The organism is Collimonas sp. OK412, assembly GCF_900112135.1.
GTDB classification, from domain to species: domain Bacteria; phylum Pseudomonadota; class Gammaproteobacteria; order Burkholderiales; family Burkholderiaceae_D; genus Collimonas; species Collimonas rhizosphaerae.
Genome location: NZ_FOLC01000011.1, coordinates 57,672 through 173,014, shown reverse-complemented (window position 1 = coordinate 173,014; position 115,343 = coordinate 57,672). Strand labels below are relative to the sequence as shown.

Here is a 115,343-nt window from a genome sequence, read left to right as displayed (position 1 = left end):
GGGGACCAGCCACACGGACAGCCTGTGGTCGGCCTATGCGGAAGGCGGTTATGTGTTGCCGCTCTCGGCCGACATGCGGCTGACGCCCTACGCCGGCCTGGCGTATGACCGCCTCAAGCGCGGCGGTTTTACCGAAAGCGGCGGGGTGTTCGGCTTGACGGCGGACAGCCAGGCTTATAAACAGACGGCGGGGTTGCTGGGTGTGCGGGGCGACAGCAGTTTCCAATGGGCTGGCGGCTTGAGCGTGGTGCAGGCTTACGCGGCGTGGCAGCATGCGTTCAGCGATGGCAGCCTGGATTTCGGGGCGGCGTATGTGGGGGCGCCGGCGGCGCGCTTCACGGTGCAGGGGATCGGCTTGGCGCGCAGTTCGGGCTGGGCGGGTTTGGGTTTGAATACGGCGGTGGATAGCCGCTGGGGCTGGTACTTGAACTACGATGCGCAGCTGAGCAACGGCGGGTTGCGCAACAGCGTGCTGGCGCTGGGGCTGCGCTTCAGGCTTGATTGAGATAGTGCGCTGCGCCCGACAGTAAATGCGGCCGGGCGCAGCGTGTGTTTTACTCCGCCTGCACTGGCGTCAATACTTCGCGGCTGCCATTGGTCGCCACCGACGAAACAATTCCCGCCGACTCCATTTGCTCCACCAGTCGCGCCGCGCGATTGTAGCCGACGCGGAATTGCCGCTGCACCGATGAAATCGACGCGCGCCGGGTACGCACCACAAAAGCCACCGCTTCATCGTAAAGCGGATCGGCCTCGACATCCTGGGTGTCGCCCAGCAGGTCGGCGCTGGCGCCTTCGGCAGGCACGCCGGCCAGGATCGCTTCTTCATATTCCGGCTCGCCGAACTGTTTCAGGTGTTCGACCACCCGGTGCACTTCCGCATCCGAGACAAATGCGCCGTGCACGCGTTGCGGATAACCCGATCCCGGCGGCAGGAACAGCATGTCGCCGTGGCCGAGCAAGGCTTCGGCGCCCATCTGGTCGAGGATGGTCCTGGAATCGATCTTGGACGATACCTGGAACGCGACCCGGGTCGGGATGTTGGCTTTGATCAGCCCGGTGATCACATCCACCGAAGGACGTTGCGTCGCCAGGATCAGGTGGATGCCGGCGGCCCGGGCTTTTTGCGCCAGGCGCGCGATCAATTCTTCGATCTTCTTGCCGGTCACCATCATCAGGTCTGCCAGCTCGTCGATGATGACGACGATCAGCGGCAGGGTGGATAGCGGTTCCGGCGCATCCGGGGTGAGCGAGAACGGATTGCTGACTTTCTTGCCGCGCATTTCGCCGTCGCGGATTTTCTGGTTGAATCCGGCCAGGTTGCGCACCCCGAGCGCGGACATCAGGCGGTAACGCTTGTCCATCTCGGCCACGCACCAGGTCAGCGCATTCGACGCCAGCTTCATGTCGGTGACCACCGGCGCCAGCAGGTGCGGAATACCTTCGTATACCGACAGCTCCAGCATCTTGGGATCGATCATGATCAGCCGCACTTCTTCCGGCGTGGCCTTATACAGCAGCGACAGGATCATCGCATTGATCGCCACCGATTTGCCGGAGCCGGTAGTGCCGGCCACCAGCATGTGCGGAGCGCGCGCCAGGTCGGCGACTATCGGAGCGCCGGTAATGTCCTTGCCCAAGGCCAGCGTCAGGTGCGATGCGGAATCCTGGTAGGCAGGCGATTCCAGTATTTCCGACAGCCGGATCATTTGCCGCTTCGGATTGGGCAACTCCAGCCCCATGCAGGTCTTGCCTGGAATGGTTTCCACCACCCGGATCGACGTCAGTCCCAGCGCGCGCGACAAGTCTTTCATCAGGCCGACGATCTGGCTGCCGCGCACGCCCAGCGCAGGCTCCACTTCGAAGCGGGTAATCACCGGCCCGGCGTCGGCGCCCAGCACTGTCACCGGCACCTTGAATTCTTTCAGGCGCTGCTCGATCAGCAGGCCGGTTTCCGCCAGGCGTTCAAGCGGAATGTCGATCTGCTCGTTGACGGCGGGATCGAGCAAGTCGAGTCCCGGCAAATCAATCCGCAGTTGATGCAGCGGATGAAATGAAAAATCCTCTTCGTTGCTGCCGGCGGGCGGTGCGGATGCTTCGTTTGGCGCAAGCGGGGCTGGTGCGACCTGTGGAGCGGCGACGGCGGCCCTCTCTGCGGTAAGGTAAGCGGGCGCGGTTTCTGGCGGCAGCGGCTGCGCCGCGCGGAGCTGCGGGCTTGCCGGAACGGGATCAGGCAGGACGGCTTCCTGACGGACGATATTCATCGGGGCAATCGGCTCGGCAGCCGCAGGCAGCGGTGTAACTGTCAGGGACGGCGCCGGCGCATGCGCCAGTGGAGAAACGGCCAGCTCGGCCACGGATGCTTCGGACCGCGCTTCGACAGCATGCGCGTGCTCGGCAACCGGCTTGGCCGCAGCAGCCGGTACGGCAATCGGCGGGCGTGGCGGCGCAACAGGAGCAGGGCGGGTGCTGATTGTGGTGGTCAGCGGTGCAGTGCGATGCTGGCTGCGTTCTGCTTGGCGCGCATGCATCGCATCTTTGCGCGCGTTGCTTGCACTCTGCACGGTGTTGGCGCGCGCGCGCATTGCCGGGGTCGGGATGATTTGTTCAACCGTGGCCCATTCCGCCATGCTCCTGGCGCTGGTCTTGATTTCAGCCGGCTTGGCCGGCGGTTTCTGTGGCTTGCCAAAGATTTCAGCGAGCTCGGAACTGGAAGGCAATTGCCAGGATTTCCTGCTGCGCGGCGGGATCGCAATGCTTTCGCGCGGCCGCGCCTGCCTGGGTACGGATTGGACCGGCGCGACGGCAGCGCCGGTGCGTAGCTTGCGCGGCTCGGGCGAGGTTTCGGATTGCTGTTTTTTAAGCGAGAAGATCCGCTGCAGCGGGGGCATGGCGATGAGTGGTTTCAGCCATTCGCTGCCAAACAGCCACGATAACGCCAGGACGCCGAGCGCCGCCAGCGCCAGCACGCCGCCGGCTGTGCCCAGCACGCTCATGAAGCCATGGGCCAAGGCATAACCCAGCCGGTCGCCGTCGGGCGGCGTCGATTCGTGCGTGCGCATGACGGCTTCCAGGGCGCTGCTGCTGCAGAGTATGAGGAGCGTGCCTAGCCACAAGCGGATGGAGCCCGGGCCGCGCAGCGGATTCGTGCCTGTCCGGCGCGCCTTGAGGACACGTAAAACCATAGGGACAAGCCACAGCAAGGACCATCCGAACCAACTGAAAACTGCTATATGCATACTCAAATTCAACGAAAAATCGACGTCTGGAAATCTGGATGTTTGCGCACGCCATGATGCGGCAGGGCAAGCCTCGCGATCTGTCCGGAGCAAAGAAGGCCTGATCGCGTTTGTGGGACGCCCTTAAATGAAAGTAGGTGATATTAACCGAAAAGCATCAGGCTTTCCCGCCCGGTTTGCCATCCGCGATTTCGGGTTTTCTTGTCTAATTTAACAACAATGTAACAACTGCCAAAGCGGGAGTTTGTAACTTTCCCGCAATCTCCATGTAACAAATTTTTTCAGCCCCGAAGCGGCGAATCCAGACGAAATGCTGCAAAGCACAACAAATGCCGGCAAAACACGTCATCGAATCGCTATTTCAGTGCATTTCCTTATTCGGAATTGTCCTTTTACGACATTTCTGGCGTTTTTTGACAACACGCTGTCGTAAATTTGTAACGCAATATGACTATTTGTAACTCGGCTGAATTATTTGTAACAAAAAATATTATGTTTAGGATAGATTAACACCGCAATGTCTTGGTGCATGGCAATAGCCTGTACCGGGAGGCATTGCGTTGCCGTTGTCCGCGATGCATACAAGCGAAACGAATGACGGCAATCCCTGGGGAGCCAGATGATGAAAAAGCCGTCGGGTACGTCGGTGGATTCTTAGGTTTGTCTGTCTGTACGGAATCGTAGCAGAGGTCAAAACGCAGTTTACGTCGTCCACAAGGCGATTTAATCAGTCTGGTTTGATTACACAAATAATTAAATTCTCAACTCTAAAATTATCGATAGGGAGTGTTGCTTATGATCAGGGAACGGAAGTTGCCACAGTTGCTGCGCCAGGTGTTTTTTACCGGCGGCGTCGCAATGGGTATCGGGCTGATGGCCCAAGCTGCGCAGGCGCAGGAGACAAACGACGACAAACCGATGGGACGGGTTGAAATCACAGGTTCCAACATCAAGCGTACCCAGCAGGAAGGCGCTGCATCGACGCAGATCCTGACCCGCAAGGACATCCAGCAATCAGGCAAGACTTCGGTAGCCGATGTGGTGCGCAGCCTGTCGGCCGACAACAACGGTTCCATCAGCGGCTCATTCACCAACGGCTTCGCCGGCAGCGCCTCGGGCGTCTCGCTGCGCGGACTGTCAGTCAACTCCACCCTGGTCCTGATCAACGGCCGCCGCACTGCGCCTTATGGCCTGGGCGACGACGGACAACGCAGCTTTGTCGACCTGAACACGATTCCGCTGGGCGCGGTAGACCGCATCGAAGTGCTGAAAGACGGCGCATCTGCGATCTACGGTTCCGATGCGATCGCCGGCGTGGTCAACATCATCTTGCGTGAAACCTACCAGGGCAAAACCATTTCCGGCACGCTGGGCACATCCGGCCACGGCGACGGCACCCTGCGGACGGCGTCGGGAACCTTCGGTTTCGGCGACCTGGATACCGACAAGTACAACTATTTCTTCAGCATCGACGCCAAGCAAAGCAACGCGATCTGGCAAAAAGACCGGCCGGAATACCTCGGCACAGCAGATGCCCGTCCATGGGGCGGCCGCGACCAGCGCGCCGGCGGCACCACCAGCAGCAATACCGGCGGCAGCAGCATGGTCGGCACCGTGCGTCCGGTCACCGCCGGCGGCGCTACCATTCCTGGTCGGGGCATCCAGAACCTCCCAGGCTGTGCCAACATCGACCGCAGCACTTCGATCAATTCCGGCGGCGGCTGCCTGTGGGATCCGATCAAGGACGGCTACCAGGCGATCCAGCCGGAAACCCAGAACATCAACCTGTTCGGCCGCGGCACCCTGAAGATCAACAATGACATGCAAGCCTATACGGAACTTGGCTTGTTCAACTCCCAGGCGAAGACCATCACCACGCCGTCCGGTCTGACCAGCGCCGGTTTCGACCTGGTCAACAACCGCGTGATCAACACCGGCACGGGCCCCGGCCAGCTGTTGCTGCCTATCGGCCATCCGGACAATCCGTTTCCTGCCAACCGGGCTCGCCCGCGCTGGGTCGATCCGAATCGTCCGCGTGCTACCGACCTCGATACCACCGTCACGCGCCTGCTGGTCGGCGTGAAGGGAACGAGCTTCGGCTGGGATTACGACAGCGGCATCTTGTACGCACAGAGCAAGACTGAACGTACCCAGAACGGCTACTACCGCGCCAGCAACCTGCAGACGGCGATCAACAACGGTTCTTTCCGCATCGGCCAGGCCGGCGCACTGAACAGCGCCGACACGCTGGCTTTCGTTTCGCCGGAACTGAAGAACTCGGCGACCACCAAGCTTGCCTTGTGGGATTTCAAAGGAACGCGCGAGTTCGGCCAGCTGCCGGGCGGACCGATCGGCATCGCGGTCGGCGGTGAATTCCGCCACGAATCCACCGACAGCGAAGCGACCCCGTTCACCGACATCAACGATATCGTCGGCCTCGGTTATGCTGCTGCCAAAGCCTCGCGCAACATCAGTTCCCTGTACACCGAATTGGCGCTGCCGGTCCTCAAGCAACTGGAATTCCAGCTCGCCTTGCGTACCGACCAGTATTCCGATTTCGGCAACTCCACCACACCGAAGATCGGCTTCAAGTTCACGCCGGTCCAGCAACTGGCTATCCGCGGTACGTATGCGGAAGGGTTCCGTGCGCCAGGGCCGGCAGAAAGCGGCACCAGTGCGGTTTCGGCTTTCACCACCTTCTCGCGCGATCCGCTGCGTTGCCCTGTGACCGGCCTTTCCGCAGATTGCGCGGATGGCAAGAACGTCGGCGCGGTAACGGTCGGCAACAAGAACCTGAAACCGGAAAAATCGCAGAGCTACAGCCTGGGCTTCATCCTGGAACCGATCAAGAACACCAGCGTTTCGGTGGACTACTGGCGTATCGTCCGCAAGAATGAAATCACCGGTTCCGACGCGGCATCGATCATTGCAGACCCATCGAAATTCCCTGATGCGACTGTAGTGCGCGGCGAACCGACTTCGGACTTCCCTGGCCTGGCCGGTCCTATCCTGCTGGTCAAGGCGCCGTATATCAACGCCGGCCAGACCCGCACCAGCGGCGTCGATATCGACCTGCGCAGCCGCTTCGACCTGAACTCCTACGGCCGCATGACTGCGGGCCTGACGGTTTCGCAAATGTTCGAGTTCAAGCGTACTTCCGGTGGCGTGACACAGAACTTCGTCGGCACGCATGGCGATACCAACCTGTCCGGCAACGGCGGCACGCCGCGCACCCGTGCTTCGGCTTCGCTGGCATGGGACCGTGGCCCGTTCAACCTGACTACTTCGGTCAACTATGTCAGCGGTATCGAGGACAAGAACGAAGCAGGCGGCGAATGCCTGGACGTCGATCCAGTCACCGGCAATCCTTTGAAGAACTGCCGCATTGCATCGTTCACCACAGTCGACCTGTTCGGTCGCTGGAACGTCAGCAAGCAATGGGAAGTGACCGCAGCGATCGCCAACATATTCGATCGCCTGGCGCCGCTCGACGTGCAAACCTACGGCCGCATCAACTACAACCCGTCGCTGCACCAGTCGGGCGCGGTCGGCCGCTACTTCACTTTGGGTGCTCGCTACACCTTCTAAGCCTGGCAGCTAACTGATCGAAACATAAAACGCCAAGGAGGTTCGCTTCCCTGGCGTTTTTTTTCGGCCGTCGATTAGCTTGCAAACATTTCTGAAGAACCGGATTTCCCGGAATCTTGCTGGCCGTCCTTGCGGCTGCCGGCAGGGCGCCGGCATGACTACCGCGGTCCGCAGGCAACGCTGCGGCCATATCCTGACTGGCAAGGACGACGACATGGATGAGAAAATTTCATCGCGCAAGACTTCAGTTGGACTTGAGCGGCAAACAACCGCGAATGCATGGATCAGCTTCGCCGCGGACCCGGCGCAGAAGGCGCGTTGCCTGGCCCGCCTGCGTGACGCCGAGCTCGGTCCCGATAACCAGCCGTCCGACTGCGCCGCCGGCGGCAAGCATCGTTTTACCGAGGAACTCGGCATACCGGGAACGCTGGCCGTGATCATCGATGTGCTGTGCTGGCTGCGCCAGGCAGATGGAAAAACCAGCGCGCGCGAGCAAGCCATCGCATTGCTGGAAGCTATCCCGGTAGGCGCGGACCTCGGCGCCGTTCCCTATCGTTACGCGCATTGGCTGCTGCATGACCTGCAATGGGGCATTACGCGCTATTGCCAGGCGGAGCCGCTGCTGGCGTTGTCGGCGCAGATGAGAGCGTTGCACGACAAGGAGCTTGCCGGCCTGGCGGTCGACGACAGTGCATGGTTGGCGCTCGGGCCGGGAGCCGTCGGCGCTGCCGGAGAAACTGAAGAAGGAGATAGCCAGTACCTGGAGAACCTGCTCGGCTGCGTCGCCGCTCCGTTGAGCCGGATCGATGCCGAGCAAATGGGGAAGTTATGCGGAGGCGCTGCGTATTTTGCCGGCGAGCAGGCCAAGGACAGTTACTGGACAGACAGCGAACAACGCCAGCTGGACAGCCTGTATGACGATTTTCGCGCCAGCGTGGAGCAAACGCTGGGGCCGCGCCCGCCGGCACAGCAGATTGCCGAGCTGAAAGCCTGGCTCAGGCAAGAACAGGCCATGGACGCGGCATGGGAGAAGAAGATGCGGCGCCAGCAGCGGCTGCTATGGCGGCGTTGGGATGCGTGGGGAGAAAAGCAGGCGTCGCTGTATGCGGCGTTTAATGAAGTTGCCGTTGGCTTCTTGCTGGCGCAGTTCAAGCTGGCGCCGCGCAAGACGGTGTTTGCGCCCGGCCCGCAATTGCATTAGGCCGGCCGCCGGTTATCGGCGGGCCTGGAGCCACGTGGTGCGCTCCAGGCTCGGCAGTTCAGTGCGGGAAAGCGACCAGGCGCGCCTGTATCGATGAAGACAGGCTGAGCTCGAAGCGGCCGCCGCTTGGCAAGCCGCTGATATCGAATGACGCGCTGCCGTTCTGCAGTCCGCTGCCGAGCACGGTTTTAGCGCCGGCAGGCGAGACATACATCAATGACAGGAATGGCTCCAGCGCCGCGTTCCAGGTAATCGCCAGGCGTCCGCCCTGGACTGTCCAGCTGGCCGACGACGCCATCGCCTGGGTATTGGCGGCGGCTGCCTGGCTGGCGATTTTCAGGTTTTGCGCTTGTTTTGGCTGCTGCATGGTTTGCAGCTGGCCGTTGCGCAAGACTTCGATCGATGCAATCTCGCCGGGATTGGGCAGGCTGACCCAGAAATGGCTGGTCTCGCCGGCGGCATCGGCCACGCCGACCGGCTCGAACGGCAGCTGATAAGTCTGGCCGCTGCTGGTGTGCAGGCGCAATGCATAGACCGACCTGGCGGTCGCCGTATCGGCTTCCACTTTGGCGGCGGTGGCGGCGGCCGGATGCAGCAACACGCCTTGCGCGGTCAACTCACCGGAGATTGTCAGGTAACCGTCCGGCGCCGCGACGCTGGCGGCAGCATTCAGGACCAGGGGCTGCGGGATGGCGGCGGTGCGCGATTCGGCAAACTGCTGGGCCCTGACGTAACTGAAATCGGAGAACCATGTGCCGCCGCAGTAACCCATGACGTCTTTCATCTGGTTGTTGCTTGGCGTGAGCGGCGCGCTTAATACCCCAACCTGGGTGTCGCTGCTGTATGGGCTGTTGTAGACCGCCAGCGAACTGAGGTCAGCGGTGCTGTTAGGGAAGGCTGGATCCGGGCTCGAAGCGCCGCCGCAGGGGGCGTGGCTCAGGGAGTGGTTGTGTCCCATTTCGTGCACCATGATGGCCTGCCATTGCGGCCATTTGTTATCGAACGGATCGCCCTGGCCGGCGCTGCTGGTCCAGTCCAGGCCAATCGCGGCGACCGCCGAACTGCTGCCCTGCGTACGCACTCCGACATAACCCAGGCCGGCGATGAATGACGAAGGGATCGGGCTGTACATAGGCACGAAGCCGTAATAAAAAGCGTTCGGATCTTCATTCTTGCGCGCGGTTTCGAGCTGGTTCAGTGCGCTCGACCAATCCATTGCTGTTGTGCTGGCGGCACCGCTGATCACCAGCGGAGCGCGTTTTTGCACAACGATATTGCCGTGCGCGTAAGGATAGACGCGCGCCAGGGCTGTCTGCACATCCGACAACGCCGGCGGCACGACGCCGGTGGCGCTGCCGACCGTGAGCGGCACCAGCACCACCCGCAGGCTGGCAGGCGCGCCGACGGTGGGCGATACATCCTGGCTGGCCGGGCTGCTGTTGACGCCTGCCGCAACCTTGATGCTGATCTTGACGCCCGGCTGTACCCAAGCTGCGGGCAGGACTGCGTTGAAGCTATTGTTCAAGCTGTAGTCGTCTTTCGCGGTAGGCAGGGTGGCCGGGCCATTCATCGCCAGCACGCCCAATGCCGCGCCGGTGCTGCTGCTGGCCGACAAATTCACTGACGGGCTGGTGGCGCCGGCTGCCGGTGCGAGCACCGTGGCGCGCACCAGCACAGGACGGCCCGGAGTCAGGCGCAGGGTTGGATCGGTGGAGCTTTTGTCGAACACGTGCGCAAAGTCGACGCTGCTGATCCAGAGCCCGACACTGCCGGTGCTATCGATGGTGCCGGCATTGACGGCCGCCTGGCCGGGCGCTGTCAGCGTCACGGCGCCGCTGGTTCCAAGGCTCACCTGCAATACCAGCTGCGTGGCGCTGCGGCTGACAATGACAGCGTTTGAAGCGCCGACTTTGGCGGCGCTCACGCTATCCAGGTTGGTGCCCGCTATCGTCAACACAACCGTGCTGCCGCTGGCAGCGCTGAGCAATGAGGTCGCTGTGACTGTCGGCGCCACGGTAAATGCCGTGGCGCTGCGCACTTCCTGGTAGCGGTCGACCACCGTCAGCAGGCCGGACGCGGCCCCGAGCGGCACGGTAAACGTGACCGCGCTGTTCGAGACAGCCGATGCCGATGCAACCGTACCATTGGCAAAGCGGACACTGGTCACCGCCGCCAGGCCGCTGCCGCTGATCGTCACGCTGCTGCCCACGATCCCGAGCTGCGGCAACATCGCGACAATCGACGCCGGCAGATAGCCGTTGATCTGGTAGGCGCTGTTGACTGGAGCGCCGCCGACGACCAGCGTCAGCGTCCCGGAAATCGCCTGGGCCGGCATGGTGAGGGTAGCGGCAGTGCTGGAGCTGGCGACCACCGCCAGATTGACGCCAGCTACCTGATAGGCGCTGACCCGGTCAAGGTTCTTGCCTTGAATCGTGAAATTGCTGCCGACAACGACATTCGTGGCTGACACGCTGGTTACCAGCGGCGACGGCAGGCTCGAGGTGAAGCTGGCCGACGTCTGTACCGAGAACCCGGCGCCCGACAGGGTAATGACTCCGCTGACGGCGCCATCCGGAACAGTGATTGCAATTTGCGTGTCGCTGACGATAGAGAAGGTGACCGCGGTCGAACCGATGGTGACGGTGCTGACTTTCTGGAAACCGGTGCCGTTGACGGTCACGGTAGCGCCCGCGGCTGCGCTCGAGGCAGACAGCGCGCTGATGCTGACCGCCGATGCCGCAACCGATGCCGGCCCGGTCGCGGCGCTGTCGCCCGATCCGCCGCCACCGCCGCAGCCGGACTGGCTGAGCATGGCGCCGATTAAAACCAGGGCAAGAAGACTTTTATTGATTTTCATTGCAACACACTGCCTTTGAGCTAAAAGGGTAGGACGGTTCAACTGCAAGGGATGCCATGGCTCGCGATGATTCGGGAGGAATAAATATTGGCGTATGGAAATATCGGACGTGATTGTAGTTGGGAAAGAGGTTGGCCGTAAAGGGCTGCGGGTCAGGAAGAGGGGGAGAGTGGCTTTTGCGGAACAGGGGGCGGGGAGGGCTTGCCGGGAATAATCTTGGATCTCCTTGCTGGAGTTCCAATGGGCGAACGAGAGCATGTTGATAAAAACAAAAAGGCTCCCATTGCTGAGAACCTTTTTTCCTGCCAGGTTACTGGTGGTGCCTCGTCAGAGTCGAACCAGGTGCTGACCTCACAAATTCAATACCGTATTGCGTGCCATGCCTACAGTTTCCTGGTTGGAGACCTGGTCACGAAGGTGCCAGCGTCTGATTATTCCTAGTAATGTCACGTCGATCACTCTGATCCCCCACTCATTCTGACAAGTAGGGCTGTGCGCTAAGCATAGAGCAATTTTTGATGCAAATTATGCGGCCAAGTGGGTCAGTTTTCGGTGCAAATCCACAACCAATGGAATGCTGCGGTAAAACTGGTTACTTAGAGTTGGATACTTCGCCGATATGTGTTTGGTGTTGACCCTGTCCAGCGCAAAAATGCACGATTAAATGTGCTTTGCTCGGAATAACCAAGTAATTGCGCGATATCGGAAAGTTGTAACGCTGGATCTAGCAAGTATTGTTGTGCCAAGTGCTGACGAATTGCGTCAAGCAGCGCTCGAAAACTTGTGTCGTATTGGTCGAGGCGGCGGCGCAATGTCCTAGGCGTCATATTCAGTCTGCTCGCGACGCTATCCAATTCTGGCTCGCCCTCATGAATTTGGCTTGTGATGCAACGTCGGACTGACATCACGAATTCGTTTTCTGTAGGTAGCTGATTTAGGAATTCATTTGCTTGCTTCTCTAACAGAGCTATCAATATAGGCTCTGGTTTCTTTACAGGCACAGTCAACGAATGCAGTGGTAGGCGTACGCTAGTTACCGCTTGATTAAAAAGAACTTCACATTTGAAGAAATCTCTATAGGCATGTAGAGACGACGGCTCGGGATTGATAAAGCTCACTTGCTTTAGCTCGACATCCTGGCTGGCTATGGACTTCGAAAATTGGAAAAATGTAGCAATGCTAAATTCTTGATTCAGTCGCCCATGGCCTCCGGAACTTCCCCCGGGCCATTTAACCACAAGATCGCCTCCGTCAAAAATAGGCGCTTCCATGGGATGTTGATCTACCTCGTGCACAAGGCGCTCGTATGCTTGCAGACGCAACAACGTTGCGCCAAGGGTGGGGCACGACGCCATTATGTAGCCAACTACTCCAAAGTGCGCAGGTGTAACTGTTTTCCCCAAGTGCAAGCCTAAGAGGGGATCTTCCAGGCAAGCTGCGGCAGATTGCAAGTGAGAGACCCAGCGTTGCAGCGGGTAGCGGACTAGAACTCGATCGACTTCGTCCGGTGTTGGCTCATTTAATAGCTTTGAGGCATCAATTCCCTGATTTTTTAAATACTCAAAAAGCACGCGCATATAGGCGCTGGATACAAAGCCTTGTGCAACTGTATTTAATTCAGCTGTTCCCATAATTTGGATGATATGGCCCTATCGGTATCGGTTAAATCGTCGCTCAGTTTTACGTTGAAAAACACAATAAATTTCTTGTGGTAAATATTTTACGCCGAATTTAACAATTGTTTGCGATTGATCCTGATGCGTATTTATATTTCCATGCGGGAACTAAAAATGTGTTTTGTGAAATGATATAAACGATTATTTCAAAAATAATTCGCTGGTTTAAGTTTCGCCATTTCCTCTATGAATCCCTTCCTTGAGTTCACATTATTTATAATTTTTTTCCTGAATTTTTTGTAATCGTCGAGAGTTGCGATTTTCTATTTCCGTCGACTACGGAAGGCTAAAAAAATTTCAAGCAGGAAGCTAGTGGCCATAAATGCTAATTTATTGTCCGCTACTGCCAATATTTTCCATTTTGCCCTCGCCTACCATCCGACTCGTAAGCCAATGTGATTTTTAGTCAAATTTAAGATGTTTGTATTTTTCGTTTCGATGGGCATCAGCATCAATGCCTACAACATCTTTTGGCTGTCGACCGAGTTGAGCATGACCAACAACCATTGAATGTCAGTTGCTTGCTAACTCTGGTGAAAATCCGGAACCGAGCACCCTCGTGCTGAACATTGCTGCCTACGATGATCAACAAATATTGAATGCAATGCAAAGAGCCGCCAGAAAAGGCGGCGGGGAAAGCCATAGCTCATTGACGCAATGGCTTATGGAAGCAGGCTGCTGTTTTTTATTTAAACATCTTTAATCAAAAAGCAAATATACACGGGGGGTAAAAATGAACAAAATGTATCGGGTGATCTGGAGCAAAACTACGGGAAAATTATGCGTGGTTGGGGAGAAGGTCAAAAGTCATGGGAAGGGTAAGAGCCAGTGTAGCGTGATCCATGAGACATTGATTGCCGCAACTTTCATTGTGGTGGGATTGGGGGCGGGGAGTGACGCTTTGGCTGGCGTATCGGGTTCGTCAGGTGGCGTGAGTGCCATTAATGGCAACACGAGTACCTCCGCTTATGGGGGGAGCGTCGATGTCTCTCAGGCCGGTGTTGCCTTTTCCGGCGAGTCGGCCTGTAGCACTATTGTTGGCGCTATGAACGCTGCGGCCATCTACGGATCTGGGGCAAATTATACGGGCGGCTTCTATGGCTTTGGCGCGCAGACGTCTGCGTTAAACTACGGCGTGAACTACAACATTGGCGCTGGCCAGACAAGTGGCATCAACAATTGGGTGAATTCTACGCAGACGCTGGGTAACATCACGGTCTCCAATCCGCAAGCCGCTACCGCCACCCAATATACGACGGCGTACGGCTTGAGCACCTTCGCGACCGGTTGCGGCTCGCAGGCAACTGGTATTGGCGCATCGGCCATTGGATGGGGCGCCATAAGCAGTGGCGCTGGGGCCGTCGCGATGGGTGTGAATGCCACGGCCTCGGGGCAGGGGAGTCTCGCGTTCGGAACCCAAGCATCCGCCACTGCGACGGATTCTCTAGCTTTCGGTGCCCTTGCCACTGCAAGTTCAACGGGCGCGATCGCCTTGGGAGCGCAATCCACGGCGTCGGCCGCCAACGCCCTGGCTCTGGGAGTGCAATCCACGGCGTCGGCCGTCAATACCCTGGCACTGGGATCCGGCAGCAGCGTGACGCTGACCAATTCGGTAGCGCTGGGTTCGGGTTCCATCGCCACGGCCACCACCCCGACGACCAAGTGGACCGCCGCTAGCGGCGTGGTGCCGGGCGCGACCTTTACCGTCAATCAAGCGCCGACCAATGGCGTGGTGGCCGTCGGTAACCGTCAGATTCAGGGCGTCGCTGACGGCGAAGTGTCGGCGACATCGACGAATGCTGTGAATGGCAGCCAACTGTACACAACGGCTTCCGCCATCAGCTCGAATCTCACGTCACTTTCCACATCGGCTTCAACAGGTCTGAGCACGACTAACAGCAGCGTGACGTCATTGTCGACTTCAACCTCGACCGGCATCAGCACGAACGTCAGCAACATCGGTTCGTTGTCGACTGGCCTGAGTACAACGAATAGCAATGTGGGCTCGTTGTCGACTTCGGCTTCAACAGGTCTGAGCACGACTAACAGCAGCGTGACGTCGTTGTCGACTTCAACCTCGACCGGCATCAGCACGAATGCCAGCAACATCGGCTCATTGTCGACTGGTTTGAGCACGACCAACAGCAACGTGACATCGCTGTCGACGTCAACATCGACCGGACTGAGCACAACGAACAGCAATGTTTCTTCGCTGTCGACGTCAACATCGATCGGACTGAGCGCAACGAACAGTAATGTTTCGTCATTGTCGACCTCGTCTTCGACAGGTATCAGCACGAACGCCAGCAACATCGGTTCGTTGTCGACTGGCCTGAGTACAACGAATAGCAATGTGGGCTCGTTGTCGACTGGCTTGAGCACGACCAACAGCAACGTGACATCGCTGTCGGCATCGACTTCAACCGGTTTGAGCACAACGAACAGCAATGTTTCGTCGCTATCGAGCTCGACATCTACAGGCCTGAGCACGGTCAGCAGCAATGTGGACTCCTTGTCCACATCGACCTCTACCGGTCTGAGTACTACCAATAGCAATGTGTCGTCGCTGTCGACGTCAACATCGACCGGACTGAGTACAACGAACAGCAATGTTTCTTCGCTGTCGAGCTCGACGTCTACAGGCCTGAGCACGATCAGCAGCAATGTGGGCTCATTGTCGACAGGCTTGAGCACGACTAACAGCAACGTGACATCGCTGTCGACATCGACTTCAACCGGTTTGAGCACAACGAACAGTAATGTTTCGTCGCTGTCGAGCTCGACATCTACAGGCCTGAGTACGGTCAGCAGCAATGTGGGCTCCTTGTCCACATCGACCTCTACCGGTCTGAGCACTACCAATAGCAATGTGTCGTCATTGTCGACCTCAACTTCGACAGGTATCAGCACCAACGCTAGCAACATTGGCTCGCTGTCGACTGGTCTGAACACGACCAATAGTAATGTAGATTCTTTATCGACTTCGACTTCTACGGGGCTGAGCACGACTAACAGCAGCGTGACGTCGTTGTCGACTTCAACTTCGACTGGCATCAGCACGAACGCCAGCAACATCGGTTCGTTGTCGACAGGGCTGAGCACCACCAGCAGCAATGTTGCGTCGCTGTCGAGCTCGACGTCTACGGGACTGAGCACGGTCAGCAGCAATGTGGACTCCTTGTCCACATCGACCTCTACCGGTCTGAGCACTACCAATAGCAACGTGTCGTCGCTGTCGACGTCAACATCGACCGGACTGAGCACAACGAACAGCAATGTTTCGTCGCTGTCGAGCTCGACGTCTACAGGCCTGAGCACGACTAACAGCAACGTGACATCGCTGTCGACATCGACTTCAACCGGTTTGAGCACAACGAACAGCAATGTTTCTTCGCTGTCGAGCTCGACATCTACAGGCTTGAGCACGGTCAGCAGCAATGTGGACTCCTTGTCCACATCGACCTCTACCGGTCTGAGCACTACCAATAGCAATGTGTCGTCGCTGTCGACGTCAACATCGACCGGACTGAGCACAACGAACAGTAATGTTTCGTCATTGTCGACCTCGACTTCGACAGGTATCAGCACCAACGCCAGCAATATCGGTTCGTTGTCGACTTCGGCTTCGACAGGTCTGAGCACGACCAACAGCAACGTGTCGTCGTTGTCGACTTCAACCTCGACTGGCATCAGCACGAATGCCAGCAACATTGGTTCGTTGTCAACTGGTTTGAGCACAACCAACAGCAACGTGACCTCGTTGTCAACGTCGACATCGACTGGCCTGAGCACGACCAATAGCAATGTATCGTCGCTGTCTACAGGGGTTGCCAACTCGGTTCAATATGACAATCCTGGTCACGCCAGCATTACTTTGGGCGGGGTTGGCGCGACAACGCCGGTGACTCTTACCAATGTGGCTGCCGGTGTGAATCCAACCGACGCGGTGAATTACGGTCAGTTATCCTCTTTGTCTACTTCGGCGTCGACCGGCATCAATTCGCTGTCAACCGGTTTGAGCACGACCAACAGCAACGTGACATCGCTGTCGACTTCTACTTCGACAGGGATCAGCACGGCGCAAAGCGGCGTAAATTCACTGTCAACCGGGCTGAGTACAACCAACAGCAATGTGTCGGCACTATCGACTTCGACTTCGACGGGCTTGAGCACGGCTGCAAGCGGCATTAATTCGCTGTCAACGGGTCTGAGCACCACCAACAGCAACGTGTCATCGTTGTCGACGTCTACGTCAAGCGGCTTGAGCGTGGCGACGAGCGGCATCAATTCGTTGTCAACTGGCGTTGCGTCGATATCAACCGGGCTGGGACAATTGACGTCACTCTCGACCAGCCTGATGGGCGTCAGTTCGTTGTCGACATCGTTGAAACCGCTTGCCGATGCGTCAAGCAGCGCTGCGGCGAACGGTTCGACGATAGGTGCTACCACGATCGGCGGAGCCAACAGCGACGGTACGGTACAGACGCGTGGCGCTAGCGGCACGGCGATCAGCAATGTGACGCCGGCAACGTGCAGTACGGTCAAGGGTGTCGATGCAACAGGTTCCGGCTTGTGTGCGCAGGCGACCAAAGACGGCGCGACGGCATTCGGTTCCAACGCACAGGCAACCGATACCAACACCACTGCCGTGGGCTTCCGTGCCTTGGCCTCGCAGGCCGGATCGGTGGCGATCGGTAATAACGCGCAGGCGACTGGCGATCCTACTGTCGCGATTGGGCAGAATGCGCTGGCCTCGGGCAATAACTCGGTCGCGACCGGTGCGGGGGCGCAAGCCACCGGGACCAACTCGGTGGCCCTGGGTGCCGGTTCTATCGCGGACCAAGCCAATACGGTATCTGTCGGGGCGCCTGGCAGTGAACGCCGCATCACCAACGTGGCGGCTGGTATCAATCCAACCGATGCGGTGAATGTCTCGCAATTGTCAGCGGTGAAAAATCAAGTTGGAGATCTTCAGCGTATTGCATATAGCGGAGTTGCGATGGCTGGGGCTTTGGCAGGTCTTCCGCAAGTCGACAGCGGCAAGACATTTGCATTAGGTGCCGGCATTGGCAATTATGCTGGTTATACGGCTCTGGCTATCGGCGCCAGCGCCCGTGTCAGTCAGAGCACCGTTGTTAAATTCGGTGTTAGTACAACCTCTGCTAGTCGCACACTGATTAATGCGGGTGTGGGGTATTCCTGGTAGGGACAAGAGTAAATTTGATCAGATGCAGATTGTATAGGCGGGCTTCGGTTCGAAGCCCACTTTTATTTGCATGTAACGTTTCTTCTCATTTAAGAAATGTAGAGGCTTAACGGTATCTTTTGAATCCCTCTTTTTACTATTGTGCTGTGATAGCAGTTCATTTCTGGCTAGTGAATTGCAAGAGATAGGATGAGTTTGAAAAAGTGAAAGTGAGATTGCTAATGATGAATTCTAAATGTGAATCAGGCACGAAAATTAGAGACGATCAATGGGAAAAACTGGAGTTCCAGATGTTGGGAAAAACCGGAGATCCTGGAAGCCATGCTCGTGACAATAGACTGTTTATTGAAGCTGTACTGTGGTTTGTGTCTGATACGAATGTTTGGGCTGATTTGCCGCCAAAATTTGGAAAATGGAACGCCATCTATATGCGCGTTAGACGATGGTATCTAAGTGGGCACTGGCAGCAACTGGCTGAAAATTTACGGAATGATCGAGATTTGTTCATGTTGGTAGGAAAAATTATTGCGTATTGCGATCGTCAAAAAAAAATGCGAGAAGAAAGAGGTAGTAGGAAAGCGAAGCGAGAAATCGGTCATGGATCTCGTGCCATGCCGCGAATTAACGCGGAGGAGTCTGCTTCTTTGATGGAGGGTTCGACATCGCATTGGCTTTCATTGATTGGAATGAGCGAGGAATAGCTAGTTGAGAAAAAATGAGGATCACTGTAATTCCTGGTTCCGGGATAGTCGCAAGGATACTCAACCCATAATTGAGGTCATCTGAGGGTAAACGCCGCTATGACGGATTGCCCATCGTTACCGAATTAGGATTTTGCGGAACAGGCAGTGGGTTGCGGAGCACAACAAAAAAGACCCTCATCACTGAAAGCCTTTTAGTAATTGGTGCCCGAGGCCGGACTTTAACTGGCACATCCCGTCACCTATGCTTTGTTTTATACGTTGTACGTTTTTTGAACATAAAAGCAGTGAAATTAAATACATTTGCACAGGGCTTTGTGTCCAGCGCCTATATGCGCATACTTTTTGAATATTTAAAAAACCAGGGGATTGATGCCTCAAAGCTATTAAATGAGCCAACACCTGACGAAGTCGACCGAGTTCTAATCCGCTACCCGCTGCAACGCTGGATCTCTCACTTGCAATGTGCCGCGGTTCGATTAGGAGACCCCCTCTTAGGCCTGCACTTGGGGAAAACTGTTACTCCTGCACACTTTGGAGTCATTGGCTACATATTCGCGTCGTGCCCCACTCTTGGCGCATCGCTGCTACGCCTGCAAGCATATCAGCGCCTTATACAAGAGGTGGAGCAAGGCGGCTTAGAGGCTCCTATTATTGACGGAAGCGATCTTGTGCTTAGATGGCCTGCAAGAAGTTCCGGGGGGCACGGGCGACTACACCTTGAATTTGGCATAGCGACACTTCTCCAATTTTCCAAGTGCATATCTAGCAAGGATGTAGAGTGGAAGCAAGTGAGCTTTATCAATCCCGAGCCGTCGTCTTTACATGCCTATAGAGATTTCTTCAAATGTGAAGTTCTTTTTAATCAAGCCGCGACTAGCATACGCGTACCGCTGCATTCGCTGACTGTTCCCCTAAAAAAACCAGAGCCTGTATTGGTAGCTCTGTTAGAGAGGCAAGCAAATGAATTCCTAAATCAGCTACCTACAGAAAACGAGTTCGTGATGTCAGTCCGACGTTGCATCACAAGCCAAATTCATGAGGGCGAGCCAGAATTGGATAGTGTCGCGAGCAAATTTAATATAACGCCTAGAACACTGCGCCGCCGCTTAGACCAGTGCGGCACCAGTTTCCGGGTGCTACTCGAAAAAATTCGTCAACAATTGGCAAAACAGTACTTGCTAGATCCAACACTGCAACTTTCTGATATCGCGCAATTACTTGGTTATTCCGAGCAAAGTACATTTCAACGGGCATTTTTGCGATGGACTGGATTAACCCCCAACGCTTATAAACGAAGCGTTTGATCCTGAGTAACAAAGTGCTTTATTGTTACATCGATTGTTCGTTTGCGTGCTGAATTGACCCACTCAGCTTGTGGCCCCCCCAGAGTCGAATTGGGCACCAACGGATTATGAGTCAAGCACGCAGAATGCGCGTATGCCGCAATGCTGCGCCAGGCAACAACTACTGTTTGTGCATTCAGTGCGTGAAAAACACTGAATGCGCCTAGTTGGTCAAAAAATCCCCCACTTGAATAGAGCTCCGACTGCCGTGGCGTCAATTGATGTAGTTGAAGAATTTCAGGTGCAGTTTCCTTGACTCGTCAGCCAGTATCTCGAACAGCGCAGATCGCTCGCATTCCATCGCAGTGACTCGGATTGCAAAGGTTCGGCGCGTGTTGTCGTCCATCCACTGGGTGGAGTCAAAGAAACCGCCACCTAACGGCGTGCTGAATCTGAACTTGTCGTGGTTATCCCAATGAGCGGCTATGCACACGTGCATCAGTTGGCCGGAACACGATGGCCTGGGCGACAAATGTTGTCCGCTTGCCATGTTAGTCCACTTCACCAAAAGAGCGCGCGATTCACGAAGTTCGCCTATCGAAGCGATCTTTCGCAGGCGCATCACACGGCAGCCTCGTTTGAGAGTGGAATAAGAGTCATCTGATTGCCATCAAGGAAAATCGCATGTTCCAGAATTCACCAGCCGTAGATACTGCATCTTTTGGCTCTCGTCTGAGCCGGACGGCATTGCTGCACGCAACCGCGGACATCATGGGACTGAATGTCGAAAGCAAGCAAACATTCGCTCAGTCCGGCCTGCTGTACAGCGATGGGATCGAGTTCGCAATTCATGTCAAGGAACTGCCTGATGCTGCGCTGCGCATCGTGGCCTCAGCCACCATGGCCAAGCCAGACGGTATAGATCCTAGCGTTTGGCATAACACCATGTTGCGCGCCAATGCAGCGGCAATGATCGTCGCGGATTGGGGCTTTGCCCTGGACGAAGGCGACACCGCCTGTCTGCTGATGAATCTACCGTCGGCCATGCATGAACCGGAACTGTTGCGCGCCGCATTGGAAAGCATGCATGACCTGTGCGTGGCGGTGCGCGCCGGCACCTCAAATAATATTGACGTCAAAGAGAGGCTCCAATGAAATTCGGCAATACGTTGCATATGACGAAGAGCGGGCAAACAGGAACGCCACCGGCTGCATTGCAGGAATTCGAGGCGACCAGGGAAGTGCTGGTTCTGATTGCCGAAGTGATGCTGCTGCTCGGTACAACGAAGGAGGTCGCACGGGAGGTCGCGCGCACCGGTCGCCTCTTGATCGGCGAGCAGCGTTTATTGCTCGCCTGCGCGCCGGACGATTCGGCACTGATTGCGAGCGCGCTGCTCGACCCGGCTTGGGCGAATCAGGCAGCACGCAAAGCGCTGCTGCAGGCCAACGCCCAGTTGCTGCTGTCGTCGGGCGTGGTTGCAACGGACGGTTACGGCGGCCCGAGTTTGATGCGTCGCTGGCCGCTGGCTCAGCCACAGCCCGTTGCACTTGCCCGCTGGCTACGGGAACTGGCCGCGTTTGCGACCGAAATTCAGGCGAAACGCCATTAATCTGACACAACAATTGCAACATTCACGACAACAATCGGTCACGACGATTTTTGACATCTAAAGGGAGATGCATCATGGCAGGAGAAACGGGAGGAATATCGCGGACGCACTCGATGCCGCACACGATCTCTCCCTCTGAGGACGCTTCCGGGAGCAAACCGTCATTGACTCGGGCGCGGTCCAGTCTAACCACGAACACAGCGCTTGAAGGGCTGAAACCGAAGCCGGACTCATTGACTCCCGGTCGCATTTCAGCTGGGAATTCGCCTCGTATTCTGAATGCAAACCTGCCGGGAACCTCAAATGCAGGGGGTAAAAGCCAGCATGCTTCCCCTCCCCACAATGAAATCGGAACCGCGACACCGTCCGAGCCTGGCACTGAAAGTGGCAGAACATCTAACACCACCCGCGGCTCCACCTCCTTGCGTCGTATCACAGGAGCACCGATATTCACCCCAGATTCGCCGTTTAATGATACTGCGGTCGAAATAGAATTCGCGCCGCCACCGCCGCCTGCGTCGAGTTGGAGGGCAATGACTGCGGCACCGTTGAACGGTCTTGCCTCCTTTGGCGGCAGCGCATTGTCGTCCCTGAAGAGCGGCGCCGGAAAGATAAAAGACGGCACGGTTGTCGCGACAAAATTCGCCGGAAAACAAATGGTTGCGGGCTTGGAGAAAGGCAAGGAATTGGGTGCTGCCGGCGCCGCGAAAGGAAAGCAGGCCGCCACGTTCGTGGGCGGGCAAGCCGGCCAAGTGGCCACAAGCGCCGCCTCGGGGCTGGGGGTCATGGGCATCGAAAAGAAATTTGCCGGCGCGACCGCCGGCCACCTGATCCATCAAACGGTTGCGGTCGGCGTTCCGACTTTTCTTCGGGAATGCATGAACGAAGTATTGTTTGCCGGACTGCGCCAGATTCCCCACGAGCATGCGGTGGCCTTGCAGATCGTCTCGGGCACGGTGTCGCTTTGCCTGCACCGTGTACGCCAGTACCGCGAACAACGCAGCCCAGAAACCGCGGCGCGCGGATTTCACAACCTCAGCGCCGAACAATGGGCCACGCTTTCACCTGGAGACAAGCAGACGAAAATGGCGCAGCAGCGCCGCTATTCCGATGCCGTCACCACACTGGCCACCGGCGGTATACTTACCAACATTGCATTAGGCGTCGCCGGCCCTCACATTGGGCAGCCTGAACTTGCCGCGAAGCTGGTGGCGTCCGATATCAAGGTGCTGGCTTACGCAGGCGCGCGCGATACCATACAGGCCACATTCCGCATGGTAAACACGGAAGCCGACACCAATGGCGGCGTCAGCGGATCACATATGAATGCTTCGGGCGAATTCTACGCAAAAGTAAATATTGCGGCCAACTATGCCTTCAGTGCATTTGTGCCGGCAGCCTTGGGCGACGCCAGGCTGGCCCTCGCCGGACAACATTCCCCGCTCAGCAAACACGAAGCAATGAACGTCGTTTATCACTCGTCCGCAGTCAAAGCAACCATCAATACGGTGCTGGAAACCGCGGACTGGACCAATGTGACCCAGGAAGAGGCCAAGGAAGCCAGCACCAGCCAAAAATTCGATCCTGCATGGAAAGGAAAGCGCGAGGATTACATGCGCGTATTCGATCAATCCGTCGCTCGCACGGCGGCCATCAACAGCAATATAGCGGCCAGCAATGTGCTATCCGTCATCGGTGAGCAGGTAGGGTTGTCGCCGGCGGCGACATCGCTGCTCTCCAACGGCGGCTCAGGCGCCATGGCCGGCCTGAGTTACAAAGTGATTGGCGGAACATGGCAGGCCGAAGCCGCTGTGCGCGCGGAAAAGGATAGCCGCCCTGAAACAACTCGTTGACGCCTCGGGCAACGGACGTCACTGCGCAGGTACCGCATGAATCTTGCTCGTCAGGCCGCCACGCGAACGGCCTATCGTTTGATGGCCTTCTTTTTTTGCACCCGCCGATACTGGTGGGCGCCACCGCCGTGCTATCAATCATCAGCGGCTCCAAATCACGATCGTCATTGACGGCTTCGACCACCTGTTGGCATACGCCAGATTCACCCCAGCGCTTGAACTGCGTGTACGTCGTGTGCCAGTTTTCCAGTTCTGCAGGTATGTCTCGCCAAGGCGACCCCGTCCGCACGATCCACAAAACAGCTTCTAAAAACAGGCGATTATCCTGCGCCGTTGCGCCTCGATCACTGGCCTTATCCTAGATGCGCGACGCCGCCCGTGGGCGGCACCGTGATCGATAGTCGACCGAGCCTGCCTATGCAGAGCACCAATCGGCCAGTGCCATCGACCCATACGTCTTCCAGCTTTCAGGCTGGCTCAAGACCGAGGCGGCCAAATCCCGCAAGCAACGACGCAGCCTGAAACAGCTTCACGAGGACCTGTTGGAATTGGGTTTCACGGGGTCTTACGACAGGGTGGCGGCGTCCGCCAGGCAATGGAGGGAGGGGCAAACTGAGTGGGTCAATTCGGCGCGCAAACGAACACTAATATTGCCACATTGCATTGATTTTGTGCATTATTTCTAGAATAAGGTACCCCTCGGGAAAACCATAATTTTTATAACATTTTGCAGAAAGTGGCTGAAAACCCTTTCTGCATAAGGCTTTGCAAGATTCGACAAAGTATAACTTCGACATAACCTTGGCATAACTAAGTTATAAAGTTAAAGATAATTTCTATAAAAATAAATAACTATATAAATCAATGACTTAAAGCCTGGTTATACTTGAGGTTATCAAAAGTTATAGTTCAACCATAACCATTTAAGCCTATATAAATCAACGGCTTACAGTGCATAAAATCACGTGGTTATAAAGATTATGCTTTCCCCGAGGTCAAACCTGAAATCGGTTTTTCATCGCTCACACCAGAACCCACTTTTACCCCTCCGCGTGCGTCGTTTTGCGTCGTTTTTTTGCGGCGTATTTTCGCCCTTCGACGCCAGGTTTCTCCTATGTGCGTCACTTCAAAAAATTTGAGTCGAAAGCGACCAAATTAGCGGGCAGGCGTGGCGGGGAGATGACTGCGCGCCGAGCAATGATGCCGCACAGGATGTTGGTGTAAGTACGTCAAGAGGGATTCACTACCGAGTACAAAAAATGGACGGAATTTCACTACGCTAACAACGCATCATCGCAGGCATCGTAATCGGGTAAACAGTTTTGGGCAGAAATTCCGTGCCTGCTTGGCGAGTGAAGTGACCTTGTGCGCCAAACGGTTGTCCCACTATTCAGGTGTTTCCCAGCTGCACTATGCACCAAAGCGGATTTGTCTGTCAGATTGCAAACCTGGCTAGAGCTTGTTGGAGCTCAACGAGACCGTCGTTCGGTTTTTTGGTTTCAAGACCTAGGTCCGGTCAGAGCGGCAACTGTCCTCTCCGAATTGGTGTGTGTGCACATTAATTAAAAATGGTATATGATGGTCATCATGGTTAAGAAATCTACCAAACACACCGCTGTCAGCCGCAAAGAAGCCTCACACGAACGCATCGTAGAGGTGGCTGCGCGCGCCATCCGCCGCAGTGGCTACGGCGGCACTGGCGTAGCCGACATCATGAAGGAAGCCGGCCTGACGCACGGTGGCTTCTACGCGCACTTCGAATCGCGCGATGCTTTGCTGGCGGAGGCCGGCGACCGTGCCGGCGCTGAATCGGTGGCGTTGGCGGCGCAGGTGGCGGCCGCCGCACCGCCGGGACAAGCGTTGCAGGCTATGATGCACGCTTATTTGTCGCCGGAGCATATAGGAGCGATTGAGACTGGTTGTCCGGTTTCCGCGCTGGGCTCGGAAATGCCGCGCCAAGCGCCGGAAGTGCGACGTGCCGCGACCATCCACATCAAGGAAATGATCGATCTGTTTGCCCGCCAATTGCCTGATTGGGGTCAGCCGCAGGCGCACGAGCAGGCGATGGCGCTGGTTTGCGCCCTGATAGGCACCACCATGGTTGCGCGTGCCGTTGATGACCCCAAGCTGTCCACGGCACTGTGCGCAGCTGCGCTGAAACAATTCGCCCCGGCAGTCACTTGAGATTGGCGCTGGTTGTAAGTTTTTTTTGCATTAAAATATGATGACTATCATATATTGTATTGCCAATCGTTATGTAACGCCTATTTGAAAGGGAATGCCATGAATAGCAAGATTGCATTGGTCACCGGCGCCTCGTCCGGCATCGGAGAAGCTACAGCGAAGCGACTTGCGCAAGCGGGCTTCAAGGTTTATGGCAGCAGCCGTCGCGGCGCGCAAGCGGGCCGGCGCGACTACGAGATGCTTTCATTGGACGTGACCAGCGATGACTCAGTCCAAGCGGCCGTCGCGGACGTGATGCGGCGGGAGGGGCGCATTGACCTGCTGGTGAATAACGCTGGCGTCGGAGTAGCTCCTGGGGGAGCGGAGGAGAGCTCGATCGAACAGGCTCAATCTATTTTCGACACGAATTTCTTCGGGATGGTGCGTATGACGCGCGCAGTCTTGCCGCATATGCGAGCCCAAAGGGAGGGCCGCATCATCAACATCGGTTCGGTGCTCGGCTTTCTGCCGATGCCGTATGGCGCGCTGTATGCCGCGACCAAACACGCCATCGAAGGCTATACAGAATCATTGGATCATGAGCTACGCAACTGGGGCATCCGGGCAGTAGTCATTGAGCCCGCTTACACCAACACGCCGTTCGACGCCAATATGCTGCAGCCGGACGCCAAACTCGACGCCTACCACCAGGTGCGAACCGTCGTGACCCATCGTGTTAGGGAGGTGATGGTGAGTGCAGAAGGGCCAGACGTGGTGGCCGAGGCAGTGCTGAAAGCAGCGCAGGCACAGAGGCCGAAACTGCGATATCCCGCTGGCGGACTGGCTGCGCGCCTGCGGCTGTTGCGCACTATCGCGCCGGCCGGTGTGATGGACGCCGGCATACGCAAGGATCTGCGGCTCGCATAGCAAGCCGGTTCGTCGCCCCTGATCAGAATGGAATCACGGGATACTCCCTCGACAGTTACGCAGTGCAACACTCAACTAAAGGATTTAACGATGTCTACTTCTTCTCGAAAAATTGCAGTTGTAACCGGCGCCTCGGCTGGCATAGGCGCAGTGTATGCCGACCGCCTGGCAAAACGCGGCTATGACCTGGTGCTCGTTGCCCGCCGCGCGGAGCGTTTGCAATCGCTGGCAGCCAGCATTGCAAAGACGCATGGCGTGAACGTCGAGCCATTGGTTGCCGACCTGGCAACGGAGGCTGGCCAGGCGCGCGTCGAGCAAGTTCTTTCCAGCAATCCTGCGGTCAGCGTGCTGGTGAATAATGCTGGCATCGCGCGGCTCGCCCCCCTCGCGGGCAGCCCGCTGCAAGACTCCTTGTCTCAGGTTTCGCTGAACATCATGGCGCTGACGCGTCTGACTCACGCGGTCCTGCCCGGCATGAAGTCGCGCAATGAGGGGCTGATCATCAATGTTGCCTCCGTATTGGCGGTGCACTCCTTGCCGATCAGTTCCGTGTACAGCGGAAGCAAAGCGTTCGTTCTGGCGTTCAGCCGCGGGCTACAGCAAGAACTGGCCGATACTGGCGTAAAGGTCCAGGTGGTGCTCCCCGCAGCCACGGCCACGGAGCTTTGGGACCAGTCCGGCGTGCCGCTGGCAGCGCTGGCTTCGGAATCCGTTATGGCAACGGACGACATGGTGGACGCGGCCTTGTCCGCGTTCGATCAGGGCGAAACCATCAGCTGGCCGTCGGTAGCGGACACGACATTGTTCGAACGCTTTGAAGCGGCCCGCATTGCGCTCTTCGCTGCCACACAAACCGGCAAGGTCGCGCCGCACCTTCTGCCGGCCTGATTTCAGAAGCGGAAATACCTCTCAAAGGATGCTCGAAAATGCTATTTGAAAACTTCTCTCTGCGTGCCGCCAATCTCAACAATCGGGCTGTGATGTCTCCGCTCACTCGCAGTCGCGCCGTCGAGCACAACACGCCGAACAGCCTGATGGCTACCTACTATTCGCAGCGTGCAAGTGCTGGCCTCATTATTACCGAGGGCACCTCGCCGTCGCCGAACGGTTTGGGCTACGCGCGTATACCGGGTTTATTCAATGATGCCCACGTACAAGGCTGGAAACTCGTCACTGATGCGGTCCACGCCAAGGGCGGTAAGATCGTCGTACAGCTGATGCATACCGGACGGGTAAGCCATTCGGCAAACCTGCCGGACGGAGCCGAGGTGCTGGGGCCATCAGCCGACACATGCCCAGGCGAGATGTGGACCGATAGCCATGGTAGCCAGCCGCACACGCCACCACGCGAGATGACCGACGCCGACATCGCGGCGGCGATTCATGAGTTTGCAACCGCCGCACGCCTGGCCATCGATGCCGGCTTCGACGGCATCGAACTGCACGCCGCCAATGGATATTTGCTCGAGCAATTCCTGAATGCCAATGTCAACCGCCGAACAGATGGCTACGGAGGTACACCCGAAGGGCGTAACCGGCTAGTGCTTGAGGTCGCGCGCGCCGCCGCAAAGGAAATTGGGGCTGAGCGAGTGGGTATCCGTTTATCACCACATGGGGTTTTCAACGCGACCGGACCCTTCGCGGAAGTGGATGAGCAGTATGTGGCGCTGGTGAAGGAGTTATCCGCACTCGGCCTCATGTACGTACATGTCTTGGATCACTCGGCGATCGGCGCTCCGCCTGTTTCAGCCAAGCTGAAGGCCGATCTGCGAGCTGCGTTTGACGGCCCCTTCGTTCTTGCCGGCGGTTTCGACAAGGACAGCGCGGAGCAAGCGCTGATTGAAGGCCACTCGGATCTGATAGCGATGGGCAGGGCCTTTTTGGCCAACCCCGACCTGGTTGAACGCATGCGCCAAAACGCGCCGTTGAACGCCCCCGATCCAAGCACGTTCTATACGCCTGGACCGCAGGGCTATACGGACTATTCGACGCTGGCAGGTTAATTTTATGAAACGCCACTTCCGTGCTCTCGCGACCTTGTCCGCGCTCCTTTTCTTCGCTTTGGCGCTAATCTGGATGTTGGCGCCTCAACTCCCGTTGTCAGACTGGGGAATTGAATTCACATCTTCAGCTGAATTGGTCAGCCGGCGTGCGGCAGCGCTGTATGCAGGAATCGCTGTCATGTTGTTCTCAGCCAGAAATGCCGAGCCATCAATGGCTCGATCAGCGTTGATCAAAGGTGTTGTGGTTGCCTGTTTCATGCTCGCGACACTGGGGATCCTTGAATTGGTGACAGGGAATGCCTCCCCCAGAATCCTGATAGCCGTTTTCATCGAAGTCGCGCTCATGCTGGCGTTCTTGTTTGTAGGATGCGGCCACCCCGCGCAGTCGGACAGCAACCATCGACGTAGAAAAGCGTAATCCAGCAGCGACCGCCTGCGCTGAGAAGCTGGATTACGTCTCCGCCAGTACTCGAACAGGGTGCATATTTAACGAAAACAAAGAAGGCAATAAAATAATGAAGGCACTTATCTTGAAACGTTATGGCAAGGCTGATCAGATCGCGTTTGCCGATATTCCCCGGCCTGCGATCAGGCCGGATGAAATGCTGGTCCAGGTGCACGCTGCCGGCCTCAACCCGATTGATTACAAGATTCCGAAAGGAATGTTTAAGCCTATCCTCAAGTTTCAGCTGCCAGCCACGCTGGGGAGCGATCTGGCAGGTGTCGTGGTGGAAGTCGGCAGTCGCGTGACCCGCTTTAAGGTGGGCGATGCTGTGTTCGCCAGCATCTTCGATCTGGGCGGCGGCTCTCTTGCTGAGTTTGCCGCCGTGCCCGAGCATGCTGCCGCGCTTAAACCTGTCAATCTGGACTTTGTGCAAGCCGCCTCGATTCCGATGGTCGGACTTACATCGTGGCAAGCGCTCAATGAGCGCGCACGGCTCAGGCCTGGGCAGAAAGTGTTTATCCCGGCAGGTGCGGGAGGCATAGGAACGTTTGCGATCCAGCTGGCAAATCACCTCGGTGCAAAGGTAGGGACTACCACCAGCACGGGTAACGTGGATCTGGTGCGTAGCCTCGGCGCTGACGAGGTGATTGATTACAAGAAGCAGGAATTTGAGGAGGTGCTGCGGGGTTATGACGTCGTCCTGGGTACGATCAGCGGAGATGGGCTCGAAAAGGCATTGCAGATTGTAAAGCCCGGAAGCAGTGTCGTCTCGCTCGTCGGCCCGCCGGATGCCGCCTTCGCACGCACACGCGGAATGAATTTTTTGATGACGTTCGTATTGGGCCTGTTGAGCCGTAAGATCATCCGGCTCGCGAAAAAGCGTGACGCCTCATATTCGTTCCTGTTCGTGCGTCCAGACGGCCGTCAACTCGCAAAGATCGGCGAGTTGCTCGAGGCATCGCGCATCCGTCCGGTGATTGATAAGGTAGTTCCGTTCGTTCAAGCAAAGGAGGGGCTGGCTTATCTCGAAAGGGGGCGGGCTAAGGGGAAGGTCGTTGTGCAGATGGTGAGTACGTGATCGTACCTTCAAAAAATGGCGCAGATCCGACTGTGGGGCTTGGATGGCGAGCAATTGCGTCACATCGCTGAATCGATCGAGACTGGGACCTTCTACACCGTGGTGGACAAGATTTTTCCTTTCGCATCCACCCCGGAAGCGCTTGATTACGTTGAGACGGGGCGTGCCAAAGGCAAGGTCGTGGGCAAGGTGAGCGCTTAGCTGAAGACCTTGATCGAAAGGCCTCTGGATTACCGGGGTTTAATGTTGCTTGGCGCTTTGTGAAGCGCGATCTGACCAAAAATCGCAACCAAGCGGGTCTTTAGCTCAAAATATTACTGCACATTTTTTTTGAAGTTGTGTATGATGATTATCATGCGAAATACGAAATCTACCTCCAGAACGGCAGCCAAGGAAGCTTCACACGAGCGAATCGTGTCCGTTGCTGCGCGCGCGATCCGTCGCAGCGGCTACGACGGAACCGGAGTCGCCGACATCATGAAGGAGGCCGGCCTAACCCATGGTGCCTTCTACGCCCACTTCGCCTCGCGCGAGGCCATGCTGGCGGAAGCAGCGGGGCGGGCCTGTGCGGAGTCGGCGGCCGCAGCGGCAGATGGGGTTGCCAGCGTGCCCCCAGAGCAGGCTTTGACCTACATGTTCCACGCCTACCTCTCGCGAGAAAACCTGGAGCAGGTGGAGCGGGGATGCCCCCTGGCCGCGCTGGGCTCGGAAACCGTGCGCCAAGCGCCCGAAGTCCGACGCGTGACTACCCGGTATATCAAAGAAATGGTCGATCTTGTTGCCCGCCAGTCGCCAGATTGGGGGCAGCCCGGTGTCCACGAACGCGCCCTCGTGACCGTCGCCACCATGGTTGGCACCTTGCTGTTGGCCCGCGTCGCCGACGAGCCTGCGCTATCCGACAGCCTGCGCGCGGCTGCCTTGAAGCACCTGCCCATCGCCTGATGCCACTTAAACCCATCGATTTTTTGCTCGCACAAATATATGATGAATATCATACGAATATCAAACACTGAAGGAGAAACAGCATGAACACGAAGAACAAAGTGGCCCTCGTAACAGGGGCCTCGTCGGGCATAGGCGAAGCCACTGCGCAGCAGCTGTCAAAGGCTGGTTACAAGGTATACGGCACCAGCCGGCGCGGCGGCCAGGCGAGCCAGCGAGCGTTCGAGATGTTGCCACTCGATGTGACCCAAGACGCGTCGGTCGATGCTTTGGTCCAGCAACTGATCCAGTTGGAGGGGCGCATCGACCTGCTGGTCAACAACGCCGGCTTCGGAGTCGCTCCAGCCGGCGCGGAAGAGAGTTCGATTGCGCAGGCCCAGGCTATCTTCGACACCAACTTCTTCGGCATGGTACGGATGATCCGGTCCGTCGTACCGCATATGCGTCGCCAGGGGAGTGGTCGCATCATCAACATCGGCTCCGTCGTGGGGTTCCTGCCCGCACCTTATATGGCGCTGTACTCCGCCACCAAACACGCCGTCGCTGGCTACTCGGAATCGCTAGACCATGAGTTGCGGACGCAGGGCATCCGCGTCTCGGTGGTGGAGCCGCCCTATATCAACACGCCTTTCGAAGCGAATCTGATGCAGCCCGATACACCGCTGGACATGTACCGCGAAATTCGCGCGGGCATGGAGCGGCGGCTCAAAGATGGAATTGCCGGCGCAGACGGACCTGAGGTGGTGGCCGACATCGTGTTGAAGGCGGCCACCGCCGCGCAGCCAAAGACCCACTACGCCCCTGGCATGGCCAGCCGCCTGCGCCTGCTGCGCAGGTTTGCGCCCGCCAGCGTGCTGGACGCCGGAGTGCGCAAAGACCTTCGGCTCGACGCATAGGCGGCTAGCCGTTTCGCACTCCATTCTAAATAACACTCCGTCAGGAACAAGGAAAACCATGAAAGCACTCACCTTCAAACGCTATGGCAAGTCGCCCGACATCGGAATCTCGGATGTTCCTCGCCCCACGCTCAAGCCCAACGAACTGCTGGTTAAGGTCCACGCTGCGGGCCTGAACCCGATCGACAACATAGTCCCCACCGGCATCTTTAAACCCGTCCTTCGGTTCCAGCTTCCGGCTACGCTGGGCAGCGATCTGGCCGGTGTGGTGACGGAGGTCGGCAGCCGCGTGACTCGCTTCAGACCCGGCGATGCAGTCTTCGCCAGCATCTTCGACCTGGGTACGGGCTCGATCGCCGAGTTCGCGGCGGTCCCGGAGAGCGCTGCCGCGATGAAGCCGGCCAACCTGGACTTCGTGCAGGCGGCATCGATCCCGATGGTCGGGCTCACCTCGTGGCAAGCACTGAAGGAACGCACCAATCTTCGGGCCGGTCAAAAAGTGTTCATCCCGGCAGGCTCCGGCGGTATTGGCACGTTTGCGATTCAGCTGGCAAAGCACCTGGGCGCCAAGGTGGGAACGACCACCAGCACGGGCAACGTCGAACTGGTGAGCAGCCTTGGCGCAGACGAGGTGATCGACTACAAGAAGCAGGAGTTCGAGAAAGTGCTACACGGCTACGACGCGGTGCTTGGCACTGTCAGGGATGACGCGTTAGAGAAAGCCACCAATATCCTCAAGCCGCGGGGCACGATGGTCTCTCTGGTCGGGCCACTGGACGCGGCATTCGCTCGCGCTCGACGGCTGAATTTCTTCCTGACGTTCGTGTTCGGCTTGATGAGCCGCAAGATCATGCGCCTTGCGAAAAAGCGGGAAGTCACTTACTCATTTTTGTTCGTGCGTCCCGATGGCGATCAACTCGCCCAAATCGGCGAACTCCTCAAAGAAGAGCGCATCCGGCCGGTTATCGACAAGGTGTTTCCATTCGAGCAAGCAAAGGAAGCCCTTGAATACCTTGCCCTGGGGCGTTCCAGGGGCAAGGTCGTCGTCGAGATGACGATAGAGGCGATCAGCAGCCGCAAAGTTCCCGGATAACCTAGGTAGCGTCATTTTTCACACGATAAGGAGAACGATTTGAGTACATACACAACCGCCAACATTGGCAAGCGCGCGCTGGTGACCGGCGCATCTAGCGGCATTGGCGCGGCAATCGCGCGTGAGCTCGCGGCGCTCGGCGTTGATCTCGTGCTGACAGCGCGGCGCCGCGACGCACTCGACGCGGTCGCCGCGACCTGCAAGGGCGTGAAGGTCGAGATCGTTACCGCAGATCTCGGCAAGCCCGATGCCGCGCGCGCGCTATGGGCCTCCGCCACCGCGGCTGGCCCGATCGACATCTTGATCAACAACGCCGGATTCGGCTACTTCCGCCGGTTCGACGAGGTCGACTGGGCGCGCGACGCGGAGCTCGTCCAACTCAACATGACCTCGCTCGTCGCACTGGCGCGGTGCTTCGTTGACGCGCACAAGACAAGCACCGGACCCGCGCACATGGTGAACATCGCGTCGACCGGCGCGTACCAGTCAGTGCCGAACATGGCGCTGTACGCCGCGTCGAAGGCGTTTGTCCGCAACTTCAGCGAGGGCCTCCATGACGAGCACCGCGGCACGCCGCTGTCGGTGACCTGTATCTGCCCTGGCGGCACCGAAACCGCGTTCCACGCCGCGTCAGGCGGGGGTGACTACTCGTGGATTGCGAACGCGTCGACGAAAAGTGCGGAGTTCGTGGCGCACGCCGCGATCCGCGCGATGCTGCGCGGCAAGCGTACGGTTGTGCCCGGCCTGTTCAACAAGCTGTCGTGCTTTGGCGTGCGCTTCTTGACGCGGCGGTTCGCGTCGCGGGTTGCGACTCAAGTGTTAGGCAAGCCGCGGTTCGTGCTGCCAGCGCGAAAAGGGGCTTGAGAGAAGCCGGCAACTGTCATAGAGAACCACGAAGCGGAGCGAGCTCGAAAACTTAAGGAAGATTACGACGACGTAAGTCGTCGTTTTTTGCCGGTGTGCAACGGTGCAACGAGGAGGTAAACGCATTCCGGACGTTTTATCTCGCCCAACTTCGCGTAGATTAAACCAAATGTACGGGGTACAAGCCTCGAGGTACGAGATGCGACGGGCATGGTTGAGAAGCGAGATAGCGACCTTGCTTGTCGATCGCATGCATCTGAGGGTTTTGTCCTCGGCTCATCTCTCTCTCTCTCTCTCTCAGTGGCATGCGCATGAGCGAAATCATTCGTGCGGAACGGACAGAATCTGCATTTGTCTTGGCCGACACAAAGAACGGTGAACCTCGGATCGTCCCAATGCATCGAAAATTGCGTGTGTGCGCCAGCATACCGCTACCTGATCAAAGTCGAATATCCAAACATTTCCGGACAGCGAGGGGAACGATTGGTATGGACTGGCTGCATTTTCATGATTTGCGTCACAGCGCCGCAAGTTCAATGATTAATGAAGGTGTCGATCTATACACCGTTGGTGCAGTTTTTGGACATAAATCTTCGGCCAGCACCCAACGTTATGCACACCTCGTTACGGACTCGTTGAGGTCAGCAATCGACCGTATTGGTCAAAAAAATCCCCGCCAAAAGAAAATGCGGGCTGCGTGAAAAGTCACGCAACCCGCATCAGTGCTGGTGGGCCCCCCCAGAGTCGAACTGGGCACCAACGGATTATGAGTCCGCTGCTCTAACCAAGCATGAGCTAGGGGCCCAATTCCTTAGGGCGCTGCAGCGTCGTGCTCGTGGTCTTTGCGCATATCCGCTCAACCGCACTGCAGCATCTTAAAATCAATCCCGTATTATAGAAAAATACGTGGGCGAAAGGTAAAGGAATTATCGTGAATCATTCAAAAAAACACCGAATGATTCACGAATAATCTTAATTACCTTCGAGGAAGCTCTTCAGCTTGTCGGAGCGGGAAGGGTGGCGCAGCTTGCGCAGCGCTTTCGCTTCTATCTGGCGGATCCGCTCACGCGTCACGTCGAACTGCTTGCCGACTTCTTCCAGGGTGTGGTCGGTCGACATTTCGATGCCGAAACGCATCCGCAATACCTTCGCTTCGCGCGGGGTCAGCGAGTCCAGGATGTCCTTCACCACGCCGCGCATCGATGCATGCAGGGCAGCGTCGGCCGGGGCCAGGGTGTTGTTGTCCTCGATGAAATCGCCCAGGTGCGAATCGTCGTCGTCGCCTATCGGTGTTTCCATCGAAATCGGCTCTTTCGCGATCTTCATGATCTTGCGGATTTTATCTTCCGGCATTTCCATCTTGATCGCGAGCGTTGCCGGATCCGGCTCGGCGCCGGTTTCCTGCAGGATCTGGCGCGAGATGCGGTTCATCTTGTTGATCGTTTCGATCATGTGCACCGGGATACGGATGGTGCGCGCCTGGTCGGCGATCGAACGGGTGATGGCCTGGCGGATCCACCATGTCGCGTAGGTCGAGAATTTGTAGCCGCGGCGGTATTCGAACTTGTCGACGGCTTTCATCAGGCCGATATTGCCTTCCTGGATCAGGTCCAGGAATTGCAAACCGCGGTTGGTGTATTTTTTCGCGATCGAGATCACCAGCCGCAAGTTGGCTTCGGTCATTTCGCGCTTGGCCATGCGGGCTTTTTTCTCGCCCGCGCCCATCTTCTTGTTGATGCCGCGCAGGTCTGGCAACGGCAGCACGACGCGCGCCTGCAAGTCGATCAGGCGCTGCTGCAGCTCTTTCACTGCAGGCACGTTACGGCTGAGCACGGTGCTGTAGGCGTGGTTGCCGCTGACTTCGCCGTCGACCCAGTCGAGGTTGGTTTCGTTGCCTGGGAAAACCTTGATGAAATGCGGGCGCGGCATGCCGCACTTGTTCACCGCGACGTCAAGGATCTGGCGTTCGATCTGGCGCACTTCGTCAACCTGGCCGCGCAGGGTGTCGCACAATTTCTCGACGACCTTGGCGGTGAAGCGGATTCCCAGCAATTCGTTCGAAATGATCTCTTGCGCCTTGACGTAGGGTTTCGAGTTGTAGCCTTCCTTTTCGAAGGCCTTGCGCATCTTGTCGAACTGGGTCGAGATGGTCTCGAACTTGCCGAGCGCGTCGCGCTTCAGCTGTTCAAGCTGTTCCGCCGAGAAGCCGGCCGCGCCCGAGGTCGAGCTGGCGTCGTCTTCTTCCGCATCTTCTTCTTCCTCTTCTTCGTCTTCTTCGCTGTCGTCGTCGGCAGCAGTTGCTGCGGCGCTGGCGGTGGCGGCTTCGTCGGTCTGGTTGGGATCAACCAGGCCATCGACGATTTCGTCAATCTTGATTTCGTCCTTGCCGATCTTGTCGGCGGCCAGCAAGATCTCGGCGATGGTGGTCGGGCAGGCGGAAATTGCCTGGATCATGTCTTTCAGGCCGTCTTCGATACGCTTGGCGATTTCGATTTCGCCTTCGCGCGTCAGCAGTTCAACCGAACCCATTTCACGCATGTACATGCGGACCGGGTCGGTAGTGCGGCCGAAATCGGAATCGACGGTAGACAGCGCGGCTTCGGCCGCGGCTTCTGCGTCGTCGTCGCTGGCGACAGTGGCGACGTTGTCCGACAGCAGCAGCGTTTCCGCGTCAGGCGCCTGTTCGTAGACGGCAATCCCCATGTCGCTGAAAGTACCGATGATGCCTTCGATGGCTTCCGGGTCGATAATGTTTTCAGGCAGGTGATCGTTGATTTCGGAGAAGGTCAGGAAGCCGCGCTCCTTGCCCATCTTGATCAGGGTCTTGAGCTTTTGACGGCGTGCTTCGAGTTCTTCTTCGCTCGCTTCGGTATCGGACGAGAAGGCGTCTTTCAGCAATGCCTTTTCCTTGGCCTTGCGGTCTTTCGCCTTGGCCTTGTCGACCGCTTTCAGTTCAGCGCGTTCGACAGCATTGAGCGCCGCGACTTCGTCGTTTTCCGGCTGGAATTCTTTTGGCTTGCGACCACGACGTCCTGGCACCTTCACCGACGGCAAGATATAGCCGGAAGTATCAATCGCCGCCAGGGTAGCGGCATCCGTGGTTTGACTTACGCCTGATCCAATCATCACGCTGACGTCGGCCTTGACTGGAGCCGGTGCCGCATTTTTGGATGATTTGACGACTTTGAGTTGTGGTTTCTTGTTTGTCACAGGGGCTTTCGATTTCACAGATACTGGTTTTGCAACAGTTCTTGATGCTTTCGTGGTCGTTGCAGTTGCTTTAGAAACTACTTTCTTGCTAACGGGCTTCGCCGGCGTTTTGGATGAAGCAGCCGTTTTTTTAACGGGGGACTTCGAGCTTGAGGAAGAGGTGCTTACTTTGGCCTTGGCCGCAGCCGGCTTTTTAACGGAAAGTGTCAGGGATTTTGCTGGTCTCTTCATTGCATTCGCCATGGAATCAAATACCTCAAATACCAATTGGTTACACTGATTTGCGCGCCGCAGCTGCCTTTACTCTGTCCGTTTGAATTTTGATAAGCCTAAACCGCTGACAGAATCAATTGAGCGCCTGTTCTCTTGCTGCTGCTGCTGTTGCCTTTGCTGCTTTCTTCACTACGTTCCTGCCCGTCTAAATCAATCTGGTGCTACTATCAATTCAACGCCCAATTCGGCTAAGCCTAAGGTGTTGAATCTAAAGCCTTTAATTATAGCATATGGAGGGCCTTTCCTCCAATGCGGACGGCCTTCCTGCGCAGTCCGATTTACGTGTTTTAGGTCGGCTTGACCATATTTCAAGCAATTTTCTAGCGTAAATTCATTTCGGCCTCGGCTTCGCGCCGCAACTGTTCCTGTTTTTGCATCAATTCCCGGTAGCGGTTGCGCGCATCGTCATTGCCAAGCCCGGTTGCCGCCAGCTGGTCCAGTTCTTCTTTCAATATCTTCATTTTAGTCTGGCGAATTGCACCCGCCAGTTCTAATCGCGCCGCTTCCGTTTCGGATTCCGATTCTGCTGCAATTTCGGCAATCAGCGATTCAAAATCCTCGCCGCCTTCCCGCAGATGCTCGGCCAATGTCGCAAAATTGGCTTGTTCACCCATCGCATGGCTGGCGGTGATCAGGCGCGCCAGCATTTCTGCCCGGTCTGGCGCGAAATGCGCCACGGCGTCCAGCGCGGCATCGTCCAGTTCCGACGCGAACGCCGGATGGGCGACCAGCAAACGGATGATTTGCCGTTCCAGCCCGACCGGCGCCGGCCGGTTGCCGCGCGGCGGTGCGCGGCGCGCGCTGGCTATCGGTTTGGCCAGTTCAAACAAGGATTCGATTTCGTTCGGCGTCGATTGCGTCAGCTGCGCCAGGCCGCGCACGATTTGCAGCCGCAACGACGACGGCGGCATCAGCTGCAATAGCGGTTTGGCATCGTATTGCGCCCGCGCGCGTCCTTCGGATGTGCTCAAATCGGCTTCGGCCGTGACTTCGTTCAGTAAAAATTGCGATAACGGCATGGCGTCGTGGATCTGGCGCTCAAATGCTTCCGCTCCCATTTCCCGCACAAAGCTGTCTGGGTCATGTTCCTGCGGCAGGAACAGGAATTTGATGACCTTGTTGTCGGTCGCATGCGGCAGGCAGGCGTCCAGCGCGCGCCGTGCGGCTTTGCGGCCGGCGCGGTCGCCGTCGAAACTGAAGACGACATGGTCGGTCTGGCGCAGCAATTTATGCACGTGGGTCGGCGTACAGGCGGTTCCGAGCGTGGCTACCGCTTGCGGGAATCCGAGTTGCGCCAATGCCACCACGTCCATATAACCTTCGGTCACCAGCACGTAACCCGCATCGCGGATTGCCTGGCGCGCCTCGAACAGGCCATACAGCTCGCTACCCTTCTGAAATAGGGGTGTTTCCGGCGAATTCAAGTACTTCGGCTCGCCGCTGTCCAGTACGCGGCCGCCGAAACCGATAACCTGGCCCTTGGTGTTACGTATGGGAAACATGATGCGGTCACGGAAGCGGTCGTAGCGCTTGCGGTTATTGCCCTCTTCATCCGTGCGGTCGATCACCAGGCCGGATTCGACCAGGGCGGTGGCTTCATAGTCGGGAAACACCTGGCGCAGGCTGTCCCAGTTGTCGGGCGAATAACCTAATCCGAACTTTGCCGCCACTTCGCCGGTCAAGCCGCGGCGTTTCAGGTAGTCGACGGCATTTGGCGCGCTGCGCAGGTGCTGCCGGTAGAAATCGCAGGCGGCGCTCATCGCATCCGACAGGGCCATGCTCTTGGCCTGGTATTCGGCGCGTTGCGCCGGCGGGATCTTGTCGTCGTTGTCCGGCACTGTCATGCCGACGCCTTGCGCCAGGTCTTTCACCGCCTCGACAAAACCGAGGCCCGAGTATTCGATCAGGAACCCGATCGCCGTGCCATGCGCGCCGCAACCGAAGCAATGGTAAAACTGCTTGGTCGGGCTGACCGTGAAGCTGGGCGATTTCTCGTTGTGGAAAGGGCACAGGCCCATCAGGTTTGCGCCGCCTTTTTTCAGCTGGACGTACTTGCCCACCACGTCGACGATGTCGACGCGGTTGAGGAGGTCCTGGATAAAGGATTGAGGAATCACGCGGATTCGACGGCAGGCGGCGCTTTTATCGGGCTATCGGACAATCAGGCTTTGCTCAGCGCGACTTTCACCAGCGCCGAAACCGCCGTCATGTCGGCGCGGCCGGCAAGCTTGGGTTTCAGTATCGCCATGACCTTGCCCATGTCCTGGGGGCCGCTGGCGCCGCTGGCTGCGACGGCTGCCGCTACTTCAGCCTGGATTTCCGCTTCTGTCAGGCCGGCCGGCATGTAGGCCGAAAGGATAAGCAGTTCCGCTTTCTCGATGTCGGCCAGGTCCTGGCGGCCGCCGGCTTCAAACTGGCTGATGGAGTCTTTGCGCTGCTTGATCATTTTTTCGATGATGGCCAGCACGTGGGTGTCGCCCAGCTCGATGCGTTCGTCGACTTCTTTTTGCTTGATTGCCGCGGTGATCAGGCGGATGGCGCCGAGTTTCGCAGTCTCTTTGGCGCGCATCGCGGCCTTCATGTCTTCGGTGATCTGTTCTTTCAAGCCCATGCGGTTCTCCATTCGGTGGTGTTTTTCATCGAAAATCAGAAAAACAAAAATGCAGGATGGTGGTGCCGGCCATGCGACGCTACCTGTGCGAAAAACGGCAAAACCCGCTGCGGAGCAACACCGGAGCGGGTTTGTAACGCAATTCAATCAGCCGCACTAAGTGCGATGAAGAATTAGTGCAAATATTAGTACAGTTTTTTCGGCAATTGCTGGCTGCGAATGCGCTTGTAATGACGTTTCACAGCAGCTGCCAGCTTGCGCTTGCGCTCAGCAGTTGGCTTTTCGTAAAATTCACGTGCACGCAACTCAGTCAGCAGACCTGTTTTTTCAATAGTGCGCTTGAAGCGACGCATCGCAACTTCGAAGGGCTCATTTTCTTTAAGACGAATTGTGGTCATGTAAATTCAAACCAAGTTTGTATAGGGAGGAACGAGATTATAGCCGGGAAAATGGATAAATGGAAGTGTTATCCCCGACCGGTTAAATACATTGCCGTTTATTTGCAACATCCCCGTTTGATTCCGTAATGCAGCCGGCGCGGCGCTGCCGTCGGCCAGATAGCCGCCTGGTGTTATTGCTAAATGGCAAGTCCCGCCGCGGTTGCCGACGCCCAGGCCCACTGGAAGTTGTAGCCGCCGAGCCAGCCCGTGACGTCGACCGCTTCGCCGACGAAATACAAGCCGGCTACCTGGCTGGACATCATGCTCTGCTGCGACAGTTCCCTGGTATCGATGCCGCCCAAGGTAACTTCGGCCTTGCGATAGCCTTCGGAGCCGCTGGGCCGGATCGCCCAGCGGTTGACGGCGTTGCCCAGCTCCCTCAGCAAGCGGTCGGGCGTGTCAGCCAGGCGCGCTCCCGGATCAAGCTTGCCGGCTTCGATGATGCCGTGCGCCAGCCGTGCCGGCAGCCATTGCGCGAATATGTTGCCGAGGTTTTTCTTGATCGACGTTTTGCCCTCAAGCAGGGCCTGCGTGACATCGATTTCCGGCAGGAGGTTCAGCTGCAGCGGCGCACCGCTCTTCCAGAAGCTGGAAATCTGCAGGATCGCCGGCCCGGACAGCCCGCGATGCGTGAACAGCAGGTCTTCCTTGAATTCGCCGCGGCTCTTCTTGTCGCCGGTTTCCACCTCGACCGGCAAGGCAATCCCGGCCAGCGGCAGGAACGGCTGCCAGGCGGCGGCGTCGAAGGTCAGCGGCACCAGGCCCGGCTGCGGTTCGACCACCCGCAAGCCGAATTGACGGGCGATGCGATAGGCAAAGTCGGTGGCGCCGATTTTCGGGATAGACAGGCCGCCGGTAGCAATGACAACGCTGCTGGCAAGTATTTCGCCGGCGCTGCTGTCGATCCGGAACAGGTCGCCGTCCTTGCCGATACCGGCGACGCTGCAAGGCATGCGCCAGCTGACGTTGCCCAGGTCGCACTCGGCTTTCAGCATGGCGATGACCTGTTCCGACGAGTCGTCGCAAAACAGCTGGCCCTTGTGCTTTTCGTGATACGCGATCCGGTAGCGCTTCATCAGGCTGAGGAAATCCTGCGGGGTGTAGCGCGACAGGGCGCTTTTGCAGAAATGCGGATTCTGCGACAGGAAATTCTGCGGCCCGGCATTGATGTTGGTGAAGTTGCAGCGGCCGCCGCCCGAAATGCGGATTTTTTCCGCGAGCCTGGTGGCGTGATCGATCAGAACAACCTTTTTCCCACGTTGTCCGGCTACCGCGGCGCACATCATGCCCGCAGCGCCTGCGCCGATGACGGCGACATCAAATTGTTTTTGCATCGATCTTGATTAAATGGATATTGAAAGCTATTGGAAGTACGGCGGCGGCGCTTGCCCCATCCACAGTTCCGAAGACAGCCGCATCATGTCATTGAGCGAACCGCGTTCGGTAAAAGTCTGCCGCAGCCAGGCGGCGTCGCTGAGGCGATCTTCCGCCATGTGACGCAAGCGCTTGATGGTCAGCTGCTCGGCTTCGTTCTGAGTATACCGCTGTAAATCCTGCAGGTGGTCCAGCAGGTGCTGGTAGATCGGCAGTTTTGACGAGGTGGCCGGGGTGTTGCCGTGCAACGCCATGGAGCCGTTCAGGCCGTAACGGCTGGCTTCGAAGCGGTTGTACTGGTACAGCAGGTAAAAATCGTTGGTGATGACAAACGGTCTTTCAGTCAGGATCCAGCGCGCCAGCAGTTGCGCATAGCACCCCAGGTGCGCCGCGTGTTCGATCGTCAGCGGGGTGTCGCAGACACGGATTTCAACGGTGCCGTATTCCGGCTTGGGGCGGATGTCCCAGTAAAAATCCTTCATGCTGGCGACGATTCCCATGCGCAGCAATTCATCGTAATACGATTCGAAATCGCTCCAGCGGGTCAGCGTAGGAGCGGTTCCCGACAGCGGAAACGCGCGCACCACGTTGCTGCGCGAGGATTCGAACTTGGTGTCGGCGCCTTGGTAAAACGGCGAGGCGGCCGACAGCGCAATGAAATGCGGCACGAAACGCGAGAACGCGTGGGTCAGGTACAGGGCGTCGTCGCCGTTCGGCACGCCGACATGGATATGCTGGCCGAAGACGGTGAATGTCTTGGCCAGGTAGCCGTATTTTTCATGCAGGTGATAGAAGCGTTCGCTCGGCGTAATCCGTTGTTCGTTCCAGTGCTGGAACGGATGGGCGCCGCCGCCGGAGACGTCGATGTTCAGGTATTGCGCGCCGCGGTTCAGCGCCGCGCGCAGGCCTTTCAGCTCTTCGACCAGGTGGTCGACCCGGGTGTGCACGTCGGAATTGAGCTCGATCATGCCTTGCGTCATTTCCAGCTTGATCTGTTTTTGCAGGTCGCGCGGTTCGATCCAGGTCAGCAGGTCGACCGCATCGCTGGCCAGGTTGTAGTTGCGGCGGTTCACCAGCTGCAGTTCCAGCTCGATTCCCATCGTAAACGGGGCCGAACTGGTAAACGGCAAAATCTCCGCTGTTGCTGCGCCGCTCTGTGCAATGCCGCCTTGGGTGTTTTCGGTCATGGGTTCACCTTTAATTCATATCCTTATTCGCGTCCGCTTTCGCCCGACCTGATCAGGGCGAACTGGGTCGCTATCGGCCCCAGCAATTCCAGGACGATCAGGCAGCCGGCCAGCAACGGCAAGACTTCGGCTGTGGTATTGGGATAGAGGTAGGCGGTGGTTTGCATCAACCCCAGTCCGGCCTCCGTCATGGGCAAGGTGCCGAGGGTGATCAGCGCCGCCTGTTTCCATTTCATCTTGGCAAAGTGCGCAAACGAAAAGACGCCGCAGGCCATGGCCAGGAAGCGGGCCGCGATGAGCACCGCGACCGAGGCGCCCACCATCGACAGGTCGGACAGGCGGATCGAAGCGCCCATTGTGACAAACAGCATCACGATGAACAATTCGTTGGCGACGCCGAACTCCAGTTCCATCAGGTCATACTGGTGATCGAGGTTCTTCGACATGATCGCGAAAATCAGCATGGTGAGCAATATCGGCAGCTGCAGTGCGTGCGCGGCGCCGATCGCCAGGGTGATGACGGCGATCACCAGCACGAACTGGCGGCTCGGCTGGCGGCCGAGCAGGCGCGCCAGCGGGATCATCAGGCGGTAGGTCAGGTACGCCAGCACCAGCGAGCCGCACAGCGAATACAAGGTGTGCGCCAGCAGCGTGCCGAAGGGCGCGGCGCTTTCATGGGCGACAACAGGCAGCAAGGCATATGCCGCCAGCAGGGCGACAAAATTATTCAGCGCCGTCATGGCAGCAAGGCGGCGCGTCACCTGGCCTTCAGCCTGGAGTTCGCGCACCACTACCATGACTACCGCCGGCGCGGTGGCGATGGCCAGCACGCCGCCCAGCAGTGCCGGCACGCGGGCGGTGCCGAACCAGATCAATGCGCCGCTGACGAAGGTGAAACACAATACGGCGCTAAGGACAACGGTCGCCAGCAGCCATTTTTCGCGGCGCAGCCAGCCGATGTCGACATAGCGGCCCAGCTGATATACGACCAGCGCCATCGCCATGTCGGCAAAGATGTTCGCCAGCTTGAGCACGTCGCCGGAAAGCAGGTCGAGCCCGCCCACGCCAAGCAGGAAGCCGACTATCAGATAGCCGGTAATGCGTGGAAACCAAGGGTTTTTCGTTACTATATGGCCGCCCACTAGCCCGAACAGCAGCAAGCTGCCGAACAGTAACAGCGCATTCCATTGGATGGGCTGTGCTAGCGCAAAGGGCGGAAGAGTCCAATCCATGGATCCTCCAGAAAATTAGTCTTGCAGCAAAAGACGCTACGCTGGACAAGATGCCGTACAGGCAGATGAATGGGTATAGCTGAAATACTGACTTGCGTGGTTTTAAGCGCGCTCTCCTTGCGTTGATTATATTTGCGTTGCGCTATCTGATTTGTTTAAGGTATTGCCTAAGCTAAGAATAGACCGCAATTTGGCTGCAATTCCCTATGGCAATGTTTTGACGACTGCCACATAGTACATGCATCCGGCTTTTATCTTGAATCAGTCTGGTTTGTTCACTGCCGCAAAAATTAGTTCCATTGGGAAATTGCTATTGCCGGCCGATATCCGCAGGATTGTCTTGCGCGTGCAGGGCCTTGCAGACGGTCAGGCATTGTTCGACTTGTTCGGCAATCGGTTTCGGGACCAATTCTTTTTGCTCCAACGCCAGCCGTATCCAGCTGGCGGTGCTGGCTGCGTCGCGCTGCGCAGGCAAAACCGGCATGTCGTCGGCAATGCTTTGTTTTTCCACCAGCGTGGTTTGCTGGCCGCCATGCAGCCAGTCGATTTTTTGCGCCTTCCTGGCATTGGCTACCGTTTCGCCTTCCGTGCCGCGCATTAGAAACACGTCTCCGCGTTCGGCCGCAGCGGTCGTCGTGAAATATGCCGTCAGCATGGCCAGGTATTCCGGGTGAGTGTATGAGCTCAGGCGCAAGGCCGGCGTCACGAACGGCTGCATGATCTTGACCAGGGTGTGGGTGGAATTGCGCACCCCGAGAATGCGCCGCATGGCGAGCAGCCTTGCCATTTTCGGCGCCAGTGCATCGATCGGCATGAAAGCCGGCAAGCGCTGTACGAAGCATTGTTGCACCTGCTCGATGCTGGTGCAGGCCGGCTGGCCCAGCGCCTGGAAAATTTCCGCGCTGGTGACGCGGCCCGGATCCGTCAATACGCCATGCAGCAACACCGGCACGCCCTCGCGCGCCAGCAGCAGGGCCAGCAGGGGCGTCAGGTTGGCCATGTGGCGCGCGCCGTTATAGCTGGGGATGACAATCGGCGCATATTGCCAGGCAGCACTGCCGGCCTGGCCGGGCAGCGCTATTTGCGTAAACGATGCTTCCGCCGCCTGCAGGAAACCGGCGATTTCTTCTACCGATTCACCCTTGATGCGCATCGCCAGCAGGATTCCTCCCATTTCCAGGTCGGAGACGCGGCCATCCAGCATGGCGGCATACAAATCGTGCGCGTCGTTGCGCGACAGGCTGCGCGCGCCGTCCTTGCCGCGCCCGATCTCCTTGATGAAGCGGGCGGCGGGGAACGGTTCGGCGGGCTGGATATTATTCATGTGTGGATAACGATCTGGGTTTGCAAACGGGGAATGGCGCGGTGCCTGTCCGCAGCGATTTTACTTTAACAGGCCTTGGTCCATGGCCATCGGGTAAAATCGTCGCCATTCGGCCAGCTTGTCCAGCGGACTGCCTGGCGCCTGTTCTTGGTTTTTCTTATCTGGGCTTATATGGCATTCGATCCTCGCCAGCTTGAAATACTGCGGCCGCAACTGGTGCGGTTTGCCGCGCTGCAGCTGCGCAATGACGCCCTGGCCGAGGATGCCGTCTCGGAAACCGTGCTTGCCGTGCTTGAGCATCCCGACCGTTTCCAGGAGCAGTCGTCGTTCAAGACTTATGTCATCGGCATCCTCAAGCACAAATTGCTGGACCAGCTGCGGCGCGGCAAGCGCGAGGTGCAGCTGAATACGGATGAGGACGCCGACCGCAGCGATGCCGACATGATCGACGCCCTGTTCACCGCGTCAGGGCATGCGGTGGAAGCCGCCCCCAGCTGGGGAAATCCGGACCAGGCGCTGGAGCGCAAGGAATTCTTCGATATCTTGCAATTATGCATAGACAAATTGCCCGCCAAGACCGGCCGCATTTTCATGATGCGGGAATGGCTGGAGCTCGATACCGACGCAATCTGCAAGGAGCTCGACATTACCGCCGCCAATGCCTGGGTGCTGCTGTACCGGGCGCGCACGCGGCTGCGCGAATGCTTGCAGTTAAACTGGTTCGGCGCGCAGGCTTGAATTGGCGGTTTTCGTACACAATGTAAAGCTAATCCAGGTCTTATTGTAAGTATTGCATTCATGATGCGACTAACCATGAATGCCAGAATGTTCGCACAGCCAGTAAATTTATTTTATGCCATATAAACGCCTGATCCCACATTGCCGAGATACCCAGCTGCTCCTGTCCCAGGCGCAGGACAGCAATCTGTCGCCGCTGACCCGGGCGCGGGTACGCGTGCACCTGTGGACCTGCACGGCTTGCACCAGGTTTTCGCAACAGCTGGCGTTCATGCGGCAGGCGATGCGGCAGCTCGGCAAGGATTAATCGAAACCTGTGGCGGGTGCCGCCCGCGCTTTCCTTTACAATGCCGCATTCCTTACCTATTGCCCCACCCATGATTGTTCTCGGCGTTGAATCTTCCTGTGACGAAACCGGCCTTGCGCTCTACGATACCGAGCGCGGCTTGCTCGCGCACGCCCTTTATTCACAAGTGGCGATGCATGAACAATACGGCGGCGTGGTGCCGGAGCTGGCTTCGCGCGACCATATCCGGCGCGCCATTCCTTTATTGCAACAAGTATTGGCGGAAAGCGGCGTCGCGCGGCAGGACATCGATGCCATCGCCTACACCCAGGGACCGGGACTGGCGGGAGCGCTGCTGGTAGGCGCATCGATCGCCTGCGGCCTCGGCCTGGCGCTGGACAAGCCGATGCTGGGCGTGCATCACCTGGAGGGGCATTTGCTGTCGCCGCTGCTGGCCAGCGATCCTCCCGAATTTCCGTTTGTCGCCTTGCTGGTGTCGGGCGGCCACACCCAGCTGATGCGGGTCGACGGCGTCGGCCGATACAGCTTGCTGGGCGAGACGCTGGACGACGCCGCCGGCGAGGCGTTCGACAAATCGGCCAAGCTGCTTGGGCTCGGTTATCCCGGCGGACCGGCGATTTCGCGCCTGGCAGAATTCGGCGATCCTTCGGTATATCAGTTGCCGCGCCCCATGCTGCATTCGAAAAACCTGGATTTCAGCTTCTCCGGCCTGAAAACGGCGGTGCTGACGCTGGTCAAAAACCATACGGCCAATATTTGCGACCAGGACAAGGCCAACATCGCGCGCGCTTTTGTCGATGCGCTGGTCGACGTGCTGCTGGCCAAATGCCTGGCCGCGCTGAAACAGACAGGCCTCAAGCGCCTGGTGATCGCGGGCGGAGTAGGCGCCAACCAGCAATTGCGCAGCGCCCTGGATGCCGCGGCAGCGAAGCGACGCTTCCGGGTGTATTACCCGGAACTGGAGTTTTGCACCGACAATGGCGCCATGATCGCCTTTGCCGGCGCCATGCGCTTGCAGATCAATCCGCAGGCGGCGCAGCGTGCCTATGGGTTCAATGTACGGCCGCGCTGGCCGCTGAATGAACTAGGTATCTGAGCAAATTCCCGGCTAGGCGTATAATGCGCGACTGTGGTACAAAACATGTCGGCAATGATGTCAAAGTGGTAATCCGGCTTGCGGTGCCTGTTATGGCACTTCCACAATCATTTGGTTCGCATGCTGGCGCTGCGGCTTGCCTCGGCAAGCACTGATCGCCAGCAATGGGCCGACACGAAATTCACGATTCAATTGAGAGCAAATAGTGCCTTTGTTTGAGTGCATCTTGCACCAAAGGCCGCCAACTACCATGTCCGACATCCAGTCCGAGATTCAAGCTGATCCAGCAGTGCCAACCACGCCCACCGTCCGTTTTGCAGATTTCGGGTTGTCCCCGGATATCCTGCGCGCACTGAGCGACCAGGGTTATGTCCATCCAACCCCGATCCAGGCGGAAGCGATTCCGGTAGTGCTGCAAGGGCGCGATGTCATGGGAGCGGCACAGACAGGAACCGGCAAGACTGCCGGTTTTTCCTTGCCGATCATCCAGCTGCTGCTGGCGCATGCCAACACCAGCGCTTCGCCGGCGCGGCATCCGGTACGCGCCCTGATCCTGACGCCGACGCGCGAGCTGGCCGACCAGGTTGCGGAAAACGTCAAGGCTTACTGCCGGCATACGCCGCTGCGTTCCACCGTGGTGTTCGGCGGCGTCGATATCGCCCCGCAGACCGCTGCCTTGCGTTCCGGCATCGAGATCGTGATCGCGACTCCCGGCCGCTTGCTGGACCATGTGCAGCAAAAAACGCTGAACCTGTCGCAGACGCAGATCCTGGTGATGGACGAAGCCGACCGCATGCTGGACATGGGTTTCCTGCCTGATTTGCAGCGCATCATCAACCTGTTGCCGAAAGAGCGCCAGAACCTGATGTTTTCAGCCACATTCTCAGGCGAGATCAAGAAGCTGGCGGCGACTTTCCTGAAGAATCCGGTAACGATCGAAGTGGCGCGCAGCAACGCCACCGCCGACAACGTGACGCAAACCATGTATCACGTCAATGAACAAACCAAGGCTGAGGCGGTATCGCACATCATCCGCGAACGCAAGCTGAAACAGGTCATCGTTTTCTCCAACACCAAGATCGGCGCCTCGAAACTGGCGCGCCACCTGGAAAACGAAGGCGTCAATGCGTCGGCGATCCACGGCGACAAGACCCAGAACGAACGCATGGCGGCGCTGGAAGCATTCAAGCGCGGCGAGATCGAAGTGCTGGTGGCGACCGATGTCGCCGCCCGCGGCCTGGATATTGCCGAACTGCCATGCGTGATCAATTTTGATTTGCCGTACAACGCCGAAGATTACGTGCACCGCATCGGCCGCACCGGCCGCGCCGGCGCTTCCGGCGATGCAATTTCCCTGTACGCCGACAAGGATGAACGCTTGCTGGTCGACATCGAAAAGATGATCAAGTACAAGTTTGTGCGCGCCGAGCTGACCGGGTTTGTCGCCAAGCCGGCCAGCGCCGAACGCGAGCGCTCTTCCGGACGCGGCGCCGATGCGCGCAACGGCCGTGGCGACAGCCGCGGCGTTCCGTCTTCTGACCGCAGCACGCAGCACACACGCAGCGCCTACACGTCGACGCCGACCTCGCGCAAGGAAAAAATCGACCCGTGGTTCCTCAAGCCATACGAACCGACGCTCGCAGCCGAGGTGGATTCAGCCAGCGTAGCGCCGGCAGGCGGCTCGATCAAGCCGTCGAAGGTGAAGCTGGCCGCTTTGCTGGGCGGCCTGCCAAAGAACTGATCAAGCGCGGCGGCTCGTTTCCAGATTGGCCCAGGCGGCGGTCGCCAGCGGCCAGAACGCCGCTACGCTATCGACTTGTCCGATATCCAAACCCAGGAACCAGGCCGCCTTGCTCAGCGCATGCAGCGGCTGCTTGATGTCGATGGCTTGCGCGCCGTTCTGCTTGGATAGCTTTTCACCGTCGGCATTGGTGATGACCGGGACATGCAAGTAGTACGGCGTCGCCAGTTTCAATTGGCGCTGCAGGTAGATCTGGCGCGCGGTTGAATCCAGCAGGTCCGCGCCGCGCACCACATGGGTAACGCCTTGGTCGGCATCGTCGACCACCACCGCCAGCTGGTAAGCCCAGAAGCCATCCGCCCGTTTCAGCACAAAATCCCCGACTTCTATCGCCAGGTGCTGCTGCACCCGGCCCAGCCAGCGATCGTCAAAAATAATCAGTTCATCGATATGCCCCGGATCCGGCACGCGCAGGCGGTAAGCGCGGGCCGGCTTGCCGACCGGCAGGCCGGTGCGGCAAGTGCCGGGATAGACCGCCGCGCCGTCGGCGGCAACGCAGATGCGGGAGTCGACAATTTCGCGGCGGGTGCAGCCGCACGGATAGGCCAGCCGCCCGAGACGGTCGAAAGCCGCTTCGTATAGCGCGGTGCGCCGGCTTTGGAACACCACTTCGCCGTCCCAGTGCATGCCCAGCACGTCCAGGTCCGCCAGGATCGATTCTGCCGCGCCTGCTGCGGTGCGCGCTTCATCCACGTCTTCCATGCGCAGCAGCCAGCGTCCGTGGTTGGCCTTGGCATCCAGGTAACTGGCCATCGCCGCCACCAGGGATCCGGCGTGCAAAGGTCCGGTGGGCGAGGGGGCGAAGCGGCCGATATAGCTTGCTTGATTAGACATGGCTGATCGATTCGTGATGATGCGGCGCCGGCGAGCCAAGCAGGGTGTGCTGGATCGCAGGTTCGCTGAGTTGCGTGATGAACCATTTAAGAGATTTTCCCACGACTGGCGTGCGCCAGGCGATTTGTGTCTTGTCGGTGGGTTTGGCTTCGATGGTCTGCTTTTCAATCAATGCGCCGGAGGCAAAATAAGGGGCCGCCATCCAGCGCGGCAAATGGCCGCAGCCGAGGCCGCGGAGCTGGGCCTGCAGCTTCGCGGCGATGGAGGGCACGGTCAAGATGTCCTGGCCGCTCAGCAAACCTGACGTGATGCCGGGCAAGCTGCGGCTGGTGTCGCCCACCGCTACCGCCCGATATTGCTGTATCAGGCCGGCAGTGAGCGGTTCCGGCGCATTGGCCAGCGGGTGGCCGGGGGCAACCGCGAAAACCCATTCAATCGTCCCCAGCTGGCGGGTCTGGAAGCCGCCGCTCATGCGGATGCTGTCGGGGCCGCCATGGGGAGCGCCGATAACCAGGTCGGCGCGGTCCGACAGCAATGCTTCCCATACGCCCGACAATGTCTCATGCGAAATGCGCAGGCGGGTGCCGGCGTTTTCACGGTCGAAAGCTTCGATCAGCGGCAGCAGGCTGTCAAACGGGATGATGCTGTCGAGAACGATGCGCAGTTCCACTTCCCAGCCGGTCGCCGCGCGCTTGACGCGCCGTTCCAGTTCCTGCGCCGCCAGCAGCAGGTGCCGGCCCTCGGTCAGCAGCTCCAGGCCGGCGCCGGTCAGCTTGGCGCGGTGGCCGCGGCGGTCGAACAGCAGCACGTCCAGGTCTTCTTCCAGCTTGCGCACGCTGTAGGTGAGCGCTGACGGCACGCGGTCCAGTTCCACTGCCGCGGCGGCAAAGCTGCCTTTGCGGGCGATCGTGTCGAGGATTTGGAGTGCTTCCAGCGTCAGGTTCATTGTTGCCTGGAGAGTGGGGATGTTGTGAAAATTTCATTCAGATAATTTGAATGATATATTGGAATTTAGCGTCTGTCTTAAGTCATTTCTTACGGCTATAGTGCCAAGTAATCCAATGGATTCATATAGCGGATTCCTATAGCGAATTAAATTTTCGGATATACCAGGATCGAATTGCGGCTCAATGCAGGCCGGTCATGGTTGGCTTGACTCTGGATTTCGTTTTAGGTTCGCCCGCTATCGTGTCCGTGGCAAAGTAGCTGGCCTGACTATTGCTGCCGATGCTGTCTGATTTATTGCGTTGCTTGTTCATTTTTCAACCGGATTCCCACACCAAAAGGGCATTGCCATGACTAAAGTTGCTATTGTTTATCATTCCGGCTACGGCCATACCAAAAAACAGGCGGAAGCCGTGCACGCTGGCGTGCTGCGGGCGGACGGCGCGGTGCCTGAGCTGATCGCCATCGATGCCGAAGGCAATCTCAGCGACGCCGCCTGGGCTTCGCTGGAAGCGGCCGACGCCATCATCTTTGGCACGCCGACCTACATGGGCACGGTTTCCTGGCAGTTCAAGAAATTTGCCGATACATCGTCGAAGCAATGGTTCGGACAGAAATGGAAGGACAAGGTAGCTGCCGGTTTTACCAATTCCGCGACCATGAATGGCGACAAGGGCACCACCATGAGCTACTTGATTACATTCGCGATGCAGCACAGCATGGTCTGGGTCGGCACCGGCTTGATGCCTGCCAACAGCAAGGCCGCGCAACGTAACGACGTGAACTTCGTCGGTGGTTTCTCCGGCGCCCTGGCGCAAAGCCCGTCGGACTCGTCCCCGGAAGAAGGCCCTGCGGCCGGCGATCTGGAAACCGCCAAGCAGTTTGGCAAGCGTGTTGCAGAGACTGCGCAGAAATTCAAGAAGTAATTTTCTTGCAGGAGGGCGAACCCAGGTTCGCCTCTGAAAGTAAAAAGCCCGCTTGCGATTGCAAGCGGGCTTTTTTGCTGGTCCAGGCCGTTGCGTTCAGTACGCGCCGGTGGCTTCCGTCGGCGCCGCCGCGGCTTCCGGCTGGCAATGCGGGCAGGACTTGCCGGCCACGTATTGCGGCGACAGCTGCTGGCGCGGCGTCACCACTGCGCGGCAAGCGTAGCATTGCACGGTGGCGGTTTCCTGCAGCTGCGGATTGAGTGCGGTGCGATAGTCGAACACGAAACAGTCGCCGTCATAGTGGGCGCCGCCGCATTCTTCGAAATACTTGAGAATCCCGCCTTCCAGCTGGTAGACGCTGTCGTAGCCGATATTCTGCATGTGGATCGCCGCCTTCTCGCAGCGGATGCCGCCGGTACAGAAAGTGACGACGGTCTTGTCGGCCAGCTCATCCTTGTGGGCAGCGGCCACCGCCGGAAATTCGCTGAATTTCTCGATCCGGTAGTCAATGGTGTTTTCAAAGGTGCCGACATCGACTTCAAATGCATTGCGGGTATCGAGCATGACCACCGGCCGGCCGTTGTCATCGTAGCCCTGGTCCAGCCAGCGTTTCAGCATCTGCGCTTGCACCGCCGGGGCACGGCCCAGTTCCGGCTTGATCAGGGGGTGTTTCATCGTGATGATTTCGGCCTTCAGCTTGACCAGCATCCGGGTGAAAGGCTGTTTCTCGGAATAACTTTCCTTTACTTCCAGGTCGGCAAACCGTTCGTCCGCGCGCAGCCAGGCCAGGAACTGGTCGATTTGCTCGCGCAGGCCGGCCAGGAACAGGTTGATGCCTTCCGGTGTAAGTAAAATCGTTCCTTTTAGTTGCAATTGTTTGCACATTGCAAGGAATTCCGGACGCTTTTGCTCGGTGTCCGTAAACGTGATGAATTTATAGGCGGCGATGTTGACGTAAGGATGACTGGACTGCATGGTGAAATTCTCGGTAAGTCGTTGATTTATCAGTATTATAAACGCCGGCCGCGGGATTGCCCAATTTTGCCGGTAGGCGGCAGGGCCTCAGGGTAAAATACCGGCCATGACGACACCGCAATTTATCCATCTCCGCCTCCATTCCGAGTACTCCATTGTCGACGGCCTGGTGCGCATCGACGATGTAGTGAAAGCAGCCGCCGGCGACAAGCAGGCCGCGCTTGGCATCTCCGACCTCGCCAATCTGTTCGGCATGGTCAAATTCTACAAGGCGGCGCGCGGCAAAGGCATCAAGCCGATCATCGGCTGCGATGTCTGGATCACCAATGACGACGATCGCGACAAGCCGTCGCGTTTGCTGCTGCTGGTCAAGAACCGCGGCGGTTATCTGCAGCTGTGCGAACTGCTGTCCCGGGCCTGGCTGGAAAACCTGCACCGCGGCCGCGCCGAAATCCGCGCCGAATGGCTGGCCGAACTGGCGGCGCAGGGCGGCGGCAACGGCCTGATTGCCTTGTCCGGCGCCCACTTCGGCGATATCGGCATTGCGATCGACAATGGCAATACAGGATTGGCGGAGCGCTGCATCGCGCGTTGGGCGGAGATTTTCCCGGACAATTTCTATGTCGAGATCCAGCGCGCCGACCAGCCCAACATGGAAACGCATGTGCGCCAGGCGGTGGCGCTGGCGGCCAAATTCAATGTGCCGGTGGTGGCCACCCATCCGATCCAGTTCCTGGACAAGGAAGAATTCATCGCGCATGAAGCGCGCACCTGTATCGCCGAAGGCGAAATGCTGGCCAATGCGCGCCGGGTACGCCGCTTCAATGACCAGCAATCGTTCAAGACCCAGGCCGAGATGGCCGCACTGTTCGCCGACATGCCGGCGGCGCTGCAAAACTCCATCGAAATCGCCAAGCGCTGCAACCTGACGCTGCAGCTGGGCAAACCGCAATTGCCGGATTTCCCGACGCCGGACGGCATGACCATCGGCGAGTTCCTGATACAGCAATCGCAAGAGGGACTGGAGCTGCGGCTGCTGCACCTGTTCCCGGATGAAAGCAGGCGCGAGCAGCAGCGCCAGCGTTACCAGGACCGGTTGAAATTTGAAACCGACACCATCATCAAGATGGGTTTCCCCGGCTACTTCCTGATCGTTGCCGAGTTTATCCGCTGGGCCAAGCAGAATGGCGTGCCGGTAGGCCCGGGGCGGGGTTCGGGCGCCGGTTCGCTGGTGGCGTATTCGTTGCAGATTACCGACCTGGATCCGCTCAAATACAACCTGCTGTTCGAACGCTTCCTCAATCCTGAGCGGGTATCGATGCCCGACTTCGATATCGATTTTTGCCAGGAAGGCCGCGACCGCGTCATCCAGCACGTCAAGGATTTATACGGCAAGGATGCGGTATCGCAGATTGCGACCTTCGGTACGATGGCGGCCAAGGGTGCGATCCGCGACGTCGGCCGGGTGCTCGATTTTGGCTACAATTTCTGCGACGGCATTTCCAAGCTGATTCCGTTCAAGCCGGGCAAGCACGTCACGATTGCCGATGCGATCCAGGAAGAGCCGATGCTGGCCGAACGCCTGGAGAACGAAGAAGAGGTCAAGCAGCTGCTCAACCTGGCGCAGCAAGTCGAAGGCATCGCCCGCAACATCGGCATGCATGCCGGCGGCGTGCTGATCGCGCCCGGCAAGCTGACCGATTTCTGCCCGCTGTATACGCAAGGCGGCGACGCCGGCGTGGTGTCGCAGTACGACAAGGACGACGTGGAAGCGGTCGGCCTGGTCAAGTTCGACTTTTTGGGTTTGACCACGCTGACGATCCTTGACCGCGCCGTGCGCTACATCAAGCAGCTCGATCCGGCCATGGCTGATTTCAGCCTGGAGAAGCTGCCGCTCAACGACCGGCCGTCGTACGAATTGCTGACCGCGGCCAAAACGGTCGCCGTGTTCCAGCTGGAAAGCCGCGGCATGCAAGGCATGCTGAAAGATGCGCGGCCCGACCGTTTCGAAGACATTATCGCGCTGGTGGCGTTGTATCGGCCGGGTCCGATGGACCTGATCCCGGATTTCTGCAAACGCAAGCACGGCGAGCGCTTCGACTATCCCGATCCGCGTACTGAAGGCATCTTGTCGGAAACCTACGGCATCATGGTGTACCAGGAGCAGGTGATGCAGATGGCGCAGGTGGTCGGCGGCTACTCGCTCGGCGGCGCGGATTTGCTGCGGCGGGCGATGGGTAAGAAAAAAGCGGAAGAGATGGCCGAGCACCGCCAGATTTTCCGCGACGGCGCCGCCAAGGACGGCTTGAGCGAAGCCAAGGCCGACGAGATTTTCGACCTGATGGAAAAATTCGCGGGCTACGGCTTCAACAAGTCGCATGCTGCCGCTTACGCCTTGCTGTCCTATCACACCGCATACCTGAAGGCGCATCATCCCGCCGCGTTCATGGCCGCCAACTTGTCGCTGGCGATGGACGACACCGAAAAGATCAAGATCCTGGTGGAAGATTCGCTGACGGTGTGCAAGCTGACCTTGCTGCCGCCGGACATCAATCTCTCGGATTACCGTTTTACGCCGGAAGGCGAGCCGGGCAAGAAAGCCACCTTCATCCGTTACGGCCTCGGTGCGGTAAAAGGCTCGGGCCAGAACGCGATTGAAGCCATCATCGCCGCCCGCCAGGAAAAGCCGTTTGTCGACCTGTTCGATTTCTGCCTGCGGGTGGACAAGCGCCAGATCAATCGCCGCACCATCGAATCGCTGATACGCGCCGGCGCCTTCGATTGTTTCAAGGTCGACCGCGGCATCCTGCTGGCGTCGGTGCCGCGGGCGATGGAAGCTGCGGACCAGAAGCTGGCCTCGGCTAACCAGGTCAGCCTGTTTGGCGGCGACGACAGCGACCTGGAAGCGCCGATCGAATATGTGCAGGCCGCGCCATGGACCGACAAACAAAAACTGACCGAAGAGAAAAGCGCGCTGGGCTTCTATCTGTCCGGCCATCTGTTCCACGCCTATGCCGCCGAAGCGCGCCGCTTCGCGCGCACGCCGCTGGGCAGCCTGGAACCGTCGCGCGAACCGCGCATCCTGGCGGGCATCATCTCCGGCCTGCGGGCGCAAATGACGCAGCGTGGAAAAATGATGATCGTCACGCTGGACGACGGCAGCGCGACTGTCGACGTTACCGTCTATAACGAACAGTTCGAGCCCAACAAGGCGTTTTTCAAGGAAGACGAATTCCTGGTGGTGCATGGCAAGGTCTCTGAAGACCGTTTCAACGGCGGCTTGCGGGTGTCCGCTGAACGGGTGATGGATATCGCCACTGCGCGAATTCAATACGGCCGTCAAATCGTGCTGTCCCTATCGTCGCCGTCACAGAAAATCGATGCGGTGCAGCTAAGGGAAATGCTGTCGTCGCACCGGTCAGACAGCGGCCTGCCGATGACGCTGCGCTATACCGGCGACGGGGTAGCTTGCGAAATAGTGCTGGGCGATGCATGGCGAGTGTCTCCCAGCGATGGCTTGCAGCTGGCGCTGGTGGAAAAAGTAGGGAAGGAAGCTGTCGCCGTGGAATACTAGGGCACAGCTGTCGCTTTTTGCCAATTGGCTCTGCATCCCCATATTACTTAGCACTACTTTCAGGAAAGATTTTTTTCATGACGGTAAAGCGCAAAAAAGAACTTAAAGCAGACTGACTTATGAGCGCATTTTCCTATACGACAATTTTCAAGCGCCTTGCACTATTGCATCGCCCATACAAAAAAAGACTGGTCCTTGGTCTTCTTGGCATGGTCGTGACCGCGGCGACGGAGCCGCTGGTAGCTTACATTTTCAAAATCCTGCTGGACAACGGTTTTGTCGAAAAGCCTACGTTCCCGCTGTGGCTGGTGCCGGTCGCCGTGATTGGCGCATTCGTGGCGCGCGGCGCCTCGACCTTTTTGACAACCTACATGACCAACTGGGTGTCGACCCGGGTGCTGACGACATTGCGGCAGCAGATGTTCAATCGGATCCTGAATGTGTCGATTGATTTCCACGCTACGCATACAGTAGGGCGCGTGATCAATTCGATCATGTTTGAAGTGCAGCAAATCATAGAAATGATCAGCAAGCTGTTTACTTCGATCGTGCGTTGCGTGCTGACTGTAGCGGGTTTGCTGGGCTACATGCTGTTCATCAGCTGGAAACTGACGATCGTGGCGCTGGTGTTGATGCCGCTGATGATCCTGGTAGTGCGCACCACCGCCAAGCGCTTGAAACGGCTGAATAAGGATTCTCTCGACGTCAATGCACAGTTGACCCAGGTAATTGAAGAAACCGCGCGCGCGCAGCAGGTCATCAAGGTGTTTGGCGGCGAGACTTACGAGCGGAAGCGATTCGAAGAATCGGCAGAACATATCCGTCACTACAGCATGCGCATGACCAGCACCTTTGCCGCCACCGTGCCGGTCACGCAAATCATGATGGCCTGCGCCATGTCGGCGATGATCACGATGGGGCTGGTGCAGGCAAGCCACGGCCAGCTTACCGCAGGCGATTTCGTGTCGTTCCTGGCGGCGATGATCGCCTTGCAGGTACCGCTCAAGCAGCTGGCTGAAGTGAACGGCCCGCTGCAGCGCGGCATGGCTGCGGCAGAAGCGGTGTTCAAGCTGATCGACAGTCCGGTCGAGCGCACCGGGGGAATACAGCTGGACCAGCGTGCAAACGGGAAAATCGCATTTTCCAATGTCGGTTTTTCATATCCAGGCCAGGAAAAGCCTGCGCTAAAGAACATCAACCTGAACGTCGAGCCGGGTGAAACCATCGCCTTCGTGGGGATGTCAGGCGGCGGCAAATCGACGCTGGTGAATCTGATTCCCGGATTTTATTCTGTGACTGAAGGCCGTATCCTGCTGGATGACTTGCCTATCGAGGACATATCCTTGAACAGCCTGCGGGCGCAGATAGCCATGGTCAGCCAGAATGTCGTGCTGTTCAACGACACGATCGCCGCCAATATCGCCTATGGCGACCGAGCGCCAGACAGCGCACGGATTGAAGCCGCTGCCAAGGCGGCTTACCTGGCCGACATGATTGCCGCTTTGCCCGAAGGGTACGAAACGCAAATCGGCGACAACGGTTCGCGCCTGTCCGGCGGCCAGCGCCAGCGGCTGGCAATGGCGCGCGCCATCTACAAGGATGCTCCCATCCTGATCCTGGACGAGGCGACTTCAGCGCTCGATACCGAATCGGAACGGGCAGTGCAGGCGGCGCTCGACCAGCTGATGCAAGGCCGCACCACTTTCGTGATTGCGCACCGGCTCTCGACTATCGAGCGCGCCAGCCGCATCGTCGTGCTCTCGAACGGCAGCATTGTTGAAATCGGCACCCACGATGAACTGCTCAGCAAGCAGGGTGCATACGCAAATTTGTATCATCTCCAGTTTTCCAAGGATGCGGTGAATATAGAGATGTAATGCGCTGGATCTCAGGCTTGCTGCCTGAGACCGCCGACCCGCTCCCTCTGGAAATGTCGCCTGAAAAAAATCAAAAGAAAATCTCATGACAGCACAACTCGTTCCAGCCGAACTGTTAAAAAAAACGGATAAGATCCTGTTCATCGCCCACCTTGCCCTCGGCGATTTCACTTATCTGCAGAATTGTTTCCAAGCCTTTGCGCAAGCCTTCCCGCATATCAAGATCCATATATGGGTGGATGAGGTGCGCCGCACCAAGAACACCGCGGCGTGGCCCTTCCTGAAGAAATACGCCTTGTATGACTGGCTGGCCGAATGTCCTTTCGTCGCCAAGGTCTATCAGCAAACATACAGCCCCGCCTTGTTTGAAGAGTCGATCGCCGAGGCGCAAAAGCAGCAGTACCCGCTGGTGGTGTCGCTGTCGACCTTGAGGCCGCCCATGTATGCAACGCTGGCGCGCCAAATCAGTCCGCAAGGTTTTATGGCCGGGATGAAAAAGCCGGCTGGAGTCCTTGCCTTGCACAAGCGCCTGGCTTACCGCAAGCTGGATGCCGCTTTCGATCCTGACCGCGTAGCGCAGCCGGGAGTGCACATCAGCGAGGTTTATGCTGCCTGGTTCAACCACCTGTTCGGCATGGACAGCGCGGCGTCGTCACGCCAGCCTTTCGTGCGCATTCCAGAGCAATGGGGCCGGTACGCACAGGAGCAGCTGAAATTGTGGGGCTTTAATCGCGACCGCCGGCAATCTGTCAATCCGGCCAAGCTGGTTTTCGTCAATCCGTACGCCAAGACGCACAAACGCTGCTGGCCGCTGGAACGGGTGGTGGAACTGGTGGCAGCGATCAGGACCCAGGATGCCTGGAAAGATACCCGGTTTATCGTGAATGTCGTGCCGGAAGAAATGGCGCAGGCCAAGACGTTTTTCGACGGTCATGCGGTTGAACGCTTGCAGCTGTTCAGCGCCCAGGAGAACTTTTTCCAGCTGCCGGCGATGCTGCGCGAGTGCGACTTGATCATCTCGGTTGAAACCGCGGTGATGCACCTGGCGAACGCGGTACAGGTGCCCGTGATTGCGTTGATGCGTCAGAAAAATCCCGAATGGGCGCCGATCGATAAAGAGAACAGCATCGTCATTACCACCGCAAATCGTCGGGACTGGGTGAAGGCGATTACGGTTGCGCAGGTTATTGCCGTCCTGAAGCGCTGATAGCAGGGGCGGGGGCTTTTTCTGCCTGCGCTTCTTGCCGCCATCGCAAAACGATCTCGGCGACGCTTTCAGGCGTGATGTTTTCCATGCAGGCGCAAGTGGCCGCCTGGCTATCCTTGCAACCGGTGCAGCTGACCGGCAAGGACAAGGCTTGGGCCCGTCGCCCGAGCGGTGCCCAGCGCCCCGGATGCATCGGCCGCGTCGGCGGGAACAGGCCGAGCGTGCGCTGGCCCAGCGCGGCGGAAATATGGAGCGGGCCGGTGCCGCTTGCAATCAAGCCGTCGGCTGCGTTAATCAACGAGCTGAGCTGATCCAGGCTGTACTTGCCGCACACGTTGCTCACATTCTCCAATTCCAGCAGTTCCTCGGCATGTTCGGCCAGCCATTGTCCTTCGGCGGGACTGCCTGTCAGCCACAGGCGGACGTCCGGATATTTGCTGAGCTGCCTGGCAAGCGCCGCGTAATGGCTGACCGGCCATTCGCGCCCATGCCCATTCGATTTTGTATGAAGGATGAGGTTGAACGGATAGGGCTGAAGCAGCCGGTTTATTTCCGGATTCTGCGGGACATCGAAATCGTAAAGGGCTGGAATGGCCGAAGGTTCGGGAATGGTAGTGAGGCCGAAAGGGCGCAGGAACTCAAAATTGAATTGTGCCTCATGGTATTCAGAGTTCCCTTTCTTGAACCGCACCCGGCGGTTGCAATACAGCATCTGGTAAAGCTTATGGCGGGCGTTGCCGATACGGTTGCGGATGCGGGCTTTGAAAGCGATAACCGCCAGGCGTTTGTTCGGTTGCGCCAATATGATCGTATCGACGTCAGCGTGGGCAAAATAGGCAGCGGGGTCCAGCAGGAAACTTTCCAGTTCCACCACCTCATCGATGCTGCGGCACTGCCTGACGACCGGCGCGGCATAACCCCGGCACAGGAAACTGATTTTCAGGTCCGGATAGTGCTGCTTCAGGAAAGCGGCGATGGGTAATGTCAGGATGACGTCGCCGATGTTGTCGGTGCGGCATATCAAGAGATGGGAGCTGGTTATTGCCATTATTGGATCGGTTAAGGCTGTATAGACGATAAGTTGCAGAAATTATAGCTGGCGGCCAGGGCCGCCGGCCAGGTTCTCACTTTTTGTTACCCTTCATGCATATTTACCTGGCGGAAAGGTATTTCATGTACCACTTGAAACTGTCCAGCATCTGGCCGCGTTTCATCAGGAAGCGGGAATACATCCGCATCTCTTTATAGTTTCTTGGCGCCGGATCGAGCGGCAGGTCGGCCCATGGCGACAACGCCTGGTACTTGACGAACATGTCCCGCGACGCATGCAGGCACCAGTCGTTCCAGGGTTTCACGGCGCCTGCGAAGTGAATGAAGACCACCTCGCCGATATCGCGCATCTGGCGCTTGTCCTTTTCCAGGTCATGGATCAGGTCGTACAGGAAATTCCATTTCCTCGGGATATATTGGATTTTCCCTTCCAGCACCACATTCAGCGCGTCCTGGTCCGGGAACCGGTAGTCCTTGCCGTTTTCGAGGATCGCAAGGATGGTTTTTTCGGTGATTTCCTGGGCCATCCAGTTATCGACATGCATGTACATCACGCCGGAATTGAAATACTTCTGCGACGCCAGCTGCAGGGCTGCGCAGCGCCTCCTGGTGGTTTCGTCGGCGTCCGGCACGACAATCGCCGCGCGGTCGCCGAAATCCATGTCCAGCAGCTCGGCCATGCTGCCGGCGCACAGGATATCCGCATCCAGGTACAGGACCTTGTCGCAGATGCCGCGCAAAGTGGACGGGATCAGCAGGCGCGTGAAGATGGTGGGCGAATAGTAGGAAAACTGCGAAATGTGCGCGAACGGCTTGAATACCGCCGGATCGATGATATGCACATGCGTCTTCAGCTGGTACATCTGTTCCAGTTCCTTGAAGCGCCGGCGGTTGTCTTCGGAAAGGGCGAAGGCAAACACGTGGAAGGTGAATGTTACGCCCGGGCTGTTGGCAATGACGGAGACGATGGTCGCCCCCATGCTGCGGCAATAGTGGTCGTCGACGCAAAACGCGATATGGAAAGAACCGTCGGCGGCTGCAGGAGAAATCGGTAAAGGGCTATTCATGGATGCCTTACATAAGGATGATGTCGTACTGCTCCTGCGGATAAACCGTTTCCACCTGCAGCGAAATCGGTTTACGGATGAAGTCGCCCAGCATGGCAAGGTGCTGGGATTCTTCCTCGAGGAACATGTCGACCACTACCTGCGACGCCAGGATGCGGAATTCGCGCGGGTTGAACTGCTTGGCTTCGCGCAGCACTTCGCGCAGGATTTCGTAGCAGATGGTGCGCGCGGTCTTGACCTGGCCCTTGCCGTTGCAGGCGGGGCAGGGCTCGCACAAGATGTGCGCCAGCGATTCGCGGGTGCGCTTGCGGGTCATTTCCACCAGGCCCAGCGCCGAGAATTCGGATACCGATTTTTTGGTGCGGTCGCGCAGCAGGGCCTTGTGCAGCTCAGCCAGCACGGCGCTCTTGTGCTCGCTGTTCTCCATGTCGATGAAATCGAGGATGATGATGCCGCCCAGGTTGCGCAGCCTGAGCTGGCGCGCTATGGCGTGCGCCGCTTCCAGGTTGGTCTTGAAAATCGTGTCGTCGAAATTGCGGCCGTTGACGAAGCTGCCGGTGTTGACGTCGATGGTGGTCATGGCTTCGGTCTGGTCGACGATCAGGTAGCCGCCCGATTTGAGCGGCACGCGGCGGCTCAATGCTTCCTGGATTTCTTCTTCCACGCCGTACAGGTCGAACAGGGGCCGTTCGCCGGTGTAGTGCATCAGCCGCGCGGTCACCGACGGCGTGTAGCTGGCGGCGAACTCTTGCAACTTTTGGAAATTCTCGCGCGAGTCGACCTGGATGGTGGTGGTCTCGTCATTGACGAAATCGCGCAGCACGCGCTGCGCCAGGCTCAGGTCCTGGTGCAGCAAGGTCGGCGCCGGCTTGCTTTTTGCCAGCTGGGTAATCGACGACCAGGTCTTGCGCAGGTACTCGATGTCCATCTGCAGGTCGGCCTCGGAAGCGTCTTCGGCCATGGTGCGGATGATGAAGCCGCCTTTTTCCTCGGGCGGCAGCAGCTTTTGCACTTTATCCTTCAGCAGTTCGCGCTCGGCTTCATTTTCGATCCGCTGCGAGATGCCGATGTGCCGGTCTTGCGGCAGGTACACCAGCATCCGGCCGGCAATCGAAATCTGGGTCGACAGCCTGGCGCCCTTGGTGCCGATCGGGTCTTTCACCACTTGCACGGTCAGCGACTGGCCGTCGAACAGCAGCTTTTCAATCGGCGTCTGCTGCGCCGCCTGGCCGTCGTGCGCGCGGGTCTCCCAGATGTCGGCGACGTGCAGGAAAGCCGCGCGCTCGAGGCCGATATCGATGAACGCCGATTGCATGCCGGGCAGCACGCGGACTACTTTGCCCAGGTAGATATTGCCGGCCAGGCCGCGCGACAAGGTGCGCTCGATGTGCAGCTCTTGCACCGCGCCCTGGAAAATCAGGGCGACGCGGGTTTCCTGGGGGGTGATATTGACGAGGATGTCTTCGCTCATAAAATGCGGATGCCTGCCTGTTGTAATAGTTGCGCGGTTTCAAAAAGTGGTAAGCCCATGATGCCTGAATGGCTGCCGCGTATGCTTTCGATGAAAATCGCTGCCGGGCCCTGGATGCCATAAGCGCCGGCCTTGTCGTAAGGTTCGCTGGTATCGCAGTAGGCTTCGATCATGGCTTCCGGCAGCTCCTGGAACAAGACATCGGAAACCTGCGTGAGTTGCCAGGATTGCTCGCCATGGATGACGGCAACGCTGGTCAGGACCTGGTGGCTGCGCCCCGACAGCAGGCGCAGCATGGCGCTTGCCTCGGCTTTGCTGGCCGGTTTGCCGAGGATCCGGCCGTCGATCGTGACCGTGGTGTCGGCGGCCAGGATAGGGCGCACCGGCAGGCTGCGCCACACCATCATCTGCTGCGCGGCGTGTGCTTTCTCCATGGTCACCCTGGCGACATACTCCTGCGGCGCTTCGCCCTGCAAGACTTCCTCGCTGACATCAGGGCCGCGCGGCGTCTGGTCGCGCAGCAGCAGCAATTCGAATGCGACGCCGATCTGTCGCAGCAATTCCCGCCGGCGCGGGCTTTTCGAGGCAAGGTAGATTTTCTGGTAAGGATTTTTCATTGCTGGCGGCTACGGCGGGTGCGTGGTCTCATGATTCCAGCGATTATTACAGAGTTACCTGCGTATCGGGGGCTTATTGAGGGGCTCAGACGCGGTGATAAGGATGATTCTGGGTAATCGACCAGGCCCGGTAGAGCTGTTCCGCCAGCAGCACCCTGACCATGCCGTGCGGCAGCGTCAGGCTGGAGATGCGCAGCAGGCTGTCGGCGCCGGCCTTGAATTCAGGATCGAGGCCGTCGGCGCCGCCGATGATGAAGGCGACATCGCGCCCGTCGCGCTGCCATTGGGTCAGCTGCTGCGATAACTGGACGCTGGTGAGGTCTTTGCCGCGTTCATCGAGGGCGACGATGCGCACGCCTTTCGGCAGCACCGCCTCGATCCGGCTGCGTTCCAGCGCCATGGCTGTTTCCGCGGTCTTGCTGCCGGAACGTTCGACCGGCTTGATTTCCTTGAGGACGATGCGGCAGTCCGGCGGCATGCGTTTCGCATACTCGCCGAATCCGCTTTCTATCCATGCCGGCATTTTATGGCCGACCGCAGCGATGATGAGCTGCATGGGGATGCTATGGCCGCGGCAGCTTATTCAGCTGCCTTGGTTTTTGCCGGAGCGCGCTTGACAGCGGGTTTCTTGGCTGGCGCTTTCTTTGGCGCCGCAGTCTTCTTCGGCGGGATCGAGCTCTTCGACGGCGCTACCTTGATGGTTTTGCCGACTGCCTTTTTGGCGCCGTCAGTCTTGACCGGTTTCTTGCGCGCAGGCGCCTTTTTCGGTGTGTCGTCTTCCGGTTTCAGTGCCTGCGAAGTCGTCAGGTGGCGCGAAATCTTCTTCGGCGCTTCTTCTTCGGCTGCGGTGCGGGTGGAAATCCGCTTGGCGGCGCCGAACTTGACTTCCTTGTCGCCCCAGATTTCCTCCAGGCGGTAATACGCGCGGATCGCCGGCTGCATGATGTGCACCACCATGTCGCCCATGTCGACCAGTACCCACTCGCCGGTGTCTTCGCCTTCGACGCTGAGGATGGTGCCGCCGTTTTCCTTGACCTTGTCGCGTACCGAGGCGGCCAGTGCCTTGGTCTGGCGGTTGGAGGTGCCGGAAGCGATCGCGATGCGGTCGAACAGGCCGGTCAGGTGGACCGTGTCGTAGACGCGGATGTCTTGTGCTTTGACGTCTTCGAGTGCATCGATGACGAGACTTTGTAGTTTTTTGATATCCATTTAATTCTTATAGAGATGATGTTGTTCAATATAGTCCAGTACTGCGGCCGGGACCAGCGTGTCGGGTCTTTTTGCGTTGTGCAGCGCGGCACGAATTTCCGTTGCCGAAATGTCTACAGCCAGGTTCTGCGCCAGATAGGTCAAACCGTGCGCGCTCTGGCGAATCTGTTCCGGGGTGGCGGCGCGGCGTGTGAATTCGCGCGTGACCTCGGCCGGAACCTGCGATGCATCCATGGCGAACCCGGGCCGCGAAGCAACGCCCAGGTGGGCATAGTCAAACAGGCGGTCCCAGCCTTGCCAGGTATTCAAGTGCTGCAACTGGTCTGCGCCCATCAGGAATACGATAGACGCCTGCGGTCCAAGTTCGGACCGCAAGGCTTGCAGCGTATCTATCGTATACGTCGCGGTGTGCCGCCGGATTTCCTGCTGGTCGATCACCAAAGGCACGCTTTGCCGGCTGAATGCACGCTCTACCATCGCCACCCGCTGTTCCGGCGTGGCTTCCAGCCCGTGCTTTTGCCATGGGTTGCCGGCAGGAATCACCCGCAATTCATCCGGCGCCAGCAAGGTCACGAAGTACTTCGCCAGCGCGACATGGCCATTATGGACCGGATCGAAGCTGCCGCCGAGAACCGCAATGCATGGCCGGAGCCGGGCCTCGGGATGAACAAGCTGGCTGGATGTCACAGGGGAGCTGCCCATCACACCCACTCGCGATGGATCAGAAAATCGGTGTACAGCTTGGCTTCCGGGCTACCTGCCGCCGGTTGCCAGTCGTAACGCCACTTGACCACGGGCGGCATCGACATCAGGATGGACTCGGTACGTCCCCCGGATTGCAGACCGAACAAAGTGCCGCGATCATACACTAAATTGAACTCGACATAGCGGCCGCGGCGATATGCCTGGAAATCCCGCTCGGTTTCGCCGTAGGGAATATCCTTGCGGCGCGCCAGGATCGGGGTATATGCCGGGATGAAGGCATTGCCCACGCTTTGCATCATGGCGAAGCTGCGGTCGAAGCCCAGCTGGTTGAAATCGTCGAAGAAAATGCCGCCGACGCCGCGCGGTTCCTTGCGGTGTTTCAGGTAGAAGTAGTCGTCGCACCATTGCTTGAAGCGCGGATACAGCTGCTGGCCGGCCTCGTTGTCAAAAGGGGCAAGGGCGTCGCGGCAGCTGCGGTGGAAGTGTTCGACGTCTTCGGTAAAACCGTAATGCGGCGTCAGGTCGATGCCGCCGCCGAACCACCAGACCGGTTCCTGGCCTTCAGCGCTGGCGATAAAGAAACGCACGTTCATGTGCACGGTGGGGGCAAACGGATTACGCGGATGCATCACCAGCGACACGCCCATCGCTTCCCACTGGCGGCCGGCCAGTTCAGGCCGGTTGGCGGCGGCCGACGGCGGCAGGCTCTTGCCCATCACGTGCGAAAAACCGACACCGCCGCGTTCCAGCACATTGCCTTCTTCGATGATGCGCGAATTGCCGCCGCCGCCTTCGGCGCGCTGCCATTGGTCGCTGCCGAACTGCTTGCCGTCGATCTGCTCCAGCGCCGCGACGATGCGCGCCTGCAGGTCGAGCAGATAGGATTTGACGGCGCTGGCCGGATTGCCGGTGGTGATGTTTGAGCTCATCGTGGAGTGATGTAGTGAATCTTGTTTAATCAATTGGGGCCAGGGTTGTCCGTCCTTGCCTGACGAAAACCGCTGGCCCCAACTTCTTGATACCGCAGAAAATGCTAGCCGCCCGCCCGATCAGGCATGTTTCTTCAATGCCCGCCAGCCGATATCGCGGCGGAACTGGGCGCCGTTGAAATGAATTGCATCGACCACGTTGTATGCCTGTTTCTGCGCCATCTTGACGCTGTCGCCCAGGCCGACCACGCACAGGACGCGGCCGCCGGAAGTGGTCAGGCGCTCGCCGTTGAGGGTGGTGCCGGCATGGAAGGTGACCGCGTCGGCGGTCTCGGCGGGAATCCCGGAAATCAGGTCGTCCTTGCGCGGCGCATCGGGATAACCGGCTGCGGCCATCACCACGCCGAGCGCGGTGCGGCGGTCCCATTCCAGCTCGATCGTATCCAGCGTGCCGTTGACGGCGTGTTCCATCACCGCCAGCAGGTCGGTTTTCAGGCGCGCCATGATGGGCTGGGTTTCCGGATCGCCCATGCGGCAGTTGAATTCCAGCGTTTTCGGATTGCCCTTGTCGTCGATCATCAGGCCGGCATACAGGAAGCCGCTGAACGGAATGCCGTCCTTGGCCATGCCTTGCACGGTGGGTGTGATGATTTCACGCATGACGCGGGCGTGCAGCGCCGGCGTCACGATAGGCGCCGGCGAATAAGCGCCCATGCCGCCGGTGTTCGGGCCCTGGTCGTCATCCTTGAGGCGCTTGTGGTCCTGGCTGGTGGCCAGCGGCAAGATGTGCTTGCCGTCGACCATGACGATGAAGCTGGCTTCTTCGCCGGCCAGGAATTCTTCGATCACCACGCGCGCGCCGGCATCGCCGAGGCGGTTATCGGACAGCATCATGTCGACCGCGCCATGCGCCTCGTCGATGGTCATCGCAACCACCACGCCCTTGCCGGCAGCCAGGCCGTCGGCCTTGATGACGATCGGAGCGCCTTTCTGGTCGATGTAGCGGTGGGCGGCATTGACGTCGGAAAAGGTCTGGTATTCGGCGGTCGGGATGTGGTGCCGCTGCATGAACGATTTGGCGAAATCCTTGGAACTTTCCAGCTGCGCCGCTTCCCGCGTCGGTCCGAAAATCTTCAAGCCGCGGTCGCGGAAAACATTCACGATGCCGGCCGCCAGCGGCGTTTCCGGCCCGACCACGGTGAGCGCGACATGTTCGCGTTCAACGAAATCGGCCAGCGCCGAAGGATCGGTGATGTTGATGTTTTCCAGGCGCTGGTCCAGCGCGGTGCCGCCGTTGCCGGGCGCCACGAAGACGGTTTGGATACGCGGTGATTGGGCGATTTTCCACGCCAGGGCATGCTCACGGCCGCCAGAGCCCACTACCAGAATTTTCATATAAACGATCCGAGTCAGTCTTCGATTACTGCGTTGCTGTAAATTTCTTGCACGTCGTCCAGGTTTTCCAGGGCGTCGAGCAGCTTTTGCATCTTGATCGCGTCGTCGCCCGAGAATACGGTTTCGGTCGCCGGCTTCATGATGATTTCCGCCATTTCGGCCTTGAAGCCGGATTTTTCCAATGCGCCTTTGAGCGCGGCAAAATCATGCGGCGCGGAAATGACTTCGATCCCGCCTTCGTCGTCGGTGAGGACATCCTCGGCGCCGGCTTCCAGCGCTGCTTCCATCAGGGCGTCTTCATTGGTGCCCGGCGCGAACAGCAGCTGGCCGCAATGCTTGAACATGAAAGCCACCGAACCTTCGGTGCCCATGTTGCCGCCGAACTTGGAAAACGCGTGGCGAACTTCGGCCACGGTGCGGATTCTGTTGTCAGTCATGCAATCGACAATGATCGCGGCGCCGTTGATGCCGTAGCCTTCGTAGCGCACTTCCTCATAGTTGACGCCTTCCAGGCCGCCGCTGCCGCGCTGGATCGCGCGGGTGACGTTATCCTTCGGCATATTGGCGTCGGACGCCTTGTCAACCGCCAGCCGCAGGCGCGGATTGGCGTCGATGTCGCCGCCGCCCATGCGGGCCGCAACCGTGATTTCCTTGATCAGCCGCGTCCAGATCTTGCCGCGCTTGGCGTCGGTGGCGGCCTTCTTGTGCTTGATATTGGCCCATTTGCTGTGTCCAGCCATGATGATTCTTTCGTGCGTGAGTTAGCTATAATCAAAGCGCAATTTTACCATATTGCACTTTCGTGAAATCCATTGAAATCCACTTAAAACGTCTGCCAAACCATGTCAAATCCTCTCCTGATTGCCAAAAACGCCCAGCATGACCTGGCGCTCCTGCCCGCACTGGTGAACCGCCATGGCTGCATCACCGGCGCCACCGGCACCGGCAAGACCGTCACCCTGCAGGTGATTGCGCAAGCGCTGTCGGACAGCGGCGTGCCGGTTTTCATGGCGGACGTCAAGGGCGACCTGTCCGGCATGGCCAAGGCCGGCGCGGCGTCGGACAAGCTCAAGCAGCGCCTGCAGGCGCTCGGTTTGGCCGAGCCGCAATGGGCCGCCACGCCCGTGACTTTCTGGGATGTGTACGGCGTGCAGGGGCATCCGGTGCGGGCCACCATCTCCGACATGGGGCCGCTGCTGCTGGCGCGCATGCTCAACCTGAACGATACCCAGCAGGGCGTATTGCAGCTGGCGTTCAAGATTGCCGACGACAATGGCTTGCTGCTGCTGGACCTGAAGGACCTGCGGGCGATGCTGCAGCACGTCGGCGACAACGCCGCCAGCTTCCAGACCGAATACGGCAATATTTCCGCTGCCAGCATCGGCGCCATCCAGCGCGGCCTGATCGGTATCGGCGAACAGGGCGGCGAGCAGTTCTTCGGCGAACCGATGCTGAACATCGACGACCTGATCCAGACCGACGGCAGCGGCAAGGGCGTGGTCAACATCCTGGCGGCGGACAAGCTGATGAACGCGCCGCTCCTGTATTCGACCTTCCTGCTGTGGATGCTGTCGGAACTGTTCGAGCGCCTGCCGGAAGTCGGCGACCTGGACAAGCCGAAACTGGTGTTCTTCTTCGACGAAGCCCACCTGCTGTTCAGCGAAGCGCCCAAGCCGCTGCTGCAAAAGATCGAGCAGGTGGTGCGCCTGATCCGCTCCAAGGGCGTCGGCGTGTTCTTCGTCACGCAAAATCCGCTGGATATTCCCGATACCGTGCTGGGCCAGCTGGGCAACCGGGTGCAGCATGCGCTGCGGGCGTATACGCCGCGCGACCAGAAAGCGGTGCAGGCCGCCGCCGAGACCTTCCGCGCCAATCCCGATTTGAATACCGCCCAAATCATCAGCGAGCTCGGCGTCGGCGAAGCGCTGGTGTCTTTCCTCGATGAGAAGGGGCGGCCGAACATCGTCGAGCGCGCCTTCATCCTGCCGCCGGCGTCGCAGATCGGGCCGATCAGCGACGACGAACGCAAGCAGCTGATTGCATCATCGATCGTCGCCGGGGTGTATGAAACTGCGGTCGACCGTGAATCCGCGTATGAAAAGCTGAAAGGGCGGGTGGCGGCCGCTCCGGCCGGCAAGGACAGCGCCGGAGCGGGGGCGGATTCTGCCGGCAGCTCATGGGGCAGCGTGCTGGGCGGCCTGCTCGGCGGCGGTTCGGGGCGCAAGGACAGCGTGGTGCAGGCAGTGGTCAAGTCCGCTGCGCGCACCATCGGATCGCAGGTCGGGCGCGAATTGATACGCGGCGTGCTGGGATCTTTGCTGAAGAAGAAGTGAAGAATAAGTGAGATTGACCATCACCAATGATCGCGTTCAGGGGCCGCGGCAGGAGACAGTTTTTTTCCTAACCATTGCCTTAGCAACGCGATCTTCACATACCCATTACAATTCCACCATGGGCAAACAATGAGCGGCAAGTTGCAGCCTGGCGGCCGCCAGGTTTTTCTTGGCGGCTTGGCAATTGCAATTGCCGGCGCCATCCTGTTTTCTGCCAAGGCCATTGTCGCCAAGCTGATTTACCGTTATCCGGTTGACGCCGTATTGCTGATCACGTTTCGCATGCTGTTCGCCTTGCCCCTGTTCGCCGCGGTGGCATTGTGGAAGGCGCGCAGCGAAGCGCCGCTGGCGAACCAGGACCGGGTGCGGATCGTGGTGCTGGGATTGATCGGGTACTACCTGTCGAGCTTTCTCGATTTTCTCGGCTTGCAGTATATTTCTGCCGGGCTGGAGCGCCTGATACTGTTCTTGACGCCCTCGTTCGTGCTGCTGATGTCGTTCCTGTTTTATGGGCGCCGGGTGACCTGGCTGGAGTGGGGGGCTTTGCTGATTTCCTACCTGGGGACGGTGCTGGTGTTCCTGCACGATGTGCGCCTGGGAGGCGCGAATGTCGGCCTCGGCAGTGCGCTGGTGCTGGGCGCGGCGGTCAGTTACGCACTGTACCTGATGCTGTCCGGGGAACTGGTTAGCCGGGTCGGGGCGATGCGGCTGGTGGCGTATGCAATGTGCGTATCGTGCGCCGCCTGCATCCTGCAGTTCTTGCTGTTGCGGCCGTGGCAGGTCCTGTTGCAGCAGCAGCCGGCGGTATATGGCCTGTCGGTCATCAATGCCGTGTTTTGCACGGTGCTGCCGGTATTCCTGACCATGGTCGCGGTGGCCCGCATCGGCCCTGCGACTGCGGCGCAGGCTGGCATGGTCGGGCCGGTCTCCACCCTGTTCCTGGGGGCCTTGATTTTGGCGGAACCGGTTACGGCGATCCAGCTGACCGGGACCGGGCTGGTGTTGGCGGGTATTTACCTGATTTCGAAAAAGAAATCATAGGGATTTAAAAAAGCAGCACAATTAAAAAAAGCGGCAATTTGACGCATATTTGGAGGTGAGAGCAATCATGGTAAAAGCAATCAGGATGTCGCGGACCGGTGGCCCGGAAGTGATGGAATATGTCGACGTGGAAGTCGGTGACCCGGGACCGGGCGAAGTGCGGATACGGCATGTCGCTTGCGGCCTGAATTTCATCGACGTCTACTTCCGCAGCGGCTTGTATCCACAGCCCTTGCCGGGCGCCCTGGGACAGGAAGCCGCCGGCGTGATCGAAGCGGTCGGCGCCGGCGTGCAGCATGTCAAGGTAGGCGACCGGGTGTCATACGCCACGCGCCCGAATGGCGCTTATTCCGAGGCGCGCGTGATGCCTGCCGCGTTCCTGGTCAAATTGCCGGATTCCATCAGTTTCGATACCGCCGCCGCAATGACGCTGCAAGGCTTGACGGTGCAGTACCTGTTCCGCCGCACCTTTCCTTTGCGCGGCGGCGAAACCATCCTGTTCCACGCCGCTGCCGGCGGCGTCGGCCTGATCGCCAGCCAATGGGCCAGGGCATTGGGCGTGACCATGATAGGCACGGTCAGCTCCGATGAAAAAGCAGCGCTGGCGAAGGCAGCCGGCTGCGCCCATGTGATCAACTACAAGACCGAAAATTTCGTCGAGCGGGTACGTGAAATCACCGGCGGCAAAGGCGTGCCGGTGGTCTACGATTCGATCGGCAAGGATACTTTCATCGGTTCGCTGGACAGCCTGGCGCCGCTCGGCACCATGGTCAGTTTCGGCAACGCTTCCGGTGCGGTGCCGCCGTTCAGCCTGAACGAACTGGCGTCGCGCGGCTCGTTGACCATTACCCGGCCGTCGCTGCCGAGCTATATCGCCAGCCGCGCCGACCTGGATGCGGCCGCGGCCGACCTGTTCCAGATGGTGGACAGCAAAAAAATCACGATTGAAATCAACCAGCGCTATGCCTTGAAAGACGTGGCGCAAGCGCATATCGACCTGGAGTCGCGCAAGACCACCGGTTCCACCATCCTGATTCCCTGAGGCATGCATGAACGACCCCTTGAAACAGCAGCCGGATGCGCAAAATCCGATGAACCACCCGGAGGAACAGGCCAGCGGCAGCGAGGGTTCACCCAAGTTTGGCCGCCTGCTGATCGTACTGGTGCTGGCGGTCATGCTGATCGGCTTCATCACGTTTGCCAGCGAATGGTTTTATAGCTGACTCCGCGCCCGATGAAAAACGGCCTGTGGTCCCTGGTGAAAGGGAGCACAGGCCGTTTTGCCGCCGACAGGCTTGTTATTTCTGGTCTTCGACTTTCAATTCAACCTGGTGCGGCACGCCGCTCTTGCCGGGGAAGTCGGTGAATGCGCTGCGCACCATGTACGGCATCACGGCAGGCAAGGAATTCATCTTGCCTTCGCTGGAGACCGTGACGTCATACAGTTTCTGGCCGTTGCCGGCGCGCGTGATCGCGATGTTCAGGCGGCGCTGGAACAGCTGGTAGTTGTATTCGCGCTGGCCGATCACCTGCGGTGCGTACCAGAACGGATCGTAATACGGGCTGTAGAACCTTGGGCCGCCCCAGGCATAAGGCCCGTAAGGGCCGTACCACATGGGATCCGCCACTACCGGTTCGACCACATGGACATCGCGCGCAGCAATGCCGTAGTTAAGCGCGACCTTCAGCTGCGGCGAGGCGCTGCCGGCTGGCACGAATCCCAGGCGCTGCAACTCCTGCCGCACCAGGTTTTCGTAATTGCGATATTCCAGGTCATTGTTTTGTGCCGCCGTAGCTTCGAACACATAGGACTTGTCCGGCAAATCGGCCGGCCATTCGTTGAAGGCGGTGACGTCGCTGCGGATGACCGTGGCGCAACCGCCCAGCAGCAATGCAAATGCAGCCAGACAGAGACTGATGATACGTTTCATTGTGATTCCTCTTGGTGGGGGATTGCAGGCCGGTCCAGTGGTTTGCCCGATTGGCGGTATCCGGTAGCGGCAGCTGCTGTGGCCATTTTAGCCAAGTCTTCATAGTGCTGCTCTATCGCTTTGGCACTATCCGTAAGCTGAGAAATGGCGTTTGCCGTTTGATCCATCAAAATCATGTATTTATATTAATTTTAAACGAATTCCCTGGCCAGGGTGATCTTTGCAGTTTGCTATCGATGAATCGCCGGCAGGCCGGCAATCCGCAGCAAATTGCATGATGGTTTGCGCTTTGATTGGTAGAATCACTGTCTGCCCGAATTATTGAGACTGACCAGCCACGTTATTAAGCAGGCCGCCAGGCGATCCCTGGCAGGCCCGCTTAGTTGCCGACTGTAGTTACCAACCATAGTTATCAACCGTAGTCATCGAACCGTAGTCATCGATATTAACCGTCACTCCACTACTTCCTATGCGCACAGATACCTCCGCCACGCCACCAACCATTCTTCGTAAGGATTACACCGTTCCTGCCTTCCTGGTCGACACGGTCGACATGGGCTTTGACCTTGATCCTGCCGCTACCCGCATCGCCACCCGCATCACGATGCGGCGCAACCCGGCCAGCAGCAGCAAGGAAATCGTCCTGTTCGGCGAAGAGCTGGAACTGGTGCAACTGCGCCTCAATGGCAAACAATTGAAACCAGGCCAGTACCAGCTGGAGGCCGGCAAGCTGCGCATTGCATCGGCGCCGGCCAAGGTCGTGCTGGAAATCGAAACGCTGACCAGCCCGGAAAAAAATACCTCGCTGATGGGTTTGTACGTTTCCAACGGCAACTTCTTCACCCAATGCGAAGCGGAAGGTTTCCGCAAGATCACCTATTTCCCTGACCGTCCCGATGTGATGGCCAAGTACACCGTCATGCTGCGCGCCGACAAGAAAAAATATCCGGTGCTGCTGTCGAACGGCAACCTGATCGAAGAAGGCGACCTGGCGGACGGCCGCCACTACGCCAAGTGGGAAGACCCGTTCAAGAAACCTTCCTACCTGTTCGCGCTGGTAGCCGGCAAGCTGGTCTGCCAGGAACAGAAGCACACGCTGAAATCCGGCCGCGAAGTGCTGCTGCAGGTATGGGTCGAAGAGGGCAACCTGGACAAGACCCAGCACGCCATGGATTCCCTGGTCAACAGCATCCGCTGGGATGAAGAGCGCTTCGGCCTGGAGCTCGACCTCGACCGCTTCATGATCGTTGCCGTCGGCGACTTCAACATGGGAGCGATGGAAAACAAGGGCCTGAACATTTTCAACACCAAGTATGTGCTGGCCAATTCGCGTATCGCCACCGATGTCGACTACGCCAATATCGAAGCGGTGGTCGGTCACGAATATTTCCATAACTGGACCGGCAACCGCGTCACCTGCCGCGACTGGTTCCAGCTGTCCCTGAAAGAGGGCCTGACCGTATTCCGCGACCAGGAGTTTTCGGCGGACATGGTCGGCACCGACAGCGGCCGCGCCGTCAAGCGCATTGATGACGTACGCGTCTTGCGCCAGGCCCAGTTCCCGGAGGATGCCGGTCCGATGGCGCACTCGGTGCGGCCTGATTCCTATGTCGAAATCAATAATTTCTACACCGTCACGATTTATGAAAAAGGCGCCGAAGTGGTGCGCATGTACCAGACCCTGTTCGGCCGCGACGGTTTCCGCAAAGGCATGGACTTGTATTTCGAGCGGCATGACGGCCAAGCGGTAGAGTGCGACGATTTCCGCGCCGCGATGGTCGACGCCAACGGCCGCGACCTGAGCCAGTTCGAGCGCTGGTACAGCCAGGCCGGCACGCCGCGGGTGCAAGTACAGAGCAAGTACGACGCCGTCAAGAAAACCTACGAGCTGACACTGACGCAGACTTGCGCGCCGACCCCGGGCCAGGCCAAGAAGCTGCCGTTCCATATCCCGGTTGCAGTCGGTCTGCTCGATAGCAAAGGCAAGGACATGCCGCTGCATTTGCAGGCAGACGGCAAGGGCAAGGCCGGCGGCGCAACCACCCGCGTGCTGGAACTGACCAAGGCGCAGCAGACCTTCCGTTTCGTCGATGTGGCGGAACAGCCGGTGCCGTCGATCTTGCGTAATTTTTCGGCGCCGGTGGTGCTGGATGTCGAATACAGCGACGCCGACCTGGCTTTCCTGCTGGCGCACGACAGCGACCCGTTCAACCGCTGGGAAGCCGGCCAGCGTCTCGCTACGCGCAGCTTGCTGGCGCTGACTTCAGCCGTGCAGGATGCCGGGCAAGCCGGCCATGTGGTGGCGCTGCAGGATGTCTTGGACAATGCGGCCTCCAACAGCGCAGCGTTGGGCACGGCGTTCGGCCTGATCCTCAACGATGCGAAGCTTGACGCGGCTTTCCGCGAACTGGCCCTGACCCTGCCGTCGGAAGTCTTGCTGGCAGAGCAGACCGAAGTGATCGATCCGCAAGCGATCCACCAGTCGCGCCAATACCTGCGCGGCAAGCTGGGACTGGCGCTCAAGGATGACCTGCTGGCGGCTTACCATGCCAGCCAGACACCCGGCGCATACAGCCCGGATGCGGAAGCGTCCGGCAAGCGCGCATTGAAGAATGTCGCCCTGTCGTACCTGATCCAGGCCGACGACGAGGCGGCGCATGCGCTGGCCCAGCAGCAATACGACAACGCCAACAACATGACCGACCGCCTCGCCGCGCTGGTGGCGCTGACTAACAGCAATGCGCCAGGCAAGGCTGCCGCACTGGAAAAATTCTATAAGGATTTCGAGCAGGAAGCATTGGTCATCGACAAATGGTTCGCCTTGCAAGCCACGGCTTACACGGCCGATGTCGCGGCGATCCGCGCCTTGCTGGAGCATCCGGCGTTCACGCTGAAAAACCCGAACCGCGCGCGCAGCCTGATTTTCAGTTTCTGCAGCGGCAACCCGGCCAATTTCCACGCGGCCGACGGCAGCGGCTATGAATTCTGGGCCGACCAGGTGATCGCACTCAACGGCGTCAATCCGCAAGTGGCGGCGCGGCTGGCGCGCAGCCTGGACCGCTGGCGCAAATATGCGCCGGCGCTGCAGGAAAAGATGCGCGCGGCCTTGCAGCGCGTCGCCGCAGCGCCTGACTTGTCGAAAGACGTACTGGAAGTCATCGGCAAAGCACTCGCCAACTGATTTTTTTGCCGTTTCCCAACCGGCAGCGGGAAGGTTTCCGCCGCCGGCCGGGGAAGGCTACAACAAAGAAAGAGCAATATGAAACGTATTAGTCTTACCCAGCACCTGATAGAGCAACAACGCTTGCACAACAGCATCCCGGCCGAACTGCGGCTGCTGATCGAAGTGGTCGGGCGCGCCTGCAAGACCATCAGCCACGCCGTCGGCAAGGGCGCGCTGGGCGAAGTCCTGGGCAGCGCCGACAGCGAGAACGTGCAAGGCGAAGTGCAGAAGAAACTGGACATCATTTCCAATGAAATCCTGCTGGAAGCCAATGAGTGGGGCGGCCACCTGGCGGCCATGGCTTCGGAAGAAATGGAATCGATACACCCGATTCCCAACCGCTATCCGCAAGGCGAATACATGCTGCTGTTCGATCCGCTCGACGGTTCCAGCAACATCGACGTCAATGTCTCGATCGGCACCATTTTCTCCGTGCTGAAAGCGCCGGACGGCATGAAATCGCCGACCGAACAGGATTTCATGCAGTCGGGCCGCAAGCAGGTCGCTGCCGGCTACGCCGTCTACGGCCCGCAGACCATGCTGGTGCTGACCACCGGCAATGGCGTGGATTGTTTTACCCTGGACCGTGAAATGGGTTCGTGGGTCCTGACCCAGCGCGGCATGCAAATCCCGGCCGAGACCAAGGAATTTGCGATCAACGCTTCCAACGCGCGCCACTGGCACCCGCCGGTCACGCGTTATGTCAACGAAATGCTGGCAGGCAGCAGCGGGCCGCGCCAGAAAGATTTCAACATGCGCTGGATCGCGTCGATGGTGGCTGACGTCCACCGCATCCTGAACCGCGGCGGCATCTTCATGTACCCGGCCGATGCGCGTGAACCGGACAAGCCAGGCAAGCTGCGCCTGATGTACGAAGCCAACCCGATGGCCTTCATCGTCGAGCAGGCCGGCGGCGCCGCCACCGACGGCAAGCAGGCGATCATGGATATCCAGCCGGAGAAGCTGCACCAGCGCGTGCCGGTCTTCCTCGGTTCGAAGAGCGAAGTCGAACTGGTGACCCGCTATCACCAGGAATAAGCAGGAGCCTTCTCCGCGAAGCCCGGCGCAGATGCAGCGCCCGGGCGCTTCGCGGAGCGCCATGACGGCAAAACGCCAGACTTAGTGTAGTACTTTGCAAATAATGAAACTTCATAAACGGCGTCTTTTCGCGCCATGCGTCGTTGCAAATCCTCGCGATAGCACTGCTATCGCTCCGGTTTGCGTCTAGCCTGGCACAAAAATACACCATTTCTGAAGCTCCATTACTTACAAAGCACTACACTGATAAAATCGCACACTTGCGGCAAAATTTATTCATAAAGACAAGAGGAACAGATTGAAAACAGCACTAATCGGAGATAAAGACATCCCCGAGTTCGATCACGACATCATGGCCAACCTGCTGATTACGTCGACAGAACTGAACGTCGTCAGGCAAGAACAGATATTGCTCGGCATCCGCAATGCGAAACAGGAAATCTACCGTGTCATCGGCGCCTCCAGCAGCAAGCAGTTCAACAATGCGGCGGAAGAGCTGGAAGACCTGGGTTTGAGCAATGAACTGGAAGAAGCCGATCGGGCCAAGAATGGCTACGATGCGATTTTCGGGCTGACCGAGTAATTCCGGCCTGTAAATACAGCCAGCCACTGTCGGCTCAGCGAGCTGGCAGGGTTGGGCGGACCAGATGTCCGCCGTCCCTTGCTTCCCCCCATCCTGTGCCGCTTTTCTCGCGGTGCGCCGATATCTGCCGGCCTTTCCCGGCCAGTTCTTTTCCAAGATCCTGACGGCCCCGCTGCCGGCGATTGCGATAAACAATCCATAAGTACTGCATTTTTGACTTCATTATATTTCCATATAGAAATATAATGGCCGCTGCACTCAACTAGAGGAACTGAATAATGAAAGCAGTCATTGCACTCACGGTGCTAACGCTCATTATCATGGCTGTGATTGCTGTGGTTACCAGGGAGAAGCAGGCGAAGCTGCAAAAGCGACGCGAATACGTCAAGAAAAAACCGATGTCGAACAATGAACAGATCATGTACTGGCGGCTGGTAGGCGCGTTGCCGGACCACATGGTGCTGGCGCAAGTCGGGCTGAGCCGCTGCCTCGGCACCAAGGACAGCGCCGGTCTCGACAGCCTGACGGCAAAGAACCTGGATTTCGTGATTTGCGACAAAGCCAGCGATGTGGTCGCGGTAATCGAGATAGACCACAAGAATCACAACAGCAAGACCGTCAGCAAAGAGGATGAAAGAAAGTACAAGGCGCTGAAAAAGGCCGGTATCGATATCATCCGCTGGCGCGCAAATTCATTGCCAAGCGAAGCTGACATCAGGGAACGCTTCACGCTGCTCGACCCAAGCAAAAAATTGAGGGTAGTGAAGAGCAAGAGCCATCAGACCAGCATATTCGGCATCGGCATCGGTAAATACCGCAACACCGGCGCCGGTTGAGCCGGCAGGTCGCGGCGCGCTCGCCTCACGTTGTAATCACGCAGTTGCGGCCCTGGTTCTTGGCGCGATAGAGGCGTTCATCCGCAGCGCGGAAAATCGTGTCGATGGTGATGCCGTCGCGGCCGAACTGCGATACGCCGATGCTGACCGTGAGTATCACCTTAGGTATGACGATGCTGTCGAACACGGCGTTTTCGGTGGCTGACCTGATGCGCTCGCCGATCACCACTGCAACGTCCAGCGAGGCTTGCGGCAGCAAGACCATGAATTCCTCGCCGCCCATGCGCGCTACGCTGTCATAGGGACGGATCTCTTCCAGGCATTTCTGCACGAAACCCTGCAGTACGTCGTCGCCCACCTGATGGCCGTAATGATCGTTGATGGCCTTGAAATTATCCAGGTCGAGGGCGAGCAGGGAAAACGACAGGTTATCCCGCCTGGACCTGGCGATTTCGGCATCCACCCGCTCGATGAAATAGCGGCGGTTGGCGGCGCCGGTCAAGGGATCGGTCGAGGCCAGGTGCTCCAGCATGCGGTTGCTGTGCTGCAGTTCCTGCAGCGCGCTTTCAGTCCGGACCATCGCCATCGCCAGCCGGTTCACCATTTCTTCCTGGTTGTAGATCGTGGCGAATGAACGGGTGGTATGGAATGCCTGGATGATGCCGTAGCTGAGGAAGAAAAATCCGCCGGCGAAGATGGCATGCGCCAGCCACCACATGTGATTCCACGGGCGGCCGAGGATGAACGCCAATGACGACAGGCCGAACAAGGCGATCGAAATGCCGAAGATCGTCATCAGCGGCGAGCGGATCCGGCCGGCCAGCATGAGGATGATGTTGACCGCGCAGAAAAACAGGGCGCCGCCCTCCATTGTCAGCCGCACCGCAGGACTGCCTGCAATCGCCGAATAGGCGATGAACGCCACTGCGATATCGATCAGCAGAAACACCGCGATCCATATCCGCCATGGGCGCGGATTGGCGCGCAGCTCGTGAGCGTCGGGTTCCTGGTTGAAGGATAACAAGCCGACCAGCAGCAGGATCGCCATCGCTAGGCGGGACGCCGGGCCATACAGCAGGAACAGCCAGATATTGTGATGCGCCATGCCGGTGAAGAAGCCGTGCGGGACGTAGATCAGGGTGAATCCTAAAAAACCCAGGGTAAGCCAGCGCAGCAGCGGTTCTCCCGAGGACAGGTAACAACGCCAGCTGACGTAAGTGACAAAAATGCCCTCCAGGGTAGCGGCGGCAATCGCGATTTCGTGGAACAGGTGGTCTTCGAATTTGAGCCCGGGATCCTGGAAGAAATACAGGTAGGCGATCAGGATAGCCGGCGATAGCGCAAAGCCCGCGATCAGCAAGCGTGAATAGATTTTTGTCACCCGGCGGATTGCTTCCGGCTGCCCGCCGATTTTTACGCTCATGTCCATATGCATCCTTACCGAGATGATGGTTCCATCATTAAACGGCGGCACGTCTGTTCACAAAACACTAGTCGAGAGCAGGTTGCTGAAAGCAAAGTAACAGGTACTCTTATATCACGTAGGCCTTTGTGATGAAAGTGCTTGCGAAATTGATATTTTTAACCTCCGGCCAGAGCGCCGCCAGGGCAAGATCGTGAGTGCGGCATCGAAACGGCTGCTTGCAGCCGCCTCAGCCTATATCATGGTGGGAAATTTAAACGGAGCGCTGCCATGGTCGAACAGTCAGGAAACGGTGAATTTGCCAGCTTGCGGGAAGAAGTCCGGCAGTTCGTCGCCGAGCGCGACTGGGATCAATTCCATACCCCGAAAAACCTGTCGGCGGCGCTGTGCGTCGAGGCGGCCGAGCTGCTGGAACATTTCCAATGGCTGCCAACCGGCAGCGGCGATGAGCTGGCCCCAGGCAAATTGCAGCAGGTCCGGCATGAAATGGCCGACGTGCTGGTCTACCTGGTGCGCCTTGCCGACAAGCTCGACGTTGACCTGCGCGCAGCCGTGTCAGAAAAAATGGTCCTCAACCGGCTTAAATATCCTGCCGATAAAGTGCGCGGGGATGCGCGCAAGTATTCCGAATACAAGGATGCCTAGCAGCCGATCATCCTAAGTGCGACAGGCCGCTAGTGCTTGCCGCGCCTGGCAATCCGGCCGTTTTCCAGGCTGGAGGTATTCAGGCACTCTCCTTCCGCCCAGGTTGCCTGCAGCGTGGCGCGCAGGTTGCGCAGATGCTGGTGCTGCTCGCGCAGCGTGTCCACCAGCTGCTCGATTTCCTTGAGCCGGCCATCCAGTTTGCCTATCAGGTCGTCCTTGGACAGTTCCTCGTTGCTGGCGAATACGCTGCGGATAGCGTCCAGCGAAAATCCCAGGCTTTGCGCCATCTGGATCCGGCGCAGGCGTTCGATGGCAGCCTCGGCATAGTCGCGGTAGCCGTTGGCGCCGCGCTCAGGCTTGGGCAGCAGGCCGCTTTGTTCGTAATAGCGGATGGCCGAGGGCGCCATGCCGGTTTTGTCCGCCAGTTCACCAATCTTCATATCGCTTGACCTTCAAGTTGACTTCAAGCTTAGCATACCGTATTTCCTCCTTTTGCTAGCGCATCCATCATGACTTCGACCATGTTTTCATCGTTGCAACTGCCGAACGGCAGCACCTTGCCCAACCGCCTCGCCAAAGCCGCCATGGAAGAAAACATGGCCGACAGCGGCCAGTTGCCCGGCGCCGCCATCCACCGGCTTTACCGCGCCTGGGCCGACGGCGGCGCCGGCCTGATCATCACCGGCAACGTCATGATCGACGGCCGCGCCCTGACCGGGCCGGGCGGCATCGTGCTGGAAGCCGATACCCCCCTGCAGCCTTTCAAGCAGTGGGCAGAAGCGGCGAAACACAAGGGCGCGCAAGTGTGGATGCAGCTCAACCATCCGGGGCGCCAGGTGATGGCTGCCATGGGCGGCACGGCGTGGGCGCCGTCGGCGCTGGCGCTGGACATGGGCAAGCACAGCAAGCTGTTTGTGCAACCGAAAGCGATGAGCGATGCGGAGATCCAGGAAGTCATCGAGCGTTTTGCCGCCAGCGCCGCCGCTGCCGAACGGGCCGGGTTCAGCGGAGTTGAAATCCACGCCGCGCACGGCTACCTGATCTCCCAATTTCTGTCGCCCCTGAGCAATCGCCGCCAGGACGAGTGGGGCGGCAGCCTGGAAAACCGGGCGCGCTTGCTGCTGCAAGTGGTGCGCGCGGTGCGGGCCGCGGTTGCGGTCGGATTCAGTGTGGCGGTAAAGCTCAATTCTGCCGATTTCCAGCGCGGCGGTTTCAGCGAGGACGACGCCAGGCAGGTCATTCTCTGGCTCAACGAATTGCAGGTGGACTTGGTCGAGCTGTCCGCCGGCAGCTACGAGAGCCCGGCGATGCAGGGCCAGACTGCGGATGGCCGTACCTTGGCGCGTGAAGCCTATTTCCTGGAGTTTGCCAAAGAACTGGCCGCCGTCGCCCGCATGCCCGTGATGACTACCGGCGGCATCGGCCGTAAGGCGGTGGCGGAGCAGGTGCTGGCTAGCGGCGTAGCGGTGGCGGGCATGGCGACGGCGCTGGCGATCGCGCCCGACTTGCCTGCGCAATGGCTAGCCGGCGGCGACCAGGCTGCGCGCGGTCCGGCGGTGGAATGGAAGGACCAGATGATGGCGGCGCTGGCGCGCATGGCGCTGGTCAAGCGCCGCCTGCGATCGCTCGGCGCCAGCCGGGCGGTGGCGGGGAATCATTCGGCGCTGCTGACCCTGGTCATCGACCAGTTGCGTACGCGCCGGCTGACGCGGCGCTACCGGCGCTGGTCGCAGGCGCGGGCTTGAGCCGGAATTAAACGTTACAGGCTGATTTTGCCGCGGCCGATTTCGATGACCTTGCCGCCCACCTGGATGGCGCGGTCAGCCGTCACCTTGAGCCGCAGCAGGCAAGGGCGCTGCACCGCTTCGCCTTGCGTGATCTGATATTCGGCAGGCAAGGGATGGCCGTTGGCGATCAGCCAGCCGCCAAGATTGGCGCAAGCCGATCCGGTGCCGGGATCTTCGGATACGCCGCCGCCCTGCTTGGAAAAGAAGTAGCGGGACAACACCTGGCCCGGCCGGTCCGGATCGAAGGCAAACACGTAGACGGTCTTGCGCTCCAGGCTGCTCTCAGGCCAGGCATCGAGATGTGCGCTGTCAGGGCTGGTGCGGCACACGGCGTCCATGCTGCGCAGCGCTACCAGCAACTGGTCGGCGCCGGTGTCTATCCATACCGGTGCGGCCAGCAGATCGTCTTCATTCAAGCCGAGCAGCGCTGCCATCTCGGCTTGCGTCAGGTTTGCCGGCGCCGTTTTCAATCCGCCGCCTTGAGGCGCGGTGAAAGTCCAGACGTCGCCGTCGGCGGACACCGGGACCACGCCGGCTGCGAATTCCAGCGACAGCCTGTCGCCGGCGCCGGCAAGATCGCGCACCACGTGCGCGGTGCCCAGCGTCGGATGGCCGGCAAAGCGCATTTCATAACCCGGCGTAAAAATCCGTACACGGGCAGCGGCGTGCTCGGACGGCAGGATAAACGTGGTTTCCGAGAGATTGAATTGCAGCGCCAGCGCCCGCATGGTGGCGTCGTCCATGCCGCGGGCGTCTTCAAACACGCAGAGCTGGTTGCCGCCGAAAGTGGATTCTGCAAAGACATTGAGAAGACGGAATGCGTAGGATGGCATGGGAATCCTGCTGGTTTGACGAGCCTGCAATTCTAGCAGCTAGCCTGTTTTACCGATCCAGTTCATGGTGTTTCAAATACTCCATGTCTTGCAGCGGCGAGGCTCCGAACAGCCGGCGATACTCCCGGCTGAATTGCGATGGGCTTTCATAGCCCACCTTGAAGGCCGCCGTGGCGGCTTCGATGTTGCCGCCCAAGAGCAGCTTGCGCGCTTCCAGCAAGCGTATCTGCTTTTGATACTGCAAGGGGCTCATGACGGTGATGGCCTTGAAGCGGTGGTGCAGGTTCGATACGCTCATGCTGACCGTCTTGGCCAGCTTCTCGATCTGCATCGGTTCGGCGTAGTTGGTCTTGATCCAGTGGATCGCCTGGTTGACTCCTTTTTCCTGGTAATGGGCCAGCACGGTCTGGCCCAGCACGTCGCCGTCTTTGGCAGTGATCAGGCGATACAGGATTTCCTGCTTGACCAGGGGCGCCAGTGCGGCCAGGTCCCGGGGTTTCCGCAATAACCGCAACAAGCGCAGGAATGCATCCTGCAGTTCAGCATCCGATTCCTCCACATAGGCGCCGGCGCGCGAGCGGGAATTCTTTGGGACCGGGATATTGCTTTCGATGACCTGCGCTGCTATTTCCCTGGCGTCCAGGTCGATCCTTATCCCAAGATAAGGCTGCGCGGCAGATGCTTCCACCACCTGGCCTGAAACCGGCATGTCGATTGCGGACAGCACATAACTGCCGCTGCCGTAGTGCGTGATCTCGGTTCCGATCAAGACCTTTTTTGTCCCCTGCAGCACCAGGCACATCGACGGCTCCAGCATGCCCCTGCTGAGTTCGGTGGGGCGGGTGAAGCGGATGAACGAGAGATAAGGCAGCGCGGTGGAGACGTCGCGCTGTTCTTCAGGAATGTTTTCGAAATGGCTCAGCACCTCCGCCCGCAGGAGGTCCAGCGGGCCGGAGGAAGATATCGGAGGATTGCCGCTATTGCGCATTTTCATTGCTTGTTTCACCGTGACCCATGACGGCTTTCGGCTCCAGGTAGGCTTCAAGTCCATATGTGCCGAATTCCCGGCCGATGCCGGATTGCTTGAATCCGCCAAACGGGGCTCTGGGTTCATCATACATGCCATTGATGAACACCCGGCCGGCGACGATCCGGGCCGCCACCTTGTTTGCCCTGCCGACATCCGCCGAACTGACGAAAGCGTGCAAGCCATAGACAGTATCGTTCGCGATGTCGATGGCTTCCTCCTCGGTTGCATAGCTCAGGATGACCAGCACCGGCCCGAAAATTTCTTCTTTTGCAATCCGCATGTCCATGGTGACGTTCGCGAATACGGTGGGCTGCACGAAATAGCCCTGGTCCAGCCCGACCGGATGGCCGGCGCCGCCGACCAGCAATTCCGCGCCTTCTTCCACGCCCAGGCGGATATAGCGCTGCACGCGGTCATATTGGGTTTGCGTGACCATCGGCCCGATCGCCGTGTCGGGGTTGTGCGGATCCCCCACTTGCAAGGCTTGCATCGCTTTTGCTGCCAGGCGCTTGACTTCATCCAGGCGGCTCGCAGGAACGATCAGGCGGGTGCCTGCCATGCACGCCTGGCCGCTGTTGACGGTCGCCGCCGCTATTGCGACAGGAATGGCTTGTTCCAGGTCCGCATCATCCAGGATCACGTTTGGAGATTTGCCGCCGAGTTCCAGGGTTACCCGCTTCATGGTGTCGACCGCGCCGCGTGCGATGGTTTTGCCGACATCGGTCGAGCCGGTAAACGAAATCTTGGCAATGTCGGGATGGCGGGTGATTTCCGCGCCCACCGTGGCGCCGCGGCCGGTGACGATGTTGAACACGCCGGCCGGCAAACCGGCGGCATGCAGGCACTCGGTCAGCAGCTGGGTTTGCAGGGAACTCAGTTCGCTGGGCTTGATCACGGCAGTGCTGCAGGCGGCAATCGCCATGGCCAGCTTGCTGCAGATGAAACCGTAGTTGGCGTTCCAGGGAGTGATGAGGCCGACCACGCCGAGCGGCTCCAGCACCACTTTGGAGATGCCGACATGCTTGACGAAATCGAATGTCTTCAGCAGTTCCCTGGCCTGAAGAAAGCTGTTGGCCGCGCGCTGCGTGGTGGCACTGCTCGTGCGGTACGGGCCGCCGTACTCTTCGATCATGGTCTCCCGCAGTTCGTCCGAGCGGGCTGCTACGGCATCGTGCAAGCGCTGCAGATACGCCATGCGCTGTTCTTTGGTGGTTTGCGAAAAACTCTTGTAGGCAGCCTTCGCCGCTGCAATCGCGGCTTGTGCATCCTGTTCATCGGCGAGCGTGACTTTGCCGATCACCGTCCTGGTCGATGGATTGACGAGTTCAAATATTTCAGTGCCGTGGGGTTTGATGAATCTGCCGTTGATATAGATATGGTCTACCGTTTTCATGGGATCTCCGTTGATGGATAAAACGTTGATTTCATCTTAGGCGGGCAGGCATCGGGCAGGGTAGACCAATGCTGTGCGAGGATTGCCTGATTCTGCCGAATCGGCATGTGGCGGACTGCATGCAGATGGCCGCGGAGTGCCCGCAAATGGCGCTTTGGCGGCGGCCGGTCCGGGACGCATGCCGGATGCTGTCTCTGAATTCCAACAAGAGTGTTAATTCTTGCAAAGTATCCGGATTAATAATATTTCCCGTTGGTAATTAACAGTGCTGGCAGTTATGATTTGATAAGATTTGCCTTCAGGTAAAATATAACGTTAAATATTGTTTAAATAACATTTATCAGTAACGGTTCAATTTCGAGGAACCCCGCATGAGCAGTTTGCCTCAATCCATCCTGGCCTTGGTGCAGGATCGCCAGCATAACCGGATATTGCGCCTGTCTTTCCCCCATGGCGACGGGCCGCGCACGACATTGGTGGCGAATCGCCTCGAAGCCGAAGAAGGCTTGTCGCGCGATTTCGAATACAGGGTTGAAGTGCTGGCGGACGACGCCAGCATCCCGCTCAAGGATATCCAGGGCAAGATGGTGACCGTGGAACTGGTGCGCGGCGATGGCAGCCTGCGCTATTTCAACGGCTATGTCTTCGAGTTCCGGCTGGCCAGGACCGACGGCAGCGTGGCGTTTTACTCGATGGTCCTGAAGCCGTGGCTGGCCTATCTCCGGCTCCGCAAAAACAATCTTCTGTTCCATGGCAAGACGCTGAACGAGCAAACGCAAAACATCTTCAGCGATTACGGCGCGCATGCCGACTGGGATTCACGCGTCAAGGGCAGCGACCTGCCGTTTACCATGGCCTGCCAGTTCGACGAATCCGATCACAACTATCTGCACCGGCGCTGGGAAGCCGCTGGCTGGCACTACTGGTATGAGCATTCCGAGAAGGGGCATCAGCTGGTCCTGTCGGACGATTCGACGCAGGCCGAACCGATCGCCGGCAGCAGTCCGGAAATCCGTTTCCAGCGCCACGCCGGCGCGCAGGAAGAAGACGCCATCGGCGAATGGACGCCGGTGCGGCAGATCGTCCCGGGCCGGGTCGCCCTGTCGGGATTCAATTTCAAGGCGCCGATCCCGGCCAACCTCGACATCCCGACCATCAACCAGCAAGGCGACGTGCTCGATGTCGAGTCGTACGAATACGCAGGCGCATATGGCTTCAAGGACCGCCAGGATGGCGACGCCATGGCCAAGCGGCAGATGGAGCAGATTGAAGCCAGCGGCAAGCATGTGGCGGCGGCAGGCAACAGCCGCTTTGCCGTGCCGGGGCGTTCGTTCGTGCTGACCGGACACTTCAACGTCGGCGCCTCCGGCCAGGCGGGGGGGGCGGACAAGAATGCGTTCCTGATCGTCAGCGTGGTCCATAGCGCCAGCAACAATTACCTGCAGCAGGCTGACCAGGCGGCGGCCTATGACAACCGCCTGGTCTGCATCCGCAAGAGCATCCCGTGGCGTCCGGTGCGCGGCTTCAATAGCGTCGACACCAGGATCCAGGCGCCGCAGACGGCGACTGTGGTCGGGCCGGCCGGGCAGGATGTCTACGTCGACGAATTCGCCAGGGTCAGGCTGCAATTCCATTGGGACCGCATCGGCGCCAATGATGAAAAGAGTTCGGCCTGGGTGCGTGTCGCCAGTCCTTGGGCCGGCAGCGACCTCGGCTCCATCTCCACCCCGCGCATCGGCTCCGAATGCATCGTCCAGTGGCTGGACGGCAATCCGGACCATCCGATCATCACCGGCGCCGTCTACAACCAGAGCAACATGCCGCCATGGCAGCTGGCCGGCCAGCAGGTCCTGACCGGCATGCGCAGCCGCGAGTTCGGCAATGGCGGCAGCGGCCGCAGCAACCACCTGATCCTGGACGACAGCAACGGCAAGATCCAGGCGCAGCTGAAAAGCGACCATCAGCACAGCCAGCTTTCCCTCGGCAACATCACGCGCATCGAGGACAATGCCGGGCGCAAGGATTTCCGCGGCGAAGGTTGGGAATTGCGCACCGACGGCCACGGCGTCGCCCGTTCCGCCAAGGGCATGCTGATCACTACCGAGGCGCGCGCCAATGCCGCTTCGCATATCAAGGATATGGGCGAAACGGTGCAGCGCTTGTCGGCGGCGACGGACAGCCATCAGGCGCTGGCCGAATTGGCCGAGCAGAGCGGCGCCCAGGAAGCGCCTGCACAGCAAACCAATGTCGCGCAGGCGCTCACAGGCCAGAACCAGGCAATCCAGGGCGGCGCTGCCGAAGGCGAGGGCAGTTTCCCTGAACTGGCGGCGCCGCACCTGGTGCTGAGCAGCCCGGCCGGGATCGAAACGACGACGGCGCAGTCGATGCATATCGCCAGCACCCAGCATACCGCGATCAGTTCCGGCAAGAGCCTGTCGATCGCCAGCGGCGACAGCCTGTTTGCCAGCGTCGCCCAGACCTTCCGCCTGTTTGTCCATAAGGCCGGCATGAAAATGATCGCAGCGGCAGGCGACATCGACGTCAAGGCGCTGTCGAACAACATCAACCTGCTGGCCAAGCTGAACATCAGCGTGACTGCCGAGCGCGTCACCATCACGGCCAAGGAAGAAGTCCTGATCAACGGCGGCGGCAGCTATGTCAAGCACAATGCCGGCGGCATCGAATACGGCACCAACGGTCCGCATCTGGTGCATGCGGCGAGCCGCAGCTGGCCTGGGCCGAAAAGCCTGCCGGTCAAGACCCAGCCCGATATCTGCGTCAGCTGCATGCAGGAAGCGAATCAGCAGGCTTCCACGCTGACCAAGCGGCTCTGAATGGATATCACATGAACGCTCCGTTACACGCAGTTCCAGATTCGGCAGAATCAACGCCATCGCATAATCCGCAACAATTCCTGGATGAAGTCGCGCAGGCGCTGAGCCACGATTTGCGCATCTTGCTGCGGCCGCCGCGCGCTGCCCAGTGTTACGCGCTGGTCAATGCGGGGCAATGCGCGCCGGGCAGCATCGCCAAGCTCATCGCTGACCACGAACTCGATGCGGAGCCTTTGTTTGCGCACACGGCAGAGGATGCGCACGTGGACCAGGGGCCATGGCTGTTGCGCCTGCCGCCGCAGCCTTCGGACGCTTTGCTGCTGCGCCTTGCCACCGACGCCGGCAACAGACAGGCGCTCAGCGTGATCGCCAGTCCGCTGCGCAATCACATACTGTGCGCCCATCTGCGCAGCTGGTTCAACGGCCTGCTGGAAGATAAGTCGCAAGTGCTGATGCGTTATTTCGACCCGCGCATCGGCCTGGACATGGCCCAATGCTGGCCGCAACCGGTGCGCCAGCAATTCCTCAGCGCGATGCAATGGTGGGCCAGCTGGGACCATTTGTTCGCGCCGCGCGTCATCCGCGGCGCAGCGCAGCCGCAGGCGGCCGCGCTCAGCGAACCGCTGGCAATCGGCGCCGAACTGCAGCTGGCGCTGGATCGCCTGAACCACGCCGAGCGGTTGCAAGCCCTGGTCCTGAAAGAAGATACCGATCCCGGCGAGCTCGACCACATCGCCGCGCCCGTGCTGCGTGTGATCGCCCATCTCCAGCTGCAGCTGGCCGAGCAGCTGGATTTGAACGAATGGAGCGACCAGCGGCTGCTGATCGCGCTTGGTTTGCGCATGCACCCGCGCGCTTGCGACGAGCCGCAGCTAAACGCCTTGCTGCGCGCCAGCGCCGCTGCAAAGGAATCGATCGCCGCCGTCATCGGGCGCATGCCCGCGGCGTATTGGGAAGCGCAGCAGGCCGATGCGCCGCGCAGCCTGGCGCTGCTCTCAGAAAAAATACTGACCCCGTTACGCCTGCGCCGCGCTGGAAACGTTTCCAGCCATCCGCTAGCGTCATTGGCCTAATACTTTTATCCGGACTCTTACATGGCTGATATTTCTTCAAGCGTAGCAAATGCCTCCAGCGGCAAGAACCAGACTCCCGGCGTTACCGAGTGCGAAAAAGATCCTCCTATCAGTGCTGTCATTCTTTATCCCAGCCTCGGCACGCCGTTGATCCTGGCGCCTGGGCAAACCAAGTGCAGCATTTTCCTGGGAGCGGCTGCGGAAGCGCGTACGCACTTCACCATTGATGAGAAGACCAAGCAGGCGCATACCATCCATTGCGCGACTGACCGCCATCTGCGCCTGTATGACATCAAGAAAAAGGACACAAAGACCGACACCACCCAGGGCACCTTGTTTGGGGATGGCAAGACATTTTCCAAGGCCAAGACAGCCATCAACGGCTGGCTGGTGGGCGACTTCGCTGCCGGGGCCTTGATCAAGAACCGGCACGGCCAGCCGTTTGCCACGATTTCAACCCAGGCCGCCGAAGTGTACCGGGGGCTAAGCCATGTCTACGAAATCGAGATAGACCTGACGCAAGGCCCGTTTACCAGTATTGGCACCGATGCCTTCAAAACGTTTGCCTGGATGGTGGAAATCGATGAGGAACATGCCCGTCATCAGGAATATCAAGGGGTTACCCATGTCGAAGGACAGGACATGTACATCCACGATTTCCTGCATAACCAGAAAAATGCCGCCGCCAATCATTTTGCGCGGCCCTATGAATTCAATCTCGATAATTTCCAGGCAACTGGCCTGCCGGCGCAGAGGACCGACCGGCTGATGAGCTGGCATCCGGTCATTCGCGGCAAGAGCGACACGCTCAAGATCGGCCATCTGTCAGATGTGCATGTGAATGTGCGCCACAATGCGTTGGCGCAATCTCCGGCCCGCGTGATCGAAGACGATGCGGCAGGCGCATTGGCGGACAAGGTCGGCGGCAAGGTGTGCAACAGTTTCATGGCTCTCAAGGATCTGTTTGAGCAATTCGGCAAGGGCGAGAACCGTGCCGATGCGATCTTTCTGACCGGCGACCTGATCGACTTCAACCGCAATATCGACCCGGACCAGGCCGGGGGAACCATTGGCGACCAATGGAGAAATTTCAACGTGCTCGGCAAGCTCGATGACAAAAACCTGTACAAGCGCGGCATGGACGATATGCTGATGTACAGCCTGGTGCGGCACTCTTACCGGGAATTGACGCTCCCCGTTTTCATGACGACCGGCAATCACGAGGCGTATGACGTGCCATACGGAGTCAGCCCGCGCGCCGACTCCAGTTTGAGCACCTGGGCTAACAAGATGGGGCGGATGGAAGAGATGGCAACCGGCATGTCGCCGGTGATGCCAACGATCAAGCGCGACGGATGGTGGTTCAAGACCTCTTCACGAGAAGAGCAGATAGCGGACCTGCGCAAGGACGTTGAGGCAGCCAGCGAGTGGATTGCCGGCAAGGCCAACGAAGGGATTGCCGCCGACCATAACATGACCATCTATGAAGCGACGCTGGCTTACGGTCCAACCTATGCGCAAATTTACACGGCGAGGAATTTTCACGCGGACAATTTCGACTGGTTCAGCGCCCTGTTCACGCCGCTGTCGGATTTTGTCATCCCATACGGCGCGAAACCGGATGATCCGGCCGGCAAAGATGCAAAGCAGGTGCTGTGCGGCCTGGAATGGGGCAACGGCGAGGTCTACATCAATTTGAGCATGGAAAAAGTAAAGGGGATGGCGGGCGACAGGGTCTGGCGCCAGAGCAGCAGCCCTGATGCGCAAGGCAGCACGGTATTGCCCCGTGCCACCCATTCGATTAACGACCAGCAGAAACATATCCTCAATTCTGCCGGGCTTTACAAGCAGAACTCCAAGGCAAAGCTGCTGGTGGCGACGCACTTCACCATCATCAACTACAACAAATCACCGCTGAATGCCAAGCTCAGCATCACGCCGTTTGACAGAGTGCTGTCGGAAGGGCAGGTCCGCGTCGTCGATACGCCAGCCTTCAATGATGCCAATTTCGGCACTTGTGAAAAGAATCTCAAGTGGTATTTCGATACCTGTGTCTTTGTCGACGATACGCGGCGTGTCAACCATCACTTGTCCGGCCATAGCCATCGTTCGGGACTGTACCGGCCGACGCCCGAAGACCGCCCTAACATGTTGAGACGGGCCAATATTGCCGATGCGCGTGATCCTGGGTTGCACGGAGAGCAAAAAAGTTCGGACCAGCACACCAATTTTATCGTCAGCAGCTGCGGCGGTCCGATCGGCGTGCAAAACCTGTATGGGGAGCTCAATGGCTGGACCCTGCGTCCGCCTAGCGGAACCTTGCTGGATGCTAAGGGTGGTGCGATTAAACAAGTCAAGACCAGCGATCCTAAAAAGAACACGCAGCCGCGCTTGTGCGTGGCGCTCGACTATCTGGCTGTCATGAGCCGTGGCGACAGCGACATAGCCATGCCGCTGAATTTCATGTGTACCGACTTCAAGCCTGGGCAGGCGCTTTTTTCCCGTACCGTGGATGTCACTCTTAGCGACCAGATGACAGGGTTGGCGTGTATTACTGGAATGAACATATGGGTATTTGTCGGGGGACGGGATGAAGAAACCGGCGACGCAAAAAAAACCTGGCACCGGCTCACGCCATCTTTCTCGGATGCGCCAAAGCAGTTGTTTGGCTCTTCCAGCGGCAGCAAAAAGCGCCTGACGTTTAGCGCATCGGATCTGAACGTGCTGGATAGCGCATTCAGGGCAAACGGCGGGACAAAAATTCCGCAAGCTTTTTGCGAAGTCCTGTTGAAGAAACCAACCGTTGCCGCCGGCCAGCCCGATTGGGGCAAAGACATGAACTTCAGCGATTCGTGGGTATTTCCGCTGGAGATTCAATTTAGAATAACGGAAATCGGAGCCGTGCCGCTTATCGGCAGGCCAGCCGGAGAGCGGGGCGAAGTGCCGGATTGGGGATGGTTATTTAAAACCTACCGGAACGGCCCGGGGAACAGCTATCCGGATCCTCAAAAAGTCATTAAAGGCTGAACATGATAATCATAACTTCACGGCGGAGTTTTCTGCGCCGTGTCAGTGTTTTTGCTTTGAGTCTAACCAACATAACAGGATGTGATGCCATGAGCAGCAAAAAACCAATTGGCGAATTTGGAAAAACTTTTGACTACCTGCAAAATCCGGAACTCCGCCAGAAAGAGAATGGCGACGCCCTCATAACAATAAATAGCGCGTCATTTGGCGGTACTGAATTTCATGGGCAGGCATGGCGCAACATCCGTTTCGTCGACTGCGATTTTGCAAGCTCATATGCCCTCAAATTGAAAAGCAGCGAAGATCTGCAATTCGACGGTTGCCGCTTTGGCGGAATTTTGGGATTCGGCAAAATGAATCGGGTCCAGTTTTCCAAATGCGCGGGTGTCGGCAAGCTGAACTTGATCGGCGATCCGGGCAGTACAAAAGTCCGTTTCGAAGACTGCAAGTTCCAGGGGGACGGCGCCGATCAAAATCATTTTGGCGCATTAGGGACCGAAGGCGAAACGGAGTTTACGCGCTGCCAGTTCAAGTACATGAGTATCTATGGCGATACCAAGCTGACTATCCGGGACTGTCAGTTTGAAAATGTTGATTGCCCGATAGATGCGGCGACAGGCGGCTCTGAAGTTCTTATAGAGAATTCCAAGCTGCGCGGAAATTTTGATATGCGTCCTGCCGCATTTTTATCCCTCACCATTCGCAATACCGTCATCGATAACATCGACCTGTCCGAAGCCACGGTCAAGGGCGATGTGCTGATGGAATCGCTGGATGCAGGTTATGTCAATGCCTTGTTTGGATCGGCGGCAAGCCTGACCATACGAAACAGCCAGGTCAAGGGGAACGGACGAGACGTATTCCAGACTTCGCCGGCCAAGATCGTACGTATCGACATTGATAATGTCACGTTTGGCAAAGCCAGCGAAGGGGTGTTTATCGGTGGAGGTTTTTCCAGCAAGAAGGAAATAGCGCGCGTCAACCAGTCCCTGCGTCTTCACAATTGCAAGATTCCTGTGCTGGCATCGAATCATATAAATACCGCAAACCTGATTCTCGATAATTGCGCCATCCAGGAAGCCAGTTTCAAGGAAAGCCGCATCAGCAGGCTCGATATCAAGAATACCAAGATCCTCGAAAGGCTTGATTTCACGAATACGCAGGTCGAAACGCAAGATTTAACGACACTGGCGCCGTATAAAGGACGCGTTGATAAATTAGACGGATCAAATGTAAAGCTGCCGGATTAAGGCGAACTGGCGTCTGATTCAACAATGAAAAGAGGCTTACCTGGCGGTGGGCAGCGCCATCGCCTTTCCGTTTGTGGGTATCGGCCTTATGGTGGCGATGAACGTGCTGTCCATGTATTCTGGTTCTTACAGATGAATTTAGGATCGTACGAGGCCGCGAAATTGCGAGTGTCGCCTGCTTGGTTTAATGTAGTTGGATTATTTTTTCAGGACAAATCATGGCTCTAAAAATCATCGTGGTGGGCGATAAAACCAGTCATGGCGGTCATGTGATCAGCGGTTCCCCCACACATAACGTGCTGGACAAGCCGATTGCACGGCTGGGCGACCTGGTCGAATGTCCGCTGGTCTATCCGGGCGGTAAACCGCACGGCGTCAACAAGATCATCGAAGGGCATTCGACGTTTATCCTTGACGGGATTCCCGTAGCGCTGGAAGGTCACAAGACCGAATGCGGCTGTACGCTGATCGGCAGCATCGGCGCCACTGTGGGATAAATCAAACAGTTCCGTTAAAATTTGTCGCTATTTTGAAACAAATTTGTACTGCAACCAAACACGCAATGAGGATGCAATTGTTTCGTTAGTTCAGGGGGACATTCTCCAGGCAATTGCTGACTCTGCGACCCGCTCGTATCAATCTTGCAGCCACCGCTCCTCGATCAGTCCAAAATCAGCAGTATAAGAAATGCTTTGATGCTTCTCCGTTGCTTGTAAAGGTGCGTGAGTTTTCTCTCGCTGCGGCTGATAAAAACGATCTAGCCAGGTAGCTGTTCGTTTGCGCGCCGAATTGATAATCATCTAGCCGTCCCCTCCATTGCCTGGCGAGCGCCGCCACCCTGTCGCAAGACCCCATGAAACCCGATTCGAACAGATCCTCGTGAATCTGTTTCAGGCTGCGCCGTTGCTTGCCGGATTTCACGCCTGGCGGCTTTGATACGTTGACGAGGATTGCCCGACATGCGTCATTGTCCGCAACACTGAAGGAAATCCCCACGCAGAACTAAGGGTTTCCTGATTACATTTTTCGTCAAATTTACTCACCATATGCTAATTGGAGAACTGGATAAAGGGAGGGCACAAAGTTTTTTCTGAAATTCCCGACTAACAAAAACAAAAAGAATGTTCAAATTCCATGGAGACAACGATGCAAGGAAACAGGATGTCCGGTGTCATTTTTTGCCTGATGACACTAGGATTTTACACAAACGCATTTGCCGAATTACCGCCGATCAAGATAGGAATCATTGGTCCTGTCACAGGAAAGTCATCGGAGGACATGGGGCAAAGTATTGTCGGCGGCGCCAGGGTATTCCTTGCCGACATCAATCAGATCGGTGGGGTCATGGGACGACGGATCGAACTGGTCGAGCGTGACGACCAAGCTAAACCGGAGCTCGGGGTTGCCATGGCCAAAGAATTGATCGAGAAGGAAAAAGTGGTCGCCGTGGTCGGTTTCGGCAATACCGGTGTTGCGCTGCCTGCGGCGAAAATATTCCAGGAAGCCAAGATCCCGTTGATCGTGACAGGCGCCACCGGCGCGGCGATTACCAAATCCTTCATGCCGCCGGCCTATCCGGTCAGCTATGTGTTCCGCTCTGGTACCAACGATGCGCTGCAGCCGATCGTGATTCTCAACGATGTGATCGATCGCCGCAAGATCGATAAAATTGCGCTGTTGCATGATGACAGCCCCTTTGGCCAGTTCGCCAAGCAAAACATACTGGCGGAGCTGGAACGGCGCAAGATCAAGCCAGTGCTGGTGGAGAGCTTCAAGGTTGGCGACATAGATATGACAATACAGCTGCAGCATGCGAAAGAAAACGGTGCTCAGGCGATCGTACTGTATTGCCTTGGCCCGGAAGGGGCAATGGTAGTGAAAAGCGCAGAAAAACTGAAATTGAAACTGCCGATGGTTGGGCCGTGGACTTTATCGCAACAGACATTCATAGACAAGTCAGGTGCGGCCGCTGAAGGTACGCGTACTTCAGTGACGTTCATTGAAAACGACCTAAGTTCAGTGAGTAATCAATTCTCGCTGACCTATCGAAACATTAACAAGGTTAACCACATTCCATCTGCCATGGTTGCCGCCCAGACCTATGATGCGCTGCGCTTGCTGACGCTGGCGTTATTCCAGGCCAACTCGGTGGACGGTTCGAAGATAAAGGATGCTCTAGAGAACTTGCAGGTGCACACAACATCTACAATCGTCTCGCGCTACTACAAGCCTTTCTCGCCGACCGATCATGAAGCGATAACCCTAAACATGATCGTCATGGGAGAAATCGCCAACGGCAAGGTCGTCTATGCTTATAAGGAAGATGCGAATAGAGGATCGATCGCACGTGTGAAAAACACCCAATAGACACATGGTCGTTATGGTGCCCCAAGACAGCGAAAAAAAAATGGCGTAGTCACGAGTGTCTTGGGGTGAACCAGCGCCAGCGCCGGGCTATCAATCACCTAACCAATTCGAAGCACAACACGCTCTGCAAGCGACTTGGATTCTCGATCAATCTTGGTCCAGCCCGAGAGAGGACTGCTAGATGACTATCAGTTTTGGACACAAATCAACAGATTGAGATTGAAATGAAAAAAACGCCGCAAAACCATGTATTTACGTGGTTTGCAGCGTTTTTTTGCGATTTCTTGAAATGTCTCGTGGTGCCGGAGAGAGGAGTCGAACCCCCGACCTCTTCATTACGAATGAATTGCTCTACCAACTGAGCTACACCGGCACTACTTTTGCAAAAGCCAATGCAAGAGTACGAATATATTCTAGCAGCAATCAACCGCCAAATTAAAGCAATTCAATGCCCAGGCAGGACGGCATCCGCATTCCGTTCAGGCCGGCAGCGGTAAATCTCGCGATAAGCCGCCAGGCGCGGCTGCAGTGCCGCGTGGCGCTGCGCATTCGGCGTAAATGCCTCGCGCAGCGGCGGCTTGGCGCAGATGACGGCTTCCTTGCCAGGCTGGTCGTTGGCAGCCAGCCAGGCCAGGCGGGCGGCGCCCAGCGCGCCGCCGGTTTCGCTGCCGATGTGGGTCACCATGCGCACATTCAGCGCATCGGCGATCAGTTGCGCCCAGTAAGGGCTGCGCGAACCGCCGCCTACCAGCGACAGCTCCGTGACCTCGGTGCCGGCGGTGTGCAAGGCTGCGAGGCCGTCGGCCATGCCGAAGGTGACGCCTTCGATCACGGCATATCCGAGCGCGGCGCGGCCGTGGGCGTGCGACAGGCCGTGGAATACGCCTTGCGCATAGGGATCGTTGTGCGGGGTGCGTTCGCCCGACAGGTAGGGCAGGAACAGCGGCGCGTTTTCCAGCGCAGCCGTATCCAGTTCGGCGATTTCCGCCAGTAGTGTGGCTTCGTCGACACTGACCAGCCGGCAGAACCAGCGCAGGCAGCTGGCGGCCGACAGCATCACGCTCATCTGGTGCCAGCGGCCGGGCAGGGCGTGGCAGAAGGCGTGCACCGCCTGGGCCGGGTTAGGGCGGAAACGGTCGTTGACGACGAACAGCACGCCCGAGGTGCCGAGCGAGACAAAACCGTCGCCGGGATTCACCGCGCCGATGCCTACCGCGCTGGCGGCGCCGTCGCCGCCGCCGCCGGCCACGATGACTTCCGGCGACAAGCCCCAGGCGTCAGCCACTTCAGGCAACAGCGTGCCTGACGATTCTCCGCCTTCGACCAGGCGCGGCATGTGCGAACGGCGCATGCCGGTCGCTGCCAGCAGTTCGTCCGACCAGTCGCGTTTGGCGACATCGAGCCACAGGGTGCCGGCCGCATCGGACGGTTCGGATACCTTGTTGCCGGTCATCTTCAGGCGCAGCCAGTCCTTCGGCAGCAGCACCATCTGCATGGCGGCAAATACTTCCGGTTCGTGGCGCGCCAGCCACAGCAGTTTGGGGGCGGTGAAACCGGGCATGGCCAGGTTGCCGGCGATCTGGTGCAATTGCGGCGCGCGTTCGGTCAGTTCGACGCATTCGCTGATGCTGCGCAAATCGTTCCACAGGATCGCCGGACGCAAGACGCGGTCTTGCGCGCCGAGCACTACGGCGCCGTGCATCTGGCCCGACAGGCCGATGGCGCGCACGGCGCGGAATTCTGCCGGCGCTTTTGCGCGCAGCTTGGCGATGGCTTCGCCGGTGGCTTGCCACCATTGCCCGGGATCCTGTTCCGACCAGCGCGGCTGCGGGCGCGACACGGTGAGCGCGCTGCCGGCGTCGGCCAGCAGCTTGCCGGACTGATCCATCAGGACGATCTTGACTTCCGAAGTGCCCAAATCGATGCCCAGATACATATCCCCATCCTTACGCGATTGCACCTCTATAAACCTACTGCGCGACCCAATCTCTGGTCTGCGATGCTCGCTGTACTGAAGTACAGCTGCGCTTCTCTACCAGACCTTGGGGCGCTCGCTACGGTTTATAGAGGCGCCGTTAAGTTAATATTATTTTTTTTCCTGCGCAAGCCAGTCCTGGACATGCACCAGCGCCGCGCGCAGCGGCAGCTCCAGCTGCGGGCTGCCAGCTAGTGTGCCCCATAAGGCGGGATCGGCGCAATAGGCGCGCACCGGGTCGGGGCTGCCGAGCATGGCGCGGGTCGCGTTTTCATCGAAGATGCCGTCCTGGTAGGCATAGGGCAGTTCGTTTTTCGCCCAGCGTTGCAGGAACAGGAAGAACAGCGCCGGCAGGACCAGGGTGGCGTGCGGCACGACGCCGCGGGCGATGCATTCCTGCAGGGTCGGCACGATGAAGCCGGGAATCTTGGAAAAGCCGTCGGCGGCGACGCGCTGGTTGCTGTCCTGGATATTCGGATTGCCGAAGCGCTCCAGCACCACATCGCGGTAGTCCGCCAGGTCGAGTGGGCTCGGCGTCAGGCAGGGAATCACGTCTTGCGTGACATAGTCGTATGCCATTTTGCGGATATCCGCCCGGGCGCAGCCCTCATGGATATAGTTCAGCCCAACCAGCGTGCCGGCCCAGGCGATGCAGCTATGGGTAGCGTTGAGTATGCGGATCTTGGCTTCTTCATAGGGCAGCACCGACTGCACCATTTCGACGCCGACCTTTTCCAGGGCCGGGCGGCCTGCGGCGAACCGGTCTTCGATCACCCACTGGATGAACGACTCTGCCATCAATGCGCAAGGATCGGCCTGGCTGAGCGCTTGCGCCACCCGTGTCCTGACTTCCTCGGTGGGGCGCGGCGTGATGCGGTCGACCATCGAGTTGGGGCTGCTGGTGTGGTCCGCCACCCATTGCTGCAAGTCGGTTTCGCCGCGCAATGCGAGGAACTGCAGCAAGCCGTCGTGGAAGCGTTCGCCGTTGTGGCGCAGGTTGTCGCAATTGAGCAGGGTGACCGGGCCGTTGCCGGCTGCGGCGCGTGCGCGCAGGATGGCGGTCAGGGCGCCGTAGACGGTGTTCAGTTCGCCTTGCAGGTCGGCGGCCAGGTCTGGATTGCCGGTGTCCAGCTTGTGGTGATGGTCCAGGTAGTAGCCGGCTTCGGTAACCGTGAACGAAATGATCCTGGTGCTGGCTTTGGCGCCGAACGCGGTCAGTTCCAGCAGCGCTGCGTCCCACGGCACGATGGTCTTGATCGAACGGATCGTTTCGTAGCTGCGCACGCCGCCCGGCGTCACGGTTTCCAGCGTATAGGCGCCGCCCTGGCGCTCCAGCGCGTCGAGCAGCGGCGTCATGTCGTCGCGGATGTTGGCCAGCGCCAGCGACCAGCTGGTGTCGCCGGTTTCCATCAGGTGATGCAGGTATACCGCCTGGTGGGCGCGATGGAAGGAGCCTGCGCCGATGTGCAGCCAGGTGTTGCCGGCTGCGTCAGTAGGAGAGGAGGTGGCTTGCATGGTGAGTCCTGGATAAATGATGGCTGACGCCGCTTTGGTAAATAATGTCTTATGCCGTCTGTGCAGTGGCTGGATGGTTCTGTCCGGTTGCGGAGACGGTTGCATCCAGCCGGCGCAAGGCGCGGCCGCCCTGGTCGAACAGGTGGCAACGCTGCGGATCGGCCGACACGCCGATTTCGCTGCCGCGCTGCATGTCCACCGTATCGGCCACGCGCAGCACCAGCGGTTCTTCGGACGCGGTGGAATCGGCGTACAGATAGGAGAAATCGCCCAGCGCTTCCAGCACCGTGAACTTTGCCTTCAGCATCGGATTGTGCGAATCGAGCATCAGGTGTTCGGCACGCACGCCGATGCTGACCGGCGCGCCGATCTGCAGGCTGCTGCCGTCGACCGCAACCGACTGGCGGCCGCCGCTGGCCAGCTCGACCAGCACGCCGTGATTGGCGATGGCCGCTACCTTGCCGTCGATGAAATTCATCTTTGGCGAACCGATGAAGCCCGCCACAAAACGATTCGCCGGGTGATGATAAAGCTGCTGCGGCGAGCCGACCTGTTCTACCCGGCCGGCGGACAGCACGACGATCTTGTCGGCCAGGGTCATGGCTTCGATCTGGTCATGGGTAACGTAGATCATGGTGGTCTTGAGCTGGTCGTGCAGCCGCGAAAATTCCAGGCGCATCTTGACCCGCAAGGCCGAATCGAGGTTCGACAAAGGCTCGTCGAACAGGAACACGCTGGGTTCGCGCGTGATGGCGCGGCCGATCGCCACCCGCTGGCGCTGGCCGCCCGACAAGGCTTTCGGCTTGCGGTCCAGCAGATGATCGATGTGCAGGGTCTTGGCGGCGCGCTGGACCGCGATGTCGATCTCGGCTTTCGATTTTCCCGCGATCTTGAGGCCGAACGCCATGTTGTCGTACAGCGTCATGTGCGGATACAGCGCATAGGACTGGAACACCATGGCGATGCCGCGCTTGGCCGGCGGCACGTCGTTCATGCGGGTGTCGCCGATGAACAGGTCGCCGCTGGTGATGTCTTCCAGGCCGGCGATCATGCGCAGCAGCGTGGATTTGCCGCAGCCGCTGGGGCCGACGAAGACGACGAATTCGCCATCCTCGATGTCGAGGTTGATGTCGCGCATGACTTCATTGTCGTCGTAGCTCTTGATGAGGTTCTTGATCGTTACGCCTGCCATGATGGTCTCCTTCTGTTTTGTTCTTGGATCGCCGCCGCGGATGGCGGCGATCCAGTGAAAATGCGTGGCATCAAGCCGTCTGTTTACTGAGCAGCTCGGTCAGTTGCCGCATGTCGTCGAATATGCGTTCGGCGCCGGCCGCCAGCAGCCGGGCGCCGGCCCGCTGGCGGTCGTGCGCGACGCCGGTGAAGCCGATGACGCGGATGCCGGCGGCAACCGCCGAACGGACGCCGGTGATGCTGTCGTCAATCGCGATGCATTGCCGGGGCGCCACGCCAAAGCCGGCGGCGGCAGCCAGGTAGACGTCCGGCGCCGGTTTCGGGCTGCCTAGTTCGTGGCCGCTGTGGATGTGGCCGTCGAACAGCTCCAGCAGATCGCAGCGGCGCAAGCCGGCATGGATGCGGTCCAGGCTGCTGTTGCTGGCGACCGCCTTCGGCAAGGCAATCGCCGCCAGTGCTTCCCTGACGCCGGGAACCGGATTGACTTCTTCGCTGCAGGCGCGGCCGACCGCGAGGTTGATCGCATCGTAGTCCGCCGCGCCCAGTCCCAGCTTGAATTCGCTGTCGACTTCATCCAGCAGCAGGTTGGTCATCATTCCCAGCCGCTCAGCGATTGCGCTGTGCAGCGCCGGGCCGGCCTGCAGCATGGACGGCGGCAAATACGGCGTCAGCTCGCGATGCAGGACGGCGAGGGCGATGCTCTCGCTATCGAGCAAAACGCCGTCGCAGTCGCAGATAAGGTGGCTGATATGGCTATCCATTGTTTTGCTCATTTCACCGCGCCGAAAGTAAGACCGCGCACCAGCTGCTTTTGCGCCAGCCAGCCGAGCACCATGATCGGCGCGATCGCCAGCAGCGAAGCGGCCGACAGCTTGGCCCAGAACAGTCCTTCCGGATTCGAGTAGGAAGCAATGAAAACGGTCAGCGGCGCGCCGCTGACGCTGGTCAGGTTGATGCTCCAGAACGCTTCGTTCCATGACAGGATGATCAGCAGCAGGGCCGTCGAGACCAGCCCGGGCATGGAGGTCGGCAGCAGCAGGTGCACCATTTCCTGCCAGGCATTGGCGCCGTCGATGCGCGCCGCTTCCAGGATTTCCTTGGGCACGTCGTTGAAGTAGGTGAACGCCATCCAGACCGCGATCGGCAGGTTGATCAGGGTGTAGATGATGGTCAGGCCGGTCACCGTATCGAGCAGGCCGGTATTCTTGGCCAGCAGGTAGATCGGGATCAGCACGCCTACCGCCGGCATCATCTTGGTCGACAGCATCCACAGCAGCAGTTTCTGGGTGCGCGCGGTGGGGAAGAACGCCATCGAATACGCTGCCGGCACCGCGATCAGCAGCGACAGGATGGTGGAGCCGAGCGAGACGATCAGCGAATTGCCGACGAAGTTCATGTAATTGCTGCGCGCCATCACTTCATGGAAGCTTTCCAGCGTCGGCCAGAAGATCAGGGTCGGCACGTAAGCCTGGTGTTCAGTCTTGAAGGCGGTGATGGCAACCCAGAAGATAGGGAAGAACAGCACGATGGCGCAGGCCCACGCTACCAGCCCCAGCCATAGGCGGTTTTTGTTTTTAGCGCTCATTTTTCGTTCGCTCCTTTCAGGTTCTTGGCCATCATCCGCACCAGGAAGAACGACACAATATTGGCCAGGACCACGGCGATGATGCCGCCGGCCGAGGCGATGCCGATATCGAACTGCTGCAGGCCGATCGAATACACCAGGTAAGCCAGGTTGGTGGTCGCCGTGCCCGGACCGCCGGCGGTCGTGGTGAAGATTTCGGCGAAAATCGACAGCAGGAAAATGGTTTCGATCATGATCACTACCGTGATCGCGCGCTTGAGATGGGGCAGCACGACATACCAGAACACCCGGATCGGTCCGGCGCCGTCCAGCTGCGCGGCTTCTTTCTGTTCCAGGTCGAGCGACTGCAACGCCGTCAGCAGGATCAGGAAGGCGAACGGGATCCATTGCCAGGCGACGATCATGATCACCGACAGCATCGGATATTCGGCCAGCCAGTCGATCGGCTCCAGGCCGGCCAGGCGCATGGCCCAGGCCAGCAGGCCGTAGACCGGATGCAGGATCATGTTTTTCCAGATCAGGGCGGCCACGGTAGGCATCACGAAGAACGGGCCGATCACCAGCAGGCGAGCGATGCCGCGGCCGAAGAACGGCTGGTCGAACAGCACCGCCAGCAGCGTGCCGGCGACCACGCTGATGACCAGCACCGAGCCGATCAGCAGCAGCGTATTGAGGATCGACGGCCAGAATGCCGGATCGTTGAACAGGAAGGCATAGTTGTCCAGCCCGACAAAACCGGTGACGTCCGGCATCATCAGGTTGTAGCGGATGACCGAGAAGTACAGCGTCATCGCCAGCGGCACGATCATCCACAGCAGCAGCAGGAACACCGAGGGCGTTTGCAGCAGCCGTACCGGCTTGAATTTGCTGGTGTTTGGCCGTACCGGCAGGGCCGCGCTGGCGACCTGGGCGGAAGGAATCGACATGATTTACCTCTTACGTTTTTGCGCTGCGGATGATGGACCTTGCAAGGGCATGGTCCGGCAGCGGCAAGGGAGGGCAGGCGGGCATAGCATCCGCCTGCGGGCCTGCTGTTTTTATTGACTGCGTGTTATTACTTGCGCTGTCATTTTATATACCGCCCTTGACGCATCACCCGGTCCGCCTGCGCCTGCGATGTCTGCAACGCAGCTTCGACGGTCGATTTGCCCGCCAGCGCGCCGGCAATCGCCTGGCCGACTACCGTTCCCAGCGACTGGAACTCGGGAATGGTGACGAACTGGATGCCGGTGTAAGGCACTTTCTGCAAGGTGGCATCCTTGGTGTCGGCCGACTGGATCGCATTCAGCACGAAGTCGGAATAAGGCGCCGCCTTTTTGTATTCAGGCGAAGCGTAGGTCGACATGCGGGTGCCTGGAGGGACCAGGCCCCAGCCCTTTTCCTTGGCGACCAGCTGCACATATTCCTTGGAAGTCGCCCAGGCCGCGAATTTCTTGGCGGCGTCCTGCGATTTCGACGATTTCGGAATCGCCAGCGACCAGATCCACAGCCAATGCGCGCCCTTAGGCGTGACCGCCACCGGCGCCGGCGCAAACGCTACCTTGCCGACCACTTTCGATTCCTTGCTGCTGTAGATCATGCCGGCGGCCACCGTGGCGTCGATCCACATGCCGCATTTGCCGCTGGAGAACAGCACCAGGTTTTCGTTGAAGCCGTTGGAGGTGGCGCCTGCCGGGCCGTACTTGCGCAGCAGGTCGACATAGGTGGTGACGGCGTTTTTCCATTCTGGCGAGTTGAGCTGCGGCTGCCATTTTTCATCGAACCAGCGGGCGCCGAAGGTATTCACCATAGTGCCGACCAGCGCCATGTTCTCGCCCCAGCCTGCACGGCCGCGCAGGCAGATGCCGGCGATGCCGTTCTGCTTGTCGGTCAGTTTTTCAGCGAAGCCGGCGATGTCCTGGAAGGTCGGGTGCTCGGGCATTTTCAAGCCCTTTTCCGCAAACAGGTCCTTGCGGTAATACGTCATCGAGCTTTCGGCATAGAACGGCAGCGCGTACAGTTTGCCGCCTTCGGTCAAGCCTTCGCGCACGGTCTTGATCAGGTCGCCTTCGTCGTAGCTGGCAGGCAAGCCTTCCATCGGCGCCAGCCAGCCTTTCTTGGCCCAGATCGGCGCCTCATAGGCGCCGATGGTCATCAGGTCGAACTGGCCGCTGCCGGTGGCGATGTCGGTGGTGACCCGCTGCCGCAGGACGTTTTCTTCCAGCACTACCCAGCGCAGCTTGATGTCAGGATTGGCGGTTTCGAAATTCGAGGAAAGTTTTTGCAATTCGATCATGTCAGGATTGTTGATCGTTGCGATGTTCACGGTGGTTGGCGCGGCCCAGGCGCTGTTGCAGAACATAGCCAGCAGGCTGAGTGGGGCCAGGGCGGCTGAAAACGAGCTTGCGCGGATGCTGCGACGTTTCATGTTTGTCTCCATTGTAGGAATGATCAATACGCCATGCCGACTTGCGCGGCTTCGCGTTATCACTTTCTCAGGCGGCGTTGATAGTGGTCGCCTGGAAAATTCTTTAACGTTGTCTTTTGCATCATGCCTTGCTGTTTTAAATGTTGAGCAAAAGACTTTTCGTTGAGCAAATAATCATGCATGATTCAAAGCGTGTCAAGATTTAGTTCTGCTGCGCTGCACTATCTGGGACAATTCCTGGGTCGAATGCCAAAAACAAGGCAGTAGCGGCCCAGGCGATGCATGTCGTGGAGACGCATGCCGGGCGCACCGTGCCCAAAAAAGGAAATCAGATGGCAAATGAAAAGCTGGATCTCGCCGCGCGCGCGGCGTGGATGTATTACGTGGCCGGCAATACCCAGAACGAAATCGCCGACCACCTGGGAATCTCGCGCCAGATGGCGCAGCGGCTGGTGGCTTATGCGCGTGAGTCGGGGCTGGTCAAGGTCAGGGTGGAGCATCCGGTATCGACTTGCCTGGAGCTGGCCGCGGCATTGCAGCAGCGCTACGGCCTGGAGCAATGCCATGTGGTGCCGAGCACGGGCGCGGGCGGCAACGTGGTCGACGACGCCGGCGTGCAGCAGATGCTGGCCGTGGTCGGCGCCGAGGTGATGGAGCGCTATCTGCAGCAAGAGACGCCGCTGGTGGTCAACGTCGGTTCCGGGCGGACCTTGAAGGCGGTGCTGGAAGCTGTCACTGAAATGGAACGGCCGCAGCATCGGATCGTGTCGATGGTGGGAGCGATTGCCGCCGACGGCTCATCGAATCGCTATGACGTGGCGCTTACCGCCGCCGACAAGATCCAGGCTCGTTTCTTTTTCCTGCCGGCGCCGCTGGTGGCTGACAGCGCCGACGACATGCGCCAGTGGTGCAGCCACCGCGTGTATCGCATCGTGGCCGACCTGGCGCAGCATGCCGACGTCACTTTCATCGGCGTCGGCACCATTGCCCCAGGCTGTCCGATGCACGAAGACGGTTTCATCACCGCCGAAGAAGTGGCGCAATTGCAGGGATACGGCGCAGTGGGAGAAATGATCGGCCACGCCATCGCCGGCGACGGCCGCCTGATCGCATCGCCGCTTGAAGACCGCGTCACCAGCTTGCCGCTGACGTCGCCGCCGGCGCGCCCGGTGATCGGCATGGCAGGCGGCGTCAAGAAAGCAGAAGCGATCCGCGCCGTGCTGCGCGGCGGCTGGTGGTCCGGCCTGATCACCGACGAATACTGCGCCCGCTACGCGCTGCAGGACGAGTAATTAGGGTCAGAGTCAAATTGTTGACCGGTCAACAATTTGACTCTGACCCTAATAAACGCAAACAATTTGACTCTGACCCTAATTGACTGCTTGCGGGGTACTTGTGCTTTCGGATCGATTATTCGCGCGAGCGCTCGCGGAATTGCAGCGGCTGTTCGTCGGCTGCCGGGGTTGGGCCGCAGCCGGTGGAACACGAGCCGCATCCGCTGCCGCAGCCTCCTGTTGAAGCCGCCGGTTGCAAACGCTTGCCGATCGCGCGCAATGCCGTCGGCCGCGAGTCGCTGCTGAGGGAATTCGCCAGGGCTCCTTGCCAGCGCTGGCTGGTGGCCGGCATCAGGCGGCGGCAGGCATAGACCAGGCTGGCGATCACGGCGGCGCCGATCACGATGGCTTGCAGCACGAGAAAGGGCGTCATGTCAGGAACCTCGTAATCTGATAGGTGAGGAAAGCCGCAAGATAAGCCAGGCCGAACAGGTAGGCGGTGGCGACGCCGACGATTTTCCAGGAATTGGTTTCGCGCCGCATCACCGCCAGCGTCGACATGCATTGCGGCGCAAACACATACCAGGCCAGCAACGCCAGCGCAGTCGCCAGCGACCATTGATGGGCGATCATCGGCCCCAGCTGCGAAGCGATGGCGTCCTCGCTGCCGGACATCGCATACACGGTTCCCAGTGCCGATACCGCAACTTCGCGCGCCGCCATGCCCGGCACCAATGCGATGCATATCTGCCAGTTAAAGCCGATCGGGGCAAACACGTATTCCAGCAGATGGCCGATCCGGCCCGCCAGGCTGTAATCGATGGCAGGCATGGCTGCACCTGGCGGCGGGCCGGGGAAGGTCGATAAAAACCACAGCAGCACCGTGAGCGACAGGATGATGGTGGTCACCCGGCGCAAGAAAATCAGCGCCCGTTCCCACAGGCCGATGGCGATATTGCGGGCGCCGGGCAGGCGGTATGACGGCAGCTCCATCAACAGCGCGTGCTCGCTTTTATCCTTGCGCACACGCTTGATGATCCAGGATACCGCCAGCGCACTGGCGATGCCGGCCACGTACAGCACGAACAGGACGACGCCCTGCAAATTGAACAGGCCCCACACGCTGCGGCTCGGAATGAAAGCGGCGATCAGCAAGGTGTATACGGGAAGCCGCGCCGAACAGGTCATCAGCGGCGCCACCAGGATGGTGGTCAGGCGGTCGCGCGGGTCCTGGATGCTGCGGGTCGCCATGATGCCGGGAATCGCGCAGGCAAAACTCGACAGCAGCGGGATGAAGGAGCGGCCGGTAAGGCCGGCCTTGAACATCATGCGGTCGAGCAGGAAAGCGGCGCGCGGCAGGTAGCCGGATTCTTCCAGCACCAGGATAAAGAAAAACAGGATCAGGATCTGCGGCAGGAACACCAGCACCGTGCCCAGGCCGCCGAAAATGCCGTCGCTCACCAGGCTGCGCAACAGGCTTTCCGGCATGGCGGCCGCAACCCAGGCGCCGACTGCGCCGACGCCGGCCTGGATCGCTTCCATCAGCGGCTGCGCCCAGGAAAAGACCGCCTGGAAAATGAAGAACATGATGGCCGCCAGCAGCGCCAGTCCGAACACCGGATGCAGCACCCAGCGGTCAATGGCGTCGTCGATCATCGATGTATTGCGCGGCATGGCGACAGCCGCCGCCAGCATGCTGCGCACCTCGGCGTGCAGATCGTCGCCGACGCTGCCGGTTGCCGCTGCCGGTGCGCCGGCCTGGTCCAGGTGCTGGATCAGGCCGCGCGCGCCGCCGCTGCGCACCGCCACGGTTTCAATCACGGGGATGCCGAGCCGGCGCTGCAGTTCCACGCGGTCGATGGTGATGCCGCGCTTGCGGGCGGCGTCCATCATGTTCAATGCCAGCACCATGGGCCGGCCCAGCCGTTTGACTTCCAGCACAAAGCGCAGGTGCAGGCGCAGGTTGGTGGCGTCGGCGACGCACACTACCAGGTCCGGCAGCGCTTCGCCCGGCATCTGGCCGAGGCAGACCTTGCGGGTGATCATCTCGTCCGGGCTGGTCGCTTCCAGGCTGTACGCGCCGGGCAGGTCGAGCAGCTGGAACACGCGCCCGGACGGTGCGGTGAAACGGCCTTCCTTGCGTTCTACCGTGACGCCGGCGTAGTTCGCCACTTTCTGGCGGCTGCCGGTCAGCTGGTTGAACAGGGCGGTCTTGCCGCAATTGGGGTTGCCTACCAGGGCGATGCGGAGGGAGGATGCACTAGACATGAGGCCGGGATTCAGGACGCTGGATTGACGTGGACCCGGTGCGCTTCGGCGCGACGCAGGGCAAAACGGGTAAAGCCGATCTGGATCATCAGCGGATCGGCGCCGACCGGGCCGCGCGCCACCAGGCTCACGGCTTCGCCATGGACAAATCCCAGCTCGCGCAGGCGCTTGGCGATCGGGTCCTGCTCCAGCACGTCTTCTACATATTCGATCACTGCGGGGGTAAACGGCGTCAAGTCACAAAGTCTCATACAAAAGCCATGATCAATAATCATTCTCATTATATACATTCACGGCCGTGGCTTGGCGAACAAAACAGGGGTGGAGAGGCTGTGCTGGCCCCATTCTTGCTCAGATGCCACTTTATTCCCTCGCCGGTTGGCAAAAATAGTGTGGCTTGCTTGACAGCATTGCCCGGTTTGCGTTTTACTTGGCGCAATTTTCTGCACCGCAACAAATTCTATCGATGGCTGTCGGTAGCGCTAACATCGATTGCGTGGAATTTTTTTGACTATTTATCAACTTGTCTCAACGAACGATCGGATTCTGCATGCGACTTCATAAAATACTTGCCCTGTCATCTTTGCTGCTGGCAAGCGCCTTCTGCCGCGCGGAGAGCGGCGTCACCGCCACTACCATCACGCTCGGACAGTCGGCGGCGTTCACCGGTCCGGCGAAGGAGCTGGGCAAAGGCATGCATGACGGCGCGCAAGCGTATTTCGACCAGGTCAACGCCAGCGGCGGCGTGTTCGGCAGGAAAATCGTCCTCAAGACCCTGGACGATGGTTATGAACCCGACCGCGCGGCGGCGAATACCCGGCAGTTCATCGAGCAGGACGACGTACTGGCCTTGTTCGGTTATGTCGGCACGCCGACTTCAAATGCCTCGATTCCGGCCTTGACCAAGGCCAAGGTGCCGTTCTTCGCGCCGTTTACCGGCGCCCAGTCGCTGCGCGAACCGTTCAACCGGAACATCTTCAATATCCGCGCCAGCTATTTTGCCGAGACCGAAAAAATCGTGCAGCAGATCACCACCCTGTCGCTGAAGAAGATTGCGGTGTTTTACCAGAACGACGCCTATGGCAAGGCCGGCCTGGAAGGCGTGACGCGGGCGCTGAAGAAGCGCGGCATCGAGGTTGCCGGATTGGGCACGGTAGAGCGCAACAGCGTCGATGTCAGCGCAGCCGTCGCCAAGATCCGCCAAAGCCAGCCGCAGACGGTGATCATGGTGTCGGCCTACAACTCCAGCGCGGCCTTCATCAAGGCCATGATTGCAGCCGGCAGTCCGCCGTCGTTCTGGAACATTTCATTTGTCGGCAGCCAGCAGCTGGTCAATGCGCTGGGCAAGGATGCCAGCGGCGTGCAGATTGCACAGGTGATGCCGGCTCCTTGGGATGAAGTCAACGGCATCGTCAAGGAGTACCGCAAGTACTACCTGCAGGACGGCAAGCGAGAGTGGGATTACGTCAGCATGGAAGGGTTCATTGCGGCCAAGGTCTTGGTGGAAGGCCTCAAGCGCGCCGGCAGCAGCCTGTCGCGCGAGAGCCTGGTCAAGGCCCTGGAGACCGTCAACCACTACGACGCCGGCGGTTATTTTGTCACATTCAGTCCGAGCAACCACAACGGCTCGGAATTCGTCGACCTGACCATGGTGGCCAAGAGCGGCAGGTTCCTGCACTGATTTATCCGGGCGCGGCCACGACCACGTGCTTGATCTCCTGGAATGCTTGCAAGCCCCAGGGGCCAAGTTCGCGGCCCAGGCTGCTTTTCTTCATGCCGCCCCACGACGCTTGCGGAAAAATCACCTGCGGGCTGTTGACCCAGACCAGGCCTACTTCCAGCGCCGCCGACACGCGGCTGGCGCGTTCGGTGTCCGCAGTCAGGACGGTCGCCACCAGGCCGTACTCGCTTCGATTGGCGATCGCAATCGCTTCCTGCTCGCTGTCGAAGGCATGGATGCATAACACCGGGCCGAAGATTTCCTCGCGCCAGAGCGGGCTGTCGAAGGGCACGTCGGCAAAGATCGTAGGCGCTACAAAATATCCCTTGTCCATGTCTTGCGCGGGCGTGCCGCCGGTAATCAGCTTGAGTCCCGCGGCCAGCCCTTGCTGGATGTATTGCTGCACTTTCTGATATTGCCGGCGGCTGCTCAAGGGACCCATCTGCGTTGCGGGATCCATCGGATCGCCGACCCGGATGGATTCGACGCGCTGCTTGAGGCGCGCCGTGAAATCCTCGGCGATGCTGCGCTCGACCAGCAGGCGCGAGGTCGCCGAGCACATCTGTCCGGCGTTGAAAAATATCCCGCCGCAGACAATATCCAGCGCCAGTTCCAGGTCGGCGTCGGCAAACAACAGCGCCGCCGATTTCCCGCCCAGTTCCAGGCTGATCCGCTTGAGGTCGTCGGCGGCGGTTTTCATCACCGCCTGGCCGACCGCAGTGCTGCCGGTGAAGGAAATTTTGCGGACCGCGGGATGGGAGGCGAGCGCCGCTCCGGCCTCAGCGTCGCCGGTGACCAGGTTGAAGACTCCGGCCGGCAATCCGGCCTGGCCGATGATGGCCGCCAGCGCCAGCTCCGGCAATGGCGTTATCTCCGACGGCTTGAGCACCACCGTGCAGCCGGCCGCCAGCGCCGGCGCCACTTTCCATGCGGTGGTCACCATGGGAAAATTCCACGGCACGATCAGGGCCGCGACGCCGCAAGGTTCATGCCGCAACGTTGCGGTAAAGCCGGCGCCGGGCAGGGCTACCGGCTGATCCTGGCGGTCATCGAGCTGTTCCGCCAGTTCGGCGTAATAGTTGAAGGTGGCGATGACGTCGCCGACATCGATCAGCGATTCGCTCAGGGGTTTGCCGTTGTTGGCGGTTTGCAGGTGCGCCAGCTGTTCCTGCTGCTGTTGCACGCCGCCGGCGATTGCACGTAAAAAGGCGCCGCGCGCGCGGCCGGGACTTTTGCCCCATCCTGCCTGGGCGGCTGCAGCGGCCGCGACGGCGTCGTCGATATCTTGCGCGGCGCCGAAGGCGACCTCGGCCAGCGCTGTTTCGGTCGCCGGATTGAACACGGTTTCCGTGCGGCCGGAACGGGCGTTGCACCAGCGGCCCGCGATGTATAGCTGGTGCGGCGGTTGGTTCAGCATTGTTGCTCCTGGCCGGTCCATTCGATTTCCCCGATTTCAATCAGGGTCGGCCTGTTGGCTGAGGCCGCCAGCCGCAGGGCGCCGGCCAGTTCCGCCGCTGTCGCCACATGCTGCGCCGCGCAGCCGAAGCCGCGTGCAATCGCCAGGAAATCGGGCGTGTAGATATCGACGCCGACGGGTTCGATGGTGCGGTTTTGCATGTACTTCTTGATTTCTCCGTAGCCGTTGTTATTCCACAGCAGGATGATTACCGGCACGCCGGCCTCCACTGCGCTGGCCAGTTCCGGCAAGGTAAATTGCAAGCCGCCGTCGCCGATCAGGCATATCACCGGGCGGGCGGCCATGGCCAGCTTGGCGCCTATCGCAGCCGGCAGCGCATAACCGAGGGTGCCGTATCCGGTCGAGGAATTGAACCAGCTGCGCGGCGTCGCGGCGTCGAAGGTGATGTTGCCGGTATACACCGGCTGGGTAGAATCGCCGACGTAGATCGCATCCGGCAGCGCGCTCGCCACCACCTCCAGCATGCGATGCTGCATGCGGGCCGGGTGGTCAAGGCTGGCGTCGATTTCGCCGCGCAAGGTGGCCACGCGGCTGCCGCCCCATGAGGCGTCGGGCCGTGCCGGTTCGGATGGCGACGGCAGTTGCTGCATCAATCCCTGCAGTGCGCCGGCGGCGTCCGACAGCAGCGTCAGCGATGGCGGATAGTTGCGTGCCAGCTGCTGGGCGTCGATATCGATCCTGATCAGTTTGCCCGGGATGCGGAAGCCGCCGTCGAACACGGTGTCATAGTCGGTTTCCCCGAGTTCGGTGCCGATTGCCAGCACCACGTCGGCCTCGCATACCAGTGCGCGGGTCGCGGCGGTGGACTGGTTCGAGCCGAGCAGCAGCGGATGCCGCGGCGGCAGCAAGCCCTTGGCGTTGATGGTGAGCGCAGTCGGAGCCTGCAGGCGCTCTGCCAGCTGTTGCAGTTCAATGCCGGCATTGACGGCGCCGCCGCCGGCCAGGATCAGCGGACGCCTGGCCTGCTGCAGCATTGTCGCCGCGGCGGCTACGCTGCGCGGATCGGCGCACGGTTTCGCGCTGCGCACCGGCATGGCGACGGACACATGCGCGGCCGGGGCGACGATCACATCCAAAGGCATTTCGATATGCACCGGCCGCGGACGGGCGCTGTCGAACACGGCGAAGGCGCGTGCCAATACTGCCGGCAGTTCGTCGGCGCTCATCAAGGTATGCGAGAACGCCGTCATCCCGGCAAACACGCTGCGCTGGGACGGCAATTCATGCAGCATGCCGTTGCCATTTCCCAGGTGCTGGCGCGCGTTGACGCTGGAAATGACCAGCATCGGGATCGAGTCGGCATAGGCTTGCGCCATCGCGGTAGCGATATTGGTCATGCCGGGGCCGGTGATGATGAAGCAGACGCCGGGTTTGCCGCTTACCCGTGCATAGCCGTCGGCCATGAAACCCGCCCCCTGTTCGTGGCGCGGCGTGATGTGGCGCACCTTGGATTGCGCCAGGCCCCGATACAGCTCGACGGTATGGACCCCGGGAATGCCGAACACCAGTTCGACCCCGTAGTTTTCCAGCAGCTTGACCAGCACTTCGCCACAGCTTGTGCTTGCAGGGGCGATCGTCAGCGCTCCGCTTTTGGATGGGCCGGCGCCGGTTTTGCCTATTTCAGTACTCTCAAGTCGTTTCATTTTTTTTAGCGGTGGCGTAGCGTTACAGTTATAAATCGGCGGGCAATGGCAGCCGCAGCCATTTCTGCGAAATCTTGTTCAGGCTGCCGTCTTTCTTGGCCTGCACGATGGCCTGGTTGATCTGCTGCGTCAGGCGCGCTTCGTTCTTGTTGAAGCCGACGTGATCCGGCGAGCTGAACAGCTGGAATTTTTGCTGTATGCCGGCGGCCGGATTCTTGGCCATGATGGTGGCGCCGACATCGTTGCCGACCACCATCAGCTGTGTTTGTCCCGACATGAAGGCCGAGATGGCGCCGTTGGCGTCGTCAAAGCGTTTGATGGTGGCGCCGGCCGGCGCTGTTTTCGAGATGCTCAAGTCTTCCAGCGTGCCGCGGGCCACGGCGATGGTTTTGCCGGCCAGGTCAGCACTGTTCTTGATGGCCAGCTTGGGCCCGCCGAAGACGGCCAGGTAGTACGGCGCGTAGGCGTCGGAAAAATCAATCACCTTGGCGCGCTCCGGGGTCTGTCCTACCGACAGCAGCAGGTCCACCTTGCCGCCGGCAAGATAAACCATGCGGTTGTCGCCGGTGACTTGCACCAGTTCCACCTTGGTCTTCAATGCCTTGCCGATCAGTTCGGCCATGTCGATGTCGTAGCCGAGCGGCTGCATGTCGGGGCCGATCGAGCCGAACGGCGGGTAGTCCATGAAGACGCCGATCCTGACCTTGCCGCTCTTGGCGATGGTGTCGATGGCGTCGGCGTGACTGGGAGCGGCATGCAGCATGCCTGCTGCGAGCAGCAAGGCGGCGCCCAGCTTGCACAGGCGGCGGTTCAGGAGAGCTGGCAAAAGGTTCATGGTGTTTTCCAGTGAGTGAATGGATGCATCGTTCGGCGGCATTCCAGGTCAGGCGGCCAGCCGGCCAGGGCTGGCGTCGATCAGCTTGCAGGCATGCGGCGGTAGGGTGGCGAGCACCGAACTGCCGATTGCCAGCCCCGGCACTTCGCGCGGGCTGGTGGCTACCGTCAGCGCAAAGCCGGCGCAATCTACGGTGGCTTCCAGCGATGAACCGACGTCGCGGATAAAACTCACCTGGCCGGGCACGCAATTGTTGCGGATGCTGGCGTGAAGATCCTTGTGCGCCTGCGGTTCGCTGATTTTCAGGCAAACGTCTTCCGGCCTGATCAGCAGGCGGATGTCCTGGCCGGCGCTGGCTTTGCGCGGGCCGCCGATGTCGATCAGCTGGCCGCCGGCCAGCCGTACGCATTGCTCGCCGCTCGGCACCGCTGGCAGGATGTTGCCGAGGCCGATGAAGTCGGCGACAAATTCGTTGACCGGATCCCGGTACACTTCCAGCGGCGAACCGATCTGGGCGATCTGGCCTTGTTCCATCACCACGATCACGTCGGCCATGGTCATTGCTTCGCGCTGGTCGTGGGTCACCATGATGGTGGTGATGCCGAGCCGTTGCTGCAGCAGGCGGATTTCAACCTGCATGGCTTCGCGCAGCTTGGCGTCGAGCGCGGACAGCGGTTCGTCCAGCAGCAACAGCTTGGGCGCGGACGCCAGGGCGCGGGCAATCGCTACCCGCTGGCGCTGGCCGCCGGACAATTGCGCCACCGGCCGGTCGGCCATGTGCGGCAACTGGATCAATTGCAGCAG

Annotated in this window: 92 protein-coding genes, 2 tRNA genes and 5 pseudogenes (2 of these 99 cut by a window edge); 49 read left to right on the top strand and 50 right to left on the bottom strand. The window is 59.0% G+C overall.

From position 1 onward, the window contains the following. On the top strand, positions 1 to 505 hold part of the coding region annotated (locus tag BM062_RS13830; RefSeq protein WP_139220052.1) for an autotransporter outer membrane beta-barrel domain-containing protein (this coding region is incomplete at its 5' end). Its footprint begins 149 nt before the window's first position; 505 of 654 annotated nt are visible. 49 nt (positions 506 to 554) lie between these two features. Here the strand turns inward: BM062_RS13830 and BM062_RS26250 are convergent. Both BM062_RS26250 and BM062_RS26245 read right to left on the bottom strand, forming a co-directional pair. Further along, a pseudogene (locus BM062_RS26250) lies at positions 555 to 2,024 on the bottom strand (DNA translocase FtsK); the annotation flags it as partial. A gap of 891 nt (positions 2,025 to 2,915) precedes the next feature. Then, positions 2,916 to 3,239, bottom strand: a pseudogene (locus BM062_RS26245) (DNA translocase FtsK 4TM domain-containing protein); the annotation flags it as partial. Positions 3,240 to 4,034: 795 nt separating this feature from the next. Here BM062_RS26245 and BM062_RS13820 point away from each other — a divergent pair. Further along, the gene (locus BM062_RS13820; protein ID WP_254785069.1) at positions 4,035 to 6,827 is read left to right on the top strand and encodes a TonB-dependent receptor; all 2,793 of its coding nucleotides are present in this window, start codon (positions 4,035 to 4,037) and stop codon (positions 6,825 to 6,827) included. A 154-nt stretch (positions 6,828 to 6,981) separates the two neighbouring features. Further along, positions 6,982 to 8,028 carry a hypothetical protein gene (locus tag BM062_RS13815; protein WP_092397742.1) on the top strand — a complete coding sequence of 349 codons (1,047 nt, stop codon included), beginning with the start codon at positions 6,982 to 6,984 and terminating at the stop codon, positions 8,026 to 8,028. 58 nt (positions 8,029 to 8,086) lie between these two features. Here BM062_RS13815 and BM062_RS13810 read toward each other — a convergent pair whose 3' ends face one another. Both BM062_RS13810 and BM062_RS13805 read right to left on the bottom strand, forming a co-directional pair. After that, a complete protein-coding gene (locus tag BM062_RS13810; RefSeq protein ID WP_175501001.1) occupies positions 8,087 to 10,885 on the bottom strand; it encodes an IPT/TIG domain-containing protein in 2,799 nt (932 codons plus the stop codon). Between the two features lie 596 nt (positions 10,886 to 11,481). Next, complete coding sequence (locus BM062_RS13805) at positions 11,482 to 12,516, bottom strand: AraC family transcriptional regulator (RefSeq protein WP_092397738.1); 1,035 nt, start codon at positions 12,514 to 12,516, stop codon at positions 11,482 to 11,484. Positions 12,517 to 13,294: 778 nt separating this feature from the next. Here BM062_RS13805 and BM062_RS25055 point away from each other — a divergent pair. The 6 genes from BM062_RS25055 (at position 13,295) to BM062_RS25930 (ending at position 23,217) form a co-directional block, all read left to right on the top strand. Beyond that, positions 13,295 to 17,767: a YadA-like family protein gene (locus BM062_RS25055; RefSeq protein WP_139220053.1), complete on the top strand. Its 4,473-nt coding sequence runs from the start codon at positions 13,295 to 13,297 to the stop codon at positions 17,765 to 17,767. Between the two features lie 221 nt (positions 17,768 to 17,988). After that, complete coding sequence (locus tag BM062_RS13770; RefSeq protein ID WP_092397734.1) at positions 17,989 to 18,468, top strand: transposase; 480 nt, start codon at positions 17,989 to 17,991, stop codon at positions 18,466 to 18,468. Positions 18,469 to 18,755: 287 nt separating this feature from the next. Next, positions 18,756 to 19,775 carry an AraC family transcriptional regulator gene (locus BM062_RS13765; RefSeq protein ID WP_139220051.1) on the top strand — a complete coding sequence of 340 codons (1,020 nt, stop codon included), beginning with the start codon at positions 18,756 to 18,758 and terminating at the stop codon, positions 19,773 to 19,775. A 663-nt stretch (positions 19,776 to 20,438) separates the two neighbouring features. Beyond that, positions 20,439 to 20,909, top strand: a complete 471-nt coding sequence (locus BM062_RS13755) for a hypothetical protein (protein ID WP_139220050.1) — start codon at positions 20,439 to 20,441, stop codon at positions 20,907 to 20,909. Beyond that, complete coding sequence (locus tag BM062_RS13750; protein ID WP_092397728.1) at positions 20,906 to 21,364, top strand: CesT family type III secretion system chaperone; 459 nt, start codon at positions 20,906 to 20,908, stop codon at positions 21,362 to 21,364. The genes BM062_RS13755 and BM062_RS13750 overlap by 4 nt, the downstream gene beginning before the upstream one ends. A gap of 533 nt (positions 21,365 to 21,897) precedes the next feature. Next, positions 21,898 to 23,217, top strand: coding sequence for a hypothetical protein (locus tag BM062_RS25930; RefSeq protein ID WP_254785068.1), 1,320 nt, complete (start codon positions 21,898 to 21,900; stop codon positions 23,215 to 23,217). A gap of 193 nt (positions 23,218 to 23,410) precedes the next feature. Here BM062_RS25930 and BM062_RS26240 read toward each other — a convergent pair. Continuing rightward, a pseudogene (locus BM062_RS26240) lies at positions 23,411 to 23,551 on the bottom strand (transposase); the annotation flags it as partial. Between the two features lie 73 nt (positions 23,552 to 23,624). On the opposite strand from BM062_RS26240, the pseudogene BM062_RS25925 reads away from it, so the two are divergent. The 13 genes and pseudogenes from BM062_RS25925 to BM062_RS13680 form a co-directional block, all read left to right on the top strand. Further along, positions 23,625 to 23,822: pseudogene (locus BM062_RS25925) on the top strand (IS21 family transposase); the annotation flags it as partial. 970 nt (positions 23,823 to 24,792) lie between these two features. Beyond that, a complete protein-coding gene (locus BM062_RS13735) occupies positions 24,793 to 25,401 on the top strand; it encodes a TetR/AcrR family transcriptional regulator (protein WP_092397724.1) in 609 nt (202 codons plus the stop codon). Positions 25,402 to 25,500: 99 nt separating this feature from the next. Next, entirely contained in the window at positions 25,501 to 26,307 is an 807-nt protein-coding gene (locus BM062_RS13730; RefSeq protein ID WP_092397722.1) for an oxidoreductase, read from the top strand. 90 nt (positions 26,308 to 26,397) lie between these two features. Further along, positions 26,398 to 27,195, top strand: a complete 798-nt coding sequence (locus BM062_RS13725; RefSeq protein ID WP_092397720.1) for an SDR family NAD(P)-dependent oxidoreductase — start codon at positions 26,398 to 26,400, stop codon at positions 27,193 to 27,195. Positions 27,196 to 27,233: 38 nt separating this feature from the next. Further along, on the top strand, positions 27,234 to 28,310 hold the full coding sequence (locus tag BM062_RS13720; RefSeq protein WP_092397718.1) for an alkene reductase: 1,077 nt from the start codon (positions 27,234 to 27,236) through the stop codon (positions 28,308 to 28,310). A 4-nt stretch (positions 28,311 to 28,314) separates the two neighbouring features. Beyond that, on the top strand, positions 28,315 to 28,728 hold the full coding sequence (locus tag BM062_RS13715) for a hypothetical protein (protein ID WP_092397716.1): 414 nt from the start codon (positions 28,315 to 28,317) through the stop codon (positions 28,726 to 28,728). 97 nt (positions 28,729 to 28,825) lie between these two features. After that, on the top strand, positions 28,826 to 29,833 hold the full coding sequence (locus tag BM062_RS13710; RefSeq protein WP_092397714.1) for an NADP-dependent oxidoreductase: 1,008 nt from the start codon (positions 28,826 to 28,828) through the stop codon (positions 29,831 to 29,833). A gap of 15 nt (positions 29,834 to 29,848) precedes the next feature. Further along, on the top strand, positions 29,849 to 30,034 hold the full coding sequence (locus BM062_RS25920) for a zinc-binding dehydrogenase (protein ID WP_092397712.1): 186 nt from the start codon (positions 29,849 to 29,851) through the stop codon (positions 30,032 to 30,034). Positions 30,035 to 30,175: 141 nt separating this feature from the next. Beyond that, on the top strand, positions 30,176 to 30,775 hold the full coding sequence (locus BM062_RS13700) for a TetR/AcrR family transcriptional regulator (protein WP_092397710.1): 600 nt from the start codon (positions 30,176 to 30,178) through the stop codon (positions 30,773 to 30,775). Between the two features lie 83 nt (positions 30,776 to 30,858). Beyond that, positions 30,859 to 31,671, top strand: a complete 813-nt coding sequence (locus BM062_RS13695; RefSeq protein WP_092397708.1) for an oxidoreductase — start codon at positions 30,859 to 30,861, stop codon at positions 31,669 to 31,671. 58 nt (positions 31,672 to 31,729) lie between these two features. After that, a complete protein-coding gene (locus BM062_RS13690) occupies positions 31,730 to 32,764 on the top strand; it encodes an NADP-dependent oxidoreductase (RefSeq protein ID WP_092397706.1) in 1,035 nt (344 codons plus the stop codon). A gap of 39 nt (positions 32,765 to 32,803) precedes the next feature. After that, positions 32,804 to 33,628 (top strand): SDR family NAD(P)-dependent oxidoreductase, encoded by an 825-nt coding sequence (locus BM062_RS13685; RefSeq protein ID WP_092397704.1) that lies wholly within the window; start codon positions 32,804 to 32,806, stop codon positions 33,626 to 33,628. A 311-nt stretch (positions 33,629 to 33,939) separates the two neighbouring features. After that, positions 33,940 to 34,329, top strand: coding sequence for a tyrosine-type recombinase/integrase (locus BM062_RS13680; protein WP_254785067.1), 390 nt, complete (start codon positions 33,940 to 33,942; stop codon positions 34,327 to 34,329). Between the two features lie 25 nt (positions 34,330 to 34,354). Here the strand turns inward: BM062_RS13680 and BM062_RS13675 are convergent. Both BM062_RS13675 and rpoD read right to left on the bottom strand, forming a co-directional pair. After that, positions 34,355 to 34,433: transfer RNA gene (locus BM062_RS13675), tRNA-Ile, on the bottom strand. Positions 34,434 to 34,600: 167 nt separating this feature from the next. Further along, complete coding sequence (gene rpoD / locus BM062_RS13670) at positions 34,601 to 36,838, bottom strand: RNA polymerase sigma factor RpoD (protein ID WP_092397702.1); 2,238 nt, start codon at positions 36,836 to 36,838, stop codon at positions 34,601 to 34,603. On the opposite strand from rpoD, the gene BM062_RS13665 reads away from it, so the two are divergent. Continuing rightward, positions 36,771 to 37,118, top strand: a complete 348-nt coding sequence (locus BM062_RS13665) for a hypothetical protein (RefSeq protein WP_175500993.1) — start codon at positions 36,771 to 36,773, stop codon at positions 37,116 to 37,118. The genes rpoD and BM062_RS13665 overlap by 68 nt on opposite strands. Positions 37,119 to 37,431: 313 nt before the next feature. Here BM062_RS13665 and dnaG read toward each other — a convergent pair whose 3' ends face one another. The 7 genes from dnaG to ybiB all read right to left on the bottom strand — a co-directional run bounded on the left by dnaG (position 37,432) and on the right by ybiB (position 45,279). Then, positions 37,432 to 39,228: a DNA primase gene (gene dnaG, locus BM062_RS13660; RefSeq protein WP_092397698.1), complete on the bottom strand. Its 1,797-nt coding sequence runs from the start codon at positions 39,226 to 39,228 to the stop codon at positions 37,432 to 37,434. A gap of 44 nt (positions 39,229 to 39,272) precedes the next feature. Further along, complete coding sequence (locus tag BM062_RS13655) at positions 39,273 to 39,722, bottom strand: GatB/YqeY domain-containing protein (RefSeq protein WP_092397768.1); 450 nt, start codon at positions 39,720 to 39,722, stop codon at positions 39,273 to 39,275. Between the two features lie 185 nt (positions 39,723 to 39,907). Beyond that, positions 39,908 to 40,120 carry a 30S ribosomal protein S21 gene (gene rpsU, locus BM062_RS13650; RefSeq protein WP_005665410.1) on the bottom strand — a complete coding sequence of 71 codons (213 nt, stop codon included), beginning with the start codon at positions 40,118 to 40,120 and terminating at the stop codon, positions 39,908 to 39,910. 179 nt (positions 40,121 to 40,299) lie between these two features. Further along, positions 40,300 to 41,496, bottom strand: coding sequence for a BaiN/RdsA family NAD(P)/FAD-dependent oxidoreductase (locus BM062_RS13645; RefSeq protein WP_092397696.1), 1,197 nt, complete (start codon positions 41,494 to 41,496; stop codon positions 40,300 to 40,302). A gap of 27 nt (positions 41,497 to 41,523) precedes the next feature. Further along, positions 41,524 to 42,723 carry a YbdK family carboxylate-amine ligase gene (locus BM062_RS13640; RefSeq protein ID WP_092397694.1) on the bottom strand — a complete coding sequence of 400 codons (1,200 nt, stop codon included), beginning with the start codon at positions 42,721 to 42,723 and terminating at the stop codon, positions 41,524 to 41,526. 23 nt (positions 42,724 to 42,746) lie between these two features. Next, a complete protein-coding gene (locus tag BM062_RS13635) occupies positions 42,747 to 43,955 on the bottom strand; it encodes a cation:proton antiporter (RefSeq protein ID WP_092397692.1) in 1,209 nt (402 codons plus the stop codon). Positions 43,956 to 44,265: 310 nt separating this feature from the next. Beyond that, positions 44,266 to 45,279 (bottom strand): DNA-binding protein YbiB, encoded by a 1,014-nt coding sequence (gene ybiB, locus BM062_RS13630; RefSeq protein WP_092397690.1) that lies wholly within the window; start codon positions 45,277 to 45,279, stop codon positions 44,266 to 44,268. Between the two features lie 171 nt (positions 45,280 to 45,450). On the opposite strand from ybiB, the gene BM062_RS13625 reads away from it, so the two are divergent. The 4 genes from BM062_RS13625 to BM062_RS13610 all read left to right on the top strand — a co-directional run bounded on the left by BM062_RS13625 (position 45,451) and on the right by BM062_RS13610 (position 49,161). Beyond that, a complete protein-coding gene (locus BM062_RS13625; protein ID WP_092397688.1) occupies positions 45,451 to 46,017 on the top strand; it encodes a sigma-70 family RNA polymerase sigma factor in 567 nt (188 codons plus the stop codon). A 115-nt stretch (positions 46,018 to 46,132) separates the two neighbouring features. Next, a complete protein-coding gene (locus BM062_RS13620) occupies positions 46,133 to 46,324 on the top strand; it encodes a zf-HC2 domain-containing protein (RefSeq protein ID WP_092397686.1) in 192 nt (63 codons plus the stop codon). Between the two features lie 70 nt (positions 46,325 to 46,394). Then, positions 46,395 to 47,420, top strand: coding sequence for a tRNA (adenosine(37)-N6)-threonylcarbamoyltransferase complex transferase subunit TsaD (gene tsaD / locus BM062_RS13615; protein WP_092397684.1), 1,026 nt, complete (start codon positions 46,395 to 46,397; stop codon positions 47,418 to 47,420). Positions 47,421 to 47,670: 250 nt separating this feature from the next. After that, positions 47,671 to 49,161: a DEAD/DEAH box helicase gene (locus tag BM062_RS13610; protein WP_092397682.1), complete on the top strand. Its 1,491-nt coding sequence runs from the start codon at positions 47,671 to 47,673 to the stop codon at positions 49,159 to 49,161. Here the strand turns inward: BM062_RS13610 and gluQRS are convergent, their stop codons facing one another. The 3 genes from gluQRS to BM062_RS26130 all read right to left on the bottom strand — a co-directional run bounded on the left by gluQRS (position 49,162) and on the right by BM062_RS26130 (position 51,314). Then, entirely contained in the window at positions 49,162 to 50,055 is an 894-nt protein-coding gene (gluQRS, locus tag BM062_RS13605; protein ID WP_092397680.1) for a tRNA glutamyl-Q(34) synthetase GluQRS, read from the bottom strand. It lies immediately after the preceding gene. Then, positions 50,048 to 51,001, bottom strand: a complete 954-nt coding sequence (locus BM062_RS13600) for a LysR family transcriptional regulator (RefSeq protein ID WP_092397678.1) — start codon at positions 50,999 to 51,001, stop codon at positions 50,048 to 50,050. Before BM062_RS13600 ends, gluQRS begins: the two co-directional genes overlap by 8 nt. Before the next feature lie 181 nt (positions 51,002 to 51,182). Beyond that, positions 51,183 to 51,314 carry a hypothetical protein gene (locus BM062_RS26130; RefSeq protein ID WP_256381574.1) on the bottom strand — a complete coding sequence of 44 codons (132 nt, stop codon included), beginning with the start codon at positions 51,312 to 51,314 and terminating at the stop codon, positions 51,183 to 51,185. 36 nt (positions 51,315 to 51,350) lie between these two features. Here BM062_RS26130 and BM062_RS13595 point away from each other — a divergent pair, with 36 nt between their 5' ends. Next, on the top strand, positions 51,351 to 51,926 hold the full coding sequence (locus BM062_RS13595) for a flavodoxin family protein (RefSeq protein WP_092397676.1): 576 nt from the start codon (positions 51,351 to 51,353) through the stop codon (positions 51,924 to 51,926). Positions 51,927 to 52,022: 96 nt separating this feature from the next. Here the strand turns inward: BM062_RS13595 and BM062_RS13590 are convergent, their stop codons facing one another. After that, on the bottom strand, positions 52,023 to 52,901 hold the full coding sequence (locus BM062_RS13590) for a sulfurtransferase (RefSeq protein WP_092397674.1): 879 nt from the start codon (positions 52,899 to 52,901) through the stop codon (positions 52,023 to 52,025). Positions 52,902 to 53,007: 106 nt separating this feature from the next. Here BM062_RS13590 and dnaE point away from each other — a divergent pair, with 106 nt between their 5' ends. The 3 genes from dnaE (at position 53,008) to BM062_RS13575 (ending at position 59,559) form a co-directional block, all read left to right on the top strand. Further along, positions 53,008 to 56,475, top strand: coding sequence for a DNA polymerase III subunit alpha (dnaE, locus tag BM062_RS13585; protein ID WP_092397673.1), 3,468 nt, complete (start codon positions 53,008 to 53,010; stop codon positions 56,473 to 56,475). A gap of 119 nt (positions 56,476 to 56,594) precedes the next feature. Beyond that, complete coding sequence (msbA, locus tag BM062_RS13580; protein WP_092397671.1) at positions 56,595 to 58,352, top strand: lipid A export permease/ATP-binding protein MsbA; 1,758 nt, start codon at positions 56,595 to 56,597, stop codon at positions 58,350 to 58,352. A gap of 85 nt (positions 58,353 to 58,437) precedes the next feature. After that, a complete protein-coding gene (locus BM062_RS13575) occupies positions 58,438 to 59,559 on the top strand; it encodes a glycosyltransferase family 9 protein (protein WP_092397669.1) in 1,122 nt (373 codons plus the stop codon). On the opposite strand, the gene BM062_RS13570 is transcribed toward BM062_RS13575, so the two are convergent. From BM062_RS13570 to BM062_RS13525, 10 genes are all read right to left on the bottom strand, one after another. Further along, positions 59,537 to 60,433: a glycosyltransferase family 9 protein gene (locus BM062_RS13570; protein ID WP_371326585.1), complete on the bottom strand. Its 897-nt coding sequence runs from the start codon at positions 60,431 to 60,433 to the stop codon at positions 59,537 to 59,539. The two genes, BM062_RS13575 and BM062_RS13570, sit on opposite strands and share 23 nt — an antisense overlap. A 277-nt stretch (positions 60,434 to 60,710) precedes the next feature. Next, the gene (locus tag BM062_RS13565) at positions 60,711 to 61,676 is read right to left on the bottom strand and encodes a glycosyltransferase family 8 protein (protein WP_092397665.1); all 966 of its coding nucleotides are present in this window, start codon (positions 61,674 to 61,676) and stop codon (positions 60,711 to 60,713) included. 7 nt (positions 61,677 to 61,683) lie between these two features. Beyond that, positions 61,684 to 63,147 (bottom strand): ribonuclease G, encoded by a 1,464-nt coding sequence (gene rng, locus BM062_RS13560; RefSeq protein WP_092397663.1) that lies wholly within the window; start codon positions 63,145 to 63,147, stop codon positions 61,684 to 61,686. Beyond that, positions 63,144 to 63,764, bottom strand: coding sequence for a Maf family protein (locus BM062_RS13555; RefSeq protein ID WP_092397661.1), 621 nt, complete (start codon positions 63,762 to 63,764; stop codon positions 63,144 to 63,146). The genes rng and BM062_RS13555 overlap by 4 nt, the downstream gene beginning before the upstream one ends. A gap of 85 nt (positions 63,765 to 63,849) precedes the next feature. Next, positions 63,850 to 64,320, bottom strand: a complete 471-nt coding sequence (gene rlmH / locus BM062_RS13550) for a 23S rRNA (pseudouridine(1915)-N(3))-methyltransferase RlmH (protein WP_014005034.1) — start codon at positions 64,318 to 64,320, stop codon at positions 63,850 to 63,852. A 23-nt stretch (positions 64,321 to 64,343) separates the two neighbouring features. Then, the gene (gene rsfS, locus BM062_RS13545) at positions 64,344 to 64,973 is read right to left on the bottom strand and encodes a ribosome silencing factor (RefSeq protein WP_092397659.1); all 630 of its coding nucleotides are present in this window, start codon (positions 64,971 to 64,973) and stop codon (positions 64,344 to 64,346) included. Next, positions 64,974 to 65,675, bottom strand: coding sequence for a nicotinate-nucleotide adenylyltransferase (locus BM062_RS13540; RefSeq protein WP_092397657.1), 702 nt, complete (start codon positions 65,673 to 65,675; stop codon positions 64,974 to 64,976). It lies immediately after the preceding gene. Then, complete coding sequence (hemF, locus tag BM062_RS13535) at positions 65,675 to 66,607, bottom strand: oxygen-dependent coproporphyrinogen oxidase (protein WP_092397656.1); 933 nt, start codon at positions 66,605 to 66,607, stop codon at positions 65,675 to 65,677. The genes BM062_RS13540 and hemF overlap by 1 nt, the downstream gene beginning before the upstream one ends. A 120-nt stretch (positions 66,608 to 66,727) precedes the next feature. Beyond that, entirely contained in the window at positions 66,728 to 68,002 is a 1,275-nt protein-coding gene (gene purD, locus BM062_RS13530; RefSeq protein ID WP_092397654.1) for a phosphoribosylamine--glycine ligase, read from the bottom strand. Between the two features lie 14 nt (positions 68,003 to 68,016). Next, a complete protein-coding gene (locus tag BM062_RS13525) occupies positions 68,017 to 68,742 on the bottom strand; it encodes a YebC/PmpR family DNA-binding transcriptional regulator (protein ID WP_092397652.1) in 726 nt (241 codons plus the stop codon). A 102-nt stretch (positions 68,743 to 68,844) separates the two neighbouring features. Here BM062_RS13525 and BM062_RS13520 point away from each other — a divergent pair, with 102 nt between their 5' ends. The 4 genes from BM062_RS13520 to BM062_RS25585 all read left to right on the top strand — a co-directional run bounded on the left by BM062_RS13520 (position 68,845) and on the right by BM062_RS25585 (position 72,599). Continuing rightward, complete coding sequence (locus tag BM062_RS13520) at positions 68,845 to 70,335, top strand: helicase HerA-like C-terminal domain-containing protein (RefSeq protein WP_092397650.1); 1,491 nt, start codon at positions 68,845 to 68,847, stop codon at positions 70,333 to 70,335. 129 nt (positions 70,336 to 70,464) lie between these two features. Continuing rightward, a complete protein-coding gene (locus BM062_RS13515; RefSeq protein WP_092397648.1) occupies positions 70,465 to 71,376 on the top strand; it encodes a DMT family transporter in 912 nt (303 codons plus the stop codon). Between the two features lie 67 nt (positions 71,377 to 71,443). Beyond that, on the top strand, positions 71,444 to 72,418 hold the full coding sequence (locus BM062_RS13510) for a quinone oxidoreductase family protein (protein WP_092397646.1): 975 nt from the start codon (positions 71,444 to 71,446) through the stop codon (positions 72,416 to 72,418). A gap of 7 nt (positions 72,419 to 72,425) precedes the next feature. Beyond that, positions 72,426 to 72,599 carry a hypothetical protein gene (locus BM062_RS25585; RefSeq protein ID WP_175501000.1) on the top strand — a complete coding sequence of 58 codons (174 nt, stop codon included), beginning with the start codon at positions 72,426 to 72,428 and terminating at the stop codon, positions 72,597 to 72,599. 75 nt (positions 72,600 to 72,674) lie between these two features. Here the strand turns inward: BM062_RS25585 and BM062_RS13505 are convergent, their stop codons facing one another. Next, positions 72,675 to 73,307: a DUF4136 domain-containing protein gene (locus BM062_RS13505; protein ID WP_092397644.1), complete on the bottom strand. Its 633-nt coding sequence runs from the start codon at positions 73,305 to 73,307 to the stop codon at positions 72,675 to 72,677. A 469-nt stretch (positions 73,308 to 73,776) separates the two neighbouring features. On the opposite strand from BM062_RS13505, the gene pepN reads away from it, so the two are divergent. From pepN to BM062_RS13485, 4 genes are all read left to right on the top strand, one after another. Beyond that, positions 73,777 to 76,488 (top strand): aminopeptidase N, encoded by a 2,712-nt coding sequence (gene pepN, locus BM062_RS13500; RefSeq protein ID WP_092397642.1) that lies wholly within the window; start codon positions 73,777 to 73,779, stop codon positions 76,486 to 76,488. A 78-nt stretch (positions 76,489 to 76,566) separates the two neighbouring features. Continuing rightward, the gene (locus BM062_RS13495) at positions 76,567 to 77,568 is read left to right on the top strand and encodes a class 1 fructose-bisphosphatase (RefSeq protein ID WP_092397640.1); all 1,002 of its coding nucleotides are present in this window, start codon (positions 76,567 to 76,569) and stop codon (positions 77,566 to 77,568) included. A 298-nt stretch (positions 77,569 to 77,866) separates the two neighbouring features. Next, positions 77,867 to 78,151, top strand: coding sequence for a hypothetical protein (locus BM062_RS13490; RefSeq protein WP_139220048.1), 285 nt, complete (start codon positions 77,867 to 77,869; stop codon positions 78,149 to 78,151). A 278-nt stretch (positions 78,152 to 78,429) separates the two neighbouring features. Next, the gene (locus BM062_RS13485; RefSeq protein WP_092397636.1) at positions 78,430 to 78,987 is read left to right on the top strand and encodes a DUF2726 domain-containing protein; all 558 of its coding nucleotides are present in this window, start codon (positions 78,430 to 78,432) and stop codon (positions 78,985 to 78,987) included. Between the two features lie 25 nt (positions 78,988 to 79,012). Here BM062_RS13485 and BM062_RS13480 read toward each other — a convergent pair whose 3' ends face one another. Further along, positions 79,013 to 80,416, bottom strand: coding sequence for a GGDEF domain-containing protein (locus BM062_RS13480; RefSeq protein ID WP_092397634.1), 1,404 nt, complete (start codon positions 80,414 to 80,416; stop codon positions 79,013 to 79,015). Between the two features lie 264 nt (positions 80,417 to 80,680). Between BM062_RS13480 and BM062_RS13475 the strand changes: the two genes are divergently transcribed. Further along, positions 80,681 to 81,055: a nucleotide pyrophosphohydrolase gene (locus BM062_RS13475; RefSeq protein WP_092397632.1), complete on the top strand. Its 375-nt coding sequence runs from the start codon at positions 80,681 to 80,683 to the stop codon at positions 81,053 to 81,055. Positions 81,056 to 81,084: 29 nt separating this feature from the next. Here the strand turns inward: BM062_RS13475 and BM062_RS13470 are convergent, their stop codons facing one another. Next, positions 81,085 to 81,495 (bottom strand): MerR family transcriptional regulator, encoded by a 411-nt coding sequence (locus BM062_RS13470; RefSeq protein WP_092397630.1) that lies wholly within the window; start codon positions 81,493 to 81,495, stop codon positions 81,085 to 81,087. 69 nt (positions 81,496 to 81,564) lie between these two features. Here BM062_RS13470 and BM062_RS13465 point away from each other — a divergent pair, with 69 nt between their 5' ends. Next, on the top strand, positions 81,565 to 82,800 hold the full coding sequence (locus tag BM062_RS13465) for an NADH:flavin oxidoreductase/NADH oxidase family protein (RefSeq protein ID WP_217647590.1): 1,236 nt from the start codon (positions 81,565 to 81,567) through the stop codon (positions 82,798 to 82,800). Between the two features lie 14 nt (positions 82,801 to 82,814). On the opposite strand, the gene BM062_RS13460 is transcribed toward BM062_RS13465, so the two are convergent. Genes BM062_RS13460 through BM062_RS13450 form a run of 3 tightly spaced genes read right to left on the bottom strand, consistent with a single transcriptional unit; the run spans position 82,815 to position 86,098 of the window. Beyond that, positions 82,815 to 83,675, bottom strand: coding sequence for a PhzF family phenazine biosynthesis protein (locus tag BM062_RS13460; protein ID WP_092397628.1), 861 nt, complete (start codon positions 83,673 to 83,675; stop codon positions 82,815 to 82,817). Between the two features lie 49 nt (positions 83,676 to 83,724). Then, entirely contained in the window at positions 83,725 to 84,669 is a 945-nt protein-coding gene (locus tag BM062_RS13455; protein ID WP_092397626.1) for an AraC family transcriptional regulator, read from the bottom strand. Further along, complete coding sequence (locus BM062_RS13450) at positions 84,653 to 86,098, bottom strand: aldehyde dehydrogenase family protein (RefSeq protein ID WP_092397624.1); 1,446 nt, start codon at positions 86,096 to 86,098, stop codon at positions 84,653 to 84,655. Before BM062_RS13450 ends, BM062_RS13455 begins: the two co-directional genes overlap by 17 nt. A gap of 371 nt (positions 86,099 to 86,469) precedes the next feature. On the opposite strand from BM062_RS13450, the gene BM062_RS13445 reads away from it, so the two are divergent. From BM062_RS13445 to BM062_RS13425, 5 genes are all read left to right on the top strand, one after another. After that, positions 86,470 to 88,932: a type VI secretion system Vgr family protein gene (locus BM062_RS13445; RefSeq protein WP_092397622.1), complete on the top strand. Its 2,463-nt coding sequence runs from the start codon at positions 86,470 to 86,472 to the stop codon at positions 88,930 to 88,932. A gap of 11 nt (positions 88,933 to 88,943) precedes the next feature. Then, positions 88,944 to 90,005, top strand: coding sequence for a DUF4123 domain-containing protein (locus tag BM062_RS13440; RefSeq protein WP_092397620.1), 1,062 nt, complete (start codon positions 88,944 to 88,946; stop codon positions 90,003 to 90,005). A 390-nt stretch (positions 90,006 to 90,395) separates the two neighbouring features. Next, positions 90,396 to 93,032: a metallophosphoesterase gene (locus tag BM062_RS13435; RefSeq protein ID WP_175500999.1), complete on the top strand. Its 2,637-nt coding sequence runs from the start codon at positions 90,396 to 90,398 to the stop codon at positions 93,030 to 93,032. 89 nt (positions 93,033 to 93,121) lie between these two features. Continuing rightward, entirely contained in the window at positions 93,122 to 94,282 is a 1,161-nt protein-coding gene (locus tag BM062_RS13430) for a right-handed parallel beta-helix repeat-containing protein (RefSeq protein WP_092397616.1), read from the top strand. Between the two features lie 218 nt (positions 94,283 to 94,500). After that, complete coding sequence (locus tag BM062_RS13425; RefSeq protein ID WP_092397614.1) at positions 94,501 to 94,779, top strand: PAAR domain-containing protein; 279 nt, start codon at positions 94,501 to 94,503, stop codon at positions 94,777 to 94,779. Between the two features lie 138 nt (positions 94,780 to 94,917). Here the strand turns inward: BM062_RS13425 and BM062_RS25580 are convergent, their stop codons facing one another. Next, a complete protein-coding gene (locus BM062_RS25580; protein WP_175500998.1) occupies positions 94,918 to 95,082 on the bottom strand; it encodes a hypothetical protein in 165 nt (54 codons plus the stop codon). 361 nt (positions 95,083 to 95,443) lie between these two features. On the opposite strand from BM062_RS25580, the gene BM062_RS13415 reads away from it, so the two are divergent. Then, positions 95,444 to 96,649: an ABC transporter substrate-binding protein gene (locus BM062_RS13415; RefSeq protein ID WP_254785065.1), complete on the top strand. Its 1,206-nt coding sequence runs from the start codon at positions 95,444 to 95,446 to the stop codon at positions 96,647 to 96,649. 297 nt (positions 96,650 to 96,946) lie between these two features. Here BM062_RS13415 and BM062_RS13410 read toward each other — a convergent pair. The 8 genes and pseudogenes from BM062_RS13410 to BM062_RS13375 all read right to left on the bottom strand — a co-directional run bounded on the left by BM062_RS13410 (position 96,947) and on the right by BM062_RS13375 (position 105,256). Beyond that, positions 96,947 to 97,022, bottom strand: a tRNA-Thr gene (locus BM062_RS13410). 72 nt (positions 97,023 to 97,094) lie between these two features. Further along, a complete protein-coding gene (xylB, locus tag BM062_RS13405; protein WP_092397608.1) occupies positions 97,095 to 98,585 on the bottom strand; it encodes a xylulokinase in 1,491 nt (496 codons plus the stop codon). Between the two features lie 150 nt (positions 98,586 to 98,735). Continuing rightward, positions 98,736 to 100,139, bottom strand: a complete 1,404-nt coding sequence (gene dalD, locus BM062_RS13400; RefSeq protein WP_092397606.1) for a D-arabinitol 4-dehydrogenase — start codon at positions 100,137 to 100,139, stop codon at positions 98,736 to 98,738. Between the two features lie 49 nt (positions 100,140 to 100,188). Further along, positions 100,189 to 101,331 carry a sn-glycerol-3-phosphate ABC transporter ATP-binding protein UgpC gene (ugpC, locus tag BM062_RS13395; RefSeq protein WP_092397604.1) on the bottom strand — a complete coding sequence of 381 codons (1,143 nt, stop codon included), beginning with the start codon at positions 101,329 to 101,331 and terminating at the stop codon, positions 100,189 to 100,191. A gap of 70 nt (positions 101,332 to 101,401) precedes the next feature. Continuing rightward, positions 101,402 to 102,103, bottom strand: coding sequence for an HAD-IA family hydrolase (locus tag BM062_RS13390; protein ID WP_092397602.1), 702 nt, complete (start codon positions 102,101 to 102,103; stop codon positions 101,402 to 101,404). Further along, positions 102,100 to 102,882 (bottom strand): annotated as a pseudogene (locus BM062_RS13385) (carbohydrate ABC transporter permease); the annotation flags it as partial. The gene BM062_RS13390 and the pseudogene BM062_RS13385, both read right to left, overlap by 4 nt. A gap of 29 nt (positions 102,883 to 102,911) precedes the next feature. Next, positions 102,912 to 103,841, bottom strand: coding sequence for a carbohydrate ABC transporter permease (locus tag BM062_RS13380; protein ID WP_254785064.1), 930 nt, complete (start codon positions 103,839 to 103,841; stop codon positions 102,912 to 102,914). A gap of 140 nt (positions 103,842 to 103,981) precedes the next feature. Next, entirely contained in the window at positions 103,982 to 105,256 is a 1,275-nt protein-coding gene (locus BM062_RS13375) for an ABC transporter substrate-binding protein (protein WP_371326586.1), read from the bottom strand. 398 nt (positions 105,257 to 105,654) lie between these two features. Between BM062_RS13375 and BM062_RS13370 the strand changes: the two genes are divergently transcribed. Further along, positions 105,655 to 106,614 (top strand): sugar-binding transcriptional regulator, encoded by a 960-nt coding sequence (locus BM062_RS13370; RefSeq protein WP_092397764.1) that lies wholly within the window; start codon positions 105,655 to 105,657, stop codon positions 106,612 to 106,614. Positions 106,615 to 106,732: 118 nt separating this feature from the next. Here BM062_RS13370 and BM062_RS13365 read toward each other — a convergent pair whose 3' ends face one another. The 3 genes from BM062_RS13365 to BM062_RS13355 are packed head-to-tail and all read right to left on the bottom strand — an operon-like array spanning position 106,733 to position 109,115. Beyond that, positions 106,733 to 107,029 (bottom strand): DUF6587 family protein, encoded by a 297-nt coding sequence (locus BM062_RS13365; protein WP_092397594.1) that lies wholly within the window; start codon positions 107,027 to 107,029, stop codon positions 106,733 to 106,735. Further along, positions 107,026 to 108,864, bottom strand: a complete 1,839-nt coding sequence (locus BM062_RS13360) for a ferrous iron transporter B (RefSeq protein WP_092397592.1) — start codon at positions 108,862 to 108,864, stop codon at positions 107,026 to 107,028. The genes BM062_RS13365 and BM062_RS13360 overlap by 4 nt, the downstream gene beginning before the upstream one ends. Before the next feature lie 11 nt (positions 108,865 to 108,875). Continuing rightward, positions 108,876 to 109,115 (bottom strand): FeoA family protein, encoded by a 240-nt coding sequence (locus tag BM062_RS13355; RefSeq protein ID WP_092397590.1) that lies wholly within the window; start codon positions 109,113 to 109,115, stop codon positions 108,876 to 108,878. Between the two features lie 299 nt (positions 109,116 to 109,414). Between BM062_RS13355 and BM062_RS13350 the strand changes: the two genes are divergently transcribed. Then, positions 109,415 to 110,545, top strand: a complete 1,131-nt coding sequence (locus BM062_RS13350; RefSeq protein ID WP_092397588.1) for an ABC transporter substrate-binding protein — start codon at positions 109,415 to 109,417, stop codon at positions 110,543 to 110,545. 1 nt (position 110,546) lies between these two features. On the opposite strand, the gene BM062_RS13345 is transcribed toward BM062_RS13350, so the two are convergent. The 4 genes in view from BM062_RS13345 to BM062_RS13330 are tightly spaced (at most 48 nt apart) and all read right to left on the bottom strand, a layout consistent with a single transcriptional unit that may run on beyond the window. Further along, entirely contained in the window at positions 110,547 to 112,001 is a 1,455-nt protein-coding gene (locus tag BM062_RS13345) for an aldehyde dehydrogenase family protein (protein WP_092397586.1), read from the bottom strand. After that, entirely contained in the window at positions 111,995 to 113,704 is a 1,710-nt protein-coding gene (locus tag BM062_RS13340) for a 5-guanidino-2-oxopentanoate decarboxylase (protein ID WP_092397584.1), read from the bottom strand. The genes BM062_RS13345 and BM062_RS13340 overlap by 7 nt, the downstream gene beginning before the upstream one ends. Positions 113,705 to 113,732: 28 nt before the next feature. Further along, the gene (locus tag BM062_RS13335; RefSeq protein WP_092397582.1) at positions 113,733 to 114,539 is read right to left on the bottom strand and encodes a transporter substrate-binding domain-containing protein; all 807 of its coding nucleotides are present in this window, start codon (positions 114,537 to 114,539) and stop codon (positions 113,733 to 113,735) included. Positions 114,540 to 114,587: 48 nt separating this feature from the next. Next, positions 114,588 to 115,343 carry the 3' portion of an ABC transporter ATP-binding protein gene (locus BM062_RS13330; RefSeq protein ID WP_092397580.1) on the bottom strand. Its footprint extends 351 nt past the window's final position, so 756 of the gene's 1,107 nt are visible here — the last part of the coding sequence; its start codon lies off the right edge, out of view — the gene reads right to left on this strand; its stop codon occupies positions 114,588 to 114,590.

What these genes read in the sequence shown, in the direction of transcription:
- BM062_RS25580 (WP_175500998.1), bottom strand. Translation starts at nt 95,082, where the DNA reads ATGATTATCAATTCGGCGCGCAAACGAACAGCTACCTGGCTAGATCGT.
- BM062_RS13815 (WP_092397742.1), top strand. Translation starts at nt 6,982, where the DNA reads ATGACTACCGCGGTCCGCAGGCAACGCTGCGGCCATATCCTGACTGGC.
- BM062_RS13735 (WP_092397724.1), top strand. Translation starts at nt 24,793, where the DNA reads ATGATGGTCATCATGGTTAAGAAATCTACCAAACACACCGCTGTCAGC.
- BM062_RS13515 (WP_092397648.1), top strand. Translation starts at nt 70,465, where the DNA reads ATGAGCGGCAAGTTGCAGCCTGGCGGCCGCCAGGTTTTTCTTGGCGGC.
- BM062_RS13485 (WP_092397636.1), top strand. Translation starts at nt 78,430, where the DNA reads ATGAAAGCAGTCATTGCACTCACGGTGCTAACGCTCATTATCATGGCT.
- BM062_RS13370 (WP_092397764.1), top strand. Translation starts at nt 105,655, where the DNA reads ATGGCAAATGAAAAGCTGGATCTCGCCGCGCGCGCGGCGTGGATGTAT.
- ugpC (WP_092397604.1), bottom strand. Translation starts at nt 101,331, where the DNA reads ATGGCAGGCGTAACGATCAAGAACCTCATCAAGAGCTACGACGACAAT.
- BM062_RS13715 (WP_092397716.1), top strand. Translation starts at nt 28,315, where the DNA reads ATGAAACGCCACTTCCGTGCTCTCGCGACCTTGTCCGCGCTCCTTTTC.
- msbA (WP_092397671.1), top strand. Translation starts at nt 56,595, where the DNA reads ATGAGCGCATTTTCCTATACGACAATTTTCAAGCGCCTTGCACTATTG.
- BM062_RS13635 (WP_092397692.1), bottom strand. Translation starts at nt 43,955, where the DNA reads ATGGATTGGACTCTTCCGCCCTTTGCGCTAGCACAGCCCATCCAATGG.
- BM062_RS13540 (WP_092397657.1), bottom strand. Translation starts at nt 65,675, where the DNA reads ATGGGCAGCTCCCCTGTGACATCCAGCCAGCTTGTTCATCCCGAGGCC.
- BM062_RS13375 (WP_371326586.1), bottom strand. Translation starts at nt 105,256, where the DNA reads ATGTTCTGCAACAGCGCCTGGGCCGCGCCAACCACCGTGAACATCGCA.
- BM062_RS13335 (WP_092397582.1), bottom strand. Translation starts at nt 114,539, where the DNA reads ATGAACCTTTTGCCAGCTCTCCTGAACCGCCGCCTGTGCAAGCTGGGC.
- BM062_RS13460 (WP_092397628.1), bottom strand. Translation starts at nt 83,675, where the DNA reads ATGCCATCCTACGCATTCCGTCTTCTCAATGTCTTTGCAGAATCCACT.
- BM062_RS13595 (WP_092397676.1), top strand. Translation starts at nt 51,351, where the DNA reads ATGACTAAAGTTGCTATTGTTTATCATTCCGGCTACGGCCATACCAAA.
- BM062_RS13505 (WP_092397644.1), bottom strand. Translation starts at nt 73,307, where the DNA reads ATGAAACGTATCATCAGTCTCTGTCTGGCTGCATTTGCATTGCTGCTG.
- rlmH (WP_014005034.1), bottom strand. Translation starts at nt 64,320, where the DNA reads ATGCAGCTCATCATCGCTGCGGTCGGCCATAAAATGCCGGCATGGATA.
- tsaD (WP_092397684.1), top strand. Translation starts at nt 46,395, where the DNA reads ATGATTGTTCTCGGCGTTGAATCTTCCTGTGACGAAACCGGCCTTGCG.
- BM062_RS13575 (WP_092397669.1), top strand. Translation starts at nt 58,438, where the DNA reads ATGACAGCACAACTCGTTCCAGCCGAACTGTTAAAAAAAACGGATAAG.
- hemF (WP_092397656.1), bottom strand. Translation starts at nt 66,607, where the DNA reads ATGAGCTCAAACATCACCACCGGCAATCCGGCCAGCGCCGTCAAATCC.
- BM062_RS13510 (WP_092397646.1), top strand. Translation starts at nt 71,444, where the DNA reads ATGGTAAAAGCAATCAGGATGTCGCGGACCGGTGGCCCGGAAGTGATG.
- BM062_RS13655 (WP_092397768.1), bottom strand. Translation starts at nt 39,722, where the DNA reads ATGGGCTTGAAAGAACAGATCACCGAAGACATGAAGGCCGCGATGCGC.
- BM062_RS13810 (WP_175501001.1), bottom strand. Translation starts at nt 10,885, where the DNA reads ATGAAAATCAATAAAAGTCTTCTTGCCCTGGTTTTAATCGGCGCCATG.
- BM062_RS13390 (WP_092397602.1), bottom strand. Translation starts at nt 102,103, where the DNA reads ATGAGCAAAACAATGGATAGCCATATCAGCCACCTTATCTGCGACTGC.
- gluQRS (WP_092397680.1), bottom strand. Translation starts at nt 50,055, where the DNA reads ATGTCTAATCAAGCAAGCTATATCGGCCGCTTCGCCCCCTCGCCCACC.
- BM062_RS13620 (WP_092397686.1), top strand. Translation starts at nt 46,133, where the DNA reads ATGCCATATAAACGCCTGATCCCACATTGCCGAGATACCCAGCTGCTC.
- BM062_RS13700 (WP_092397710.1), top strand. Translation starts at nt 30,176, where the DNA reads ATGATGATTATCATGCGAAATACGAAATCTACCTCCAGAACGGCAGCC.
- BM062_RS13690 (WP_092397706.1), top strand. Translation starts at nt 31,730, where the DNA reads ATGAAAGCACTCACCTTCAAACGCTATGGCAAGTCGCCCGACATCGGA.
- BM062_RS13365 (WP_092397594.1), bottom strand. Translation starts at nt 107,029, where the DNA reads ATGACGCCCTTTCTCGTGCTGCAAGCCATCGTGATCGGCGCCGCCGTG.
- purD (WP_092397654.1), bottom strand. Translation starts at nt 68,002, where the DNA reads ATGAAAATTCTGGTAGTGGGCTCTGGCGGCCGTGAGCATGCCCTGGCG.
- dnaE (WP_092397673.1), top strand. Translation starts at nt 53,008, where the DNA reads ATGACGACACCGCAATTTATCCATCTCCGCCTCCATTCCGAGTACTCC.
- ybiB (WP_092397690.1), bottom strand. Translation starts at nt 45,279, where the DNA reads ATGAATAATATCCAGCCCGCCGAACCGTTCCCCGCCGCCCGCTTCATC.
- BM062_RS13480 (WP_092397634.1), bottom strand. Translation starts at nt 80,416, where the DNA reads ATGGACATGAGCGTAAAAATCGGCGGGCAGCCGGAAGCAATCCGCCGG.
- BM062_RS13725 (WP_092397720.1), top strand. Translation starts at nt 26,398, where the DNA reads ATGTCTACTTCTTCTCGAAAAATTGCAGTTGTAACCGGCGCCTCGGCT.
- rng (WP_092397663.1), bottom strand. Translation starts at nt 63,147, where the DNA reads ATGAGCGAAGACATCCTCGTCAATATCACCCCCCAGGAAACCCGCGTC.
- BM062_RS13495 (WP_092397640.1), top strand. Translation starts at nt 76,567, where the DNA reads ATGAAACGTATTAGTCTTACCCAGCACCTGATAGAGCAACAACGCTTG.
- BM062_RS13555 (WP_092397661.1), bottom strand. Translation starts at nt 63,764, where the DNA reads ATGAAAAATCCTTACCAGAAAATCTACCTTGCCTCGAAAAGCCCGCGC.
- BM062_RS13340 (WP_092397584.1), bottom strand. Translation starts at nt 113,704, where the DNA reads ATGAAACGACTTGAGAGTACTGAAATAGGCAAAACCGGCGCCGGCCCA.
- BM062_RS13710 (WP_092397714.1), top strand. Translation starts at nt 28,826, where the DNA reads ATGAAGGCACTTATCTTGAAACGTTATGGCAAGGCTGATCAGATCGCG.
- BM062_RS13680 (WP_254785067.1), top strand. Translation starts at nt 33,940, where the DNA reads ATGAGCGAAATCATTCGTGCGGAACGGACAGAATCTGCATTTGTCTTG.
- BM062_RS13415 (WP_254785065.1), top strand. Translation starts at nt 95,444, where the DNA reads ATGTCCGGTGTCATTTTTTGCCTGATGACACTAGGATTTTACACAAAC.
- BM062_RS13820 (WP_254785069.1), top strand. Translation starts at nt 4,035, where the DNA reads ATGATCAGGGAACGGAAGTTGCCACAGTTGCTGCGCCAGGTGTTTTTT.
- BM062_RS13695 (WP_092397708.1), top strand. Translation starts at nt 30,859, where the DNA reads ATGAACACGAAGAACAAAGTGGCCCTCGTAACAGGGGCCTCGTCGGGC.
- BM062_RS13565 (WP_092397665.1), bottom strand. Translation starts at nt 61,676, where the DNA reads ATGAATAGCCCTTTACCGATTTCTCCTGCAGCCGCCGACGGTTCTTTC.
- BM062_RS13600 (WP_092397678.1), bottom strand. Translation starts at nt 51,001, where the DNA reads ATGAACCTGACGCTGGAAGCACTCCAAATCCTCGACACGATCGCCCGC.
- pepN (WP_092397642.1), top strand. Translation starts at nt 73,777, where the DNA reads ATGCGCACAGATACCTCCGCCACGCCACCAACCATTCTTCGTAAGGAT.
- BM062_RS13645 (WP_092397696.1), bottom strand. Translation starts at nt 41,496, where the DNA reads ATGCAAAAACAATTTGATGTCGCCGTCATCGGCGCAGGCGCTGCGGGC.
- rsfS (WP_092397659.1), bottom strand. Translation starts at nt 64,973, where the DNA reads ATGGATATCAAAAAACTACAAAGTCTCGTCATCGATGCACTCGAAGAC.
- BM062_RS13455 (WP_092397626.1), bottom strand. Translation starts at nt 84,669, where the DNA reads ATGAAAATGCGCAATAGCGGCAATCCTCCGATATCTTCCTCCGGCCCG.
- BM062_RS13770 (WP_092397734.1), top strand. Translation starts at nt 17,989, where the DNA reads ATGATGAATTCTAAATGTGAATCAGGCACGAAAATTAGAGACGATCAA.
- BM062_RS13345 (WP_092397586.1), bottom strand. Translation starts at nt 112,001, where the DNA reads ATGCTGAACCAACCGCCGCACCAGCTATACATCGCGGGCCGCTGGTGC.
- BM062_RS25055 (WP_139220053.1), top strand. Translation starts at nt 13,295, where the DNA reads ATGAACAAAATGTATCGGGTGATCTGGAGCAAAACTACGGGAAAATTA.
- BM062_RS13720 (WP_092397718.1), top strand. Translation starts at nt 27,234, where the DNA reads ATGCTATTTGAAAACTTCTCTCTGCGTGCCGCCAATCTCAACAATCGG.
- dalD (WP_092397606.1), bottom strand. Translation starts at nt 100,139, where the DNA reads ATGCAAGCCACCTCCTCTCCTACTGACGCAGCCGGCAACACCTGGCTG.
- rpsU (WP_005665410.1), bottom strand. Translation starts at nt 40,120, where the DNA reads ATGACCACAATTCGTCTTAAAGAAAATGAGCCCTTCGAAGTTGCGATG.
- BM062_RS13590 (WP_092397674.1), bottom strand. Translation starts at nt 52,901, where the DNA reads ATGCAGTCCAGTCATCCTTACGTCAACATCGCCGCCTATAAATTCATC.
- xylB (WP_092397608.1), bottom strand. Translation starts at nt 98,585, where the DNA reads ATGTATCTGGGCATCGATTTGGGCACTTCGGAAGTCAAGATCGTCCTG.
- BM062_RS25585 (WP_175501000.1), top strand. Translation starts at nt 72,426, where the DNA reads ATGAACGACCCCTTGAAACAGCAGCCGGATGCGCAAAATCCGATGAAC.
- BM062_RS13625 (WP_092397688.1), top strand. Translation starts at nt 45,451, where the DNA reads ATGGCATTCGATCCTCGCCAGCTTGAAATACTGCGGCCGCAACTGGTG.
- BM062_RS13730 (WP_092397722.1), top strand. Translation starts at nt 25,501, where the DNA reads ATGAATAGCAAGATTGCATTGGTCACCGGCGCCTCGTCCGGCATCGGA.
- BM062_RS13750 (WP_092397728.1), top strand. Translation starts at nt 20,906, where the DNA reads ATGAAATTCGGCAATACGTTGCATATGACGAAGAGCGGGCAAACAGGA.
- BM062_RS13355 (WP_092397590.1), bottom strand. Translation starts at nt 109,115, where the DNA reads ATGAGACTTTGTGACTTGACGCCGTTTACCCCCGCAGTGATCGAATAT.
- BM062_RS13640 (WP_092397694.1), bottom strand. Translation starts at nt 42,723, where the DNA reads ATGACCGAAAACACCCAAGGCGGCATTGCACAGAGCGGCGCAGCAACA.
- BM062_RS13525 (WP_092397652.1), bottom strand. Translation starts at nt 68,742, where the DNA reads ATGGCTGGACACAGCAAATGGGCCAATATCAAGCACAAGAAGGCCGCC.
- BM062_RS13470 (WP_092397630.1), bottom strand. Translation starts at nt 81,495, where the DNA reads ATGAAGATTGGTGAACTGGCGGACAAAACCGGCATGGCGCCCTCGGCC.
- BM062_RS25920 (WP_092397712.1), top strand. Translation starts at nt 29,849, where the DNA reads ATGGCGCAGATCCGACTGTGGGGCTTGGATGGCGAGCAATTGCGTCAC.
- BM062_RS25930 (WP_254785068.1), top strand. Translation starts at nt 21,898, where the DNA reads ATGACTGCGGCACCGTTGAACGGTCTTGCCTCCTTTGGCGGCAGCGCA.
- BM062_RS13360 (WP_092397592.1), bottom strand. Translation starts at nt 108,864, where the DNA reads ATGTCTAGTGCATCCTCCCTCCGCATCGCCCTGGTAGGCAACCCCAAT.
- BM062_RS26130 (WP_256381574.1), bottom strand. Translation starts at nt 51,314, where the DNA reads ATGAACAAGCAACGCAATAAATCAGACAGCATCGGCAGCAATAGTCAG.
- BM062_RS13430 (WP_092397616.1), top strand. Translation starts at nt 93,122, where the DNA reads ATGAGCAGCAAAAAACCAATTGGCGAATTTGGAAAAACTTTTGACTAC.
- BM062_RS13440 (WP_092397620.1), top strand. Translation starts at nt 88,944, where the DNA reads ATGAACGCTCCGTTACACGCAGTTCCAGATTCGGCAGAATCAACGCCA.
- BM062_RS13380 (WP_254785064.1), bottom strand. Translation starts at nt 103,841, where the DNA reads ATGTCGATTCCTTCCGCCCAGGTCGCCAGCGCGGCCCTGCCGGTACGG.
- BM062_RS13805 (WP_092397738.1), bottom strand. Translation starts at nt 12,516, where the DNA reads ATGGGAACAGCTGAATTAAATACAGTTGCACAAGGCTTTGTATCCAGC.
- BM062_RS13520 (WP_092397650.1), top strand. Translation starts at nt 68,845, where the DNA reads ATGTCAAATCCTCTCCTGATTGCCAAAAACGCCCAGCATGACCTGGCG.
- BM062_RS13475 (WP_092397632.1), top strand. Translation starts at nt 80,681, where the DNA reads ATGGTCGAACAGTCAGGAAACGGTGAATTTGCCAGCTTGCGGGAAGAA.
- BM062_RS13465 (WP_217647590.1), top strand. Translation starts at nt 81,565, where the DNA reads ATGACTTCGACCATGTTTTCATCGTTGCAACTGCCGAACGGCAGCACC.
- BM062_RS13610 (WP_092397682.1), top strand. Translation starts at nt 47,671, where the DNA reads ATGTCCGACATCCAGTCCGAGATTCAAGCTGATCCAGCAGTGCCAACC.
- BM062_RS13350 (WP_092397588.1), top strand. Translation starts at nt 109,415, where the DNA reads ATGCGACTTCATAAAATACTTGCCCTGTCATCTTTGCTGCTGGCAAGC.
- BM062_RS13450 (WP_092397624.1), bottom strand. Translation starts at nt 86,098, where the DNA reads ATGAAAACGGTAGACCATATCTATATCAACGGCAGATTCATCAAACCC.
- BM062_RS13755 (WP_139220050.1), top strand. Translation starts at nt 20,439, where the DNA reads ATGTTCCAGAATTCACCAGCCGTAGATACTGCATCTTTTGGCTCTCGT.
- BM062_RS13445 (WP_092397622.1), top strand. Translation starts at nt 86,470, where the DNA reads ATGAGCAGTTTGCCTCAATCCATCCTGGCCTTGGTGCAGGATCGCCAG.
- BM062_RS13425 (WP_092397614.1), top strand. Translation starts at nt 94,501, where the DNA reads ATGGCTCTAAAAATCATCGTGGTGGGCGATAAAACCAGTCATGGCGGT.